Origin of the sequence: Pseudomonas sp. ADAK21, assembly GCF_012935735.1 — a bacterium.
Lineage (GTDB): Bacteria > Pseudomonadota > Gammaproteobacteria > Pseudomonadales > Pseudomonadaceae > Aquipseudomonas > Aquipseudomonas proteolytica.
Genome location: NZ_CP052857.1, coordinates 1,029,417 through 1,140,775, shown reverse-complemented (window position 1 = coordinate 1,140,775; position 111,359 = coordinate 1,029,417). Strand labels below are relative to the sequence as shown.

At 60.4% G+C, this 111,359-nt stretch carries 112 protein-coding genes, 1 tRNA gene and 4 pseudogenes (2 of these 117 cut by a window edge); 53 read left to right on the top strand and 64 right to left on the bottom strand.

Annotation, left to right across the window (positions count from 1 at the left end):
• From HKK57_RS05325 to HKK57_RS05250, 16 genes are all read right to left on the bottom strand, one after another.
• Positions 1-67, bottom strand: the 5' portion of a protein-coding gene (locus tag HKK57_RS05325; RefSeq protein ID WP_070996759.1) for a type III secretion protein. Its footprint begins 326 nt before the window's first position; only the first 67 of its 393 coding nucleotides appear in the window; its start codon is at positions 65-67; its stop codon lies beyond the left edge, outside the window.
• Position 68: 1 nt separating this feature from the next.
• Positions 69-287, bottom strand: a complete 219-nt coding sequence (locus HKK57_RS05320; RefSeq protein WP_029295703.1) for a hypothetical protein — start codon at positions 285-287, stop codon at positions 69-71.
• Positions 288-383: 96 nt separating this feature from the next.
• Positions 384-974: a type III secretion system stator protein SctL gene (gene sctL / locus HKK57_RS05315; protein WP_169389876.1), complete on the bottom strand. Its 591-nt coding sequence runs from the start codon at positions 972-974 to the stop codon at positions 384-386.
• Positions 975-979: 5 nt separating this feature from the next.
• Positions 980-1,537: a type III secretion protein gene (locus HKK57_RS05310; RefSeq protein ID WP_070996762.1), complete on the bottom strand. Its 558-nt coding sequence runs from the start codon at positions 1,535-1,537 to the stop codon at positions 980-982.
• Positions 1,530-2,321 carry a type III secretion system inner membrane ring lipoprotein SctJ gene (gene sctJ, locus HKK57_RS05305; protein WP_154907724.1) on the bottom strand — a complete coding sequence of 264 codons (792 nt, stop codon included), beginning with the start codon at positions 2,319-2,321 and terminating at the stop codon, positions 1,530-1,532. Before sctJ ends, HKK57_RS05310 begins: the two co-directional genes overlap by 8 nt.
• Positions 2,322-2,327: 6 nt before the next feature.
• Complete coding sequence (locus HKK57_RS05300; protein ID WP_224791186.1) at positions 2,328-2,531, bottom strand: type III secretion system rspB; 204 nt, start codon at positions 2,529-2,531, stop codon at positions 2,328-2,330.
• 284 nt (positions 2,532-2,815) lie between these two features.
• A complete protein-coding gene (locus HKK57_RS05295; protein ID WP_139273549.1) occupies positions 2,816-3,016 on the bottom strand; it encodes a hypothetical protein in 201 nt (66 codons plus the stop codon).
• A 191-nt stretch (positions 3,017-3,207) separates the two neighbouring features.
• Positions 3,208-4,131 carry a sigma 54-interacting transcriptional regulator gene (locus HKK57_RS05290; protein WP_169389875.1) on the bottom strand — a complete coding sequence of 308 codons (924 nt, stop codon included), beginning with the start codon at positions 4,129-4,131 and terminating at the stop codon, positions 3,208-3,210.
• A 419-nt stretch (positions 4,132-4,550) separates the two neighbouring features.
• Positions 4,551-5,651 carry a redox-regulated ATPase YchF gene (ychF, locus tag HKK57_RS05285; protein WP_029295691.1) on the bottom strand — a complete coding sequence of 367 codons (1,101 nt, stop codon included), beginning with the start codon at positions 5,649-5,651 and terminating at the stop codon, positions 4,551-4,553.
• Between the two features lie 22 nt (positions 5,652-5,673).
• On the bottom strand, positions 5,674-6,258 hold the full coding sequence (gene pth / locus HKK57_RS05280) for an aminoacyl-tRNA hydrolase (protein ID WP_003208389.1): 585 nt from the start codon (positions 6,256-6,258) through the stop codon (positions 5,674-5,676).
• 168 nt (positions 6,259-6,426) lie between these two features.
• Positions 6,427-7,032: a 50S ribosomal protein L25/general stress protein Ctc gene (locus HKK57_RS05275; RefSeq protein WP_029295688.1), complete on the bottom strand. Its 606-nt coding sequence runs from the start codon at positions 7,030-7,032 to the stop codon at positions 6,427-6,429.
• A gap of 138 nt (positions 7,033-7,170) precedes the next feature.
• Positions 7,171-8,112 carry a ribose-phosphate pyrophosphokinase gene (locus HKK57_RS05270; RefSeq protein ID WP_003171603.1) on the bottom strand — a complete coding sequence of 314 codons (942 nt, stop codon included), beginning with the start codon at positions 8,110-8,112 and terminating at the stop codon, positions 7,171-7,173.
• A 45-nt stretch (positions 8,113-8,157) separates the two neighbouring features.
• Positions 8,158-8,232, bottom strand: a tRNA-Gln gene (locus tag HKK57_RS05265).
• A 36-nt stretch (positions 8,233-8,268) separates the two neighbouring features.
• On the bottom strand, positions 8,269-9,117 hold the full coding sequence (gene ispE, locus HKK57_RS05260) for a 4-(cytidine 5'-diphospho)-2-C-methyl-D-erythritol kinase (protein ID WP_169389874.1): 849 nt from the start codon (positions 9,115-9,117) through the stop codon (positions 8,269-8,271).
• A gap of 1 nt (position 9,118) precedes the next feature.
• Entirely contained in the window at positions 9,119-9,736 is a 618-nt protein-coding gene (lolB, locus tag HKK57_RS05255) for a lipoprotein insertase outer membrane protein LolB (protein ID WP_070996768.1), read from the bottom strand.
• 4 nt (positions 9,737-9,740) lie between these two features.
• Entirely contained in the window at positions 9,741-11,465 is a 1,725-nt protein-coding gene (locus tag HKK57_RS05250; protein WP_029295662.1) for a tetratricopeptide repeat protein, read from the bottom strand.
• Between the two features lie 303 nt (positions 11,466-11,768).
• Here HKK57_RS05250 and hemA point away from each other — a divergent pair, with 303 nt between their 5' ends.
• From hemA to HKK57_RS05220, 6 genes are all read left to right on the top strand, one after another.
• Positions 11,769-13,058, top strand: coding sequence for a glutamyl-tRNA reductase (gene hemA / locus HKK57_RS05245; protein ID WP_029295660.1), 1,290 nt, complete (start codon positions 11,769-11,771; stop codon positions 13,056-13,058).
• Positions 13,055-14,137, top strand: coding sequence for a peptide chain release factor 1 (prfA, locus tag HKK57_RS05240; protein WP_029295658.1), 1,083 nt, complete (start codon positions 13,055-13,057; stop codon positions 14,135-14,137). Before hemA ends, prfA begins: the two co-directional genes overlap by 4 nt.
• Entirely contained in the window at positions 14,138-14,968 is an 831-nt protein-coding gene (prmC, locus tag HKK57_RS05235) for a peptide chain release factor N(5)-glutamine methyltransferase (RefSeq protein WP_029295656.1), read from the top strand.
• On the top strand, positions 14,962-15,717 hold the full coding sequence (locus HKK57_RS05230) for a molybdopterin-synthase adenylyltransferase MoeB (protein WP_092233535.1): 756 nt from the start codon (positions 14,962-14,964) through the stop codon (positions 15,715-15,717). Before prmC ends, HKK57_RS05230 begins: the two co-directional genes overlap by 7 nt.
• Entirely contained in the window at positions 15,710-16,504 is a 795-nt protein-coding gene (murI, locus tag HKK57_RS05225; protein ID WP_169389873.1) for a glutamate racemase, read from the top strand. The genes HKK57_RS05230 and murI overlap by 8 nt, the downstream gene beginning before the upstream one ends.
• Before the next feature lie 113 nt (positions 16,505-16,617).
• Positions 16,618-17,136, top strand: a complete 519-nt coding sequence (locus tag HKK57_RS05220) for an acyloxyacyl hydrolase (RefSeq protein WP_070996779.1) — start codon at positions 16,618-16,620, stop codon at positions 17,134-17,136.
• A gap of 168 nt (positions 17,137-17,304) precedes the next feature.
• On the opposite strand, the gene HKK57_RS05215 is transcribed toward HKK57_RS05220, so the two are convergent.
• From HKK57_RS05215 to HKK57_RS05160, 12 genes are all read right to left on the bottom strand, one after another.
• The gene (locus HKK57_RS05215; protein WP_029295648.1) at positions 17,305-17,610 is read right to left on the bottom strand and encodes a YkgJ family cysteine cluster protein; all 306 of its coding nucleotides are present in this window, start codon (positions 17,608-17,610) and stop codon (positions 17,305-17,307) included.
• A gap of 54 nt (positions 17,611-17,664) precedes the next feature.
• Entirely contained in the window at positions 17,665-18,144 is a 480-nt protein-coding gene (locus HKK57_RS05210; RefSeq protein ID WP_070996782.1) for a DUF2878 domain-containing protein, read from the bottom strand.
• Positions 18,137-19,408 carry an SAM-dependent methyltransferase gene (locus HKK57_RS05205; protein WP_029295644.1) on the bottom strand — a complete coding sequence of 424 codons (1,272 nt, stop codon included), beginning with the start codon at positions 19,406-19,408 and terminating at the stop codon, positions 18,137-18,139. Before HKK57_RS05205 ends, HKK57_RS05210 begins: the two co-directional genes overlap by 8 nt.
• Complete coding sequence (locus tag HKK57_RS05200; RefSeq protein WP_070996784.1) at positions 19,395-20,198, bottom strand: DUF1365 domain-containing protein; 804 nt, start codon at positions 20,196-20,198, stop codon at positions 19,395-19,397. The genes HKK57_RS05205 and HKK57_RS05200 overlap by 14 nt, the downstream gene beginning before the upstream one ends.
• Complete coding sequence (locus HKK57_RS05195) at positions 20,195-21,442, bottom strand: NAD(P)/FAD-dependent oxidoreductase (protein ID WP_133715576.1); 1,248 nt, start codon at positions 21,440-21,442, stop codon at positions 20,195-20,197. Before HKK57_RS05195 ends, HKK57_RS05200 begins: the two co-directional genes overlap by 4 nt.
• Positions 21,439-22,221, bottom strand: coding sequence for an SDR family NAD(P)-dependent oxidoreductase (locus HKK57_RS05190; RefSeq protein WP_029295635.1), 783 nt, complete (start codon positions 22,219-22,221; stop codon positions 21,439-21,441). Before HKK57_RS05190 ends, HKK57_RS05195 begins: the two co-directional genes overlap by 4 nt.
• Complete coding sequence (locus HKK57_RS05185) at positions 22,218-22,640, bottom strand: nuclear transport factor 2 family protein (RefSeq protein WP_169389872.1); 423 nt, start codon at positions 22,638-22,640, stop codon at positions 22,218-22,220. The genes HKK57_RS05190 and HKK57_RS05185 overlap by 4 nt, the downstream gene beginning before the upstream one ends.
• Complete coding sequence (phrB, locus tag HKK57_RS05180) at positions 22,633-24,078, bottom strand: deoxyribodipyrimidine photo-lyase (protein ID WP_169389871.1); 1,446 nt, start codon at positions 24,076-24,078, stop codon at positions 22,633-22,635. Before phrB ends, HKK57_RS05185 begins: the two co-directional genes overlap by 8 nt.
• On the bottom strand, positions 24,079-25,014 hold the full coding sequence (locus HKK57_RS05175; protein ID WP_029295628.1) for a MerR family transcriptional regulator: 936 nt from the start codon (positions 25,012-25,014) through the stop codon (positions 24,079-24,081).
• Between the two features lie 3 nt (positions 25,015-25,017).
• Positions 25,018-25,977, bottom strand: coding sequence for a YbgA family protein (locus HKK57_RS05170; protein WP_083335493.1), 960 nt, complete (start codon positions 25,975-25,977; stop codon positions 25,018-25,020).
• Positions 25,978-26,090: 113 nt separating this feature from the next.
• Positions 26,091-26,306: a TIGR02450 family Trp-rich protein gene (locus tag HKK57_RS05165; RefSeq protein WP_070996794.1), complete on the bottom strand. Its 216-nt coding sequence runs from the start codon at positions 26,304-26,306 to the stop codon at positions 26,091-26,093.
• The gene (locus HKK57_RS05160) at positions 26,303-27,289 is read right to left on the bottom strand and encodes an NAD(P)/FAD-dependent oxidoreductase (RefSeq protein ID WP_029295620.1); all 987 of its coding nucleotides are present in this window, start codon (positions 27,287-27,289) and stop codon (positions 26,303-26,305) included. The genes HKK57_RS05165 and HKK57_RS05160 overlap by 4 nt, the downstream gene beginning before the upstream one ends.
• Positions 27,290-27,485: 196 nt before the next feature.
• On the opposite strand from HKK57_RS05160, the gene HKK57_RS05155 reads away from it, so the two are divergent.
• Positions 27,486-28,385: a TIGR01777 family oxidoreductase gene (locus HKK57_RS05155; RefSeq protein ID WP_169389870.1), complete on the top strand. Its 900-nt coding sequence runs from the start codon at positions 27,486-27,488 to the stop codon at positions 28,383-28,385.
• 14 nt (positions 28,386-28,399) lie between these two features.
• Positions 28,400-29,422 carry a ferrochelatase gene (hemH, locus tag HKK57_RS05150; protein WP_154907742.1) on the top strand — a complete coding sequence of 341 codons (1,023 nt, stop codon included), beginning with the start codon at positions 28,400-28,402 and terminating at the stop codon, positions 29,420-29,422.
• A gap of 163 nt (positions 29,423-29,585) precedes the next feature.
• Here the strand turns inward: hemH and HKK57_RS05145 are convergent, their stop codons facing one another.
• The 3 genes from HKK57_RS05145 to algW form a co-directional block, all read right to left on the bottom strand.
• Positions 29,586-30,305, bottom strand: a complete 720-nt coding sequence (locus tag HKK57_RS05145; protein WP_169389869.1) for a DUF4198 domain-containing protein — start codon at positions 30,303-30,305, stop codon at positions 29,586-29,588.
• A gap of 12 nt (positions 30,306-30,317) precedes the next feature.
• Complete coding sequence (locus HKK57_RS05140) at positions 30,318-32,426, bottom strand: TonB-dependent siderophore receptor (protein WP_169389868.1); 2,109 nt, start codon at positions 32,424-32,426, stop codon at positions 30,318-30,320.
• Positions 32,427-32,500: 74 nt separating this feature from the next.
• The gene (gene algW / locus HKK57_RS05135) at positions 32,501-33,655 is read right to left on the bottom strand and encodes a Do family serine endopeptidase AlgW (protein ID WP_029295609.1); all 1,155 of its coding nucleotides are present in this window, start codon (positions 33,653-33,655) and stop codon (positions 32,501-32,503) included.
• Positions 33,656-33,757: 102 nt separating this feature from the next.
• On the opposite strand from algW, the gene HKK57_RS05130 reads away from it, so the two are divergent.
• The 3 genes from HKK57_RS05130 to cysN all read left to right on the top strand — a co-directional run bounded on the left by HKK57_RS05130 (position 33,758) and on the right by cysN (position 37,591).
• Positions 33,758-34,516 (top strand): Nif3-like dinuclear metal center hexameric protein, encoded by a 759-nt coding sequence (locus HKK57_RS05130; RefSeq protein ID WP_029295607.1) that lies wholly within the window; start codon positions 33,758-33,760, stop codon positions 34,514-34,516.
• Between the two features lie 249 nt (positions 34,517-34,765).
• Complete coding sequence (gene cysD / locus HKK57_RS05125; RefSeq protein ID WP_029295601.1) at positions 34,766-35,683, top strand: sulfate adenylyltransferase subunit CysD; 918 nt, start codon at positions 34,766-34,768, stop codon at positions 35,681-35,683.
• Between the two features lie 9 nt (positions 35,684-35,692).
• The gene (gene cysN / locus HKK57_RS05120) at positions 35,693-37,591 is read left to right on the top strand and encodes a sulfate adenylyltransferase subunit CysN (protein WP_029295599.1); all 1,899 of its coding nucleotides are present in this window, start codon (positions 35,693-35,695) and stop codon (positions 37,589-37,591) included.
• A gap of 176 nt (positions 37,592-37,767) precedes the next feature.
• On the opposite strand, the gene HKK57_RS05115 is transcribed toward cysN, so the two are convergent.
• Genes HKK57_RS05115 through HKK57_RS05105 form a run of 3 tightly spaced genes read right to left on the bottom strand, consistent with a single transcriptional unit; the run spans position 37,768 to position 41,166 of the window.
• Complete coding sequence (locus tag HKK57_RS05115; RefSeq protein ID WP_169389867.1) at positions 37,768-38,667, bottom strand: acyltransferase; 900 nt, start codon at positions 38,665-38,667, stop codon at positions 37,768-37,770.
• Positions 38,668-40,767: a phosphate acetyltransferase gene (gene pta, locus HKK57_RS05110; RefSeq protein ID WP_029295597.1), complete on the bottom strand. Its 2,100-nt coding sequence runs from the start codon at positions 40,765-40,767 to the stop codon at positions 38,668-38,670.
• Between the two features lie 60 nt (positions 40,768-40,827).
• Positions 40,828-41,166, bottom strand: coding sequence for a DUF3565 domain-containing protein (locus tag HKK57_RS05105; RefSeq protein ID WP_169389866.1), 339 nt, complete (start codon positions 41,164-41,166; stop codon positions 40,828-40,830).
• On the opposite strand from HKK57_RS05105, the gene HKK57_RS05100 reads away from it, so the two are divergent.
• From HKK57_RS05100 to HKK57_RS05090, 3 genes are all read left to right on the top strand, one after another.
• Positions 41,135-41,620: an FKBP-type peptidyl-prolyl cis-trans isomerase gene (locus HKK57_RS05100; RefSeq protein WP_029295595.1), complete on the top strand. Its 486-nt coding sequence runs from the start codon at positions 41,135-41,137 to the stop codon at positions 41,618-41,620. The two genes, HKK57_RS05105 and HKK57_RS05100, sit on opposite strands and share 32 nt — an antisense overlap.
• A gap of 136 nt (positions 41,621-41,756) precedes the next feature.
• On the top strand, positions 41,757-42,239 hold the full coding sequence (locus tag HKK57_RS05095; RefSeq protein ID WP_169389865.1) for a glutathione peroxidase: 483 nt from the start codon (positions 41,757-41,759) through the stop codon (positions 42,237-42,239).
• A gap of 150 nt (positions 42,240-42,389) precedes the next feature.
• On the top strand, positions 42,390-43,493 hold the full coding sequence (locus tag HKK57_RS05090) for an NADH:flavin oxidoreductase (protein WP_169389864.1): 1,104 nt from the start codon (positions 42,390-42,392) through the stop codon (positions 43,491-43,493).
• Between the two features lie 92 nt (positions 43,494-43,585).
• Here HKK57_RS05090 and HKK57_RS05085 read toward each other — a convergent pair whose 3' ends face one another.
• The 3 genes from HKK57_RS05085 to cysZ form a co-directional block, all read right to left on the bottom strand.
• Positions 43,586-44,764: a glycosyltransferase family 4 protein gene (locus HKK57_RS05085; protein ID WP_169852056.1), complete on the bottom strand. Its 1,179-nt coding sequence runs from the start codon at positions 44,762-44,764 to the stop codon at positions 43,586-43,588.
• Between the two features lie 78 nt (positions 44,765-44,842).
• The gene (locus HKK57_RS05080) at positions 44,843-45,835 is read right to left on the bottom strand and encodes a cytochrome-c peroxidase (protein WP_029295589.1); all 993 of its coding nucleotides are present in this window, start codon (positions 45,833-45,835) and stop codon (positions 44,843-44,845) included.
• An 83-nt stretch (positions 45,836-45,918) separates the two neighbouring features.
• On the bottom strand, positions 45,919-46,674 hold the full coding sequence (gene cysZ / locus HKK57_RS05075; protein WP_029295586.1) for a sulfate transporter CysZ: 756 nt from the start codon (positions 46,672-46,674) through the stop codon (positions 45,919-45,921).
• 292 nt (positions 46,675-46,966) lie between these two features.
• On the opposite strand from cysZ, the gene trxB reads away from it, so the two are divergent.
• Positions 46,967-47,929, top strand: a complete 963-nt coding sequence (trxB, locus tag HKK57_RS05070; protein WP_029295584.1) for a thioredoxin-disulfide reductase — start codon at positions 46,967-46,969, stop codon at positions 47,927-47,929.
• Positions 47,930-48,115: 186 nt separating this feature from the next.
• On the opposite strand, the gene HKK57_RS05065 is transcribed toward trxB, so the two are convergent.
• The 5 genes from HKK57_RS05065 to HKK57_RS05045 form a co-directional block, all read right to left on the bottom strand.
• The gene (locus HKK57_RS05065; RefSeq protein WP_169389863.1) at positions 48,116-48,454 is read right to left on the bottom strand and encodes a HopJ type III effector protein; all 339 of its coding nucleotides are present in this window, start codon (positions 48,452-48,454) and stop codon (positions 48,116-48,118) included.
• Positions 48,447-48,743 carry a DUF1244 domain-containing protein gene (locus HKK57_RS05060; protein ID WP_032857713.1) on the bottom strand — a complete coding sequence of 99 codons (297 nt, stop codon included), beginning with the start codon at positions 48,741-48,743 and terminating at the stop codon, positions 48,447-48,449. The genes HKK57_RS05065 and HKK57_RS05060 overlap by 8 nt, the downstream gene beginning before the upstream one ends.
• A 24-nt stretch (positions 48,744-48,767) precedes the next feature.
• Positions 48,768-49,139 (bottom strand): dihydroneopterin triphosphate 2'-epimerase, encoded by a 372-nt coding sequence (gene folX, locus HKK57_RS05055; protein WP_029295577.1) that lies wholly within the window; start codon positions 49,137-49,139, stop codon positions 48,768-48,770.
• 55 nt (positions 49,140-49,194) lie between these two features.
• Positions 49,195-49,905 (bottom strand): dihydromonapterin reductase, encoded by a 711-nt coding sequence (gene folM / locus HKK57_RS05050; protein ID WP_070996808.1) that lies wholly within the window; start codon positions 49,903-49,905, stop codon positions 49,195-49,197.
• Positions 49,906-49,966: 61 nt separating this feature from the next.
• A complete protein-coding gene (locus HKK57_RS05045) occupies positions 49,967-50,527 on the bottom strand; it encodes an antibiotic biosynthesis monooxygenase (RefSeq protein ID WP_029295573.1) in 561 nt (186 codons plus the stop codon).
• A gap of 214 nt (positions 50,528-50,741) precedes the next feature.
• Between HKK57_RS05045 and HKK57_RS05040 the strand changes: the two genes are divergently transcribed.
• Positions 50,742-51,701: a MerR family transcriptional regulator gene (locus tag HKK57_RS05040; protein WP_070996810.1), complete on the top strand. Its 960-nt coding sequence runs from the start codon at positions 50,742-50,744 to the stop codon at positions 51,699-51,701.
• A gap of 2 nt (positions 51,702-51,703) precedes the next feature.
• Here HKK57_RS05040 and HKK57_RS05035 read toward each other — a convergent pair whose 3' ends face one another.
• A complete protein-coding gene (locus HKK57_RS05035; protein ID WP_070996812.1) occupies positions 51,704-52,309 on the bottom strand; it encodes a hypothetical protein in 606 nt (201 codons plus the stop codon).
• A 58-nt stretch (positions 52,310-52,367) separates the two neighbouring features.
• Positions 52,368-52,835, bottom strand: coding sequence for a PAS domain S-box protein (locus HKK57_RS05030; RefSeq protein ID WP_169389862.1), 468 nt, complete (start codon positions 52,833-52,835; stop codon positions 52,368-52,370).
• Positions 52,836-52,938: 103 nt separating this feature from the next.
• Here HKK57_RS05030 and HKK57_RS05025 point away from each other — a divergent pair, with 103 nt between their 5' ends.
• Entirely contained in the window at positions 52,939-53,394 is a 456-nt protein-coding gene (locus tag HKK57_RS05025) for a flavodoxin (protein WP_104911624.1), read from the top strand.
• Here the strand turns inward: HKK57_RS05025 and HKK57_RS05020 are convergent.
• Positions 53,375-54,271 carry a LysR family transcriptional regulator gene (locus tag HKK57_RS05020; protein WP_029295563.1) on the bottom strand — a complete coding sequence of 299 codons (897 nt, stop codon included), beginning with the start codon at positions 54,269-54,271 and terminating at the stop codon, positions 53,375-53,377. The two genes, HKK57_RS05025 and HKK57_RS05020, sit on opposite strands and share 20 nt — an antisense overlap.
• Before the next feature lie 92 nt (positions 54,272-54,363).
• Between HKK57_RS05020 and HKK57_RS05015 the strand changes: the two genes are divergently transcribed.
• The 8 genes from HKK57_RS05015 to HKK57_RS04980 all read left to right on the top strand — a co-directional run bounded on the left by HKK57_RS05015 (position 54,364) and on the right by HKK57_RS04980 (position 64,897).
• On the top strand, positions 54,364-54,756 hold the full coding sequence (locus HKK57_RS05015) for a CidA/LrgA family protein (RefSeq protein WP_029295561.1): 393 nt from the start codon (positions 54,364-54,366) through the stop codon (positions 54,754-54,756).
• The gene (locus tag HKK57_RS05010) at positions 54,746-55,432 is read left to right on the top strand and encodes an LrgB family protein (protein ID WP_029295559.1); all 687 of its coding nucleotides are present in this window, start codon (positions 54,746-54,748) and stop codon (positions 55,430-55,432) included. Before HKK57_RS05015 ends, HKK57_RS05010 begins: the two co-directional genes overlap by 11 nt.
• A 151-nt stretch (positions 55,433-55,583) precedes the next feature.
• Positions 55,584-56,366, top strand: coding sequence for a class II aldolase/adducin family protein (locus HKK57_RS05005; RefSeq protein ID WP_070996818.1), 783 nt, complete (start codon positions 55,584-55,586; stop codon positions 56,364-56,366).
• Positions 56,366-57,310 carry an alpha/beta fold hydrolase gene (locus tag HKK57_RS05000; protein WP_050492893.1) on the top strand — a complete coding sequence of 315 codons (945 nt, stop codon included), beginning with the start codon at positions 56,366-56,368 and terminating at the stop codon, positions 57,308-57,310. The genes HKK57_RS05005 and HKK57_RS05000 overlap by 1 nt, the downstream gene beginning before the upstream one ends.
• Positions 57,311-57,491: 181 nt before the next feature.
• Positions 57,492-58,403 carry an SDR family oxidoreductase gene (locus tag HKK57_RS04995; RefSeq protein ID WP_029295554.1) on the top strand — a complete coding sequence of 304 codons (912 nt, stop codon included), beginning with the start codon at positions 57,492-57,494 and terminating at the stop codon, positions 58,401-58,403.
• Positions 58,404-58,988: 585 nt separating this feature from the next.
• A complete protein-coding gene (locus HKK57_RS04990) occupies positions 58,989-60,779 on the top strand; it encodes a DUF1302 domain-containing protein (RefSeq protein ID WP_029295552.1) in 1,791 nt (596 codons plus the stop codon).
• Between the two features lie 30 nt (positions 60,780-60,809).
• Positions 60,810-62,177, top strand: coding sequence for a DUF1329 domain-containing protein (locus HKK57_RS04985; protein WP_169389861.1), 1,368 nt, complete (start codon positions 60,810-60,812; stop codon positions 62,175-62,177).
• Positions 62,178-62,356: 179 nt separating this feature from the next.
• Positions 62,357-64,897 (top strand): LuxR C-terminal-related transcriptional regulator, encoded by a 2,541-nt coding sequence (locus HKK57_RS04980; protein WP_169389860.1) that lies wholly within the window; start codon positions 62,357-62,359, stop codon positions 64,895-64,897.
• A 323-nt stretch (positions 64,898-65,220) separates the two neighbouring features.
• Here HKK57_RS04980 and HKK57_RS04975 read toward each other — a convergent pair whose 3' ends face one another.
• Positions 65,221-66,009 (bottom strand): IclR family transcriptional regulator, encoded by a 789-nt coding sequence (locus tag HKK57_RS04975; RefSeq protein ID WP_070996823.1) that lies wholly within the window; start codon positions 66,007-66,009, stop codon positions 65,221-65,223.
• A 119-nt stretch (positions 66,010-66,128) separates the two neighbouring features.
• Here HKK57_RS04975 and hmgA point away from each other — a divergent pair, with 119 nt between their 5' ends.
• From hmgA to HKK57_RS04955, 4 genes are all read left to right on the top strand, one after another.
• Positions 66,129-67,412: a homogentisate 1,2-dioxygenase gene (gene hmgA / locus HKK57_RS04970; protein ID WP_169389859.1), complete on the top strand. Its 1,284-nt coding sequence runs from the start codon at positions 66,129-66,131 to the stop codon at positions 67,410-67,412.
• A 3-nt stretch (positions 67,413-67,415) separates the two neighbouring features.
• On the top strand, positions 67,416-68,714 hold the full coding sequence (fahA, locus tag HKK57_RS04965; protein ID WP_154907766.1) for a fumarylacetoacetase: 1,299 nt from the start codon (positions 67,416-67,418) through the stop codon (positions 68,712-68,714).
• 12 nt (positions 68,715-68,726) lie between these two features.
• On the top strand, positions 68,727-69,362 hold the full coding sequence (gene maiA / locus HKK57_RS04960; RefSeq protein ID WP_070996829.1) for a maleylacetoacetate isomerase: 636 nt from the start codon (positions 68,727-68,729) through the stop codon (positions 69,360-69,362).
• 113 nt (positions 69,363-69,475) lie between these two features.
• Entirely contained in the window at positions 69,476-70,834 is a 1,359-nt protein-coding gene (locus HKK57_RS04955; protein WP_169389858.1) for an MFS transporter, read from the top strand.
• A gap of 81 nt (positions 70,835-70,915) precedes the next feature.
• On the opposite strand, the gene HKK57_RS04950 is transcribed toward HKK57_RS04955, so the two are convergent.
• Positions 70,916-71,719, bottom strand: coding sequence for a SirB1 family protein (locus HKK57_RS04950; RefSeq protein ID WP_029295542.1), 804 nt, complete (start codon positions 71,717-71,719; stop codon positions 70,916-70,918).
• 185 nt (positions 71,720-71,904) lie between these two features.
• On the opposite strand from HKK57_RS04950, the gene HKK57_RS04945 reads away from it, so the two are divergent.
• A complete protein-coding gene (locus HKK57_RS04945) occupies positions 71,905-72,924 on the top strand; it encodes a Leu/Phe/Val dehydrogenase (protein ID WP_029295541.1) in 1,020 nt (339 codons plus the stop codon).
• A 53-nt stretch (positions 72,925-72,977) separates the two neighbouring features.
• Here HKK57_RS04945 and HKK57_RS04940 read toward each other — a convergent pair whose 3' ends face one another.
• Positions 72,978-73,238 (bottom strand): YebG family protein, encoded by a 261-nt coding sequence (locus HKK57_RS04940; RefSeq protein WP_003188807.1) that lies wholly within the window; start codon positions 73,236-73,238, stop codon positions 72,978-72,980.
• 484 nt (positions 73,239-73,722) lie between these two features.
• On the opposite strand from HKK57_RS04940, the gene relB reads away from it, so the two are divergent.
• From relB to HKK57_RS04920, 4 genes and pseudogenes are all read left to right on the top strand, one after another.
• Complete coding sequence (gene relB, locus HKK57_RS04935) at positions 73,723-73,911, top strand: type II toxin-antitoxin system RelB family antitoxin (RefSeq protein ID WP_169389857.1); 189 nt, start codon at positions 73,723-73,725, stop codon at positions 73,909-73,911.
• Positions 73,912-73,918: 7 nt separating this feature from the next.
• Positions 73,919-74,170 (top strand): annotated as a pseudogene (locus HKK57_RS04930) (type II toxin-antitoxin system RelE/ParE family toxin); the annotation flags it as partial.
• A gap of 214 nt (positions 74,171-74,384) precedes the next feature.
• Positions 74,385-74,621, top strand: a pseudogene (locus HKK57_RS04925) (phosphate-starvation-inducible protein PsiE); the annotation flags it as partial.
• Between the two features lie 147 nt (positions 74,622-74,768).
• A complete protein-coding gene (locus HKK57_RS04920) occupies positions 74,769-75,218 on the top strand; it encodes a phosphate-starvation-inducible protein PsiE (protein WP_122456862.1) in 450 nt (149 codons plus the stop codon).
• Positions 75,219-75,459: 241 nt separating this feature from the next.
• On the opposite strand, the gene HKK57_RS04915 is transcribed toward HKK57_RS04920, so the two are convergent.
• A complete protein-coding gene (locus HKK57_RS04915) occupies positions 75,460-77,064 on the bottom strand; it encodes an AAA family ATPase (RefSeq protein WP_169391176.1) in 1,605 nt (534 codons plus the stop codon).
• Positions 77,065-77,194: 130 nt separating this feature from the next.
• Between HKK57_RS04915 and HKK57_RS04910 the strand changes: the two are divergent.
• Positions 77,195-77,404, top strand: a pseudogene (locus HKK57_RS04910) (phosphate-starvation-inducible PsiE family protein); the annotation flags it as partial.
• 1 nt (position 77,405) lies between these two features.
• On the opposite strand, the gene HKK57_RS04905 reads toward HKK57_RS04910, so the two are convergent.
• The 3 genes from HKK57_RS04905 to HKK57_RS04895 all read right to left on the bottom strand — a co-directional run bounded on the left by HKK57_RS04905 (position 77,406) and on the right by HKK57_RS04895 (position 80,707).
• On the bottom strand, positions 77,406-77,723 hold the full coding sequence (locus HKK57_RS04905; RefSeq protein WP_070996837.1) for a DUF3509 domain-containing protein: 318 nt from the start codon (positions 77,721-77,723) through the stop codon (positions 77,406-77,408).
• Positions 77,724-77,980: 257 nt separating this feature from the next.
• Positions 77,981-79,270: a serine/threonine transporter gene (locus tag HKK57_RS04900; RefSeq protein ID WP_029295537.1), complete on the bottom strand. Its 1,290-nt coding sequence runs from the start codon at positions 79,268-79,270 to the stop codon at positions 77,981-77,983.
• Between the two features lie 60 nt (positions 79,271-79,330).
• On the bottom strand, positions 79,331-80,707 hold the full coding sequence (locus HKK57_RS04895) for an L-serine ammonia-lyase (RefSeq protein WP_104911631.1): 1,377 nt from the start codon (positions 80,705-80,707) through the stop codon (positions 79,331-79,333).
• Positions 80,708-80,845: 138 nt separating this feature from the next.
• Between HKK57_RS04895 and HKK57_RS04890 the strand changes: the two genes are divergently transcribed.
• Both HKK57_RS04890 and HKK57_RS04885 read left to right on the top strand, forming a co-directional pair.
• Positions 80,846-81,793, top strand: a complete 948-nt coding sequence (locus tag HKK57_RS04890) for a LysR substrate-binding domain-containing protein (protein ID WP_029295534.1) — start codon at positions 80,846-80,848, stop codon at positions 81,791-81,793.
• A 212-nt stretch (positions 81,794-82,005) separates the two neighbouring features.
• The gene (locus tag HKK57_RS04885) at positions 82,006-82,413 is read left to right on the top strand and encodes an HPF/RaiA family ribosome-associated protein (RefSeq protein WP_029295532.1); all 408 of its coding nucleotides are present in this window, start codon (positions 82,006-82,008) and stop codon (positions 82,411-82,413) included.
• A 106-nt stretch (positions 82,414-82,519) separates the two neighbouring features.
• On the opposite strand, the gene fecA is transcribed toward HKK57_RS04885, so the two are convergent.
• From fecA to HKK57_RS04870, 3 genes are all read right to left on the bottom strand, one after another.
• Positions 82,520-84,865 carry a TonB-dependent Fe(3+) dicitrate receptor FecA gene (gene fecA, locus HKK57_RS04880; protein WP_029295529.1) on the bottom strand — a complete coding sequence of 782 codons (2,346 nt, stop codon included), beginning with the start codon at positions 84,863-84,865 and terminating at the stop codon, positions 82,520-82,522.
• Between the two features lie 90 nt (positions 84,866-84,955).
• Positions 84,956-85,900, bottom strand: coding sequence for a FecR domain-containing protein (locus HKK57_RS04875; protein ID WP_029295527.1), 945 nt, complete (start codon positions 85,898-85,900; stop codon positions 84,956-84,958).
• Positions 85,897-86,385 (bottom strand): sigma-70 family RNA polymerase sigma factor, encoded by a 489-nt coding sequence (locus tag HKK57_RS04870; RefSeq protein ID WP_070996845.1) that lies wholly within the window; start codon positions 86,383-86,385, stop codon positions 85,897-85,899. The genes HKK57_RS04875 and HKK57_RS04870 overlap by 4 nt, the downstream gene beginning before the upstream one ends.
• A 415-nt stretch (positions 86,386-86,800) precedes the next feature.
• On the opposite strand from HKK57_RS04870, the gene HKK57_RS04865 reads away from it, so the two are divergent.
• The 8 genes from HKK57_RS04865 (at position 86,801) to dacB (ending at position 94,970) form a co-directional block, all read left to right on the top strand.
• Positions 86,801-87,103, top strand: coding sequence for a DUF3649 domain-containing protein (locus HKK57_RS04865; RefSeq protein WP_169389855.1), 303 nt, complete (start codon positions 86,801-86,803; stop codon positions 87,101-87,103).
• Positions 87,100-88,674 (top strand): PepSY-associated TM helix domain-containing protein, encoded by a 1,575-nt coding sequence (locus HKK57_RS04860; protein WP_169389854.1) that lies wholly within the window; start codon positions 87,100-87,102, stop codon positions 88,672-88,674. The genes HKK57_RS04865 and HKK57_RS04860 overlap by 4 nt, the downstream gene beginning before the upstream one ends.
• On the top strand, positions 88,674-89,000 hold the full coding sequence (locus tag HKK57_RS04855) for a DUF3325 domain-containing protein (protein ID WP_169389853.1): 327 nt from the start codon (positions 88,674-88,676) through the stop codon (positions 88,998-89,000). Before HKK57_RS04860 ends, HKK57_RS04855 begins: the two co-directional genes overlap by 1 nt.
• Positions 89,001-89,009: 9 nt before the next feature.
• The gene (locus HKK57_RS04850) at positions 89,010-89,585 is read left to right on the top strand and encodes an RNA polymerase sigma factor (RefSeq protein ID WP_029295516.1); all 576 of its coding nucleotides are present in this window, start codon (positions 89,010-89,012) and stop codon (positions 89,583-89,585) included.
• Positions 89,582-90,559, top strand: a complete 978-nt coding sequence (locus HKK57_RS04845) for a FecR family protein (protein ID WP_169389852.1) — start codon at positions 89,582-89,584, stop codon at positions 90,557-90,559. Before HKK57_RS04850 ends, HKK57_RS04845 begins: the two co-directional genes overlap by 4 nt.
• A gap of 182 nt (positions 90,560-90,741) precedes the next feature.
• A complete protein-coding gene (gene ykgO, locus HKK57_RS04840) occupies positions 90,742-90,891 on the top strand; it encodes a type B 50S ribosomal protein L36 (protein WP_020297337.1) in 150 nt (49 codons plus the stop codon).
• 110 nt (positions 90,892-91,001) lie between these two features.
• Entirely contained in the window at positions 91,002-93,431 is a 2,430-nt protein-coding gene (locus tag HKK57_RS04835) for a TonB-dependent siderophore receptor (RefSeq protein ID WP_029295507.1), read from the top strand.
• A 69-nt stretch (positions 93,432-93,500) separates the two neighbouring features.
• Positions 93,501-94,970 (top strand): D-alanyl-D-alanine carboxypeptidase/D-alanyl-D-alanine endopeptidase, encoded by a 1,470-nt coding sequence (dacB, locus tag HKK57_RS04830; protein WP_169389851.1) that lies wholly within the window; start codon positions 93,501-93,503, stop codon positions 94,968-94,970.
• 62 nt (positions 94,971-95,032) lie between these two features.
• Here the strand turns inward: dacB and HKK57_RS04825 are convergent, their stop codons facing one another.
• Complete coding sequence (locus HKK57_RS04825; protein ID WP_169389850.1) at positions 95,033-95,917, bottom strand: helix-turn-helix domain-containing protein; 885 nt, start codon at positions 95,915-95,917, stop codon at positions 95,033-95,035.
• Positions 95,918-96,053: 136 nt separating this feature from the next.
• Between HKK57_RS04825 and HKK57_RS04820 the strand changes: the two genes are divergently transcribed.
• Positions 96,054-96,965, top strand: a complete 912-nt coding sequence (locus HKK57_RS04820; RefSeq protein ID WP_169389849.1) for a DMT family transporter — start codon at positions 96,054-96,056, stop codon at positions 96,963-96,965.
• Between the two features lie 40 nt (positions 96,966-97,005).
• Here the strand turns inward: HKK57_RS04820 and norR are convergent, their stop codons facing one another.
• A complete protein-coding gene (norR, locus tag HKK57_RS04815; RefSeq protein WP_169389848.1) occupies positions 97,006-98,547 on the bottom strand; it encodes a nitric oxide reductase transcriptional regulator NorR in 1,542 nt (513 codons plus the stop codon).
• Positions 98,548-98,702: 155 nt separating this feature from the next.
• Here norR and hmpA point away from each other — a divergent pair, with 155 nt between their 5' ends.
• Positions 98,703-99,884 carry an NO-inducible flavohemoprotein gene (hmpA, locus tag HKK57_RS04810; protein ID WP_029300203.1) on the top strand — a complete coding sequence of 394 codons (1,182 nt, stop codon included), beginning with the start codon at positions 98,703-98,705 and terminating at the stop codon, positions 99,882-99,884.
• Positions 99,885-100,123: 239 nt separating this feature from the next.
• Entirely contained in the window at positions 100,124-100,630 is a 507-nt protein-coding gene (locus HKK57_RS04805; protein ID WP_029300206.1) for a disulfide bond formation protein B, read from the top strand.
• 167 nt (positions 100,631-100,797) lie between these two features.
• Here the strand turns inward: HKK57_RS04805 and HKK57_RS04800 are convergent, their stop codons facing one another.
• Together HKK57_RS04800 and HKK57_RS27200 are read right to left on the bottom strand one after the other, a co-directional pair.
• On the bottom strand, positions 100,798-101,085 hold the full coding sequence (locus HKK57_RS04800; RefSeq protein WP_169389847.1) for a hypothetical protein: 288 nt from the start codon (positions 101,083-101,085) through the stop codon (positions 100,798-100,800).
• 98 nt (positions 101,086-101,183) lie between these two features.
• Positions 101,184-101,398, bottom strand: a pseudogene (locus HKK57_RS27200) (hypothetical protein).
• A gap of 27 nt (positions 101,399-101,425) precedes the next feature.
• On the opposite strand from HKK57_RS27200, the gene cyoA reads away from it, so the two are divergent.
• The 5 genes from cyoA to cyoE are packed head-to-tail and all read left to right on the top strand — an operon-like array spanning position 101,426 to position 106,247.
• Positions 101,426-102,364 (top strand): ubiquinol oxidase subunit II, encoded by a 939-nt coding sequence (cyoA, locus tag HKK57_RS04795; RefSeq protein WP_029300208.1) that lies wholly within the window; start codon positions 101,426-101,428, stop codon positions 102,362-102,364.
• Positions 102,365-102,367: 3 nt separating this feature from the next.
• Complete coding sequence (gene cyoB / locus HKK57_RS04790; protein ID WP_029300211.1) at positions 102,368-104,386, top strand: cytochrome o ubiquinol oxidase subunit I; 2,019 nt, start codon at positions 102,368-102,370, stop codon at positions 104,384-104,386.
• Between the two features lie 3 nt (positions 104,387-104,389).
• Entirely contained in the window at positions 104,390-105,013 is a 624-nt protein-coding gene (gene cyoC / locus HKK57_RS04785; protein ID WP_029300213.1) for a cytochrome o ubiquinol oxidase subunit III, read from the top strand.
• Positions 105,013-105,348 carry a cytochrome o ubiquinol oxidase subunit IV gene (cyoD, locus tag HKK57_RS04780; RefSeq protein WP_029300215.1) on the top strand — a complete coding sequence of 112 codons (336 nt, stop codon included), beginning with the start codon at positions 105,013-105,015 and terminating at the stop codon, positions 105,346-105,348. The genes cyoC and cyoD overlap by 1 nt, the downstream gene beginning before the upstream one ends.
• Before the next feature lie 11 nt (positions 105,349-105,359).
• Positions 105,360-106,247 (top strand): heme o synthase, encoded by an 888-nt coding sequence (gene cyoE / locus HKK57_RS04775; RefSeq protein WP_029300217.1) that lies wholly within the window; start codon positions 105,360-105,362, stop codon positions 106,245-106,247.
• A 201-nt stretch (positions 106,248-106,448) separates the two neighbouring features.
• On the opposite strand, the gene HKK57_RS04770 is transcribed toward cyoE, so the two are convergent.
• From HKK57_RS04770 to HKK57_RS04750, 5 genes are all read right to left on the bottom strand, one after another.
• The gene (locus tag HKK57_RS04770) at positions 106,449-107,153 is read right to left on the bottom strand and encodes a hypothetical protein (RefSeq protein ID WP_070996862.1); all 705 of its coding nucleotides are present in this window, start codon (positions 107,151-107,153) and stop codon (positions 106,449-106,451) included.
• 107 nt (positions 107,154-107,260) lie between these two features.
• Positions 107,261-108,178 carry a CobW family GTP-binding protein gene (locus HKK57_RS04765; protein WP_169389846.1) on the bottom strand — a complete coding sequence of 306 codons (918 nt, stop codon included), beginning with the start codon at positions 108,176-108,178 and terminating at the stop codon, positions 107,261-107,263.
• Positions 108,175-109,911: an amidohydrolase gene (locus tag HKK57_RS04760; RefSeq protein ID WP_092233723.1), complete on the bottom strand. Its 1,737-nt coding sequence runs from the start codon at positions 109,909-109,911 to the stop codon at positions 108,175-108,177. Before HKK57_RS04760 ends, HKK57_RS04765 begins: the two co-directional genes overlap by 4 nt.
• 87 nt (positions 109,912-109,998) lie before the next feature.
• Positions 109,999-111,180 carry a pyridoxal phosphate-dependent aminotransferase gene (locus HKK57_RS04755; protein WP_169389845.1) on the bottom strand — a complete coding sequence of 394 codons (1,182 nt, stop codon included), beginning with the start codon at positions 111,178-111,180 and terminating at the stop codon, positions 109,999-110,001.
• Between the two features lie 21 nt (positions 111,181-111,201).
• Positions 111,202-111,359, bottom strand: the end of a protein-coding gene (locus HKK57_RS04750; RefSeq protein WP_029300227.1) for an ABC transporter permease. The gene runs 532 nt beyond the window's last position; only the last 158 of its 690 coding nucleotides appear in the window; its start codon lies off the right edge, out of view — the gene reads right to left on this strand; its stop codon occupies positions 111,202-111,204.

Sequence of the window (111,359 nt, the reverse complement as noted above, 5' to 3'; positions counted from 1 at the left end):
CATGGTCTTCGATCAGCCTTAATTCTTCGGCGCGGCTGTTCAACCAATTGGTAATGAGCGCCTTCACGTTATTGTCCGCTGTCCAGGCCGGACTTCAGTAGCATATGCCTGGCCCTGATATGTTCAGTGAAGGCGTATTCGGATTTACGGTTGGTCATCACCAGTTCATAGAACAAGTCCATGTCCGCCTCGGATCCAGAGTTCTGCTCCATCAAGTCGCTGACATCGTTTCTGCTGCGCTTCGCATCGCTAAGAAGTTGCTCTCTGTAACCCGAGTAGTAGTTCATGGATTTGCTCCTTTTTTGTGTTTCCTCTCAGTGGTTTTGTATGTCGAATTGGTTCCATGTGTAGCTGTTTATTTGGCGCGTGTGCGTGGTGGAAAATCAGGCATCCAACCGCTTGCTGCCTGGCTCTAGAAAGGTGTCGCGCATGGCGGCCCAATCAATGCAAAAGTCGCCCTCTTCGGTTTGTAACAGCAACGTCTGGGGTTTGACGGTATCGTCGGCGCGTAGCGCCCAGAGCGTGGTGTTGTGGTCGGCGAGAGCCTGGCGTGCGGCCTCCAGCTCCTGGGGATGGCACAGCAATGCCGCCTTGACCATCGGCATCTGGCTGACCATCAATTGTCTGACCAACGCGGCCATGCGTTGTGGCAGGGGCGTATCCTCCAGCAGCAGACGAATCGCCTGGTTGGCGATTGAAGAGGCATATCGTTCAAGGTTGTCGTACATCGCCTGGCGTTCGCCTTCCCAGCGTTTGAACTGCGCGTCGGCACGCCGCCAGATTTCGAGGCCGGCCTGCTCCAGCAGCTTTTCCCGCTGCTTTTCTGCCCGCTTCAGCAATTGCCTGGCCTGGGCCTTGGCATGCTCCAGTGTGTTGTGGGCATGGGCGTAATTGGCCAGGGTTTCCCGGGGGATCAGGGTTTCGGCAAAGGCGGTGGAGCCTTTGGGCAAGTCGATTTTATGTCGGCAAAACATCGTGTTCAGTCTCCATGGTCCTTGGCGCCAGGTGCTTGAGCGTCGCTGTGGATTGTCGCAATACGCCAGACCACGGCGTGCCAAAGGGTATCGAGGCGGCTGTAGGAGTCCCCAAGCGAAAGGGCTTTTTTTTCCAGTTCCAGAACGCGCTGGCGAGGGAATCTCAACCTGATGCGTTGCCAGGTGGCGGGGCTGACCCAGGTGCGTAGCAGCTGCAAGGGGTCCTCATCGGGCTGCAGCATATCTGGGGGCAATGCCTTGGACAGTCTGTTGCACCACTGGTGGAGGTTTTCATTCAACGCGCTTGCGTAGGCCGGGCGACACGCGCTGTCAATCAACGCCAGCACCAGGTCCAGTTGCTCCGGCGAGGCGAGCGCCAGTTGCAGCAATGTGGGCTGAGGCGTGGGCGGCAGGCAGGGCGTGATCCCATAGAGTCTGGCTACCCACAGGTGTCGACTGTGAACAAGCGCAGTCAGTGCTGCGTGCTCATCAACCGTTCTCCAGCCTTCGCGTGAATGCAGCCAGGGGGTTGCCCACCACTGGACCCATGCCAGGTTACTCATCGTGCGAGGATGGGCCGGCCGTTTGGGCATGCGGCAGCGCTCGCTGGCCCCTGATCCGCCAGAATGTCACGGCGATAATGAGCACCACTAAAACGATCATGGTGAAGGTGACGCTGGCCCGCCAAAAGCCAATGTCATCGCCTGGCACCAGGAACGGACCGAAATAGGCCAGGCGTTGCTGCTCCAGATAGGCCGTTGCGGGAACGAATACCACCGTCAGTTTTTGCGGATTTTCGACGGCGTTGGTCATGCCAGGAATACTGCTGGAGACCATCCGGCGCACACGGGCCTGGATGTTGTCGGGGTCAAGCCTGGGATCGTGCTTGATGAACACGGACGCGGAGGCCGGTTGTACCGGTTCGCCCGGTGCAACACGCTCGGGCAACACTACGTGTACGCGGGCGACAATCACGCCGTCGATGTTCGATAACGTGGTTTCCAGTTCCTGGGACAAGGCATAGATATAGCGCGCGCGCTCCTCGAGCGGAGTTGAGATAACCCCTTCCTTGCGAAAGGTGTCGCCCAGGGTGGCGCGGGCGGTCTTGGGCAATCCAACAGCTTCCAGCGTGCGTACGGCCCGCCCGATATCGGAGGCGTTGACCACGACGACCACGCCGTCTTTGGCGGGGACTTTGGTGGCGCGTATATGCTTGTCTGCCAACTCCGCGATGACTTCATTGGCTTCCTGCTCGGAGAGTTGGCGGTGAAGTTCGACGCGGTCACTGCAGCCATTGAGCATGAATGACAACACTAGCGTTAACGTAATAAACCGTAGGCGAGTCATTTTTATCTACTGAAGGTTGCAGATTTTATCGATGCCTTGTGCGGTTTTACCGACACTTTTTACGAGCATTTGCGTCAGCAATAACGTATCGGACAGTTGCTCAGGATACTTTCGCGCTTCATCAAACTTATTCTCGCTGCTCAAGGCTCGCAGACTTTTGGTCATGCGCTGGGTGACAGAAGTCAGCCGCTCGGATGCTTCGGACAGCATGCTCTGTGGCGTCGTGTAATGGGTCCCTGGGCTGGGCTGGGCTGACGAGTCCATGATTGAGGCGAAATAATTGACATCGGTGTGGGAGATCGAGGACTCCTGTGCGCTGGAGGACCCATTGAGATCCTCATGTTCAGCAGAGCGTACTCTTCCTATAAACATATGGCGCCTATTACGTAAGTATCGCGGGGAGGGTTTGTTATTGATGAGGCCATTCGTTGTTAGATTGGCGAAGTGACCTTCCCGCCACCCAGTGGCAGGAAGGTCAGAGAGGGCCAGGCTGATTACAAACGGAGTGCGTCAGACGCGGTTTTGATGCCTGCGGTATTTTGGTTTACCGCAGTTTTCCATGCGTTTTTCACACCGTCAGCCCTCTTTTTCGCTTCTGCGGCTTCAAGGCCTGCGTCTGCCTGCTCTGCACTCATACCACCAGCGCTGCTACCATAAGGGTTGGAGCCGGAAGAGCCAACTGAACCAATACTCATATTGTTTACTCCGTATTTAACGTTGATTTCACTGGACGCTAGCGATGCTGAGAGAAGCATTTATCACATGCAGTTTCGCCGTTCCATCATTTATGTGGCGCAGGAAATGTATGCGTTCCAATTGTGTCTGCAGGGTATGTTTCAAAAAATGTAATTTTTCAGTTTGTTGCCAGATCTTTATAGTGCGCAAGTTATGTCAGTGATATTTCCAGTTGCTTCATTCGGTAATAGAGGGTGCGCTTGGGCACGCCTAACTCGATGGCGACGCCATCAACATTATGGGCATGTCGGTTCAGCGACTCTTCAATCAGAACTTTCTCGATTTGCTGTAAACGTTCCTTGAGCGGCATCTCCCAGTCCTGGCGTTCTTTTACCGCAGCACAGAGGGGAGGGAGCCCCAGGACGAAACGCTTGGCTGTCGAGCGCAGTTCGCGCACATTCCCTGACCAGGGATGGCAAAGCAATTGTGAAAGCAGAGCGTTGGGAGGCGAGGGTGCCGGGCACTTGAAGTACTCAGCCTCCTGCCGGATCATTTTCACGAACAGCGGGATGATGCGCTCTGGTTGCTGCCTGAGTGGCGCCAGGTTGATGTTGACCACATTCAGACGAAAGTACAGGTCGCGCCTGAAGGACCCTTGAGCGACCATCTCATGCAAGGACTGCTGGGCAGAGGCAATGACGCGCATGTCTACGGGGATAAACCGGGTCGAGCCCAAGCGTTCGACGCCACGGGACTCCAATACCCGCAGCAACTTGGCTTGCAGGGGAAGCGGCATGCTGTCTATTTCGTCAAGGTACAACGTGCCCAGGTGCGCGGCTTCGACAGAACCTGCACGCGATTGCATGGCCCCGGTATAGGCGCCTCTGTTGACTCCAAAGAGCTGGCTTTCGGCAAGGCTCTCCGGTATGGCCGCACAGTTGACCGCGACGAAGTTCCCCCGTCGTCCTGACAGGCAATGAATACGTTGCGCTAAAGTGTCCTTGCCGGTGCCTGTTTCCCCAAGCAGCAGAATGTCGATGTTGAGCGCGGCAGTGTTATTGATGGTTGTTTCTATGTCTGGGCAATCATTGAACGGGGTGTCTGTTTCAACTTCACTTTGATAGGAGGCCGACATGTTGCTATTGCTCCAATTCCATTAGAGTTGTCGCGTCACTATTGTTTGATTTTTCTAGTGATAGGGATCAGTAGACCGGAAAATGCCCATGATGTCATTGCGAAAGGATGTTGGGATTGCTCACTGTTTTGCCAGTGTTGTTAAAGAACTTGAATTGGAAAAATATTCAAGTTTTTGTAGGAGTGGTATTTGCTGTGGCGCGTAGGAGCAATCCTAAATATTTTATGATTATTATTTAATTGGCGGGCTGTGCGCTTGAAGTGTCAGTTTTCTGCTCTGCCTGTTCATGTTATTAAAATACATAACAGTGTCTTAATATTTCCCCCGCTGGAAAGTCCCTGTTGTAAATGAAGCGCCCACAAAAAAACCGATGCAGGGCATCGGCTTTTTTGTGGGCGGCAGGTGCCGCAGGTCAAGCGTTACACGTTGAAGCGGAAGTGCATTACATCGCCATCTTTGACGATGTATTCCTTGCCTTCCAGGCGCCATTTACCGGCTTCCTTGGCACCGGCTTCACCCTTGAACTGGATGAAGTCGTTGTAGGCGATCACTTCGGCGCGGATAAAGCCTTTTTCGAAGTCGGTGTGGATCACGCCGGCAGCCTGTGGCGCGGTGGCGCCGACCTTGACGGTCCAGGCGCGGACTTCTTCGACACCAGCGGTGAAGTAGGTCTGCAGGTGCAGCATTTCGTAGCCTGCACGGATCACACGGTTCAGGCCGGGCTCTTCCAGGCCCAGGGCCTCGAGGAACATGTCTTTTTCTTCGCCGTCTTCCAGTTCGGCGATTTCCGCTTCGATCTTGTTGCACACCGGAACAACCATTGCGCCTTCTTCTTCGGCAATGGCCAGGACCACGTCGAGCAGCGGGTTGTTCTCGAAGCCGTCTTCAGCCACGTTGGCGATGTACATCACAGGCTTGGTGGTCAGCAGGTGGAAGCCCTTGATCACGGCCTTTTCGTCGACGCTCATGTTCTTCATCAGGCTGCGTGCAGGCTTGCCCAGGGTGAAGTGAGCAATCAGTTGCTCGAGCAGGGCCTTCTGCACCACGGCGTCCTTGTCACCGCCTTTGGCATTGCGCGTAACCTTTTGCAGTTGCTTCTCGCAGCTGTCGAGGTCGGCGAAGATCAGTTCCAGGTCGATGATCTCGATGTCGCGTTTCGGGTCGACGCTGTTGGAGACGTGAATCACGTTCTCGTCTTCAAAGCAGCGGACCACGTGAGCGATGGCATCGGTCTCACGGATGTTGGCCAGGAACTTGTTGCCCAGGCCTTCACCTTTCGACGCACCGGCTACCAGGCCTGCGATGTCGACGAACTCCATGGTGGTCGGCAGGATGCGCTTGGGATTGACGATGGCGGCCAGGGCCTCCAGGCGCGGATCGGGCATCGGCACGATACCGGTGTTGGGTTCGATGGTGCAGAAGGGGAAGTTCTCCGCCGCAATACCGGACTTGGTCAGGGCGTTGAACAGGGTGGACTTGCCGACGTTAGGTAGGCCGACGATGCCGCAATTGAATCCCATGGTGTTTCCCCTCGGAAAAAAGTCAGGCCTTCTGGCTGTGCAGGTTTTTCATCGCACGGTTCCATTCACCGGCGAAGATATCCGGCAGCACGCCGAGGGCAAAATCGATGCTGGCATCGAGTTTTTCCTGTTCGGCGCGTGGCGCACGACCCAGGACGAAATTTGAAACCATACTGGCAACGCCTGGGTGGCCAATGCCGAGCCGCAGACGGTAAAAGGTATTCTGATTGCCCAACTGCGCAATGATGTCGCGCAGGCCATTATGACCGCCATGGCCGCCGCCTTGCTTGAGCTTGGCAACGCCGGGTGGCAGGTCCAGTTCGTCATGGGCCACCAGGATTTCTTCGGGTTTGATCCGGAAGAACCCCGCAAGCGCCGCGACAGCCTGGCCGCTGCGGTTCATGTAGGTGGTGGGAATCAGCAGACGAACATCCTGACCCTGATGCGAGAAGCGTCCGGTCAGGCCAAAATATTTGCGATCGGCCACAAGATTGACGCCTTGGGCGTGGGCGATGCGCTCAACAAAAAGGGCCCCCGCGTTATGCCGGGTCTGTTCGTATTCGGCGCCTGGATTTCCCAGGCCAACGATCAGTTTGATGGCAGTCACGACAGGGGCCCTTCCTTTGGAGTTGTGGATAACATCGCCGCAACCTCGTTGCGGCGAAAGTGGACGACAGGAGCTCACTTATCCAGAGATAAACTTCGCGTTATCGCCCGCTTTCTCGCTACGTTTCGGTCCGCGATGTTTCCTCAAGCTCCGACGCTGCAGAGAGTATTACTCGGCAGCGGTTTCGCCAGCTTCATCTTCTGCTACAACACGTGGCGCGTGGACGTTGGCAACAGCCTTGTCGTCGTTGTGAGCCAGTGCAACGAACTCAACGCCTTTAGGGGCTTTGAGGTCGGACAGGTGAATGATGGTGCCGATTTCAGCAGCCGACAGGTCGACTTCGATGAACTCAGGCAGATCTTTCGGCAGGCAGCTTACTTCCAGCTCGGTAGTGGTGTGGGAAACAACGCCACCTTTCTTGACCGGAGCTTCTTCACCAACAAAGTGCACAGGCACGATAGCGGTCAGTTTCTGACCAGCAACAACGCGTACGAAGTCAGCGTGCAGTACGTGACCTTTGGCCGGGTGGCGTTGCAGAGCCTTGATGATAACGTTCTGCTTTTTGCCGCCAACGTTCAGTTCGATAACGTGGCTGTAGGCAGCATCGTTTTCGAGCAGTTTGGCAACTTCTTTAGCCAGCATGCTGATGGATTCAGGGGCTTTTTCGCCACCGTAAACTACAGCTGGAACCAGGCTTGCGAGACGACGCAGGCGGCGGCTCGCACCTTTCCCCAGGTCGGAACGCAGTTCAGCATTCAAAGTAAAATCGTTCATGTTGTATCTCCAAAATAACCACATTCGCCCCAGCGTTTGCGACCAGCGCTAAAGGCGATATGGGCAAAAAAGCCCCGCCCCAGCATGGTGCTGGGGCGGGGCGCTTTTCGTCAGGTTGATGCCACCAAGGTTTGACCCTTAGCGGAACATCGCACTGATCGATTCTTCATTGCTGATGCGGCGAACCGCCTCAGCAACAACCGGTGCGATATCCAGTTGACGGATACGCGCACAGGCTTGAGCAGCGGCGGACAACGGGATGGTGTTGGTCACCACCAGTTCGTCCAGCACGGAATTCTCGATGTTCTCGATCGCTCGGCCCGACAGCACAGGATGTGTGCAGTAGGCGAAGACTTTAGCCGCACCGTGCTCTTTCAAGGCTTTAGCCGCGTGGCACAGGGTGCCGGCGGTATCGACCATGTCATCGACCAGAATACAGGTACGCCCTTCGACATCACCGATGATATGCATCACTTCAGAGTGATTGGCTTTCTCACGGCGTTTGTCGATGATCCCGAGGTCCACGCCCAGGGATTTGGCAACAGCCCGTGCACGCACGACGCCACCAATGTCCGGGGACACGATCATCAGGTTTTCAAAGCGCTGGTCTTCGATGTCATCCACCAGAACGGGGGAGCCGTAGATGTTATCTACCGGAATATCGAAGAACCCCTGGATTTGGTCAGCGTGCAGGTCAACCGTGAGAACACGATCGATACCTACCACGGTCAGCATGTCAGCGACGACTTTCGCGCTGATAGCCACACGTGCGGAACGCGGACGGCGATCCTGACGGGCATAACCAAAGTAAGGGATTACAGCTGTGATTCGAGTCGCTGAGGAGCGGCGGAAGGCATCAGCCATCACGACGAGTTCCATCAGGTTATCGTTGGTCGGAGCGCAAGTCGGCTGAATAATGAAAACATCTTTACCGCGGACATTTTCATTGATCTCGGCTGTAATCTCGCCGTCGGAAAATTTACCGACTGAGATGTCACCGAGAGGGATATGCAGCTGACGTACAACACGCCGAGCCAGATCGGGGTTAGCATTCCCCGTAAAGACCATCATCTTGGACACGCGCAGTACCTAGAGGCTGAGGGTAACCTGGATGAGTATAGAAAATGGCAGGGGCGGCTGGATTCGAACCAACGCATGGCAGGATCAAAACCTGCTGCCTTACCGCTTGGCGACGCCCCTGTATCTGTTGCAACGAGTACCCAGTACTCGGTTCCTTTAGAGCAGACTTTGCAGCTTGCGATGCAACATCGAAACGTTGCTCCCCTTTGCTACAAACCCTGTAAGGGTCTCTGTAAGAAGGGCCGAGACTTTATCAGCTTCAGCTTTGTTTGGGAAGCCCCCAAACACACAACTTCCAGTTCCGGTGAGTTTTGCTTCGGTAAATTTACCTAACAAATTCAATGCGTTACGTACATCTGGATAACGCATTGCTACCACCGGTAAGCAGTCATTTCGACTGTTTCCCTTGGGAACGGGGCGCACTTTAATGGGAGAAGAGTTACGTGTCAACAACGGATCTGAAAAAATTTCTGCTGTACTTACAGATACTTGCGGAACAAGCACGACATACCACGGCTCTTCGGGGTCTACGGGGGTGAGTTTTTCCCCGACACCCTCAGCAAATGCGGCGTGCCCACGCACAAAAACCGGGACGTCGGCGCCCAGTGTCAGGCCCAGCGCGGCCAGGCGATCTTCATCCCAGCCCAGTTGCCACAAGTGATTAAGACCGAGCAGGGTGGTTGCGGCATTCGAGCTGCCACCGCCGATGCCGCCGCCCATTGGCAGGATTTTATCGATCCAGATATCAATACCCAGCGAACAGCCGGATTGTTCCTGGAGCTTTTTTGCCGCCTTCACGATCAGATTGCTGTCATGGGGCACATCGGCAAATTCGGTGTGCAGTTGAATCACCCCATCGTCGCGTACGGCGAAGGTCATCTCATCGCCGTAGTCGAGAAATTGAAACAGCGTCTGCAACTCGTGATAGCCGTCTTCACGACGACCGAGGATGTGCAGCATCAAATTGAGCTTGGCCGGGGAGGGCAGGGTCAGGCGTTCGGTCATGTCACTGCCCCAGCTTGCGCGGTTGCCAGTCCTTGATCACCAGCGTGACGTCAAGGTTGCTGCCGTGCAGCTTGATGCGCTCGGGCAGCCAATAGCCGCTTTGCTCCACATAACTGAGGTACTCAACCTGCCAGCCATCCTGTTCCAGGGTGGCCAGGCGGCTATCGCCATTGAGGCTCAAGCGGCTCTTGCTGTCAGGCGCGGGCAGGCCGCGAACCCACCAGACCAGGTGCGAGACCGGCAGCTTCCAGCCGACCTGCTCTTCAAGCAATGCCTCCGGTGATGGCGCTTCATAGCGGCCCTGGTTGGCCACTTCGAGGCTCACTTGCCCCGGTCGCCCGGTCAGGCGTGCAGCGCCACGGCCCAGGGGGCCAGAAAGGCGGATATCGTAATAATCCTGGCGTTGCAGCCAGAACAAGGTGCCGCTGCCCGAATCCTTCGGTGCACGCACGCCGATCTTGCCTTCGATCTGCCAGCCATCAATGCTGCTGAGCTGATCCTTGTGCTGGCGCCACTGCGCCGGGTTGCCCTGGCCTTCGACGGATTCACGGGCACCGAAGCCCGCACAACCGGCGAGCAGGGCGATAAAACTGAAAACGATGGCGTGGCGCAAAAACATAGAATTAAAGAGTCTCGGATCCGGTCAGGCGCTTGATGGTGCTGCGCAGGATAGGGCTGTCGGGTTGTTCCTTGAGGAACTTGGCCCAGATTTGTCGGGCTTCGCGTTGGTTGCCCTTGGCCCAGAGCACTTCGCCCAGGTGTGCGGCCACTTCCTGGTCGGGGAACCGCTCCAGGGCTTGGCGCAACAGGCGTTCGGCTTCGTCGAGGTTGCCCAGGCGGTAATTCACCCAGCCCAGGCTGTCCAGCACTGCCGGGTCTTCCGGGTTGAGCTGGTGCGCCTGTTCGATCAGGACCTTGGCCTCGGCATAGCGCGTTGTACGGTCTGACAAGGTGTAGCCCAGGGCGTTCAGTGCCATGGCATTGTCCGGGTCGCGCTTGATGATCAAGCGCAGGTCCTTTTCCATCTGCGCCAGGTCATTGCGTTTCTCGGCCTGCATGGCGCGGGTGTACAGCAAGTTCAGGTCGTCGGGGTATTGCAGCAGGGCCTGGGCGAGGATTTTCCAGGCGCGCTCCCCCTGATTGTTGGCCGACAAGGTCTCGGCCTGGATCAGATACAGCTGGATGGCATAGTCCGGCTCGGCATCGCGGGCCGCGGCCAGGCGTTTTTCGGCTTCGTCAGTGCGGCCGTTGTTCATCAGGATATCGGCCTGGCGCAGTTGCGCCGGCAGGTAGTCGTTGCCGGGGCCGACCTGGGCGTACTCGATCAGCGCGCCTTGCGGGTCATCCCGTTCCTCGGCGATGCGCCCCAGGTTCAGGTGGGCCGAGTCGACGTGGCTTTCCCGGGCGATCAGTTCTTCCAGGTAACCCTTGGCCTCTTCCCAGGCCTTGGCTTCCAGGCAGACCAGCGCCAGGGAGTAACGTAGTTCGTCATCATCCGGGTATTGCTGGACCAGGCTGGCGAACTCCACCTTGGCGTCTTCCATGCGGTCCTGTTCCACCAACATGCGCGCGTAAGTCAGGCGCAGGCGCTTGTCGTCCGGATACTTCTTGATGCTCTTTTGCAGTAGCGGCAAGGCTTCCTTGCCCCGGTTGAGGCTTTGCAGCAGGCGTGCGCGCAACAGCAGCGGGGCTATTTCACCTTCTTCCGGCGGGTTTTGCTCCAGCAGCTTGAGGGCGGCTTGCGGTTCGTCATCCTGTTGCAACAACAGCGCCTTGCCAAATACCAACTGGCCGTTGCTCGGGTGCTTTTGCAGCAGGCGGTCGAAACTCTTCATCAGGCCATCGCGGGTGTCCTGGTCGGTATCGGCCGCGGAGAGGGCGAGGAAGTCAAAGTGGGTATCGCCCTTGCCCTGCAAGACTTTCTCCATGTAGACCATGGAGTCGTCGTAGCGCCCGGCCCGCGCCAGCTGGATCGCCGCGGCGCGCTGGGCCTCCAGGTCGTCCGGGGCGTTTTTCGCCCAGATCAACGCGGTATCCAGGGCTGCCTGGTCGGCGCCCAGGTATTCGGCGATGCGAAACGCTCGCTCGGAGATCCCCGGGTCCTGGGTGTTGACGGCCTGGGTCACGTAGTTATCCAGAGCAATGTCGAAACGATTGCGCTGGCCGGCGAGCTCCGCGCTCAGCAGGCTGAACACCGTTTCTTCGCTGAACGAGGAATAAACCTTGGGCTTTTCAGGGGCGGGGGTGCTGTCTTCCACCGGCGCAGGACTCTGCGACGATACGGGGGCCATGGACTGGCAGCCCCCGAGGAAGGCAAGGGCAAGGAGCAACGCGGAAGATCTATTCATATAGGAAGAGGACGACTAACCTGCGGTCGGATCATCATGACACAAGCCCTCGGCCAAACATAACCGGGGCACTCGTATTGCCTTAAATGCCTTCTATGTAGCAGCGAGCTTGCTCGCGAAAAACGCCAAGACGCCGCGTTTACCCAAGGTGCCAGCGTTTTCGTTGACGATTTTTGCGAGCAAGCTCGCTCCTGCAAAGGGTCTTTATAGACACAAGGCATTAGGACAATAGACGACGGTGGTTGTTCTGGATGAGTCGAAGTAGGACAATTGTCGGCTTCTCGACATCATCAGCGATATTGAATGGCCTTCCTTGCTCTGGGTATCAACCACAAGACTGCTTCTGTAGACGTCCGCGAGCGCGTGGCGTTTACCCCGGAGCAATTGGTTGAGGCTTTGCAGCAGCTGTGCCGGCTCACCGACAGCCGCGAAGCTGCGATCCTTTCCACCTGCAATCGCAGCGAGCTCTATATAGAGCAGGAACATCTTTCGGCGGATGTCGTGCTGCGCTGGCTGGCTGATTACCATCATTTGAGCCTGGATGACCTGCGCGCCAGTGCTTATGTGCATGAAGATGATGCGGCAGTTCGTCACATGATGCGTGTTGCATCCGGGCTTGATTCGCTGGTGCTGGGCGAACCGCAAATCCTCGGCCAGATGAAGTCGGCCTACGCCGTGGCCCGCGAAGCCGGGACCGTGGGGCCGTTGCTGGGGCGTTTGTTCCAGGCCACCTTCAATTCGGCCAAGCAGGTGCGCACCGATACGGCGATCGGTGAAAACCCGGTCTCCGTGGCTTTTGCTGCCGTCAGCCTGGCCAAGCAGATCTTCAGCGACCTGCAGCGCAGCCAGGCCCTGCTGATCGGCGCGGGCGAGACCATCACCCTGGTCGCCCGGCACCTGCATGACCTGGGCGTCAAGCGTATCGTGGTAGCCAACCGAACCCTGGAGCGCGCCAGCATCCTGGCCGAAGAGTTCGGTGCCCACGCGGTATTGCTGGCTGACATCCCGGCCGAGCTGGTGCGCAGCGATATCGTGATCAGCTCCACCGCCAGCCAGCTGCCGATCCTGGGCAAGGGGGCGGTGGAAAGCGCGTTGAAGCTGCGCAAGCACAAGCCGATTTTCATGGTGGATATCGCCGTTCCCCGTGATATCGAGCCAGAAGTCGGCGAGTTGGACGACGTTTACCTCTATAGCGTCGACGACCTGCATGAAGTGGTCGCCGAAAACCTCAAGAGCCGCCAGGGTGCTGCCCAGGCTGCCGAGGAAATGGTCGCGATCGGCGCCGATGACTTTATGGTGCGTCTGCGCGAGCTGGCTGCCGTGGATGTGCTCAAGGCCTATCGCCAACAGGGCGAGCGCTTGCGTGACGAGGAATTGCTCAAGGCCCAGCGTCTGCTGGCCAATGGCGGTAACGCTGAAGATATTTTGATGCAATTGGCCCGTGGCCTCACCAACAAGCTGTTGCATGCTCCCAGCGTACAGCTTAAAAAACTGACAGCCGAAGGCCGCCTCGATGCGCTGGCCATGGCCCAGGAACTCTTTGCCCTCGGTGAGGGCGCGTCAGACAGCTCTTCGGATAAAAAACTGCAATGAAAGCGTCACTGCTCAATAAACTGGACGTGCTCCAGGACCGTTTCGAAGAACTGACCGCCTTGCTTGGCGATGGCGAGGTTATTTCCGATCAAACCAAGTTCCGCGCCTATTCCAAGGAATACGCCGAAGTTGAGCCGATCGTGACCACCTACTCGCAACTGCTCAAAGTGCAGGCCGACCTCGAAGGCGCCCAGGCGCTGCTCAAGGACAGCGACCCGGACATGCGTGAAATGGCCGTGGAAGAAGTCCGCGAAGCCAAGGAAAAGCTCGTTGAGCTGGAAGGCGATCTGCAACGCATGCTGCTGCCCAAGGATCCTAACGATGGGCGCAACGTCTTCCTGGAAATCCGCGCCGGTACCGGCGGCGACGAGGCGGCGATCTTCTCCGGCGACCTGTTCCGCATGTATTCGCGCTATGCCGAGCGTCGCGGCTGGCGTGTCGAAATCCTCTCCGAGAACGAAGGGGAGCACGGCGGCTACAAGGAAATCATCGCCCGGGTCGAAGGCGAGAACGTCTACGGCAAGCTGAAGTTCGAATCCGGCGCCCACCGCGTACAGCGCGTTCCAGCCACCGAGTCCCAAGGCCGCATCCACACCTCGGCCTGCACCGTGGCGGTATTGCCCGAGCCGGACGAGCAGGAAACCATCGAAATCAATCCGGCAGATTTGCGTGTCGACACCTATCGTTCGTCCGGCGCCGGTGGTCAGCACGTCAACAAGACCGACTCGGCAATCCGCATCACTCACCTGCCGTCCGGCATTGTGGTGGAGTGCCAGGAAGAGCGGTCCCAGCACAAGAACCGTGCGCGGGCCATGTCCTGGCTGTCGGCCAAGCTCAACGACCAGCAGACCAGCGCCGCCGCCAACGCGATTGCCAGCGAGCGCAAGTTGCTGGTGGGCTCGGGTGACCGGTCCGAGCGCATTCGCACCTATAACTACGCCCAGGGCCGGGTCACCGACCATCGGGTCAACCTGACCCTGTATTCCCTGGACGAAATCCTTGCCGGTGGCGTGGACGCAGTGATCGAGCCGTTGCTTGCCGAATACCAGGCCGACCAACTGGCCGCGATAGGTGAATAAATGACCATTATTGCCAGCTTGTTGCGCGCCGCCGAGCTGCCCGACTCGCCGACTGCCCGTCTGGATGCGGAGTTGCTGCTGGCGGCTGCCCTGGGCAAGTCCCGCAGCTACCTGCACACCTGGCCAGAAAAAATCGTCAGCAGCGAAGACGCGCTACGTTTTGCCGGCTACCTGCAACGTCGTCGCAGCGGTGAGCCGGTGGCCTACATCCTCGGCCAGCAGGGCTTCTGGAAGCTCGACCTGGAAGTCGCGCCGCACACGTTGATCCCGCGCCCCGACACCGAGCTGCTGGTGGAAGCGGCCCTGGAATTATTGCCCGCCAGCCCGGCCAACGTCCTCGACCTGGGCACCGGCAGCGGCGCCATCGCCCTGGCCCTGGCCAGCGAGCGCCCGGCCTGGCGCGTGACGGCGGTAGATCGCGTATTTGAGGCCGTGGCCCTGGCCGAGCGCAATCGCCAGCGCCTGCACCTGGATAACGTCACGGTGCTCAACAGCCACTGGTTCAGCGCCCTGAAAGATCACACCTATCACCTGATCATCAGCAACCCCCCCTATATTGCCGACAACGATCCGCACCTGGTGGCGGGCGATGTGCGCTTCGAACCCGCCAGCGCATTGGTCGCAGGTCACGATGGCCTGGACGACCTGCGGCTGATCATCGCCCAGGCGCCGCTGCACCTGGAGGCCGGTGGCTGGTTGCTGCTGGAGCATGGTTACGACCAGGCGCCGGCCGTGCGTGACCTGTTGCTGGCGCAAGGTTTTGCCGAGGTCCACAGCCGTATCGACCTCGGCGGCCATGAGCGCATCAGCCTGGGACGCCGGCCGTGCTGACTGATCAGGAGCTGTTGCGCTATAGCCGACAGATTCTGTTGCAACAGGTCGACATCGAAGGCCAGTTGCGCCTGAAAAACAGCCGTGTATTGATCGTCGGCCTGGGTGGCCTCGGTGCTCCGGTGGCCCTGTACCTGGCAGCCGCCGGTGTGGGTGAGCTGCATCTGGCGGACTTTGACACGGTCGACCTGACCAACCTGCAACGCCAGATCATCCACGACACCGACAGCGTCGGCCTGAGCAAGGTCGATTCGGCTATCCGCCGCCTGAGTGCGATCAACCCCGAGATCCGGCTGGTTGCCCACCGCGCTGCGCTGGACGTTGATTCGTTGGCCGCTGCCGTAGCCGGCGTGGACCTGGTGCTCGATTGCTGCGACAACTTCGCGACCCGCGAAGCGGTGAACGCGGCGTGCGTCGAAGCTGGCAAGCCTTTGGTCAGCGGTGCGGCGATTCGCCTGGAAGGCCAACTCTCGGTGTTCGATCCGCGACGCCCGGAAAGCCCGTGCTACCACTGTTTATATGGGCACGGCAGCGACACCGAACTGACCTGTAGCGAAGCCGGCGTCGCCGGTCCTCTGGTAGGCCTGGTCGGCAGCCTGCAAGCCTTGGAAGCCCTGAAACTGCTGGCCGGTTTTGGCGAACCCCTGGTCGGCCGCCTGCTGCTGATCGACGCCCTGGGCACACGTTTTCGCGAGCTGCGGGTCAAGCGTGATCCCGCTTGCAGCGTCTGCGGTCGCCAGCATGGTTAAGGATGCACCGATTGGTGTATTCGACTCCGGGGTCGGCGGCCTGTCGGTGCTCGACGAAATTCATCGTTTGTTGCCCCATGAGTCGCTGCTGTACGTGGCGGATTGCGGGCATATCCCCTACGGCGAGAAAACCCCGGCATTCATTCGCGAACGTTCGCGGGTGGTTGCAGAGTTTTTCCGCGGGCAGGGCGCCAAGGCCTTTGTGATTGCCTGCAACACGGCAACTGTGGCGGCGGTCGCGGATTTGCGCAGTGATTATCCGGATTGGCCGCTGGTGGGCATGGAGCCGGCGGTCAAACCTGCGGCTGCCGCGACGCGCAGTGGTGTGGTCGGGGTACTTGCCACCACGGGCACCTTGCAAAGCGCCAAGTTCGCCGCGCTGCTGGATCGCTTCGCCACCGATGTGCGGGTGGTGACGCAACCTTGCCCGGGGGTGGTAGAGCTGATCGAAGCCGGCGACCTCAACAGCCCGGCGCTGCGCCAGATGCTGCAAGGGTATGTCGCGCCGCTGATCGAGGCCGGGTGCGACACCATTATTCTGGGCTGCACTCACTATCCTTTCCTCAAGCCCTTGCTGGCGACGCTGCTGCCACCGTCAATCATCCTGATCGACACCGGCGCGGCAGTGGCGCGTCAGTTGCAGCGCCTGCTGGGCGAACGCCAACTGCTGGCCGAGGGCAATCCTCGGGCGGCGCAATTCTGGACCAGCGGTGATCCGCAACATCTCAGAAATATCCTACCCACACTATGGAAATTCAGCGGCGTTGTGCGAAGCTTCGCCCTGTGAAAAATTCGTGAAATAGCGGGTTTTTCAGCTGAACTTCTGCGTTGTCCGTGATTTCTATAGCTCTTGATGAGCAATACAAAACCATACAACTTCGTTTGGAAAGGATGTTTCTTATGAAGCGCTTGTTCTGTTTGGCCGCGATTGCGGCCGTTTTGGTAGGGCACTCTGTTTCTTCCCAGGCTGCCGGCCTGGAATTTGGGGTGGGGCATACAAGCGATTCGACCATGACCTATCGCCTGGGCCTGCAATCGGACTGGGACAAGAGCTGGTTGCAGAGCGATGTCGGGCGCCTGACCGGCTACTGGAGCGGCGCCTATACCTTCTGGGATGGTGACGAACGCGCCAGTGTCAGCAGCTTGTCGTTTTCCCCGGTGTTTGTGTATGAGTTCGCCGGTGAGTCGGTGAAACCCTATATCGAAGCGGGGATCGGCGTGGCGTTGTTCTCACGCAGCAAGGTGGAAGACAACAACATCGGCGGGGCTTTCCAGTTCGAAGATCGCCTGGGCTTTGGCTTGCGCTTCGCCGGCGGGCACCAGGTGGGGATCCGTGCCACGCACTATTCCAACGCGGGCATCAGCAGCCACAACGATGGTATCGAGAGCTATTCGTTGAACTACACCATGCCGCTCTGATACTCCCCAAGCACAGCCCGACCCATGTAGGAGCGGGCTTGTGTGGGAGCCGGGCTTGCCCGCGATGCAGACGACTCGGTGCTTCAGGCAAACCGCAGTGATGCTATCGCAGGCAAGCCAGCTCCCACACAAGCCAGCTCCCACATGTGACCACCACCGTTTTCAGAATCAGCGGTAGACCGTTGCAATCCCCTGGCGCTCTTCAAGGCACTCCGGCGCGCCCATCTCGAATTCCCGGCAAATCAGCGGTCGTTTTTCATAGATCGTGCACATCATCGTGTCGCGATCCAGCGCGGCGCACCAGCCGTCGTCCAGGCGCAGCATGACTTCGCCGCCCCAATCGTCCGTGTCGATATAGCGATCAGGCACGCCGGTGTCGGTGATCAGCATGACTTCCAATTGACAGCAGCAGGCTGCGCACGTGGAACAGGTGACGGCGGGTTCGGTGATTTGGGTGTGGGGGATGTTGGTCATAGACGCGCAGTGTAAGGCAAGCCGGTCGAATGCGTGTGAAAGCTCTGACGGACGTCAGCGCGCGAGCCGGTGCAGGCCGGGAAATACCACGGCCCAAAGCAGCGCGATTGCCACCAGGGTCGGGGCTGTGGCAAATCCGAAGCTCACGCCTGCCAACTGGCTGCCGGCGTAGTACGACAGCGGCCCGCCCACGGCCCCTAGCAGGCTTGCGCGCCACCAGGGCCGCGCGCTCCAGGCCAGGCAATGGCGCAAGGTGGTCGCCAGCAACGCCCACAGCAAGATCAACCACCCAGGAATCAACGGGCCGGGTTCACTGAACTCGAACACGCCTAACGTGCGCAATAGCGTGTCGAGCAGGGTACCGAGCACGGTCACGCTCAAGATCAACCGCCCCTCAGCGGCCCATGAAGTTATCCACAGCAGGTGAATTGCCAGGACGACCAGCCCGAGCAATAACCACAGGCTGTCGCCCCCCATCACACAGGCAAACCAGCCGCACTGGAACAGCGCGGCATTGGCCAGGTTTTTAAGCATTGAAACGCCCGAGCAGCGGTTGTGTCACCGCGCTGGGCTTGGCCAGCAGCAATTGCGCAGTGCCGATGGTGCGCTCCATAAAGCCGCCTTCGCAGTAGCACAGGTAGAACTCCCACAACCGCAGGAAGTATTCGTCGTAGCCCAACTCCGTGAGCCGGCCATGGGCGCGGCGAAAGTTCTCGTGCCACAAGCGCAGGGTTCGCGCGTAATGCAGGCCGAAGTCTTCCATGTGCAGCAGGTTCATATCGGTGTCGCGGCTGACGATCTGCAACATTTTCTGCACACAGGGCAGGGCGCCGCCGGGGAAGATGTAGCGCTGGATAAAGTCGACGCTGCTTTTGGCCTGCTCGTAGCGTTGTTCGCGAATGGTGATGGCCTGCAGCAACATCAGCCCGTCGCTCTTGAGCAAGTGTGCGCATTGCTTGAAGTAGGTGGGCAAGAAACGATGGCCAACCGCTTCGATCATTTCAATGGACACCAGCTTGTCGTACTGCCCGCTCAGGTCGCGGTAGTCCTGCAGCAGCAGCGTCACCTGATTCTGCAAACCCAAGGCCTGGATGCGCTGTTCGGTGTAGGCAAATTGCTCTTTGGACAAGGTAGTCGTGGTAACCCGGCAGCCGTATTGCTGGGCTGCGTAGAGGGCCATGCTGCCCCAGCCAGTACCGATTTCCAGCAAGTGGTCCGAGGGCTTGAGTGCCAGTTTCTGGCAGATGCGCTCCAGCTTGTTGAGCTGTGCCTGCTCCAGCGTATCGTCGGGGGTAAGGAACTGCGCCGCCGAATACATCATGGTCGGGTCGAGAAACTCCTGGAACAGGTCGTTACCCAGGTCATAGTGGGCGGCGATGTTTTTTTGCGAGCCCTTGCGGGTATTGCGGTTGAGCCAGTGCAAGCCTTGGGTGAAGGGGCGGGCCAGCTTGGCCAGGCCACCCTCGAGGGCGTCCAGTACATCAAGGTTGCTGACCATCACGCGTACCACGGCAGTCAGGTCCGGGCTGCTCCAGAAACCATGAATGAACGCCTCGCCCGCGCCGATGGAACCGTTGGCAGCCACCAGGCCCCACACGGCCGGGTCGAGGATCTGGATCTCACCCAGCAAATGCGCTTCCCGTGCCCCGAACACCTGGCGTTCACCGTCCTCGATCACCACCAGTTGGCCATGGCGCAGCTTGCCGAGTTGGCGTAGCACGGCTTTGCGCAACAGCGCGCCGGTCAGGCCGTTGATGTTCAGGCGCTGGGATTTGATCGATAAGCTAGGGGATTTCATGGTGGCGATCCTTGGGATACCCAATTGCACAGGCGTCATCGGCCGCCTGATGGGGGAAAATCGGTGTGCGTTTAAGGAGCAGGCGCAGGGCTTGCCAGTAGATAGCCAGGCAGGTCTTGGCGGTCATCCACGGAAAGCGCCGCAAGTAGCGATGCAGGCTGGCGCGGTCGAGGGCTTCGCGTTGCAGGCTCAAGGTGGCGTCGAACACCTTGCTCTCGCCTTGCCAGTCGGCCATATGCACCCCCAGGCGTTGGCCGGGCGGGCTGAAGCTCATGCGGTATTGCAGATCCCGGGGCAGGAAGGGCGATACATGAAATGCCTTGGCCACCGCGAAATGCTGATGCTCGCCGCCCGCCAGGGCCCGGGCGGGCAGCACATAGTGGTAGCGCTCGCGCCACGGGGTGTTGGTCACTTCACAGACAATCGCCGCCAGTTGCCCGTCGCCCTCGAAGCAGTAGAAGAAACTCACCGGGTTAAATGCCAGGCCCCAACTGCGGGCCTGGGTCAGCAGGCAGATATTGCCTTGGGGTGTATGCCCAAGGGTCGTGCCGACCAGTTGGCGCACGGCGTCGCTCAAGCAGGTGCCATCGCGGGTCAACTCACGCAGGTAATCCTGCTGGCGAAACGCAAAGGGCGCGAAGCGGCCACTGCCGGCCAACGGTGACAGCCCCAGCACCTGCTCCTGTTCGCTGAGGTCCAGGTACAGCAGGCCGATGCGATAGCGAAAGGCATGCCCCTTGGGGGTAAATCGCCGATGGGCAATCCAGCCGCTGTAGAGGGCGCTGTTCACAGGGTTTCCCCAAACGCCTGGGCCACGCGCAGGGCGCTGACCACGCCGTCTTCATGAAAGCCGCTGGCCCAGTAGGCCCCGCAATAATAGGTGTGCTGGGCGCCATGCAATTCTTCCCAGCGTGCCTGTGCCGCCACCGCCGCCAGGCTGTATTGCGGATGGGCATAGGTGTAGCGGGCAAGGATTTTCAGCGGGTTGATAATCGCTGTCTGGTTGAGGCTCACACAAAAGGTGGTGTCGCTGTCGATCCCTTGCAGGATGTTCATGGCGTAGGTGACGGCTGCCGGCTTGTGCGTGCTGGCGTCCAGCCGATAGTTCCAACTGGCCCAGGCCAGGCGGCGGTCGGGCAGCAAGCGCGTATCGGTGTGCAGGACCACGTCATTGTCGGCGTAGGTTATCGCCCCCAGGATCTGCTGTTCGGCCAGGCTGGGATCGTCCAGCAAAGCCAAGGCCTGGTCGCTGTGGCAGGCGAAGATCACTTTGTCGAAGATTTCGCGGCCGTCGGCACTGTAGATCACTGCGCCTTCTGGCGTGCGCTCGACTTTCTGTACCGGGCAGTTGAGGCGGATGTGTTGGCGAAACGAGTGGGTCAGTGGCTCGATATAGCGGCTGGACCCGCCTTCGATCACGCACCATTGCGGCCGATTATTCACCGACAGCAAGCCGTGGTTTTTGAAGAACCGCACGAAGAACTGCAGCGGGAAGGCCAGCATGTCCGCCAGGGACATCGACCAGATCGCCGCGCCCATGGGCACGATGTAGTGGCGGATAAACCGCGGGCCATAATTGCCCGCCTGCAAGTATTCACCCAGGGTCATCTGCGCGCTGATGCGTTGTTCCTGCAAATCCAGGGGCGCCTGGCGATTGAAACGCAGAATGTCGCGCAACATGCCCCAGAAACCCGGAGACAGGATATTGCTGCGCTGGGCGAACAGGCTGTTGAGGTTATTGCCGTTGTACTCGACGTTTTCCTCCGGGGCGCAGACCGAGAAGCTCATTTGGGTCGGCTTGAACTGCACGCCAATTTGCTGCAGCAGGCGGATGAAGTTGGGGTAGGTCCAGTCGTTGAACACGATAAAGCCGGTGTCCAGCGCGTACTGTGCGCCGTCGACGGTCACGTCTACCGTGTGGGTATGGCCGCCAATTCGGTCAGCGGCTTCGAACAGCGTGATGTCATGGCGGCGGCTGAGCAGATAGGCGCTGGTCAGCCCGGAAATACCGCTGCCGATAATCGCGACTTTCACAGGTTGTCCTTGTGCGGCGGCGGGCTGCGCAGCATGCGTTTGCCGATAATCAGTTGCGCGCGGTTCGGCAGTTTCGACAGCGGCCACAGGGTGGCGATGAACAGGGCCGGGAAGGCGATCTCCAGTGGGCGTTTTTCAAGTTTGCCGAAGATATGCCGTGCGGCTTTGTCCGCCGGCCAGCTCAGAGGCATAGGGAAATCGTTGCGTTCGGTCAGTGGGGTGTCGACGAAACCGGGGCTCACTACCGTGACGTCGATGCCTTCGGGCGACAGGTCGATGCGCAGGGATTCGAACAAGTAGCGCAGGCCGGCCTTGGACGCGCCATAGGCTTCTGCGCGGGGCATCGGCAGGTAGGTGACGGCACTGGCGACCCCCACCAAATGCGGGGTTTGCCCGGCACGCAGCAGCGGCAGCGCGGCTTCGATGCAGTAACTGCTGGCCAGCAGGTTGGTGCGCACCACGTGTTCGATAATCGAGGCATCGAACTGCTTGGCATCCACATATTCGCAGGTGCCGGCATTGAGGATCACGGTGTCCAGGGCGCCCCAGGTTTGCGCGATCTGTTCGCCGATTTCCCGTACCACCTGGCTGTTGGTCAAGTCGCCGGCGACCACCAGCACTTGCCCGGGGTAGCGTTGGGCCAGTTGTTCCAGTGGCGCCTTGGAGCGCGCACTCAGCGCCACCTGCGCACCACTGCCGAGCAGTTCTTCGGCCAATGCGGCACCGATGCCACTGCTTGCCCCTGTCAGCCAATAACGTCGTGGCGATTTCAGGCTCATGCCATTCTCCCTTTCAACCAACGGACCAGCCGGCCAAGGACCGGTAGGTGTTCGTAAAGCAGCGCGCTAGCATCAAAGTAATCGCGGTGCCGGTAAACCTTGTCGTGCCATAGCAGATGGGAGCAGCCCTCGACCTGAATCTGTCGGCCACCCGCCAGGCGTGGGTGGCAGAAACTCATGGTCCAGCGCAGATAACCCTCGCCATCGGCCACGTGGTCGAAGGCGTGGAAGTCAAAACGCAGTTGCTCGACGTTGCTATAAAGCTGGGCGAAGTACGCTTGCAGCGCGCTGATACCGTGGACCTGATGCAGTGGGTCGGTAAACGATATGTCCTGGCTGTACAGGCTGTCGAGCAGGTGCAGGTTGTGCTTGTCCAGGCGGGCGAAGGACTGGGCGAACTGGCGCAGGAAGTCACTCATACACGCCTCCCACCGCCTGGCGTGAGGGCAGGGCACGAAAGGCCGCCAACGCGCGCTCACGGGAATGCTTGAGGTCGACGATGGGGCGCGGGTAGTCGGCCACGCCAAACAGGCCGCCGGCGGCGTCGGGGTTGTGCACTTCCTTCTTGTTCAAGCCCGCCAGTTGCGGCAGCCACTGCTTGATAAAGCGCCCTTCGCCGTCGAATTTCTCGGACTGGCTCAGCGGGCTGAAAATGCGGAAGTACGGCGCCGAGTCAGTGCCGGTGGACGAACTCCACTGCCAGCCGCCGTTGTTGGCCGCCAGATCGCCGTCGATCAAGTGCCGCATAAAAAAGCGCTCGCCTTCGCGCCAGTCGATCAGCAGGTTCTTGGTCAGGAACATCGCCACCACCATGCGCAGGCGGTTATGCATCCAGCCGGTTTCCAGCAGTTGGCGCATCGCGGCGTCGATGATCGGCAGGCCGGTGCGCGCCTCTTGCCAGGCTGCAAGGTCAGCGGGGGCATGGCGCCAGGCCACGGCTTCGGTTTCCGGGCGAAACGCACGGTGGCGCGACACCCGTGGGTAGCCCACCAGGATATGTTTATAGAACTCGCGCCACAGCAACTCGTTGATCCAGGTGATGACGCCGATATCGCCGCTTTCGAATTCACCCTGGTTGCTTTGCAGCGCCGCATGCAGGCACTGGCGCGGCGAAACCACGCCGGCTGCGAGGTATGCCGACAGTTGGCTGGTGCCGGGCTTGGCCGGGTAGTCGCGCTCGTCCTTGTAGTAGCTGATCTGAGCGTCGGCAAACTGCTCAAGGCGCCGCTGTGCCTCGTCTTCACCGGCCGGCCAAAGTGCGCGCAGGGTGTCGCTGGGCGGGGCAAACCCTGGGACTTGCTCGGGAACCGCATCACTGGCCAATGGCAGCGCGGCCTGGGCCTTGGGGGTTGGCACTCGACGTGGCAGGGCGCTGTGCAGGCGGTTGTAGCAGACCTTGCGAAACTGGCTGAACACTTGGAAGTAGGTGCCCGTCTTGGTCAGCACGCTGCCGGGCTGGAACAGCAATTGGTCCAGATAGCGGTAAAAACCCAGGCCTTGGGCTTCCAGGGCCTGGGCCACGGCAGCGTCACGCCGGCTCTCGTGGATCCCGTACTCTTCGTTGATGTGCACGGTCTGGACCGACAACTCCTGGCACAACTGCAGCAATACCTGTGGGGCTTGGTCCCACGTGTCCGCGTGGCGGATCAGCAATGGGATGTTCAGCTCACCCAGTGCCTGGCCCAGACACTTGAGGTTGCGCAGCCAGAAGTCGACTTTGCACGGTGCGTCGTCATGGGCCAGCCATTGCCCAGGAGTGATCAAGTACACCGCCGCCGTCGGGCCACGCTGGCAGGCGGCCGCGAGGGCGGTGTTGTCATGCAGGCGCAGGTCGCTGCGCAGCCAGATCAGGTGCATTTAAAGAAGCCCACGCTGGATCAGGAGTTGATGAGCCGACAACGGGTCTTCGGCCAGCAACAACTGAGGAATGTCTTGGGTTAATACCGCCAACTCGGCCTGGTGGATGCACACCGTTGGTCCGGCGATAAGGGTCGGGCAGTTGGTGCCGCTCAAGAGTTTCGGCAGGGCCGCCAGATGGATGGCCTTGCTTGAGTACAGCAGCACGGCGCGCGGTTGCAAATGCTCAACGGCCAAGGCCAGTTCGCCGTTGGGCAACGGCCAGTCGAAGACCTCCACCGGGCAATCGGCACTGCTGGCCAGCCAGGCGCTCAGCCACAGGTGTGGCTCCAGCGGCAGGTCGGAATGATTGATCAACAGCAGCGGCGGGCCATTGAGCTGGCGATTGTTGTGATACATCCGCGCGCCAAATTTGCTGCGCAGCCAGGAGTGGAAAAACACCCGCTCCATTTGTGCGCCGAACTGGCCCTGCCAGCGCTGTTCCAGTTCCTTGAGCAGCGGCAACAACAGCTGCTCGCACAGAGTGCGCGGTGGGTAGAGGGCCATGGCCTGGTTGAACACATCGTCCACCCGGCGTTCGGCCAGTTGAGCGATGGCCTGCACCAGCGTCTGGCGCAGGCTCTGCCATTCGTTTTCGATGCTGTCGTCCACCGGCTGGGCGTTGTCGATCAACTGCTTGACCTGGCTGACCGGCACGCCACGGTTGAGCCAGGTCAGGATGGTCTGGATGCGCTGCACATGTTCGGCGTTGAACAGCCGGTGGCCCTTGGGGGTGCGCTGGGGCACGATCAAGCCATAGCGCCGCTCCCACGCGCGCAAAGTCACCGCGTTGACCCCGGTTTGGCGCGCCACTTCGCGAATCGGCAGCCAGCCTTGTTCCAGGGCCTGGGCCACGTCTTCGACGGGGGGGGTTGGGTGTTGCAGGGAAACATTCATGGGTTAGATCGCATTACGCAGGCTGAGATTTTCCGGATGGGGCTGCAGGTACGCCTGTTGCGCGATGTAGCGGTCCGGGTGTTGGCGAAAGTGATGTTTGAGCAGGGTCAGCGGCACCACCAGCGGCACGATGCCGTGACGGTATTGGCCGATCAGGGTCTGCATTTCTTGTTTGTCGTCGGCGCTGAGGGCTTGCTTGAGGTAGCCGCTGATGTGTTGCAGCACGTTGGAATGGGTGCCACGGGTCGCGCACTTCTTCAGTGCGCTCATCAGCTCAGTGAAATAGTCGCTGGCCAGGGCTTGCAGGTCGCAGCCCTTGCCCATGCTGCCCAGCAGATGACCCAGGCTCTTGTAGTGGGCCGGGCTGTGGGCCATCAGCAGGTATTTGTATCGCGAGTGGAAGGCCAGCAGGCGATGACGGGTCAAGCCCTCTGCCAGCAGTTGCTGCCAGGTGGCATACACGAACACCCGCGTCAGGAAATTTTCGCGCAGCACCGGGTCGTGCAGGCGACCGTCTTCTTCCACCGGCAGGTTGGGGTGGCGGGCACAGAAGGCCTGGGCATAGATGCCGCGCCCGCCGCCATCCACCGGGGTGCCGTTGTCGCGGTAGACCTTGACCCGTTCCAGGCCACAGGACGGCGACTTCTGCATGAAGATGTAGCCGCACAGGTCGGTATGCTCGGCGGCCATTTGTTGACCATAGGCGTCCAGGGGCGCGGTTACATTCAATTCACGGTGCACGGTGCCCACGGCCTGCGGTTGCTGCGGATCGCCCACCAGGCGAATCGGCTCGCGGGGGATGCCCAGGCCAATGGCGACTTCGGGGCACAACGGCACGAAGTCAAAGTATTCACCGAGTGTCTGGCTGCACAGGGGGGATTGCTTGTGCCCGCCGTTGAAGCGCACGTTTTCGCCAAGCAGGCAGGCGCTGATGGCGATCTTGGGTTTGCCGGTGGCGGACACAGGGGTGGACATGGCAAAACCTCTACAAGATTCCTGTACAGAATTTAATTTCTGTACAACTTAATCTCATCATAGGTCTGAGGCTGTACAAGTCAAATTATTTGTACAGGTTTTTACGTCCAGCCGATTTTCCAGCGCTCGGCATCTTGCAGGCTTTGCCAGGCCAGGCGCTCTGAACGGCGGGTGAGGACGGCTTGCAGTTCAATCTCCAGCACGCTGCCTTCGTCATCGCGAAACAATTCGGTGACCAGGAAATGTTTTTCCTTGTGCCGAGGTTGCGTGGCCGTCCATTTCGAGAGCAGCAATTTCGCCGGGTTGATGCGGTTCATTGCAGGTGTTCGAGCAGGCGCCGCGCCGCTTCCTGGCCGCTGAGCCACGCGCCTTCGACCCTGCCGGACAGGCACCAGTCGCCACACACGTACAACCCCAGGTCGGCGTCCGCCAGTACGCCCCATTCATGGCTGCCCGCCGGGCGGGCGTATAGCCAGCGGTGGGCGAGGCTGAAGGAGGGCGCCGGCATGCTGCAGTGCAGCAATTCGGCAAAGGCGCCGTGCAGCAATTCGATAATGGCTTCCTTGGGCAGGTCCAGGTGCTTTTTACTCCAGGCACTGCTGGCATGCAGGATCCAGGTGTCGGGCGTGGCATCGCGCCCGGGTTTGCTGCGGTTGCGGGCCAGCCAATCCAGGGGGCTGTCCTGTACAAAGCAGCCTTCCATGGGGGTATCCAGCGGCGTGTCGAAGGCCAGGGCGATGGCCCAGGTCGGGTCCATTTTCACCCCGGCGGCAGTGCTCGCCAGTTTCGGCGCTGCCGCCAGCAGGGCAGTGGCCTGGTGCGCCGGGGTGGCGATGATCACGTGGCTGAAGGGGCCGTGGTTGCCGCCATCGGCGTCCAGCAGGTTCCAGTGTTGCTGGCCCTGGAACACTTCGGTGATACGGCAGCCAAACTCCACCGGCAGGTCATCGAGCAGGGCGCGGGTGATGGCGCTCATGCGCGGGGTGCCGACCCAGCGGGTCTGTTCGTCCGGGGAGGGGCTCAGTTGGCCGGATTGGCAATTGTAGAGTTGCGGCTCCCACTCGGCAGCCCAGCCATTGGCTTGCCAACGTTGGACTTCATTGACGAAACGTCGGTCGCGCGCGGTGAAATACTGCGCGCCCAGGTCCAGTGCACCGGCCTCGCTGCGCTTGCTGGACATGCGCCCGCCACTGCCGCGGCTTTTATCGAAGAGTTGTACAACGTGCCCGGCATCTTTTAGCGCTCGGGCGGCCGAAAGTCCGGCGATGCCGGTACCGATGATCGCGATAGGAACAGTCATGGGAGGCCTCGTTTTACCGTTGGGTACAGACTACGCCGACACCAATAGCTGTACAATATTGTTTTTTGGTATAAGTTTCGGCATGCCTGAATGTGTCGCGTGACCTATGGTTAAACCTAGGTTGCGCCGATTAAAAAGATCCCTGCTTATAAAATAGACCAGCGACGCTCGGCCAACGTTACAGGAGGAAGATCTCATGCACATTTTGCTGACCGGCGGTACGGGTCTGATCGGCCGCCAGCTCTGCCAACACTGGAGCGCCCAGGGGCATCGGTTGACGGTCTGGAGCCGCAACCCCACGCAAGTCGCCACGCTGTGCGGTGCGCAAGTGCAGGGCGTCGCCCGTTTGCAGGATGTAACGCAGCCGGTGGATGCGGTGATCAACCTGGCCGGCGCGCCGATTGCCGACCGCCTCTGGACCCACAAACGCAAGGCGTTGCTGTGGAGCAGCCGGATCAGCCTGACGGAAACCCTGCTGGCCTGGCTCGAGGGCCTGGCAGTCAAACCTGCGGTATTGATCAGCGGCTCGGCGGTGGGCTGGTACGGCGATGGTGGTGAGCGTGAGCTGACCGAAGCCAGCGGCCCGGTGCAGGACGATTTCCCCAGCCAGTTATGCATCGCCTGGGAAGAAACCGCCCAGCGTGCCGAAGCTTTTGGCTTGCGGGTGGTGCTGGTGCGTACTGGCTTGGTGCTAGCGCCTGAGGGCGGCTTTTTGTCGCGGCTGTTGCTGCCCTTCAAGCTGGCGCTGGGCGGGCCTATCGGCAATGGTCGGCAGTGGATGCCGTGGGTGCATATCAAGGATCAAATCGCCCTGATTGATTTTCTTCTGCATAAACCTGACGCCAGCGGTCCTTATAATGCCTGCGCACCACAGCCGGTGCGTAACCGCGAGTTCGCCAAGACCCTGGGCCAGGTCCTGCACCGCCCGGCGTTCATGCCCATGCCGGCGTTTGCCCTGCGGCTGGGGCTGGGCGAGTTGTCCGGGTTATTGCTGGGGGGGCAGAGGGCAGTACCCGAGCGGCTGTTGGCTGCCGGTTTCATTTTTCAGTTCACTGATTTGCACGCGGCCCTGGACGACTTGTCCAGCCGCCTCTAGAGATAGGATGTTGCATGACGGATCACGCGTTGTTACTGGTCAACCTGGGTTCACCGGCGTCCACTTCGGTGGCCGATGTGCGCAGCTACCTCAATCAGTTTTTGATGGACCCCTATGTGATTGACCTGCCGTGGCCGGTCCGGCGCTTGCTGGTGTCGCTGATCCTGATCAAGCGTCCCGCGCAGTCGGCCCATGCCTACGCCTCGATCTGGTGGGAAGAAGGCTCGCCGCTGGTAGTCCTCAGTCGCCGCCTGCAGCAGCAGATGACCGCCCAGTGGACGCAGGGTCCGGTGGAGCTGGCGATGCGCTATGGCGAACCCTCGATCGAAAGTGTACTCACCCGCCTGGCCGGGCAGGGCATCAGCAAGGTCACGCTGGCGCCGCTGTATCCGCAATTTGCCGACAGCACCGTGACCACGGTGATTGAAGAAGCGCGACGGGTGGTGCGGGATAAGCAACTCGACCTGCAGTTCTCGATCCTGCAACCGTTCTACGACCAGCCGGAATACCTCGACGCCCTGGTGGCCAGTGCCAGGCCGCACTTGCAGCAGGATTACGATCACCTGCTGTTCAGCTTCCATGGCCTGCCGGAACGGCACCTGAACAAACTCAACCCTGGGCATTCGCTTGAAGGCAGTGGTGACTGCTGCGCCAATGCCTCGCCCGAGGTGCGCACGACGTGTTATCGCGGGCAGTGCTTCAGCGTCGCCCGTGACTTTGCTGCGCGCATGGGCCTGCCGGACGATAAATGGTCGGTGGCGTTCCAGTCGCGCCTGGGCCGGGCGAAGTGGATCGAACCCTACACCGAGGCACGCCTGGAGGCATTGGCCCAGCAAGGGGTGAAGAAGTTGTTGGTGATGTGCCCGGCGTTTGTCGCCGATTGCATCGAGACCCTGGAAGAGATCGGTGATCGCGGGCTGGAGCAGTTCCGCGAAGCCGGGGGCGAGGAGTTGGTGTTGGTGCCGTGCCTCAATGATGATCCGCAATGGGCGGTGGCGCTCAACACCTTGTGCGAAAGAGCGCCTGTCAGCCTTTAGCGTGGCAGCGGGCTGGTGTGGGAGCTGATGTGGAAGCTGGCTTGCCTGCGATGCGGGCACCTCGGTGTGTCTATCCGACCTCGGTGATGCTATCGCAGGCAAGCCAGCTCCCACACAAGCCAGCCCCTGCACAAGCCAGCTCCCAGATGGGTTCACTGGGGGTTTATTCGTGGTGCGGTTGGCCGAGGAAGGTCAGTGAGCTGAACAGCGCACGGGTCTGGATCTCGCTATCACCTTGGACCGGTACTTCCACCTGCGCCGCAATCACATTCAACGCCTCGTTGCGCACCATTACCTGGGCCCGGCCATCCTTGTCGGTTTCGGTGCTCAAGGTGTTCGGCGCGCTGCGGTAGTCGCCAATCAACTTGATCCCCGCAGCAGGCTTGCCATCGATTAACACCCGCACCGGCAGGGATTTGCCAGGGCCAACGGTGAGCGGATCGACCTCGGGCACGATCACCATCCTCAATTGATCCAGCTTGGGCAACTTGGCCCCGGCCTGATAGATCGCCAGGCTGTACTTCAGCGCCTGGGTGGTTTCGAGGGCGCCGGGTACTTGGCTGCGGCCCTTGTTCACCCACTTCTTGTCCGGGGTTTGCGACCACAAGCCATTATCAAACGCCACCGCCAGCACCGCAGGCGGCTTGAGCGGGTGCAGGCGCGCCTGGTCGTCCAGGCGTTGCACCGTCACCGGGATCATCCGGCCACTGGGGTCATAGGCCCAGGCACCGCTGACCTTCTTCGCCTTGAAGGCTTCGTCTTCGGCACCGTGGCCATAGACCACCTCGATATGGCCCCGGCGTTGCTCGGTCCACAGGCCATGGGCCGAGACCTGGGTGGCGAACAGCAGACCGAGCACGGCCAATGATTTGAGCGCTTGCATGGGGACGTCCTTTTACAGGTTGAGGGTCAGGCTGACGGTGAAGTTGCGCGGCTCTCCGGGGTTGACCCAGTAGTTGCTGTAGGAGCGCTCGTAGTACTTTTCGTCGAACAGGTTGTTGAGATTCAGGCCCACGGTGACGTTATCGCTGGCTTTGTAATGGGCCAGCAGGTCGACGGTGTGGTAGGCCGGCAACTCGAAGCTTTTGCCCGCCTCGCCCGAACGGTCGCCGACATAAGTAAACGCCGCGCCCACGTCAGAGCCGCGCAGGGCGCCATCCTGGAACTCATACACGCCCAACAGGCTGCCACTGCGCTTGGCCACGCCGAGAATGCGGCTGCCGGTGGGCACGTCTTGGTCGCCCTTGGTCACTTCTGCGTCGATGTAGGCAAAGGCGCCAATCACCCGCACGGCGTCAGTCAGTTGCCCGGTCAATTGCAGGTCGAAACCCTGGCTGCGGGCCTTGCCGATGGCGCGCTTGGTGTCGGTGGCCGGGTCCGTGGCCAGGGTGTTTTCCTTCTCGATATGGAAGGCGGCGAGGGTGGTGCTCAGGCGGTCGTCGAACAGCTCGCTCTTGATGCCCACTTCATAACCGACACCTTCCTCGGGCTTGAGGAAATTGCCGGCGGCATCCAGCTCACTTTGTGGTTTGAACGAGGTGGAGGCGTTGGCAAACAGGCCCACTTGTGGGGTCAGTTGATACAGCAGGCCGGCCCGCTGCGTCATGACGTCGTGGGTTTTCTGGGTCTTGACCCCGTTACGGGTGAAGTCCTCTGAACGTTGCTCGACGTGCTCCAGGCGCATGCCAACCACACCGCGCAGGCGCTCGGTAAAGATGATCTGGTCTTGCAGGTTCAGCGCCTGGCTTTTCACCTGGGTGAAAAAATCACTGCCCGAGCGCTGGCCATTGGGCTTGGGCTGGCCATAGACCGGCCGGTAGATATCAATCGGGTAGCTGCCGGCGATGGCAGTTACCCGTTCTTTCTTGCGGTAGTCCTCGTACTCGGTGCCGATCAGCAGTTCATGCTGCCAACTGCCCACCTCAAACAGGCCGCGCAGTTCCAGTTGGGTGATGCTGTCATGCCACCCCATCGAGCGCTGGCGGTAGCGCCGGTTGATGGTATGACCGTCGGCATTCAGCGCACGGCTCTCCGAGGCTTCGCCCCACAGGCTGCCCTGTTTGTAATGGCTGGCCAGGCGCAGCTTCCAGGCATCGTTCAAGTGATGCTCGAGGGTGGCTTGCAGACGGTTGTTGTGGTTGTCGATATCGCCGTCGTTGGGCTCGCCGAGGAAGGTCGAGCGCGACATGCCGCTCCAACGGTTGTTGGGGGCCACGATGCCCCGGTCGAAGGTCGAGCTGTGGCGCACGAACTCACTCTCCACCAGCAGGCTGGTGTCCGGGTCCAGTTGCCAACTGAAGGAGGGCGCAACAAACACCCGCTTGCTCTGCACGTGATCGCGGAAGCTGTGGTTGTCTTCCACCGCCAGGTTGACCCGCGATAACACCTGGCCTTCGCTGTCCAGCGGGGTGTTGATATCGACGGCGGTGCGGTAGCGATCCCAACTGCCGGCGCTGGTCTGTACGGTGGTGAAGGCGTCGGCTTGGGGCTTCTTGGTGACGATGTTTACGGTACCGCCGGGATCGCCACGGCCATACAGGCTGGCGGCGGGGCCCTTGAGCACTTCGATGCGTTCGATATTGGCCGTGTCCGGCGTACTGGGGTAGCCGCGGTTGGCGCTGAAACCGTCCTGGTAGAACTGTGAGGTGGTGAAGCCGCGAATGCTGTACTCGTAAAGGGTCAGGCCGCCGAAGTTGTTCTGCTTGGACACGCCGCCGGCAAACTCCAGGGCGCGCTCGACGTTGTTGCTGCCCAGGTCCTTGAGCACTGTGGCGGGAATCACACTGATCGATTGTGGGATATCGCGCAGGGCCGTGTCGGTCTTGGTCGCGCTGGCCGAGCGGGTCGCGCGGTAGCCCTGGACCGGGCCGGTGGCGGATTCATACGCCTCGCCGGTGATGCTGGTGGTGCCCAACTCTAGGGTGTTGGTGTCTTCTGCAAACACCGGGTCCACCAGCAATCCCAAGGCGAGACCGGCCAGAGGCGCAAACTTTCGAGACGTCATGGTCTAACATTCCAATATCAATATTGAAATAATATAACATGACTGTTGAGAGTGTATCTCTTTAAGAACGCCCTTTATTCTTGCTCTTTAACCGGTGCTGGCGGCGGCCGCAGCCCCACTTCGGCCAGGAGTTTGATCTCTTTGCCGTTGCGCATGACCTGGATCGCGACCTTTTCCGTTGGCTTGATCCGCGCTACCTGGTTCATCGAACGACGGCCATCGCCCGCCGGTTCGCCGTCGATGCTGAGGATCACATCGCCCACCTGCATCCCGGCTTTTTCCGCTGGTCCGCCGCGCAGGATGCCGGCAATGACAATGCCTGGGCGCCCGGTCAGGCCAAAGGACTCCGACAGCTCCTTGGTCAGCGGCTGCACTTCAATCCCCAGCCAGCCACGGATCACCTGGCCGTGCTCGATGATCGACTTCATCACTTCCATCGCCAGCTTTACCGGGATCGCGAAACCAATGCCTTGGGAGCCACCGGACTTGGAGAAAATCGCGGTGTTGATGCCCGTCAGGTTGCCGCTGGCATCCACCAGCGCGCCGCCGGAGTTGCCTGGGTTGATTGCTGCGTCGGTCTGGATAAAGTCTTCGTAGCTGTTGAGGCCCAACTGATTACGCCCGGTGGCGCTGATGATGCCCATGGTCACGGTCTGGCCGACGCCGAACGGGTTGCCGATGGCCAGCGCCACATCGCCGACGCGCAGGCCTTCGGAGCGGCCGATGGTAATGGAGGGCAGGTTCTTCAGGTCGATTTTCAGCACCGCAAGGTCGGTTTCCGGGTCGCTGCCCACCACCCGCGCCAGGGTTTCGCGGCCATCGCGAAGGGCCACCACAATCTGGTCGGCGCCGGTGCTCACATGGTTGTTGGTCAGGATGTAGCCTTCCGGGCTCATGATCACCCCGGAGCCGAGGCTCGATTCCATGCGGCGCTGCTTGGGCGAGTTGTCACCGAAAAAGCGCCGGAACTGTGGGTCTTCAAACAGCGGATGCGCCGGTTTATTGATGACTTTGGTGGTGTACAGGTTGACCACCGCAGGCGCCGCGACCACCACCGCATCGGCGTAGGTCACCGGGCCCTGTTGCACCGCGCTGGTTTGCGGCGCCTGTTGCAGGTTGACGTCCAGGCTTGGCAGGCCGACCCATTGCGGATAACGCTGAATAATCAGCATCGCGATCAGCACGCCGGCCAACAATGGCCATCCAAAAAAACGCAGCGCCTTGAGCATCAAGTAAGTCCTGACAGGTTGCAGGGGGCGCGGGAGCGCCCATAATGTCGCGCATTATACGAGGCCGCGAGCGCCTCTGAACGGGATATTTAGGAGTCTTTTATGGCCGTCGCCCTGAGCACCCTGGTTGAAGAAGCAGATCGCTACTTGAACAGCGCAAAAATTGCCGATTACTGCCCCAATGGCCTGCAGGTCGAAGGGCGGCCGCAGGTGTTGCGTATTGTCAGTGGCGTGACTGCCAGCCAGGCGCTGCTCGATGCAGCCGTCGAGGCCAAGGCCGACCTGGTGCTGGTGCATCACGGCTATTTCTGGAAAGGCGAAAGCCCGTGCATCACCGGCATGAAGCAGCGCCGCCTCAAGACCCTGCTCAAGCACGACATCAGCCTGCTGGCCTACCACCTGCCGCTGGACCTGCACCCGGAAGTGGGCAACAACGTGCAATTGGCCCGTCAGTTGGACATCACCGTCGAAGGCCCGCTGGACCCGGACAACCTCAAGGTTGTGGGCCTCGTGGGCTCCCTGGCCGAGCCGCTGTCGGCGCGCGATTTCGCCCGTCGTGTGCAGGAAGCCATGGGCCGCGAGCCGCTGCTGATCGAAGGCAGCGCGATGATCCGCCGCGTGGGCTGGTGCACCGGCGGCGGTCAGGGCTACATCGACCAGGCCGTGGCGGCCGGAGTCGACTTGTACCTGAGCGGCGAAGCTTCAGAGCAGACGTTCCACAGCGCCCGTGAAAACGACATCAGCTTCATCGCCGCCGGCCATCACGCCACCGAGCGTTACGGCGTGCAGGCCCTGGGCGACTACCTGGCCCGGCGCTTTGCCCTGGAACACCTGTTCATCGACTGCCCCAACCCGATCTAAGCCTCCATTGCGTCCACTGTAGGAGCCGGCTTGCCGGCGATGAGGCCCTTGAGTCATGCATTGATTTCAAGGACGCCATCGCCGGCAAGGCGGCTCCTACGGGGCGATGTACGGCCAAACGAGGCGGTATATCCATATACCGTTTCGATCTAGCTGGCTCCCTGAATAGAAGAAGGTGCTGTGCTAGCATGCCCCGCTCGAACACGGCCCGCAGGCCGTCCAAAAAGAATCGTTTTTCCGTGAGTAGCCATGGTCGACAAACTGACGCATCTGAAACAGCTGGAGGCGGAGAGCATCCACATCATCCGTGAGGTTGCCGCCGAGTTCGACAACCCGGTAATGCTCTACTCCATCGGCAAAGACTCCGCCGTGATGCTGCATCTGGCGCGCAAGGCATTCTTCCCGGGCAAGCTGCCGTTTCCGGTGATGCATGTGGACACCCAGTGGAAATTCCAGGAAATGTACAAATTCCGCGACCGCATGGTCGAGGAACTGGGCCTGGAACTGATCACCCACGTCAACCCGGATGGCGTCGCGCAGGGCATCAACCCGTTCACCCACGGCAGCGCCAAGCACACCGACATCATGAAGACCGAAGGCCTCAAGCAGGCCTTGGACAAGTATGGTTTCGACGCAGCATTCGGCGGCGCCCGTCGCGATGAAGAGAAATCCCGTGCCAAAGAGCGCGTGTACTCGTTCCGCGACAGCAAGCACCGCTGGGATCCGAAAAACCAGCGCCCGGAGCTGTGGAACGTCTACAACGGCAACGTCAACAAGGGCGAGTCGATCCGTGTGTTCCCGCTGTCCAACTGGACCGAACTGGATATCTGGCAGTACATCTACCTCGAAGGCATCCCCATCGTGCCGCTGTACTTCGCCGCCGAACGGGAAGTGATCGAGAAGAACGGTACGCTGATCATGATCGACGACGAGCGCATCCTCGAGCACCTGTCCGACGAAGACAAAGCCCGTATCGTCAAAAAGAAAGTACGTTTCCGTACCCTTGGCTGCTACCCGTTGACGGGCGCGGTGGAGTCCGAAGCCGAGACGCTGACGGACATCATCCAGGAAATGCTCCTGACGCGAACTTCCGAGCGCCAGGGCCGTGTCATCGACCACGATGGCGCCGGCTCCATGGAAGACAAAAAACGTCAGGGTTATTTCTAAGGGGTTGTCATGTCGCACGTATCTGATTTGATCAGCGAGGACATCCTCGCTTACCTGGGCCAGCACGAACGCAAGGAAATGCTGCGCTTTCTGACCTGTGGCAACGTCGATGACGGCAAGAGCACCCTGATCGGGCGCCTGCTGCACGACTCGAAGATGATCTACGAAGATCATCTGGAAGCCATCACCCGCGATTCGAAGAAAGTCGGCACCACCGGTGACGACATCGACCTGGCATTGCTGGTCGACGGCCTGCAGGCCGAGCGTGAGCAGGGCATCACCATCGATGTGGCCTACCGCTATTTCTCCACCGCCAAGCGCAAGTTCATCATCGCCGACACCCCTGGCCATGAGCAGTACACCCGCAACATGGCCACCGGTGCTTCCACCTGTGACCTGGCGATCATCCTGGTGGATGCGCGCTACGGCGTGCAGACCCAGACCCGTCGCCACAGCTTTATTGCTTCGCTGTTGGGCATCAAGCACATCGTCATCGCGATCAACAAGATGGACCTCAACGGTTTCGACGAGAGCATTTTCGAATCGATCAAGGCCGACTACCTGAAGTTTGCCGATGGCATCGCGTTCAAGCCGAGCACCATGGCCTTTGTGCCGATGTCGGCGCTCAAGGGCGACAACGTGGTGAACAAGAGCGAGCGTTCGCCCTGGTACACCGGCCAGTCGCTGATGGAGATCCTCGAAACCGTCGAGATTGCCAACGACCGCAACTACACCGACCTGCGGTTCCCGGTGCAGTACGTCAACCGTCCGAACCTGAACTTCCGTGGTTTCGCCGGCACCCTGGCCAGCGGCATCGTGCACAAGGGCGACGAAGTCGTGGTGCTGCCGTCGGGCAAGAGCAGCCGCGTCAAATCCATCGTCACCTTCGAAGGTGAACTGGAACACGCAGGCCCAGGCCAGGCCGTGACCCTGACCATGGAAGACGAGATCGACATCTCCCGTGGCGACCTGCTGGTGCATGCCGACAACGTGCCGCAAGTCACCGACGCCTTCGACGCCATGCTGGTGTGGATGGCCGAGGAGCCGATGCTGCCGGGCAAGAAATACGACATCAAGCGCGCCACCAGCTACGTGCCGGGTTCCATCACTAGCATCGTGCACCGTGTGGATGTGAACACGCTCGAAGAAGGCCCGGCCAGTGCCTTGCAGTTGAACGAGATCGGCCGGGTCAAGGTCAGCCTCGATGCGGCCATCGCCCTGGACGGTTACGCCAGCAACCGCACCACCGGCGCCTTCATTGTGATTGACCGGTTGACTAACGGCACCGTGGCAGCGGGCATGATTATCGCGCCGCCGGTCAGCCATGGCAGCGCAGCGCAGCACGGCAAGTTGGCCCACGTGGCCACCGAAGAACGCGCCCAGCGTTTCGGCCAGCAGCCAGCCACCGTGTTGTTCAGTGGCCTGTCGGGTGCTGGCAAGAGCACCCTGGCCTATGCGGTCGAGCGCAAGTTGTTCGATATGGGGCGTGCGGTGTTTGTGCTCGATGGGCAGAACCTGCGCCATGACCTCAATAAAGGTCTGCCGCAGGATCGTGCCGGGCGTACTGAGAACTGGCGTCGTGCTGCCCACGTGGCGCGTCAGTTCAACGAAGCCGGCTTGCTGACCCTGGCGGCCTTTGTGGCGCCGGATGCCGAAGGCCGTGAACAGGCCAAGGCGTTGATCGGCAGTGATCGTTTGCTCACCGTATACGTGCAGGCATCGCCGCTGGTATGTGCCGAGCGTGACCCGCAAGGCCTGTACGCCGCCGGTGGGGATAACATCCCTGGCGAGTCGTTCCCCTACGACGTGCCGTTGAATGCCGACCTGGTGATCGACACCCAGGCCCTGTCGTTGGAAGACAGCGTCAAGCAAGTGCTGGAACTGTTGCGTCAGCGCGGCGCGATCTAAACCTCGCCTCCATAAAAAGCCCGCCACCGATCACTCGGTGGCGGGCTTTTTATGGGCTCTTGCAAACAACTCGGCCAAATGTGGGAGCGGGCTTGCTCGCGAAAGCGGTGTATCAATCAACAAATAAGGTGACTGACGCTCCGCATTCGCGAGCAAGCCCGCTCCCACATTTTTGCTCAGCGACGGGCAGGGTAATCCGTGTGAAGCTGGTCTAAAAGGGCGTCCTTTTCAGTCCACAGGTTATTGATCCAGCCCTGGAACACCAGCCGATACTCCCCATCCTGCTCATAATTCTTGCCAATGAACTCGGCCGGGATCTGCACCTCTTCAAACTGCACAACCACGTCTTTGACATTGCCGCACAGCAAGTCCCAGTACCCCGGGCGCCCGCCAGGGTAGTGGATAGTCACGTTCACCAATGACTTCAACTGCTCGCCCATGGCATCCAGCACAAACGCAATGCCACCGGCCTTGGGCTTGAGCAGGTAACGAAACGGCGACTGCTGCTGCGCATGTTTGCCTGGGGTAAAGCGTGTGCCTTCGGCAAAGTTGAAAATGCCCACCGGGTTGTCACGGAACTTTGCACAGGTCTTGCGGGTGGTTGCCAGGTCCTTGCCTTTCTTCTCCGGGTGTTTTTCCAGGTAAGCCTTGGTGTAGCGCTTCATGAAGGGGAAGCCCAGCGCCCACCACGCCAGGCCAATCACCGGCACCCAGATCAGTTCCTGTTTGAGGAAAAACTTCAGCGGGCGGATCCGCCGGTTGAGCACGTACTGCAACACCATGATATCGACCCAGCTCTGGTGGTTGCTGGTCACCAGGTACGAGTGCTGGTAGTCCAGGCCTTCCAGGCCCTTGATGTGCCAGCGTGTGCGGCGCACCAGGTTCATCCAGGTGTTGTTATTGCTGATCCAGGCCTCGTGGGTCTGGTTCATCAGCCATTCGCTGAAGCGCTTGGCGAACGGCAGCGCCTTGAACAACGCGACGATAAACAGGAATGAACACAACAGGATGGTGTTCAACGCCAACAGCAGCGAGGCGATCACCCCGCGCAGGGGGGCAGGCAGAAAGTCCAGCATTTAGGCATCCATAGGTCGGTTGGCGGCTTGAATCGCGGTCAGGGCGATGGTGTAGACGATGTCATCTACCTGGGCCCCACGGGGCAGGTCGTTCACGGGTTTGCGCAGGCCTTGCAGCATCGGGCCGAGGCTGACGCAATCGGCACTGCGCTGCACCGCCTTGTGGGTGGTGTTGCCGGTATTGAGGTCGGGGAACACAAAGACCGTGGCCTTGCCCGCCACCAGGCTGTTGGGCGCCAGTTGCCGGGCGACGTTTTCGTTGGCCGCAGCGTCGTACTGCAACGGGCCGTCGATCAGCAGCGAGCTTTGCTGTTCGTGGGCCAACAAGGTGGCCTCGCGGACTTTTTCCACTTCCTCGCCACTGGCCGAGTCACCGCTGGAATAGCTGATCATCGCCACGCGCGGGGTAATGCCGAAGGCAGCGGCCGAGTCGGCGCTTTGCAGGGCGATTTCCGCCAGCTCCGCGGCGCTGGGGTGCGGGTTCATCACGCAGTCGCCGTAGACCAGCACCTGCTCGGGAAACAGCATGAAAAACACCGACGACACCAGGGTGCAACCCGGCGCCGTTTTAATCAGTTGCAATGCAGGGCGGATGGTATTGGCGGTGGAGTGGATCACCCCGGACACCAGCCCATCCACCTCATCCAGCGCCAGCATCATGGTAGCGATCACCACGGTGTCTTCCAGTTGCTGCTCGGCCATCGGCGCGTTGAGGCTTTTGCTCTTGCGCAGCGCCACCATCGGCTCGACGTAGCGCTGGCGGATCAGGTCCGGGTCGAGAATTTCCAGGCCTTCGGGCAGTTCGATGCCATGGGCGCGGGCCACGGCCTCGACGTCGGCCGGCTTGGCCAGCAGCACGCAACGGGCAATGCCGCGGGCCTGGCAGATGGCGGCGGCTTGCACGGTCAACGGCTCGCTGCCTTCGGGCAGCACGATGCGCTTGTTGGCGGCCTGGGCGCGCTGGATCAACTGGTAGCGGAACACCGCCGGCGACAGGCGCATCTCCCGTGGTGTACCGCAACGCTGGTGCAGCCAGCGCGCATCCAGGTGACTGGCGACGAAATCGGTGATGATCTCTGCGCGTTCGCGGTCATCAATCGGGATTTCCTTGTTCAGGCTGTTGAGCTGGTTGGCGGTGTCATAGGACCCGGTGCTCACCGACAGCACCGGCAACCCGGCCTGGAATGCACCACGGCACAGGTCCATGATCCGTGGGTCAGGCAGGGTGTCGCTGGTCAGCAGCAGGCCGGCCAAAGGTACGCCGTTGATCGCGGCCAGGCTGACGGCGAGGATGATGTCGTCGCGATCCCCCGGTGTCACCACCAGCACGCCGGGCTTGAGCAGCTCCACGGTGTTGCGCATGGTGCGCGCGCAGATGATGATTTTGCTCATGCGCCGGGTTTCATAGTCGCCTGCGTTGAGCACTTGCGCGCCCATCAGGTCGGCCACGTCACGGGTGCGCGGGGCGTTGAGCTCGGGCTGGAACGGAATGCAGCCGAGCAGGCGGAAATCGCCACTGCGCAGCAGCGGCGAATGCTCCTTGAGACGGGCGGCGAAGGCCTCCATGCTCTCGTCGGTCTGCACCTTGTTGAGAATCACGCCGAGCACTTTCGGGTCTTTCGGGCCACCGAACAGTTGTGCCTGCAATTCCACACGCCCGGACAGTTCGGTCAGCACTTCGTTTTCCGGGGCCGAGACCAGGATGACTTCGGCATCCAGGCTTTTTGCCAGGTGCAGGTTGACCCGTGCCGCATAGCTGGCGCTGCGGGTCGGCACCATGCCCTCGACAATCAGCACGTCCTTGCCCACGGCGGCCTGTTGGTAAAGGGTGATGATCTCTTCGAGCAACTCATCCAGCTGGCCATCGCCGAGCATCCGCTCGACATGGGCCAGGCCCAGTGGCTGCGGTGGTTTCAGGCCATGGGTACGGGCCACCAGCTCGGTGGAACGCTCAGGCCCCGTGTCGCCGGGATGGGGCTGGGCAATGGGCTTGAAAAACCCGACTTTCAGCCCGGCCCGTTCAAGGGTACGCACCAGCCCAAGGCTGATGGAGGTCAGACCCACACCAAAGTCGGTGGGCGCGATAAAAAAAGTCTGCATGCGAATTCTCTGAAGGTGCATGGCTTCGGTGGTGCGCTATGGCTGCGCGCCGACCGGGAATCAGCTGCCAAGGGTATCGTTATCCGGGCGCTGCGCACACCAGCCACAGGCAAAGGGCTGGCCTATTTTTGCCAGGCGTTGCGCCGCATCCATCACCCAGCCCCGGGATTGCCAGGGTGGTTGGTGCCGTAGGTGCTGCGTATGGCCGCAGGACAGCGTGGCGACCCAGTGGCCGTCCGCGTCCTGATGAAATCCGACGACCGTCGAGTCACTGGATCGACTCCGTCTGTCCGGGTTGTGTTCGCTTTCGGGCAAATCCTTGTTTAGACTTGTCCGTTCTTCATTCTTATGCAAAAGGTCTCGCCCCATGCCGATCGCCGCCAACAAGGCTGTCTCCATTGACTATACCCTGACCAACGACGCTGGTGAGGTCATCGACAGCTCCGCCGGCGGCGCGCCGCTGGTCTACCTGCAAGGCGCAGGTAACATCATCCCAGGCCTGGAAAAGGCCCTGGAAGGCAAAGAGGTTGGTGATGAGCTGACCGTTGCCATCGAACCTGAAGATGCCTATGGCGAGTACTCGGCCGAACTGGTCAGCACCCTGAACCGCAGCATGTTCGAAGGCGTCGACGAACTGGAAGTGGGCATGCAGTTCCACGCCTCCGCGCCGGACGGCCAGATGCAGATCGTGACCATCCGCGACCTGGATGGCGACGACGTCACCGTCGACGGCAACCACCCGCTGGCCGGCCAGCGCCTGAACTTCCAGGTCAAGATCGTTGCCATCCGCGACGCATCCCAGGAAGAAGTGGCTCACGGCCACGTGCACGGCGAAGGTGGTCACCACCATTGATTGACGGGCTACGGCCGGTCAGTTGAAAAGAAAGGCGCCTTCGGGCGCCTTTTTTGATTGGCGGCTATTCTTGCCGACTTGGCGGCTGTAATCTCGAAATGCCGTTAACCAGAATATGGGAAACCTGGAGTGTGTCATGAGTGCTTTCCACGACCTTAAACTCAAAGCCCTGGATGGTCAGGAGCTGCCTCTGGCGCCCTATAAAGGGCAAGTCGTGCTGGTGGTCAATGTCGCCTCCAAATGTGGGCTGACCCCGCAATATGCGGCGCTGGAAAACCTCTACCAGCTATACAAGGATCAGGGGTTTACCGTGCTGGGCCTGCCGTGCAATCAGTTTGCAGGCCAGGAGCCGGGTACGGAGGAAGAAATCCGCGAATTTTGCAGCCTCAACTACGGGGTGACCTTTCCATTGGGCAGCAAGCTGGATGTGAACGGCCCCGAGCGCCATCAGTTGTATCGCTTGCTCGCGGGCGAGGGGGCCGAGTTTCCTGGGGATATCACCTGGAATTTCGAGAAGTTCCTGTTGGGCAAGGATGGGCGGGTTTTGGCGCGATTCTCCCCGCGCACTGCGCCGGAAGACTCTGCGATCGTCCAAGCCATCGAAAAAGCCCTGGCCTGATCCATGTAGGAGCCGGCTTGCCGGGTCCTGCAATGTGTTGTGTAGCTCCCGGCTTTTGCATGTTAATCACTGAAATCAATAGTGCTACCCAGCACCGCCCGCACTCCATATTATCCGCATCATAAAATCCCTCTCGTGCGGAGTGCTCCCATGCCTGTCCAAGCCTTGTTCAAACCTTTCCAGCTCGGTGCCCTGCAACTGCCGTCCCGTGTGGTCATGGCGCCGATGACCCGCTCGTTTTCCCCGGGTGGCGTACCCAATTCCAAAGTGATCGAGTACTACCGTCGCCGCGCCGGGGCCGGCGTAGGCCTGATCATCACCGAAGGCACGGTAGTGGGCCATCAGGCTTCCAACGGTTACCCGAATGTCCCGCATTTCTACGGTGCAGCGGCATTGGCTGGCTGGAAGAAAGTGGTCGATGCGGTGCATGCCGAAGGCGGCAAGATCGTCCCGCAGTTGTGGCACGTCGGCAGCGTACGGCGTATCGGCACCGAGCCGGACGCCAGCGTGCCGGCCTACGGCCCGATGGAAAAACTCAAGGATGGCACCGTGCTGGTCCACGGCATGACGGTCCAGGATATCCAGGAGGTGGTCGCTGCCTTCGCCCAGGCGGCCAAGGATGCCCAGGATATTGGCATGGACGGTGTGGAAATCCACGGCGCCCACGGTTACCTGGTCGACCAGTTCTTTTGGGAAGGCAGCAACCAGCGTACGGACGAATACGGCGGCAGCCTGGCCAACCGTTCGCGGTTTGCCATTGAATTGATCCAGGCCGTGCGGGCCGCCACAGGCCCCGAGTTTCCGATTATTTTCCGTTTCTCCCAGTGGAAGCAGCAGGATTACACCGCGCGTCTGGTGCAAACCCCCGAGGCCCTGGGGGAGTTCCTCAAGCCGTTGGCCGACGCCGGTGTGGATATTTTTCACTGCTCCACCCGTCGGTTCTGGGAGCCGGAGTTCGAGGGCTCCGAGCTGAACCTGGCCGGTTGGACCCGTAAGCTCACCGGCAAGCCGACCATCACCGTGGGCAGTGTGGGCCTGGATGGTGAGTTCCTGCAGTTCATGGTCAATACCGACAAAATCGCTCAGCCAGCGAGCCTGGAAAAACTGCTGGAGCGCTTGAACAACGATGAGTTCGATCTGGTGGCCGTGGGCCGTGCGCTGCTGGTCGACCCGGACTGGGCGGTGAAGGTGCGTGAAGGCCGTGAGGGGGATATCTTGCCCTTCAGTCGCGAGGCGCTGACCACTCTGGTTTAGGGGGGAATTGACGGGCGCCATCGCGGGCAAGCCCGCTCCCACAGGTTGATTGCATTCCAATGTGGGAGCGGGCTTGCCCGCGATAGGGCTCGTCAGGTCAGCTTCGAACCGCCCGTCTCCATCACATCCTCACCACACGCCCCGCGCAATTGCTGTTCAAACCGCTCGATAATCGCCGGCCAGCCCTGGCGACTGGCGTGCTGGCGCGCGTTCAGGCGCACCCGACGCAAGCTCTCGGGCTCTTCCAGCAACCAACAGGCGGCATCGCAAAACGCATCCTCATCCCCCGGCATCGCCACGGCACCGCTGTAGCCATGGCGGATGTGCTGGGTGGCGGCCGCCTGGTCGTAGGCCACCACGCCCAATCCCGATGCCATCGCTTCGAGCACCACATTGCCAAAGGTCTCGGTGAGGCTGGGGAACAGAAACAGGTCCCCCGACGCATAGTGGCGCGCCAGTTCCTCACCGCGTTGTGTGCCGCAGAAAATTGCGCCGGGGAGGGCCTTGGCCAGTGCCTCGCGTTGCGGCCCATCGCCGACGACGATCAGCGTCAATCGGCGCTGTGGATAAGTCGCCTGCAAGGCCTCGAGGCAGCGTTTGAGCACACCGAGGTTTTTCTCCGGTGCCAGGCGGCCTACATGCATGACGGCAATGTCCTCAGTGCCCAGCCCCCACTGTTCACGTAGGACGTTGTCACGTCTGGCTGGGTGGAACAGCTGGCTGTCGACACCGCGCGATAACAGGTCCAGGCGTTCGAAGTGGCGGCGTTCCAGTTCCAGGCGCTGGCTGACGCTGGGCACCAGGGTCAGGCTGGAGCGGTTATGGAACCAGCGCAGGTAGTGGGTCAGGATGCGGCTGAGCATGCCCAGGCCGTATTGGCTGGAATACTGCTGGAAGTTGGTGTGGAAACCGCTGACCACGCTGATCCCCAGGCGCCGTGCCGCCCGCAAAGCCGACAAGCCCAGCGGGCCTTCGGTGGCGATGTACAGCACGTCTGGACGCTGGCGTTTCCAGCGCCGCAGCAGTTTGTGCATCGAGGACTGGCCCCATTGCAGGCCGGGATAACCCGGTAGAGGCCAGCCGCGACACAGCAGCAGGCCGTCGTCGCTCTGGCGACTCAAGTCGCCAGTCTGGCGCGGGCGCACCAGTTCCACCTGATGTCCACGTGCGCGCAGGCCGTCACACAGGCGGCCAAGGGTGTTGGCCACGCCGTTGATTTCCGGTGGGAAGGTTTCGGTAATCAGGGTGATATTCAGGAAAGCTGTCGTCATGCAGCCAGTGTCGGCGCGGGCCATGTCGCCATTGTGTCGTCGCAATGACGGATTTATGACGACCGGCCCGCTACCGGCTTAGTTGAACGGCGCAGGACGCGGGGTCTTGGCCGAGGACGGCGGGAGGATCGGCAGCTTGAAGTCCGGCTGGTCGCCGGTCAGGGTGTCGAGGAACGCGACAATCTGGCTGACCTCATCGGTGCTCAACTTGCGCCCCAATTGCAGGCGGGCCATGACGTCTACCGCTTCGCTCAGGTTCCAGTAGGCACCGTCGTGGAAGTAGGGGTAGGTCAGGGCGACGTTGCGCAAGGTCGGCACCTTGAACATCATCCGGTCCTGATCCTTGCCGGTCAGGCCTGCCACGCCTTGGGCCGGGTTCTTGGTGGCATAGGGTTCGACCATGCCCATTTTCTGGAAGGTGCTGCCACCGACCGCTTCGCCGTTATGGCAGGCCACGCAGCCGATGCTCTTGAACAACTGGTAGCCCTGCGCTGCCGTGGCGCTGATGGCTTTTTTATCGCCCAGCAGCCAGCGGTCGAACGGGGCGTTGGGGGTGACCAGGGTTTCTTCGAAGGCCGCGATGGCGTTGGTCACATCGTCGAACTTGATGCCGTCATCGCCATACACTTTCTTGAACGAGGCCTGGTACTGCGGGATCGAGCGCAGCACGTCCACGGCCAGATCATGGGTGAAGCCCATTTCGCCCGGGTTGGAGATCGGACCACCGGCCTGCTCTTGCAGGGTCGCCGCGCGTCCATCCCAGAACTGCGCAACGCTCATGCTGGAGTTGAGCACCGTCGGTGAGTTGATCGGCCCCTGGTGCCAGTTATGGCCGATGGAGGTGGGCAGATTGTCGCTGCCGCCCATGCTCAGGTTGTGGCACGAGTTGCAGGAAATGAAGCCGGACTTGGACAGGCGCGGGTCGAAGAACAATTGCTTGCCCAACTCGACCTTGGCGGCGTCCGTGATTTTCGCCGGCTGCACCGGTAAGATCGGCTCGTTGGCGGCAGCGGCCCCCCAGGCCTCGCCGCCCAACATCAACCCAAACATCAGCATCAACGGTCTGTACATGGCTTGCTCCCCACAGGCTTATAGTTTTAATAACCATGTGCTTTATGTGGGCAAAACGTCATGATCCAGGTCAATCGAACAGATTAGGGCTTTTGCGCCAGCATGGTTTCGGCGCCGCGCTCACGCACCCAGAACAACGTCGCCCCGGCCACCGCCGCGGGCATCATCAGCAGGTTGACCACCGGCACCAGCAACACCAGGTAAACAATCCCACCGAAGCTCATGCTCTGCCAGCGCTTCTGCCGCAGCCAGGCGAGCATTTCGTTCCAGCCCAGCTTGTGGTTATCGGCTGGGTAGTCGATGTACTGGATCGCCATCATCCATACCCCGAACAGCAGCCACAGGGGGGCGGCGATCAGGTTGACCACGGGAATGAACGACAGGATAAACAGGCCGATGGCGCGTGGCAGGAAGTAGCCGAGCTTGCGCATTTCCCGCGCCAGTGTGCGCGGGACCATGGCGAACAGTTCGGCCCAACTGAAGGCCGGGAAGTCATCGGTACCGCGCACCACCACTTCGACCTTCTCGGCGAGAAAACCATTGAACGGCGCAGCGATGATATTGGCGAGCATGGTGAAGCTGAAAAACACCATAAAAGCCACCAGCAGCACGAACAGCGGCCACAGGATGTAGCTGAGGAAACTCAGCCAACTGGGCAGCGTTGGCATCAAGGTGTCGACCCACAGGCTGAACTGATGGCCAGCAAAATAGATCAATCCGACGAACAGTATCAGGTTGATCGCCAGGGGCAGCAGGACGAACAGGCGCAGGCCTGGGCTCAAGACCAGTTTCAGGCCTTCGCGCAGGTATTGTGGGCCTGACAGAACGGGGGCGGGCATGGGTAACTCCGGGTAAAAGGGCAAACGCGCCGACCTTACCGGCTTTGCGAAAGCGGTGAAAGCACGGTCAGCGAGTCGACATTAACGGTAACAAACATGTCGATTAATAGGGGGCACAGGATAGAGACCACCTATGAGCTGGATTGTTATTCCGTATTTCCTTAATCTTGCCCCCCTCTATACGCTGCACCCATTATTTTCAGGGCCTGCGAGTTCAAGCCTTCCCCAAGTGCTTCGCGGTCCTTTTTTATTCCAGCCGCTCTGTAGTCCGGGCGGTCGATAGGAGTGAGTCATGTCTGATACCCGTCATTCGCGAGTGATTATTCTCGGTTCCGGCCCTGCCGGTTACAGCGCTGCGGTCTACGCGGCCCGGGCCAACCTCAAGCCGTTGCTGATCACCGGCATGCAGGCGGGTGGTCAGCTGACCACCACCACTGAAGTCGACAACTGGCCGGGCGACGTCCATGGCCTGACCGGCCCGGTGCTGATGGAACGCATGAAAGAACACGCCGAGCGCTTCGAGACCGAAATCGTCTTCGACCACATCAATGCCGTGGATTTCTCGAAAAAGCCCTACAGCCTGACTGGCGACAGCGGCGTCTACACCTGTGACGCGCTGATCATCGCCACGGGCGCCAGCGCCCGTTACCTGGGCCTGCCATCGGAAGAGGCCTTTATGGGCAAGGGCGTTTCCGCCTGCGCGACCTGCGATGGTTTCTTCTACCGCAACAAGCCGGTGGCGGTGGTCGGTGGTGGTAACACCGCCGTGGAAGAAGCACTGTACCTGGCCAATATCGCCAGCACCGTGACCCTGGTTCACCGTCGCGAAACCTTCCGCGCCGAGAAGATCCTGATCGACAAGCTGCACGCGCGGGTTGCCGAAGGCAAGATTATCCTCAAGCTCAACGCCAACCTGGACGAAGTCCTGGGCGACAACATGGGCGTGACCGGTGCGCGTTTGAAGAACAACGATGGCAGCTTCGACGAGCTGAAAGTCGACGGCGTATTCATTGCTATCGGCCACACCCCGAACACATCGTTGTTCGAAGGCAAGCTGACCGCCAAAGACGGTTACCTGGTGGTGCAGGGCGGTCGTGAAGGCAATGCCACCGCGACCAACATCGAAGGCATCTTTGCCGCTGGCGACGTGGCCGACCACGTCTACCGCCAGGCCATCACCTCGGCCGGCGCCGGTTGCATGGCGGCCCTGGATGCCGAGCGTTACCTCGATGGTTTGAAAGACGCTTCTTTCTAAACCGTTGCAATAAAAAAACCGGCCGCGCGGCCGGTTTTTTTATGTGCTTGATTTGACGAACACCGCAATCTCAATCTGGCAATCCAATCAATGTGGGAGCTGGCTTGCCTGCGATGGCGGTGTGACAGCCACCACCGCCATCGCGGGCAAGCCCGGCTCCCACATTGACCGGGTTTGCAAGCGGGATCAGCGGCGGGTCAAAGGCGGCTGGACAAACTTCACTCCCGCCAACCCATGCTCGATCAACGCGCGGATGTTGCTGTGATCTGTGCCCTCAGGCGTCGCCAGCACCGAACGGTAATGCTCGCCGAACGCCAGCAAAGCCTGCTGGTCTCTCAAGCCTTCAAGCAGCGCCAGGCCCAGGGTCTTGCACGAGCCTTCGTTCTGCCCAGCGGCGTTTTCTACGCTGCCATTGGTAAAGGCCTGTGGCTGGTAGTCGTAGCCAGCGGCGATGAAGGCCAGGGTATCGGCAAACTGGTGTTCGCCGCTGTCGAGGCTGGTGTGCAGGGTGTTCAGGTCAGTCATGGGTTTTTCCTTTGGCAAACGCCGCTTGTTGTTCGGCGCTGGCTTCTTGCTGGTACTGGGCTTTCCACTCGGCGTACGGCATGCCGTACACCACTTCGCGGGCGTCATCGAGGCTGACTTCGATCTGGCGTTCGTCGGCTTCGGCCTTGTACCACTTGGACAGGCAGTTGCGGCAGAACCCGGCAAGGTTCATCAGGTCGATGTTCTGCACATCCTTGCGGCTGTCCAGGTGCGCAACCAGGCGGCGGAAGGCAGCAGCTTCGAGTTCCAGGCGTTGTTGATCGGTCATAGGGTTCACGCAGATTCAGGGGGGTTAACGGCTGGCGGCGAGCGTAATCGATACCGATTCGGCAAAGCGCAGCGCATGGGGCTTGTCGACTTCGACTTCGGCATACAGCACCGACTCATTGCTCATCACCAGGTCCAGCACTTCCTGGGTCAGGCGTTCGAGCAGGGCAAAGCGGTTGCTTTCGACGTGGGCGATGATGGCCTTGGTGATGGTGCGGTAGTTCAAGGCGTGGTCGATATCGTTGTCGCGCACGGCGTCTTGTGCGGCATACAGGATGGTCAGGTTGATCAACACATCCTGCTTGTTGAGGATTTCATCCTCGTTGATGCCAATAAAGGTACGCAGACACAGGTCCTTGACCCGGATGCGCGCCATACCTGGTTGAAGTTGTGGCATTGCTACTTGCTCCGTCCAATCAGTTGCAGGAACCCCAGGCGGCTGGTGTTCGGGTTTACTTGACATGGCGCCCGCCATTGACGGTCAGGGTGGTGCCGGTCACATAAGGGTTGTCCAGCAGGTAACGCACGCTCTGGTAAATCACCTCAGGCCCGGGTTCGATACCCAGTGCCGACTTGGCCAGGACCTTGGCGCGATAAGCCGCGTCGTCGCCTTCGTTGAACATCACCATGGCTGGCGCGATGCCATTGACCTTGATCCGAGGCGCGTATTGGGCGGCGAAGGACAGGGTCAGGCTGTCGAGCCCGGCCTTGGTGGCGCAGTAGGCGATATGCTGGCGGCTGCCCTTGCGGGTGACGTCGTCGCTGATATGCACAATGTCGGCCGGCGTCGAGCCTCTGAGCAAGTCAGCACAATGCAGGTTGATCAGGTACGGCGCAAGCATGTGCACGCTGAACATATCGATAAAGGCGCTGGCCTCGTCACCAGGTGTCTCTGCGGCCCAGGTCGAGGCGTTGTGGATGATTGCCCGCAGGCTGTCGGTATGGGTCTTGAGTTCACTGATGAACGCCAGGATACCGGCCTCGGACGAGAAATCGGCAAATACGCCCACCGCGCCACGCTCGCGCAAGGCCTGCACACCGGGACGTTCACTGCGATAGCTGAAGATCACCGGTTGCTGTTCATCCAGCAGGCGCTGGGCGCAGTGCAGGCCGACACGTTGGCCGGCGCCGGTGATGAGGATCGGGGCGGGGGTGCAGGTCATGGGAAGCTCGGGTCGCGGGCAAGCTAAAACTATACCAGCGACCGGCCTGTAGTGGATCGGCTCAAACGGTTGCTTCGCCAGGTTTTACCCGGCGCGGGGCAGGATTGAGCCAGCCCGCCAGCAAATGGGTCGACAGGGGAATAAACAGATAGACCATCAAGGGCGTCAGGGCCAGGGTGCTGACCAGCACGCGGCTGAACAAGCCCAACTCGGCCAACAACGGTTCCAGGCCGACGTTGAACAGCAGTGACACCGGGAAAAATGCCAGCCAGATCGCCACGGCCTGTTTCCAGCGCGGTGGGCGCTGGCCCGCCGCGCCAAACCAGCCCTCCATGCCGCTGACACGATGCTCCATGGGGTCGGCGAACAATTCGCTGCCGCGCCCCAGCCAGGCGCTGCGCGAGGCGGAGAACTCCCAGGCGTGCAGGGTCTGCTCGTCGGCGAAGCGGAAGATGATTTGGAATTCGCCACCGTCGGCAGGCGGTGCAAGCACGCCTGAACCCAGGTAGCCGGGGAAGTCAGTGGCCAATTGCTCGCCTTCGCGCAGCCAGCTCATCATGTCTTGATAACGACCTTGGGCGGCACGGCGCGCAACCATCAAGGTGACGGGTAGGGTAGACATTGTGTATCTCCGAATGCATGGGAGCGCAGCACCGGGTAGGTGGCGTCCCTGGCGAAACCGCAGGGTAGGGCGGCGACGCAGGAAAACAGGCAAGGATTATTCCTGATTTGACGAAATACGCCAGCGGCATTGGACGGCTGGGCAGGCCCCTTGAAAAAGACAGGTATACAAGCGTTAAATGGGATCCAACTTCGTATAAGTTTCTGGTCATTTTATGCCTGTAATCACAGCCCCTTCCCCCGGTCTTGAGCATGACGGCCTGTCCGCTGCGGATGAGTTGTTCCCGATTCGCGAAGTCGCAAGATTGACAGGTATCAACCCGATTACCCTGCGTGCGTGGGAGCGCCGTTATGGTTTGATCCAGCCGGTGCGCACCGAAAGTGGGCATCGCCTGTACACGCAGAAGGACATCGAGACCGTTCATCGCATTCTGGATTGGATCGAGCGGGGCGTGGCAGTCAGCAAAGTCGGCAAGATTCTCGCCCGGGATGATGCGCAACTGTCTTCACTGCAACACCCACAAGAAGGCAGCGGTGAGCTTGAGTGGGCGCAGTGGCAGCAGCAGTTGCAACTGGCCATCGGTGCGTTTGATGAGCTGCAACTGGAGCGCCTGTACGGGCAGGTCTTTGCGGCCTACCCCGCTTCAGTGGCGTTTCAGGACATCCTGATGCCCCTCTGGCGCCAATTGCTGCGGCATCAGGGCCGTTTTGGCCAGGCCAGCGAATGGCTGTTTTTCGACAGCTTCTTGCGCGCGCGAATTTCCCAGCGCCTGCAACTGGCCCGCGCCGGCCGTACGCCGCAGGTACTGTTGGCAGCCATTGCCGGTGAATGCCGAGAACTGGAATTGCTGGTGGCGGGGCTCATGCTCAATGGTGATGAACTGGCCGTGCATGTGCTGAACGTGGGCCAGCCCCTGGATGAGTTGACACTGATCTGCGAGAAGACCCGCCCGCAGGCGCTGGTGCTCTTCTCCAACCGTTCACCCACCCATGAGTTGCCCAAGCGGTTGGCCCGACTGGCCCTGACCCTGGAGTGCCCGCTACTGCTGGCCGGTGATGCCTCGGACATGGCCGAGCAGCTACTGGCCGGTACTGCCATTGGCTGCCTGGGCAATGAGGGAAGGCTGATGCAGCGGCGCTTGCAGCAGTTTTTAAGGGGAACCCTGGATACCTGAGATCAGGCATGCACCTCAGGGTGGGCCAGGCGGTGCTGTTGCAGGATGAACTGGCGCAGGCGCTCGGTTTCATCCACATCACCCTGGCTCAAGCGGTAGGCAAACAGCCCGCGAGCGGTCTCGCGCTCCAGCGTGCCACGCACCGCAATCCTCTCGTAGCCGGACGGGCTGAACCACATCGAGAAAGTCCTGGGTGGTTTGCTACGGCCACGGGACTGCACCAGCAAGCCCTTGAACGATACTTCATGTACCCATAGCGCCCCGGGCTGGCCCTTGACGTTTTCCAGGGCGACCGGCTCTTCGAGGACCAGGCGCCAAGGCCGGATCATTGGCCCGTCCTCGAAAATGCTCGGTACTCCCAGGCGCAGGTGCAGGGCATGAAACTCGTCCTCCACCAATTGCAGGGGGAAGGTCATCTGCTGGTTATCGAACTGCGCCTGGATCGTCACCTGTTCATGGGCCGCAAGGCGCGTGAGCAAATCGCGGATCTGCGCGCCGCCATTGACCGTCAGGCTCGACGACACATCCCGCACATTCAGTTGCGGGTTGTGGTGCATGTTCTGGATGAAGTCCAGTTCGTCCTGGGTCAAGAGCGTGTCGCGTTGCATTGATGTGGCTCAAGGAAAGGCGTGATTAAACTGATTATCACCCTAAAGACCGTGTTTTCTAAAGTTTGTTAGATCCGCTCGTCGCCCGGAGTGCTGCCAGCTCGGCTGTAAGCTGCGCCACCTGGGCTTCAAGCTGGGCTACACGCTGCTGGGCCTTGACCTGAACCGTTACATCTTTTTGCACGCCAACGAAGTACGTCTGCTGATCGGCCTGGTTGTAAACCGTCGATAATGACAGCTCATTCCAGAAGTGCGTGCCGTCCTTGCGGAAGTTGCGCAGGATTTCCCGGCACGCGCCGCCAGTGTCCAGGGCTTCGCGGATGGCCATCAGGGCCGGCTGGTCACGGTCACCCGATTGCAGGAAGCGGCAATCCTGGTAAAGGATGTCGTCCAGGCTGTAGCCGGTCATGCGTTCGAAGGCCGGGTTCACGTAAATCAGGGGCTTGTCCTTGCCCTCCCTCTCAGCCACGGTGATCCCGTCGTTAGAGGCATTGATCACCATCTGCATCAGCTTGGCGTTGATCATTGAGCGATCCATAGCGTGTTTGTGGATTTCGTAGTGTAAGGCAACTCACGCGGCTGCCAACTGCTAATATCCCAGGTTTTCACTCAACTACAGGATCAGATTGATGAAAGTCGCCATCCTTTCCGGCTCGGTCTATGGCACGGCCGAAGAAGTTGCCCGCCACGCCATGGGTCTCCTCAACGCAGCCGGGTTCGAGGCCTGGCATAACCCGCGGGCGACCCTGGCCGATGTGCAGGCCTTCGCCCCGGACGCCTTTCTGGCCGTAACCTCCACCACCGGCATGGGCGAATTGCCAGACAACCTGATGCCGCTGTATTCGACAATCCGCGATCAACTGCCCGCCGCCTGGCGCGGTTTGCCAGGTGCGGTGATCGGCCTGGGTGATGCCAGCTATGGCGACACATTTTGTGGCGGCGGCGAGCAGATGCGCGAGCTGTTCGGCGAGTTGGGCGTACGCGAAGTGCTGCCGATGCTGCGCCTGGATGCCAGCGAAAGCGTCACCCCGGAAGCCGATGCCGAGCCATGGCTGGCAGAGCTGGTCACGGCACTGCGCGGCTGATCGGGTACTCGCGTAGTAACGCCAGCCAGGCCAGGGCGGCTTTCGACAGATAGGCGCCCTGGCGCCAGATAAAAGCGATGTCCCAGCGTAGGAATTCGGGCGCCCTGAGTGTCAGGCGCACCACGCCAGGGCGCTCCAGGCCGCGCGCGACCACACTGGGCAGCAGCACCACGCCCTGGCCGGCAGCCACCAGTGCCACGAGAAAATCCGCCTGGCCGCTGCGCCCGCTTTCCCGGGGTGTGAAGCCCACTTGCTGGCAAGCCTGGAGCAGCCGGTCATTGAGCACAAAGCTGCGCTGATACATCAAAAACGGCGTGTCGGCCAATTCCTCCAAGCCAATCTGCCCACGCTGCGCCAGCGGGTGGTCCACGGGCAGCAGCGCATCCAGTGGTTCATCACAGAAGGCTTGCCAGGCAAACGCCGGATCGGTGGGCAACAAGCTGCCGCCTACGTCCAGTTCCCCGGCGAGGATCGCCTGCTCGATATTGCGACTGCCGCCCTCAAGCAATTGGATGCTGACATTGGGATAGCGTCGCCGATATTCGGCAAACAACTCGGCAAACAGTGTGTCGCCCCCCAGTTGCGGCAGGCCCATGCGCAACTCGCCACGGGTCAACTGGTTCAAGTCGTCCAACTCGCTCAACAATTCGGTTTGCAGGCGCAGCATCGCCTCGGCCCGTTGCAGCACCACGTGCCCGGCGGCGGTCAGGCGCACCTGCGAGCCAATGCGGTCGAGCAGCGGCGTACCCAGGCTTTGCTCCAGTTGCGCCACTTGCTTGCTCACCGCGGACTGGCTGATATGCAGGGTTCTCCCGGCCTGGGTAAAGCCGCCACGGTGAACCACTTCGATAAAACTGCGCAGCTGTTTGAATTCCATTACGGTAATTCCAGATTGGAATGGCTTGCAGTCTAACAATTCGCTTTGGGGATGCCAGGGGGCTCTTTAACATGGGGGCCTGCGAGGAACCCATGTCTACTAAACGTTTCACCTTCAAATATGTGTGCCGGTTGCTGGTTGAGTTGCTGGTATTGCTGGCGATTTACCTGCTGGGATGCCAAGTGGCTTTGTGGCTGGCCTGGCCGATTCCAGGCGGGGTCATCGGCCTGGGCCTGCTGTTGCTGGTGTTCGCCAGTGGCCTGATCAAGCCCGCAGCCCTGCAATTGGGCGCTGGCATGTTGATGGCGGAAATGCTGCTGTTCTTTATCCCGGCATTGATGAGCCTGCTCGATTACGGTGGGCTGATGCGCCATGACGGTTGGCGCATCATGTTGGTGATCGCTCTTAGCACCCTGATGGTGATGTTGGTCACGGCATTTACCGTTGAACTCGTCTGCCGCTGGAAGCTGCGCCATGAAGCTTGAACTGATGCCATTGTTCTGGCTGGCCCTGACCCTTGTGGCCTACGGTTTCAGCCGCTGGATCTACCGGCGCACCGGGCGTTACCTGCTATCGCCGCTGATCCTGGTGCCCGCGCTGCTGTTGGCGGTGGCCGTGCCGCTGAACACCGCCTATGCCGAGTACGCCACCGACACCCATTGGCTGATGCTGGTGCTGGGACCGGTGACGGTGGCGTTCGCCATCCCGATCTGGCAGCAGCGCCAGTTATTGATGCGCCACTGGTCGGCATTGCTGCTGGGCATGCTGGCGGGTAGCGCGGCGTCCATCGGGACTTCTTTCGGCTTGGCCAAGGCGTTGGCCTTGGACAGTTCGGTCACCCTGTCATTGGTGCCGCGCTCGATCACCACGCCCTTTGCCATGCCCCTGGCCCACGACCTGGGCGGCGTGCCGGAACTCACGGCGGTATTCGTGATGTTCACCGGCGTGTTCGGCGCCCTGCTTGGCGGGGTGCTGCTCAAGTGGCTGCCGCTGCGCAGTGCCCTGGCGCGGGGCGCGTTGTTTGGCGTGGGCGCCCACGGTGCTGGCGTCAGTCGTGCCCATGAAGTAGGCGGCGAAGAGGGCTCGGTGGCGGGCTTGGTGATGGTGCTTACGGGCTTGCTCAACCTGTTCGCCGCACCTTTATTGGCGTCGCTTCTCTGACACCACGTTGTACGAATCCGAACTATCCTCACGGTTGACTCGCTCGGTCATCAAGCTGGCTGCCAACGCAACTACGGCGTGCCCGAGGTCTGACTAGACTGGCCCTTCAGTCTAAAAATAATAAAAACACCACAGCGTCGAGGTCATTGCCGTGAGCCTAGCCCCCGTTCAATCGACACAGAGTGTTAAAGACCAGGTCAGCGCTGCCGAATGGCAGGCCCGCATAGACTTGGCCGCGTGCTATCGCCTGGTGGCCATGCATGGTTGGGATGATCTGATTTTCACCCACATCTCGGCCAAGGTTCCGGGCACTGAAGACTTCCTGATCAACCCCTTCGGGCTGATGTTCCACGAGATCACCGCCTCCAGTCTGGTCAAGGTCGACCAGGCCGGTAACAAACTGATGGACAGCCCCTACGAGATCAACCCGGCGGGCTACACCATTCACAGCGCGGTACACGAAGTACGTCACGACGTGGTCTGCGTGCTGCACACCCATACCGCAGCCGGCGTGGCGGTGTCGGCGCAGAAGCAGGGCGTGTTGCCCATCAGCCAGCAGTCGCTGTTCGTGCTGTCGAGCCTGGCCTATCACGCCTACGAAGGCGTCGCGCTGAACCACGAGGAAAAGGCCCGCCTGCAAGCCGACCTGGGGCCGAACAATTTTCTGATGCTGCACAACCATGGCCTGCTGACCTGCGGGGCGACCATCGCCGATACCTTCCTGATGATGTTCACCTTCCAGCGCGCCTGCGATATCCAGGTACTGGCGCAAAACGGCGGGGCCGAATTGATCGCCATCGAGCCGCAGATTCTGGCGGGGGCCAAGGCGATGATCGCTGGCGTAACCAAAAGCGCCCAAGGCATGGGTGGTGCATTGGCCTGGCCGGCGCTGTTGCGCAAACTCGATAAACAAGACCCTGGATACCGACTCTAATGCCACTGGCCGAGATTCCGCTGCGTGCCTGGCGCAAACGCGGGCAGAGTTTTGTTTTTCGCGGGCAGACCATCCGTTACTGGGTGGCCGGCCAGGGCGAGCCATTGTTGCTGATCCACGGTTTCCCCAGCGCCAGTTGGGACTGGCATTACCTCTGGCAGCCCCTGGCCCAGCGCAACCTGGTGATTGCCTGCGACATGCTCGGGTTTGGCGACTCGGCCAAGCCCCTGGACCACACCTATTGCCTGCTGGAGCAGGCTGATCTGCAACAGGCCCTGCTGGCCCATCTGCGCGTGCAGCAGCCGGTGCATATCATGGCCCATGACTACGGCGACAGCGTGGCCCAGGAACTGCTCGCCCGGCACTACGAGGGCAGCTTCCAGCTGGCCAGTTGTGTCTTTCTCAATGGCGGGCTCTTCCCCGAGACCCACCGCGCGGCGCTGGTGCAAAAACTATTGCTCAGCCCCTTGGGTTGGATGATCGGCCGTGCATTCGGGCGCAACGCCCTGGCTGACAGTTTCAAGCAGATCTTCGGCCCCGGCACCCGCCCCAGCGAAAGCGCGCTGGATGACTTCTGGAGCCTGATCGAAAACAACGACGGCCCACGGATCCTGCACAAACTCATCGCCTACATCCCCCAGCGCCGTCAACAACGCGAGCGCTGGGTGGCGGCCATGCAACGCGGCGAAGTACCGTTGCGGGTGATCGATGGCGAGGTAGACCCGATTTCCGGCGGGCATATGGTCGCGCGCTACCGCGAGCTGATAGCGGATGCCGACACGGTATTGCTGGCCAATATCGGCCACTACCCGCAGGTGGAGGCGCCGGTCCAGGTGCTCAAGCATTACCTGGCGTTTCGCGAGGGCATTGAAAGCAACCAGGATCGCCTATGGGAACTGGCTTATGCAGGAGCGGGCTTGCCTGCGATGCGGGTACCTCGGTAAGTCAGTTGCACCGAGGTGATGCAATCGCAGGCAAGCCCGCTCCCACACAAGCCAGCTTCTACACGAGCCGATCATCCCCGTACCTTATTGCGCACCATTCACCCCCGCCCGTATTTATTGTGACCACAAGCTCCGTGCCTGACACTCAACCCATCGTCCACTGTCTTCGCTGGAGTTCCCTATGAGTGAGTCTGTGCAGTTCCAAGATAAAGTCGTGATCGTTACCGGGGCCGGTGGTGGCTTGGGTCGTGCCCATGCGCTGCTGTTCGCCAGGCACGGGGCCAAGGTACTGGTCAACGACCTTGGCGGCTCGACTCAGGGCGAAGGCGCCAACGCCTCGGCCGCCGACCGCGTAGTGGCCGAGATCCGCGAGGCCGGTGGCATTGCCGAGGCCAACCATGATTCGGTGACCGACGGCGAAAAGATCGTGCAACACGCCCTCGATGTATTTGGCCGCATCGACGTGGTGGTGAACAACGCCGGGATCCTGCGCGACAAGACCTTTCATAAAATGGAGGACGGCGACTGGGACCTGGTTTACCGCGTGCACGTCGAAGGTGCCTACAAAGTCACCCGCGCTGCTTGGCCGCATATGCGCGAGCAGGGTTATGGCCGGGTGATTTTCACCGCGTCGACGTCGGGCATCTACGGCAACTTCGGCCAGTCCAACTACGGCATGGCCAAGCTCGGCCTGTATGGCCTGACCCGCACCCTGGCGTTGGAAGGGCGCAAGAACAACATCCTGGTCAATGCCATCGCGCCCACGGGCGGTACGCGCATGACCGAAGGCCTGATCCCGCCACAGGTGTTCGAGCGCCTCAAGCCCGAGCTGGTCAGCCCGCTGGTGGTGTACCTGGGCAGTGAGGCGTGCCAGGAAACTTCCGGGCTGTTCGAAGTGGGGGGCGGCTGGATTGGCAAGACCCGTTGGGAGCGCAGCCTGGGCGTGGGCTTTGATCCCGAGGCCGGCTTCTCGCCAGAGGATGTGGCGGCGCACTGGCAGCAGATCTGCGACTTTGAAGGGGCGGCCCATCCCAAGGACAACATCGAAGCCCTGAAAGAGATGATGGACAACCTGCAGAAATACAGCCTCTGATCGTTACCTGAAAAACATTCAATCCTGCGGGGCGCTGATGGCGCCCCGCTTTGTTTCAGGCATAAAAAAGGCCGCTGCATACGCAGCGGCCGAAGTAAGACGTTGGATCAAGGAGCTACAAATCAACGTCAGTGAACACGGGTAACAGACTGAAAATTCGCTTCAATCTGTTGAAGACTGGCTTTCAAGAAACGGATGGTTTGTTCTGAAAGCCCGGTAAGAATAGTCCCTTGTAGCGGAATGAAAAATACTGATTCAGGACAAGGACTATTACCAAAACAACAACAGTGACTACCCCCTGTAGGAGCGAGCTTGCTCGCGAAAAACGTGAACGATGACGCGTTTTGTCTGGTTTAACGCGGTGTACTCACGTTCTTCGCGAGCAAGCTCGCTCCTACAGGGGGCGTGGGGTTATCCATTCTCTTGATAACCCTTCATCCACTACGTCGATAGCCCCGCCAAGACCCGCGCTAGAGCCTGCGCTAATCCTTTCGAGCGACAAAACGAATACCTCCTTGGTGCGCTTATCGCTCCTGATGGCGGGCAGTAGGGTGGGGCCTTCTGTCACACCACCGGGGAAGACGCATGACAAAAACAACAATGCGCGCCATCTTCAGGCCACAGGCGCTGGCCGCTGCGGTTGCTTTGGGTTGCTGCGTTCAGGCGCAGGCTGTTTCATTCAACATCGGCGAGATCGAGGGGCAATTCGATTCGTCGCTGTCGGTAGGTGCCAGCTGGGGCATGCGCGATGCCGACCGCAAGCTGGTGGGCACGGTCAATGGCGGCAGTGGCCAGGCCTCCACTGGGGATGACGGGCGCTTGAACTTCAAGAAAGGCGAGACCTTCTCGAAAATCTTCAAGGGCCTGCACGACCTGGAGCTCAAGTACGGCGATACCGGTGTGTTTGTGCGGGGCAAATACTGGTACGACTTCGAACTCAAGGACGAAGACCGCGAGTTCAAGCCCATCAGCGACCACAACCGCAAGGAAGGCTCCAAATCCAGCGGGGCGCAGATCCTCGATGCCTTCGTCTATCACAACTACTCCCTGTGGGATTTGCCGGGCACCGTGCGCGCCGGTAAACAGGTGGTCAGCTGGGGCGAAAGTACCTTCATCGGCAACTCCATCAACAGCATCAACCCTATCGACGTCTCGGCCTTCCGCCGGCCCGGCGCCGAGATCAAGGAAGGCCTGATTCCGGTGAACATGCTGTTCGCCTCCCAGGGCCTGACCAACCAACTGACCGTGGAAGGCTTCTACCAACTGGAATGGGACCAGACGGTGCTGGATAACTGCGGCACCTTCTTTGGTGGCGACGTGGCGGCCGATGGCTGCACCGACAACTACACCGTCGGCAGCCCGGCGATCCGCCCGCTGCAACCGGTGGCCGCCGCGTTTGGCCAGGGGTTTGGCGTGACCGATGAAGGGGTGATCGTGCGCCGCGCCGCCGACCGTGATGCACGGGATTCCGGGCAGTTCGGCATGGCGTTGCGTTGGCTCGGCGATGACACCGAGTACGGCCTGTACTTCATGAATTATCACAGCCGCACGCCGACCGTGGGCACGCTCACGGCCAACACTAACCTTGCGACCATCGGCAATATCATCAATACCGCCAACGGCATTGCCCCCGGCAGTGGCGCCGGCCTGGCGCAGAGCGTGATGCTCGGACGCGGCCAGTACTACCTGGATTACCCGGAAGACATCCGCCTGTACGGCGCCAGCTTTTCCACCACCTTGCCCACCGGCACGGCCTGGACCGGGGAAATCAGCTACCGCCCCAACGCGCCAGTGCAACTCAACACCACAGACCTGACCCTGGCCCTGGTCAACCCGATTGCCGGTAACACCGTGTCACCCATTCGCAGCTCATTCGGTGCCGACAACACCGGCTACCGGCGCAAGGAAATCACCCAGTTCCAAACCACCATGACCCAGTTCTTCGACCAGGTGCTGGGCGCCGAACGCCTGACTGTAGTGGGCGAGGCGGCCATCGTGCGGGTGGGCGGGCTGGAGAACAAAACCAAGCTGCGCTACGGCCGCGATTCGGTCTACGGCCAGTACGGCTTTGGTGGTGATACCGACGGCTTCGTCACGGCGACGTCCTGGGGTTATCGCGCCAGGGCCATTCTTGATTACAACAACGTGATCGCCGGGATCAACCTCAAGCCCAACCTGTCCTGGTCCCATGACGTCAAGGGCTATGGCCCCAACGGCCTGTTCAACGAGGGGGCCAAGGCGCTCAGCGTCGGGGTCGATGCGGACTATCGCAACACCTACACCGCGAGCTTGAGCTACACCGACTTTTTTGGCGGTGACTACAACACCCTGACCGACCGTGACTTCCTCGCCCTCAGCTTTGGCGTGAACTTCTGATTCGGCTAAAAAAGAACAAGGACAATAACCATGCGTAAGATGATTTTGCAGTGCGGCGTACTGGCCCTCAGCCTGTTGGCCGCCAACGTGATGGCTGCCGTGTCAGCGGAAGAAGCCGCCAAGCTTGGGACCACCTTGACTCCGGTCGGCGCGCAAATGGCCGGTAATGCCGATGGCTCGATCCCGGCCTGGACCGGTGGCATCCCGAAAAACGCCGGTGCAGTCGACAGCAAGGGCTTTTTGGCCGACCCGTTCGCCAATGAAAAACCGCTGTTTGTGATCACCGCCGCCACGGTCGACAAGTACAAGGACAAGCTGTCGGATGGCCAGGTGGCGATGTTCAAACGTTACCCCGAGACTTACAAAATCCCGGTCTACACCACCCACCGCACGGTCAACCTGCCCGACGATATCTACGAGTCGATCAAGCGCAGCGCACTCAACGTCAAGTCGATCAACGACGGCAACGGCCTGGAGAACTTCACCGGCAACCGTTACTACGCCTTCCCGATCCCGAAGACTGGCGTCGAGGTGTTGTGGAACCACATCACCCGTTACCACGGCGGCAACCTGCGGCGCATCATCACCCAGGCCACACCGCAGACCAACGGCAGCTACACGCCGATCCGCTTTGAAGAAGAAGTGGCGGTGCCGCAACTGATCCCCGACATGGACCCGGCCAAGGGCGCCAACGTGCTGACGTTCTTCAAACAGTCGGTCACCGCCCCCGCGCGCCTGGCGGGCAACGTGCTGCTGGTACACGAAACCCTCGACCAGGTGAAGGAACCGCGCCTGGCGTGGATCTACAACGCCGGCCAACGCCGCGTACGCCGCGCACCGCAAGTGGCCTACGACGGGCCGGGCACCGCGTCCGACGGCCTGCGTACCTCGGATAACTTCGACATGTTCTCCGGTGCGCCAGATCGCTACGACTGGAAGCTGGTGGGCAAGAAGGAAATGTACATTCCCTACAACGCCTACAAGCTCGACTCGCCTACGCTCAAGTACGACGACATCATCAAGGCCGGGCATATCAACCAGGACCTGACCCGCTACGAACTGCACCGGGTCTGGGAGGTGGTCGGCACCGTCAAGCCGAGCGAGCGGCACATCTACGCCAAGCGCCATATGTACATCGATGAAGACAGCTGGCAGGTGGCGCTGGTGGATCACTACGACGGTCGTGGCCAACTGTGGCGCGTTGCCGAAGGTCACGCGCAGTTCTACTACAACCACCAGACCCCGGCCTACACCGTTGAGACCCTGTACGACATCATCGCCGGGCGCTACATCGCCCTGGGCATGAAGAACGAGGAGAAGAGCAGTTTTGTGTTCGGCTTCAATGCCAAGGCGGCGGACTACACCCCCTCGGCCCTGCGCGCCTCGGGCGTCCGCTGATCCAAGGTTGTAGACCCAATCATTGTGGGAGCTGGCTTACCTTTGATCGTGCCGGGCTTGTTTTGAAGCCCGGCTTTTTTATGCCCGGCAATCAGCCCGCTGAATACTTCTTCAACAACGCCCATCGAGGGGACTACGGTAGGCCGCACGCCGCATAAAAATAAAAAAGGGACGCTGTAATGACCGCCATGACCCGTCGCCTGGATCGTCCTGGATTCATGCCACGTTTGTCTTCCCACCATTTGCTGCGCCCCCGCCTGGCCGACCCGTTGCTAGGGACGCAGGCGCGGGTAAGGTTGCTGTGCGCGCCGGCCGGCAGCGGCAAGAGCGCCTTGCTGGCTGAATGCGCCCAGCAGGCACCGGCGAGCTGCCAGGTGTATTGGTTGGCGCTCAACGGTACGGCATTGGACCCTCATGCTCTGTGCCAGCGCCTGGCACAAAGCCTGGGCCTGGCGTTTGTCGATGAAGCCAGCTTGTTGCTGGACCTGAGCCGCTGGCAAACGCCAGCCTGGCTGTTTCTCGATGACTATTGCCGGGTGGCGGCGCCCGCATTGGATGCTTTGCTCGATCGGCTGCTGGCCTCGAGTAGCCCGGCCTTGACCTGGTGGCTGGGCGCGCGACGTCGGCCGGCGTGCAATTGGCCGCGGCTGCTGCTCGATGATGAGCTGTGGGAATGGGGCGGCACCGAGTTGGCGTTCGATCAGCGCGAGGTCCAGCAACTGCTCGATCACCACGCCGCTGCTGGGCAGTCTGCCGACAAAGTCCTGCAATTTTCTGCGGGCTGGTGCGCAGGCGTGCGTATCGCCCTGCTCGAAGGCGACAACCATCCCGACAGCGGCGCCTGGCATGGGCGTTCGCAAACCTTGCTCGATTACCTGCAGCACGAGTTGTTCAGCACGTTGCCCGAAGAACTGGAGGAAGCCTGGCGCGTCCTGGCACATCTGCCGCGTTTCAACCCGGGACTGTGCGAGCACTTGTTCGGGTTTGGCGATGGCGCCGACTACCTGCGCGACCTTCAGGCCCTGGGTGCGTTCATCGAGCCCTGGGACGACTCGCCAGACTGGCTGCAGGTCTTCCCGCCCCTGGCCCAGTTGCTGCGCGACGAACCGTGGCCGGCCCGGCGCTCCTGGCATCGGCGCGCCTGCCAATGGTTCACCGCGGCCCAGGACTGGCAGGCGGCGTTTGAGCAGGCGCTGTTGGCTGAAGAATACGAAGTGGCGGTCAGCCTGTTGGAGCACTTCAGCTTTGAAGACTTGTTCCGCCAGCAAAACGCCGTGCTGTTGTTGCGCCTGCATGAGCAACATGGCGACGAGTTGATGCTCGGCTCGGCGCAACTGGTGGGGCTGGTCACCGCCGCCTTGCTGTTTGCCGGGCGTTTCGACCAGGCCGCGCAATGTATCGACCAACTGGCGCGCTTCACCCCGCAACCTACGGCCGCCCTGCAACGGCATCTGCTGGCGCGCTGGCAGGCGCAGTGGGGGTGGTTGTTGCATCTTGGGGGCGACGCGGTACCTGCGCGCGGGCATTTTCTGGAGGCGTTGAATGACTTGCCGGACAGCGCCTGGACATCGCGGTTAATGTGCTTGTCGGGCCTGACCCAGCAAGCGTTGCTGCGCGGCGAACTGGACGTGGCCCAGGCCCTCAACCGTGAGGCGTTGTGCCTGGCGCGGGCCAACGGTTCGTTGCTGTTGGAGGCGGTGCTGGAACTTGACCATGCGCAGCTGCTGGAACAGCGAGGCGCACCGTACCGGGCCCAGAGCCTGTTGGAAGGTGTGCAGGCGATGCTGGTGCAGCAGCGCCTCAAGGCCGGGCCATTGATGGGCCGGATAGCCTTGCGCCGTGGCCACCTGGCCTTGCGCCAGGGGCATGATGCGTTGGCCACCGAGTGCCTCGAAGCCGGCCTGGGCATGTGCTTGCACAGCCAGGACAAGCGTGTGCTCTATGGTTTCCTTGGGATGGCGATGCTGGCGGCCAATCGTGGTGATTACGCCCAGGCGTTTATCCAGCTACGTGACGCCGAACGCCTGATGCAACGCCGGCACGTGCCCGACACGGTGTACCGGGCGGTGTTGCTCTTGCTCAGCGGGCATTTCTGGTTACAGCAGGGGCGGGCCGAGCTGACCCAGGAAGCGGTCAGCCGGGTGCTGCGCCACTATCACGGCCCCCAGGCCAAACAGGCACCGCCGGCGACCCTGGAACTGATCCCCCGGCTGGAATACCTGTTGGTGCTGGCCCAAGTCAAACTGCGCCAGGCCGAGCAGCCCATCCAGCGGCTCACAGCCTTGCTCGACACTGCCCGCGAGCGCGGCATGCAATGCCTGGAGGTGGAACTGCACTTGGTGTTGGGCGAGGTGGCCTGGCAACTGGGCGAGCGAGCGAACGCGGTGCGCTCGCTGCAAACCGGGCTGGCCCTGGCGGCGCGCTGCCAGGTGCAGCAGGCGGTGCGTGAACTGCGCCTGCGCCAGCCGGGGTTGCTCTGTGAGTTGGGGCTTGAACCTCAAGAGGCGGTGGCGGCACCTGGAGAAAACCCCCTGAGCCAGCGGGAATTGGAGGTGCTGCAACTGATTGCGCTGGGCAACTCCAACCTGGAAATTGCCGATCTGTTGTTTATCTCGCTGCACACCGTAAAGACCCATGCCCGGCGGATCCACAGCAAGCTGGGGGTGGAGCGCCGCACCCAGGCGGTGGCCAAGGCCAAGACCCTGGGCCTGATGGCCTGATTTTCAAGCAACGCAGCTCAGCATGCAGGAGCAGGCAAGCCAGCTCTTATCAAACATAAAATAAATTGTTGATTTTAAAGGATTAAATTTTTTACTTAAGTGACTGTTTTTTGTGGCGAGCGGGCTTGCCCCGCGCTGGGCGCGTAGCGCCCCTAATAAAGGACGAATGCGGTGTACCAGATACTGCGCAGAGATTGGTTTTGGGGCTGCTGCGCAGCCCAGCGCGGGGCAAGCCCGCTCGCCACAGGGAATCCAGTTTGATGCGCGACAGCGCTAAGTCGAAGAGGTAGTGGGGTCTCCCACATTTACCCGCGTGCGTGCGGTCAGGGCTGATACCCCATCCGCCAACTCACCGCCTGGCTCGCCGCAAGCAATTGCCTGGCCGCCGGCCCATCTTCATCGGCATGGAACAACGAGGTTGGCCCCACCACGGTCATCACCGCCACCACCTGCCCCATCGCGTTGAACACCGGCGCCGACAGCGCATCGACCCCCGGCATCAGCAAGCCATGCACAAAGTGCAGGCCACGCTGGCGAATCTGCTCACAGGCCTGCCTATACGCCTGGTCGTCCGCCAGCGCATGGGCGGTGCCGGCCTCGATCTCCTGCGCGCGCAGGTCTACGGTTTCGCGCTCTGGCAAGAAGGCGCTGAACACCAGCCCGGTTGAGGAGCTGAGCAGCGGCAGCACCGACCCCAGTTGCGTCACCACCGTGACCGCGCGTACGGCCGGTTCGATATGCACCACGGTCGCGCCGTGGTTGCCCCACACCGCGAGAAAGCAGGTTTCATTCAACTCATCGCGCAACTGCGCCAGGGGCAGGGTGGCGACTTTCAGTACATCCATGCTACCCAGCGCCGCCAGCCCCACGCGCAGGGCCTCGCGACCCAGGCCGTAATGGTTGGTGGCGGTGTTCTGCTCGGCAAAGCCCGAGGCAATCAGGGCCTGCAAGTAGCGGTGGACCTTGCTGGCGGGCATCTGCACATGTTCGGCCAGGCGCGACAGGGAGGTGGCCGGCGACAGTTCGGCCAGAGCCTTGAGGATGTCGGTGCCGACTTCGGCCGAGCGGACTTTCTGTTTACCGGTGTCGCGGGGGGCGGGCGGCTTTTCCATGGAGAACGTGTGTCCCAAAGACGAATGGCGGTCTTTATAGCTTGACGGTCGATACGGAGCAAATTACGTTATGCGTAACTGGATTACGATAAAAACAACTTCCTTACTGAGGACGATCCATGACCCTCGATTATCAATCGGGCTTTGGCAATGAATTCGCCAGCGAAGCCTTGCCAGGTGCACTGCCGGTCGGCCAGAACTCCCCGCAAAAAGCGCCCTACGGGCTGTACACCGAGCTGTTCTCCGGCACCGCCTTCACTATGGTGCGCAGCGAAGCCCGGCGCACCTGGATGTATCGCATCCAGCCGTCGGCCAATCACCCGGCATTCGTCAAACTGGAACGGCAACTGGCCGGTGGCCCGCTGGGTGAGGTCACGCCTAACCGCCTGCGTTGGAACCCGTTGGATGTTCCCGTAGAACCCACCGACTTTATCGATGGGCTGGTGGCCATGGTGGCCAACTCCGGCGCCGAAAAGCCCTCAGGCATCAGCATCTATCATTACCGCGCCAACCGCTCCATGGAGCGCGTGTTCTTTAACGCCGATGGCGAACTGTTGATCGTTCCCGAGCAAGGCCGCCTGCGCATCGCCACCGAGTTGGGCGTGTTGGAGGTCGAGCCGCTGGAAATCGTCGTGCTGCCTCGGGGCCTGAAATTTCGCGTCGAACTGCTGGATGCCCAGGCGCACGGCTACGTTGCCGAAAACCACGGCGCACCGCTGCGCCTGCCGGACCTGGGGCCGATCGGCAGCAATGGCCTGGCCAACCCGCGGGACTTCCTGACCCCGGTCGCCCACTACGAAGAGCTGTCCCAACCCACGCCCCTGGTGCAGAAGTTCCTCGGCGAGCTGTGGGGCTGCACCCTGGACCACTCACCGCTGAACGTGGTGGCCTGGCATGGCAACAACGTGCCGTACAAATACGACCTGCGCCGCTTCAACACCATCGGTACGGTGAGTTTCGATCACCCGGACCCGTCGATCTTCACCGTGTTGACCTCGCCCACCAGCGTCCATGGCCTGGCCAACCTCGACTTCGTGATCTTCCCGCCGCGCTGGATGGTGGCCGAGAACACCTTCCGGCCACCGTGGTTCCACCGCAACCTGATGAACGAATACATGGGCCTGATCCAGGGCGCCTACGATGCCAAGGCCGAAGGCTTCCTGCCGGGCGGCGCGTCGCTGCACAGCTGCATGAGCGCCCACGGCCCGGATGGTGAGACCTGCACCAAGGCCATCGCCGTGGACCTGGCGCCGCACAAGATCGATAACACCATGGCCTTCATGTTCGAGACCAGCCAGGTGCTGCGCCCGACCCGGTTCGCCCTGGACTGCCCGCAACTGCAAAACACTTACGACGCTTGCTGGGCCACGTTGCCGGCAACCTTCAACCCGAATCGGAGATAAACCATGACTCAGTCCACTCTCACCCGTAGTTGGGTGGCCTCGGCCAACGGTCACACGGATTTCCCCCTGCAGAACCTGCCCCTGGGCATCTTCAGCCTCAACGGTTCGGCGCCGCGCAGTGGCGTGGCGATTGGCGAGCATATTTTTGATCTGCAGGCCGCCCGTGAGCTGTTTGACGGTGAAGCGCGCCGCGCCATCGACGCCATGGCAGGCGGCCAATTGAACGCCTTCTTCGAACTGGGCCGCGGCCCGCGGGTTGCCCTGCGCGAGCGCCTGCTGGAATTGCTGGCCGAGGGCAGCGCCCAGCAGGCCAAGTTGCAAGCCCTGGGCGCCCAGGTGTTGCCCCTGGCCAGCGATTGCCAGATGCACCTGCCGGCGAAAATCAACGACTACACCGACTTCTACGTCGGCATCGAGCACGCGCAGAACGTCGGCAAACTGTTTCGCCCCGACAACCCCTTGCTGCCCAACTACAAGTACGTGCCGATCGGTTATCACGGTCGTGCGTCAACCATCCGCACCTCCGGCACCGAGGTGCGTCGGCCCAAGGGCCAGACCCTGCCAGCCGGCCACAGCGAACCGACCTTCGGCCCGTGCGCACGCCTGGACTATGAATTGGAACTGGGCATCTGGATCGGCCAGGGCAATGCCATGGGCGACTCGATTGCCATTGGCGACGCCGCCGAGCATATCGCCGGTTTCTGCCTGCTCAACGACTGGTCGGCGCGGGATATCCAGGCCTGGGAATACCAGCCGCTGGGGCCGTTCCTGTCCAAAAGCTTTATCACCAGCATCTCGCCGTGGGTGGTCACGGCCGAAGCCCTGGAACCGTTCCGCAAGGCCCAGCCCGCGCGGCCGGCCGGTGATCCACAACCGCTGCCGTACCTGCTGGACAGCCGCGACCAGGCCGCTGGTGGCTTTGATATCGAACTGGAAGTACTGCTCACCACCGCCGCGATGCGCGAGCAGAACCTGCCGGCCCATCGCCTGACCCTGAGTAACACCCAGCACATGTACTGGACCGTGGCGCAAATGGTTGCGCACCACAGTGTCAACGGCTGCCAATTGCAGGCGGGCGACCTGTTTGGTTCGGGCACTTTGTCGGGCCCGGCGGCCGGCCAGTTCGGCAGCTTGCTGGAAATCACCGAAGGCGGGAAAAAGCCGATTGAACTGGCCTCGGGCGAGGTGCGCAAGTTCCTTGAAGACGGCGACGAAATCATCCTGCGTGCCCGCTGCCAGCGTGATGGATTTGCCTCCATCGGCTTTGGCGAATGCCGTGGCACCGTAGTCGCGGCGCGCTAAGAGGGCAGGGGCATGGAACTCTATACCTACTACCGTTCCACGGCGTCCTATCGGGTGCGCATTGCCCTGGCCCTCAAGGGCCTGGCGTTCACCGCGCTGCCAGTCAACCTGCTGGTACCCAAGGGCGGCGCCAATCGCCAGCCCGAATACCTGGCGATCAACCCGCAGGGCCGTGTCCCGGCCTTGCGCACCGATGAAGGCGAGTTGCTGATCCAGTCGCCGGCGATCATCGAGTACCTGGATGAACGTTATCCACAGCCCGCGCTACTGGCCGAGGACCTGGCGACCCGCGCCCATGAGCGCGCGGTGGCCGCGATCATCGGCTGTGACATTCACCCGCTGCACAACTCCAGCACCCAGAACCTCCTGCGCCAGTGGGGGCATGACGAAGCGCAGTTGCTGGCATGGATCGGGCACTGGATCAGCCAGGGCCTGGGCGCCGTCGAGCAATTGATCGGCGACCAGGGTTACTGCTTTGGCGAGCAGCCTGGCTTGGCGGATACCTTTCTGATCCCTCAGTTGTACGCGGCGGAGCGCTTCAAAGTGGCGCTGGACAGCTATCCACGGATCCTGCGCGTCGCAGCCTTGGCTGCCAAACATCCTGCATTTATCCAGGCCCATCCCTCCAACCAACCTGACACCCCCTAGATCAATGTAGGAGCTGGCTTGCCTGCGATGACGGTGTTGACTGACACACCGCCATCGCAGGCAAGCCAGCTCCCACAAGTGATACCCCATAAAAATAAAACAGGTACCTTGCGATGCACAATCAGATTGCCAGCTTTCGCGCGGCACTCGACGCCCGTCCGGTGTCGCGCTATCAGTGGTTGATTCTTCTGTTGTTGGCGTTGTTGCTGGTGACCGATGGCTACGATGCCCAGGTGCTGGGTTACGTGGTCCCGGCCCTGGCCCAGGACTGGGGCCTGGAAAAAGCCGCCTTCGGCCCTGTGTTCAGTGCCAACCTGCTGGGGCTGACCCTCGGCTCGCTGGCCGTGACGCCCTTGGCTGATCGCTTCGGCGTGCGCCGTATTTTGCTCGCTTGCGTACTGATCTACGCCAGTCTCACGGTGTTGATGGTGTTCGCCAATTCCCTCGAAACGCTGATGGTCGCGCGTTTTATCTGCGGCATTGGCATGGGCGGCGCGATGCCCAGCGCCATGGCGTTGATGTCGGAATATTCGCCACCACGCATGCGCACCTTGATGGTGACGTTGGCGGCCTGTGGCTTCTCGTTCGGCGGGGCGGCGGGTGGTTTTGTTGCGGCGGGCTTTATCGACAGCTTCGGCTGGCAGGCGGTGTTCCTCGCCGGTGGCGTGACGCCATTGCTGTTGTTCCCGTTTCTGGCATGGCTGCTGCCTGAGTCCTTACCGCGTTTGTTGCGCGATGCGCCGCCCTATGCGCGCCTGCAGAAAGTCACGGCGCGCATGCTGCCCGGCTGGCAGGCACCGGCGGCCAGCGAACAACAGAATCGCCAGGAACAGGGCAGCAAACTGACGGTGGTGGAGTTGTTCCGCAATGGTTATGCACGGCCAACGTTGCTGATCTGGTCGACCTTTTTCGTCAGCCTGATCCTGCTGTATTTCATGATCAGCTGGTTGCCGTCACTGTTGCTGGAAAGTGGCATGGCCTTGAATAAAGCCAACCTGGTGACCTCGATGTTCCTGTTCGCCGGCACCTTGGGCGCGATTGGCATGGCCTGGTTTGCCGACCGCCTGAAAAGCAAAGTGCGCTTGCTCTCGGGTGTGCTGGCGGCAGCGGCGCTGTGCACGGTTCTGCTGGGGCTCAATCACGACAACCCGCGTTACCTGGTGGCATTTGTGTTTGCGGCGGGCTTTTGCATCATTGGCGGCCAGTTGACCCTCAATGCGTTTGCCAGCAACTTCTACCCGGCCCACGTGCGTGCCACGGGCACGGGATGGGCGTTGGGTGTCGGGCGCTTTGGTTCGATCCTGGGGCCACTGTTTGGCAGCATGCTGCTGGCGATGCATGTACCGGTGCAGCAGATTTTCTTCTTCTGTGCGATTCCGGCGGTGATTGCCGCGTTACTGATCATTCAGGTGCGTTCGCCTGAGGCCAAGGCGCCAAACGATTCACTGCGTGGCGATATCCTCAAAACCTGAAGAACACCATGCTTACCTGTGGGAACTGTCGAGCCCGGCGCGGCTGCGATGGGGGCGACGCGGTCTAACGGTCGCCCCCCTTCAATGCACCACCGCACCAGGTGGCAGGTGGCCTAGGCGTTCAGTCAGTCTGAGTCGCTGCACCGGATCCTCGCTGAGCAACAGGGCATGCTCAAGGTCGAAGCGCTCGGCATTCGGGCAATCCAGATGCTTGTACAGGCTGGCCCGTGCCAGATAGTCGGCGGCATTGGCGTCGCCCAGTTCCAGCACCCGTTCGGCATCGATCAGCGCCGCAAGGTGATTGTCATTGGCCACGTACAGTTGCCGCAGGTTGCGCGACAGCCGTTGCAGGATCAGCCGCGGTTCGGCGCTGCGCAAGTGTTCGGCTTGCAGCTTGAGATTGGGGCCGTACTGGCGTTGCAGCAATTCGCGGCAGTCGTTGGGGTACAGCCGTCGCCCGCCACAGGGATCGAGCAAATGATCGGCACCGCTCACCCGTAGCAGGAAGTGCCCTGGAAAGTTGACCCCGGCCATGGGAATCCCCAGGCGCCGCGCCAACTCCAGGGCAATCAGACCCAGGGCCAGGGGTTGCCCGCGTCGGCGCTGCAACACCTTGTCCAACAGCGCGGCGGCGGGGCGCAAGGGGGTGAAGTCGTCCTGGGCGAACCCCAGGTCATTCATTATCCGCAGCAACGGCTGGCCCAGTTCATCGGCCGGCAGCAGCGGCATGCCCAGGCTGACCTGCTGGTGCAGCACAGTGAAGTCAGCCAGGATCGCCCGTGGCTCTACGGTAGGGTCGTGCTCGGCAGCGATCCATAAGGCGGCTTCAAACAGCGCCGGAGGCGAGCGGTGCAGGCAGTCGAAAAAGGCTTGGCGGGGATTCATTGCATTCTCCGTCGGATGTCCCGTTTTAGCCTTGCCGAGAACTTTCGTCCAGTCCCTTAGGACCTGGCCTACCTGGTTATGTCGCAAAGCCTGTAATTACGGGCTGCTTATTCCTGCGCGCTCCTGCAACCTTTTCCCGGCGGCCTATACTTGGCGACTACAAGCAGTCATTCGGGAGCTCGACGATGTTTGCTCTCATGCACAGCACCCGCGTTGAATCCCTGCACCTGAGCGTTGACCCGGTGACCGGGTTGAAGGCGGTCATTGCCATTCACAGCAGTCGCCTGGGGCCGGCCCTGGGTGGCTGTCGCTACCTGGCTTACCCCGACGACGAAAGCGCCGTGGCCGACGCCGCACGCCTGGCCCAGGGCATGAGCTACAAAGCCGCGCTGGCCGGTTTGCCGGTAGGCGGCGGCAACGCGGTGATCATCCGTCCCGCCCATGTCGAAAGCCGCGCCGCGTTGTTCGAAGCCTTCGGCCGGTGTATCGAGCAGCTCGATGGCCGCTACATCACTGCCATCGACAGCGGCACTTCCGTGGCCGACATGGATTGCATCGCCCAGCACACACGTTTTGTCACCAGCACCACCGCCGCCGGCGACCCGTCACCCCATGCGGCCATGGGCGTATTCGCCGGCATCCGCACCGCCGCCATGGCCCGCCTGGGCAGCGACAACCTGGAAGGCTTGCGAGTGGCAATCCAGGGCCTGGGCAACGTCGGCTACGCCCTGGCCGAACAACTGCACGCCGCCGGCGCCGAATTGCTGGTGAGTGATATCGACCCTGGCAAAGTGCAACTGGCCATGGAGCAACTGGGCGCCCACCCAATTGCCAACGATGCGTTGCTCAGCACCCCGTGCGACATCCTCGCGCCCTGCGGCCTGGGCGCCGTGCTCAATCGCCAGAGCGTCGCCCAACTGCGCTGCGCCGCCGTGGCCGGCTCGGCCAGCGCGCAACTGACCCACCTGCAAGTGGCCGACCAGTTGGAGGCACGTGGCATACTCTACGCACCGGATTACGTGATCAACTCCGGCGGCCTGATCTACGTCGCCCTCAAGCACGGTGGCGCGGACCTGGCGACTATCACCGCACACCTGTCCAACATCGGTACACGCCTGACCGAAATCTTCGCGCACGCCCAAGCCGAAAAACGCTCACCCGCGCGGGTCGCCGATGAACTGGCCGAGCGCCTGCTGTACGCCTAGCACTTATTAAAAAGGCCCTGAATCATCGATTCAGGGCCTGTTCAATTCGGGCTTTATTCCGCCGCGGGGTTCAGCAACTCGGACAGCGCGTCCGGTTGGCTCTTGAACGCCTTGGCAAACACATCGCGATTCTTCGCCATGTAGATCCCGGCTTCCTCCACCTGCTGCTCACTCAGGGACGGCACGGCTTTTTGCAACACTTCTGCGAGCAACTCAGCGAGTTCAAGCATCTTGTCATGACGGTCAGCTTCGGCTTTATCCATGAACAAACGCTCCAGATCTCGGCTGCTGCGGTATACCACTTCGACGGCCATTCACCACCTCACATGCCTTCACGATAGTTGTCTATTGCGACTACTGTATTTATATACAGCTAAAAGGATAAGCCAATCCAAGGGGTTTGGGTAGCAGCTTTTTAATGTAGTCGGGAAATGGGGCTTTGCTACAAAGGAAAATTTCTGACAACTTGCCGGGGTTGCGCTGGATTTGTCCGGTGGCTTACCTTCCTCGGGCGCTGCGTATGCAGCGATTGGGCTTGTCGGCCCGGTAGAAGATAGCGCAACAACCCCCAACAAGAACGCTGGTGTTTTTACGCCTGCTTTCCTGTGTAGAGGCGGGGTGCTGGGTTTCTTCTTACCGGTCCGTCACCCAATCTGCTTGGCGGCAGACGGTGCTGGATATCCATTCGATCTAGAAGAGATACGCCATGCCCAACCCCCAGACTCACTTCATCGCTTTGAGCACGTCAGTCAAAACAGCAACGACTAGACTCCTTCTTCATCAACAATGGAGGCTTTTATGGACACTTCCTTTTCTTCTGCTACCCCCGCAGAGACTGAAGAGCAGGCCGACAGCTATGACCGGTGGTTTCGCGCCAAGGTGCAAGCCGCTCTTGATGACCCAAGGCCAGGTATTCCTCATGATCAGGTGATGGCTGAGATGCGCGCCCTGATCGCATCCAAACGCAACAAAGGCGATGCTGATTGAGTAGGCGCCCGCAGCGCGGGAGCAACTCCAGCAAATTATTAGTTACATCAGCGACCGCAATTTAGTCGCAGCGCTTGAGCTAAACCAGGCAATAGAAGCCTCTGTACTGGCTCTGTCCCGTAGGCCCCATCTTTACCGACCCGGACGTGTTATCGGCACGCGGGAGATGGTGGTTCATCCAAATTATCTGGTTGTTTATCAAGTGACGGACTACATCCGGGTACTCTCGGTCTTGCATGCGCGCCAACGGTATCCCTGATAAACCGGCCTCTCGGAGGCTCAGAGTTAATGTGTTTTTCTGTATGCGTGTCTCCTGTCATTCCACCATCATCTCATTCTGCAATCTCTGGCCTTCTTTCTGCATGCAGAGAAATCGTCATGCCAAACGGGCATTATCCCCGGGCCAAAGCATGGCTTAGGCAATGGCAAACAGTTGGCTATTTTTTAAACAGTGGTGGTGAGTAATGACAGAAATGAAGTGGGCCGACAAAGTGCGCAAAAGCTTGCACGCAAACGCAGATTCCCTGGGTAATCTGGCGGTGGAGGCGTTTCACTACCTAGCGCTGTTTGGCATCGGTGCAATCACCGCCTATGCGGCTGTGCTGACCTTTATCGACATGTTGCAAAAAGGTGGCATCAGCGTTGATGACATCCTGTTGCTGTTTATCTACCTGGAGCTGGGCGCCATGGTGGGGATCTATTTCAAGACGAAGGTCTACGTTACTAACATTCTTCGTAGTGGATACCAGATGCTTAAAAGGCCTGGCAACGCTGGGACATGGTGGTGTGCATGACCTGCTCCTGAAGCACCGTGCGGTTGGTTTGATTCGCTCAATTTCTGAACAGTGGTGGTTACGATGACGCAAGAAGTGAGATGGGCAGAAAGTCTGCGTAAAAAGCTGCATGGTGGTGCTGATTCGATTGGCAATTTATTTGTAGAAACGTTTCATTACCTTGCTCTCTTCGCAATTGGATTAATCACCGTTTGGGCTGGAGTGTCTACATTTATAGGTATGCTTCAACAGCCGAAAATATCGGTTGATGATATTTTGCTGCTCTTTATCTATCTAGAGTTGTTAGCCATGGCGGGCATTTATTTTAAAACTAATCACATGCCCTTGAGGTTTTTATTGTATATCGGCGTAACCGCATTGATTCGATTGTTGATAAGTGATGTTTCTCATCATAATGCGCCGGATACCGGAATTCTTTACGTTTGTGGTGGTGTGTTGCTGCTGGCAATTTCGATTTTGGTGGTTAGGTATTCATCTTCAAAATACCCATCAGTCAAAGAAAAAACTGATTGATATAATCCTTGTTGGAAAAGGATGTTAATGGTGTTCTTTTTTGTCGATAAGCTGTCTTAATGATTGTTCTTTGGGGATGCAGTTGAGTGAGGTTGATAAGAGAAGGTTTGTGAGGGAAATATTTATTAAATGCATAGGGGGGTAAAGTTTGCCATTTGTAGTTGCGATTAATTAAGGGCGTCAGGTGGCTTGCAGGGATGCACGGCTTATGTAAGCAAGCCGTGCTAGTTCTAAATATTCGCTACTTCTCAAGAAATATAGAGGCTTCCAGTTCCCTGTATGTGTCGGAATCCTTCGGTAGATGCTCCGCGATATTTAATTTGAATTTTTCAGGGTTTATGTTTGTCTTGATATTGCAGAAGTTTCGAATGTGATTTACTAGTTCTTTTACGCTTTGATCGTTGATGTTGTGTACGGTTGTGTTATACGCCAGTTCGTCGAAATAAAGATCATTGTGCGCGCAATAGCTCATTAATGCATCTTTGCTGAAGAGATAGTTTTCAATCTCCCAACGATTGAGCATGCGATGGTGCCCGAGGTTGTTGTCAAGGTATTGCTGTCTTTCTTGAAGAGATACGCATCTTCCAGAGCCGGAGTCTCGGTCCTTCAAGACCAATATTTCCAAGCCAGGCAACGCTTTAGATAGTATTGCTATCGCGATATCACTTCGTTGGTCTAATTCAGTATTACCTCCACTAGAAATAAACAAGGTGTCTGGGTATGTTTCATTAAATATAGTGTTGTAGGCTTGGGCATCCATTCCACGTTCTCGACCTCCCGCCCCAGGACTATCGCGTCCCTCGCAATACACAATCCGCTTTGGGCTTAAAAGATGTGTTAGATCGTCTAGCGCCACTCCAAATATTTTTCGCCACATTGATGAGTTTTTTGGGGCTGGAGTCAAAACTTTAACTTCTGATGCAAGATTGTAACTGTCTTCAAAGTATATTATTTGGCATTCGTCTTTAAGTTCGTCCTGTAATGCCCGCATAAACCCAATGCTGTGGGTTGTTAGCCATATTTGACAGTCTGCCCCTATCAGCCTATTTATTTCTTTGATAAGGTTTTTCTGAATGGATGTGTTTATATGTAGTTCGGGCTCATCTAAAAGAAATATAGTATTGTTATATTCATCTTGTCTTAAGTATAGGTCTAATAGGATGTCGACTACTTCTTTTTCACCTGAGGAAAGAACGTTGAATGAAAAAACTTTCGGGTGGTCGCTTTTTTTGAAAAACAATGTTCCTTGGTTGCTTTCAATATTTCCAATATTGTCTATTTCTAAATTTAAGCAGTTTTTAATTGAGCTGTTCAAGTCTCCGATTATTTTTGCTTTTGCTTCGCTTGGTTTGCAGTCAGTCTCATTCATGAAGTTGGAGAATTTTATATTTAGTCTGCGGTAGTTTTCTTCCATTTTGTCGTCAAGGTCGGACGCTGCACTGGCACCATAGGCATTTAGATATATTTCTGAAACTGCCATACTTTGAGTGACGTTTAGATGTGCGTTGTATCTGTAAGGGCTCCGAAAGGAGAATAATGTATTCTCTTTGCCCTTTCGGCTTTCTCTAGCAGCGTAATAACTACCTGTGGTGAACTCAAATGAAACGCTTTGATAGTTGAACCCTGGGTCATTGTTCATTGAGTGATAAGTGTGGTCCTTGTTACCTTTATTTCCTAGCGCGCCGTAAGCATGATGATGATAAAGTATTCCATCTAAAACGCTGCTTTTTCCGCTCCCGTTGGGTCCAACCAAAGCAATGATTCTCGCGGGAGTTTCACCCAAGTCAATAGTAAGGTCGTGGAAGCGCTTATATCCGTTAAATAATCGTAATTTCTTTATACGCATTTCTAATGAATCCATTCTAGGGTTAGTTATAAAGAAATTATCATAGGTTGTGTAGTGGCAAAAGGCCCCCGCTCTCGAAGAGATAAGATTTTCTTTTCGAAAGCGCGGGAAATAGGCGATTCGTATCGTCAAGACCAACCACATGCCCATCCGCTTCCTGCTCTACGTGGCAATCACCGCATTGACCCGCCTGCTGATCGGCGACGTGTCCCACCACAATGCCCCGGACCTGGGCATCATTTACCTGTGCGGTGGGATTCTGCTGTTGGCGTTTGCCATCCTGGTGGTGCGCTTTGCTTCGTCGCGTTACCCATCGGTCAAGGAAAAGTCCGAGTCCTGAGTCAGAGCCCGGCCGTGATCGGCGGCCGGTTGCTCGGCGGGCGCTGCAGCAGTTTGTGACTGTCGCCGTCGGTCATCACCGCCAGGATCTCCATGGCGCTGTGCCCCTGTTCAATGGCAATGCCGAATTGCACGCTTTGCACCAGGCGTTTGAGGCGTTGTGGGTCGTTGCGCTGTTCGGCGCTGATCATGCGTTTGGCAACCACGCCGCTGTCGTCGGAGAGGGTTAGCATGATGCTGCCATCCAGGCGCTGGATGCTCAGGTTGACCCGGTACTTTGGGGAGAAAGTGTCGGTGATCAGCTGAAAAGGATTGTCCATGGTGCGTTACCGCCTGATAAGAACATGCACTGATTGACGACCGGTATCGGGATTGGTTCGTGTTGCCTGACCACCGGTCACAAGCTCCGTTTTCCTTCAGTGGGTGTACAGCAAGGGGCGTGCCGTACAGGCATCTTTCTGACGACGAGCTGCCCCTGTGGGAGCGGGCTTGCCCGCGATTGCGGTGGATCAGCCAACCATTTGGTGACTGACATACCGCCATCGCGGGCAAACCTGCTCCTACAGGGTGATCTGTTTCAGGGCACCAGCGAGAAAATGACCGCAGACAGCGCAATCAACCCCAGCAGCACCACAAATACATTCGATACCTGACCCGAATACTGGCGCAGCGATGGCACGCGGCGGATGGCGTACATCGGCATCAGGAACAGCAAGCATGCGATGATCGGCCCGCCCATGGTTTCGATCATGCCCAGGATGCTTGGGTTGAAGGTGGCGACGGCCCAGCAACTGAGGATCATGAACACGGCGGTGCAACGTTCCAGCCAGCGCGCCGACAGGGTGCGGTTGCGCCCGCGCAGGGATTTGACGATCAGGCCCTGGAAGCCTTCGCTGGCGCCGATGTAGTGGCCGAGGAAGGATTTGGTGATGGCCACCAGCGCGATCAAAGGCGCAGCGTAGGCGATCACCGGGGTCTGGAAGTGGTTGGCCAGGTAGGACAGGATCGAGATGTTCTGTGCCTTGGCGGCCGCGAGGTCGGCGGGTGACAGTGCCAGTACGCAACTGAAGCAGAAGAACATCACGGTGAGCACCATCATGCCGTGGGCCATGGCCAGGATGCCGCTGCTCTTGCGTTCGGCTTGGGCGCCGTACACGCGTTTCTGGTCCACCGCGAAGGCCGAGATGATCGGCGAATGGTTAAACGAAAACACCATCACCGGAATCGCCAGCCACAGGGTCTTGAAGAATGCCGGCAGGGGCATGCCCTCGCTGGCCGAAGCGAAGAACGCACCGTTCCAGTTGGGGATCAGGCTCAGCGCCAGCAACAGCAGGGCGGCGACAAACGGGTAGACCAGCACGCTCATGGCCTTGACGATCACGCCCTGGCCGCAACGCACAATGGCCATCAGGCCGAGGATCAGTACCAGGGACAGGATCGCCCGTGGGGGTGGGGTCATGTGCAGTTGGTGTTCCATGAAGCTGCCGAGGGTGTTGGTCAGCGCGACGCTGTACACCAGCAGGATCGGGAAGATGGCGAAAAAGTACAGCAGGGTGATCAGCTTGCCGGCGCCAACGCCGAAATGTTCTTCCACGACGTCCGTAATGTCGCCGGATTTGCCCGACAGCACAAAGCGTGTCAGCCCACGGTGGGCGAAGAAGGTCATGGGGAAGGCCAGCAGCGCCAGGATGATCAATGGCCAGAAGCCACCGACCCCGGCGTTGATCGGCAGGAATAGGGTGCCGGCACCGATGGCGGTGCCGTAGAGGCCGAGCATCCAGGTGGTGTCGTGCTTGCTCCAGCCGGTGGTTACGGTTTGCGTGACAGAAGCGGGATTTTCGGCAGCAGGTGTACGTACATCGGTCATCGTTATTGCCTCGTTATTATTTTTGCGCGGGCTCACGTATGGGGCGGGTAGTCGTGCTCCTCAGCACTCCACCCAGCTGACAGCCAGGCCGCCCCGTGAAGTTTCTTTGTATTTGTCATGCATGTCGGCGCCGGTATCGCGCATGGTGCGGATCACCCGGTCGAGGGAGATAAAGTGCTTGCCGTCGCCGCGCAGGGCCATTTGCGTGGCGTTGATGGCTTTGACGGCGGCGATGGCATTGCGCTCGATACAGGGCACCTGGACCAGGCCACCGACTGGATCGCAGGTCAGGCCGAGGTTGTGCTCCAGGCCGATTTCGGCGGCGTTTTCCAGTTGCTCGGGGGTGGCGCCGAGAATGTCCGCCAGACCTGCGGCGGCCATGGCGCAGGCCGAGCCGACTTCGCCCTGGCAGCCGACTTCGGCGCCGGAGATCGAGGCGTTTTTCTTGCACAGGATGCCGACGGCGGCGGCAGCCAGGAAGAAATTGACCACATCATCATCAGACGCGTCGGCGTTGAATTTCATGTAGTAGTGCAGCACTGCCGGAATGATCCCGGCCGCGCCATTGGTCGGCGCGGTGACCATGCGCCCACCGGCGGCGTTTTCTTCGTTGACGGCGAGGGCGAACAGGTTGACCCATTCCATGGCCGACAACGTTGAAGTGATCACATTCGGTTTGCCTATTTCCAGCAGGCTACGGTGCAGCTTGGCGGCGCGGCGCGGTACATCCAGGCCGCCGGGCAAGATGCCCTCATCGCGCAGGCCCTGCTCGACGCACTCGCGCATCACCGACCAGATATGCAGCAGGCCGCTACGGATGTCTTCGTCACTGCGCCAGGCGCGCTCGTTGGCCATCATCAATTCGGAAACCCGCAGGCCGTGCTTGTTGCACAGGGCCAGCAGTTCGACGGCGCTGGAAAAGTCGTAGGGCAGTTCTACATCGCTGGTGGGAGCAATACCCGACTCGGCTTCCGCGGCCTCGATGATGAAACCACCGCCCACCGAGTAGTAGGTCTGTTCGCTCAACAGGCCGTCTGTCCCGTAGGCATGCAGGGACATGGCGTTGGGGTGGTAGGGCAGGCTTTCCTCCAGCAGCAGGAGGTCGTGCTGCCAGTTGAAGGAGATTTCTTGGGTACCGGCAAGCAACAATCGGCCTGATTCGCGCAACTGCTGGATACGCGGCCCGATCGAGGTAGGGTCAACCCGATCCGGCCATTCGCCCATCAGCCCCATCACGCAGGCGCGGTCGGTGGCATGGCCCACGCCGGTGGCGGACAGAGAACCGTACAGGCGCACTTCCACGCGCTGGGTTTGCTCCAGCACTTGTTGGTCTGCGAGGGATTGGGCGAAGGTGGCCGCCGCCCGCATGGGGCCAACGGTATGGGAGCTGGACGGGCCGATGCCCACCTTGAATAGATCAAAAACGCTGATAGCCATGCTAAAGCCTTACAAGCTATGGAGTAGGAAATCGCTGCCATTGTTTGTAGGACAAGCGGAAGTGGCGCGATACTGCCCCTCTAGATCGGCACTGACCAACGAATTATCCTAAGACACCCTTTAGCAGGACTAAACTCTATGGCCCGCCCCCTGCATGCCCAGACGTATGTCTGGTTGCACGTATTTGCCTGTGCCGCACGGCATCTGTCCTTTACCCGTTGCGCCGAAGAACTGCACATAACACCCGGTGCAGTCAGCCAGCAGATTCGCCAATTGGAAGAGCGCCTGGGCTTTCGCCTGTTTCATCGCCGGGCGCGCGGCGTGGAGTTGAGTGCCGAAGGGCAGCGGCTGGCGATCACGGTGAGCGAGGCCTACGGCAGTATCGATGCCGAGTTGCAGCGCCTGGATGCGGGGATGATCAGCGGCACCTTGCGCCTGCGCTCCATTCCGTCATTCCTCGGCAAGTGGTTGACGCCGCGCCTGCCGCGTTTGCAGCAGCGTTTTCCGGATATCCAGCTGCGACTGGTGGCCGAAGACAGCAGCATCGCCTTGCACGAAGGCGACTTCGATCTGGCCATCGACCTTAACGACGGCAGTTATCCGGGTTTGTTATCCACAGCCTTGCTGGATGAGCAGATATTCCCGGTGTGCGCGCCGAGCCTGCTGCGCGGTCGGCCACCGCTGCACGGCCCGGCCGACCTGGCCCATTTCCCGTTACTGCACGACATCACCGCCTGGCGTGGGAGTTATGAGTATGCGGAGTGGGAGTTTTACCTGAATGCTATCGGCTATCACGACGCGGACGTGCGGCGCGGCCACACCTTCAACCGTAACCACCTGACCATCGAGGCCGCCATTGCCGGCATGGGTGTGGCGATTGCCCGGCGCACCCTGCTCAATGATGAATTGGAGCGTGGCACCCTGATCGTGCCGTTCGGGCTCGCGGTTGCGAATCACAAACGCTACGTGCTGCTGTATGCGCCAGGCGCGCTGAACCATCCCGGCGTACGTGCGGTGCATGACTGGCTGGTGGAGGAGGCGGAGATTTTTCGCGGATTGCACCCCTTGGGAGAGGGTCAATTGTGAGGATTTACGCAGGTGAGCAGGTGTACCCAACTCCCGACCATAACAGCGCTTTGGGCGGTTGTCAGACTTAATTTGTAATGTAGGATTTATCTTTGCGTAGGGGTTGAATTGTTCTCTCAGGTGCTCAATTGTGTAATCAAGAGGTCATGGTTTCACCGCATCGGTGTTGCAGTTGTGATCTCTGGCGAGCTAGCTGAAATAAGGGAAACACTATGCAAATCCTAGTCAACAGCGATAACCATATTGAAAGCAGCATCCGACTGGAGGAGTGGGTACGTACTACGATTGAGAGCACGCTCGAACGTTATGAAGAAGACTTGACCCGCATCGAAGTCTTTTTGAAGGATGAGAACGGCGACAAGCCGGGCCCCCACGATTTAAGTTGCCGCCTGGAAGCGCGGCCAAAGGGTCATCAACCGATTTCGGTTATCCATAAAGCCGACACCCTGGAACAAGCGATCGACGGGGCGGCCACCAAACTGGATAACGCGCTGGAACATCTGTTCGGCAGGCTGCAAGGCAAGCCGCGTGCAGAGAAAAGCACGCCAAACAACCAAGTCGATGAAGCCGGGCTTGAAGAGGAATTCCTGGAAAACGAACAGGCTGCGCTTAACAGCTGATTGCTGAGTGTTTTTCAACCCCATACAAAACGGGCCTGCAGATGCAGGCCCGTTTTTTTGTGTCTGATGAACGCTTCACTGTGGGAGCGAGCCGGTAGTCCGGCCGTCAGAATGCGACCGACGTCTGTACGTACACCGTGCGCGGTTCGCCCACGTATTTGCCCTTGTTGTTGTCGTCAAACGAGCGGGTGTAGTACTGGGTGTTGAAGATGTTCTTCACCCCCACCGCCACATTCAAGTCCGACAATTGCGGGCCGAAGTCATAGGCCGCGCGGCTGCTGAACAGCATGTAGCCAGGAATGCGCCCGGTGCTGCCGTCCACGCTTTCAGCCCGGGTGTTGGCGTTGTCGGCGAATTGGCTGCTCTGGTAGGTGCTGTCCAGGTTCAACTTCCATGCACCTTCGGTGTAGCCCACGCCCAGGGTGCCTTTGTGCTTGGACGAAAACGGCACGCGGTTGCCTTTGTTCGGGCCGTCTTCACGGATGGTTGCATCGACGTAGGCGTAGCTGGCGTACACATCAAAACCGGCCAGCGCCGGGCTCAAGCCATCGAGAGCATAATTGAGGCTGGACTCGATGCCCTGGTGCCGGGTTTCGCCCCGGGCGATCACCGAGTCGTTGGTCTGGTTGCTTTCATACTGGTTGTCGAAGTTGATCAGGAACGCACCGATTTCCGCGCGCAGCGCGCCGTTGTCGTAGCGGGTGCCGACTTCCCAGGTGCGGGCCTTTTCCGGCTTGACCGCGCCGCTGCTCACACGGTTGGGCATCTGGCTGTACTGCACGCTGCCGAAGGAGCCTTCGGTGTTGGCGTACAGGTTCCAGTCGTCGGTCAGGTGATAGAGCACGTTCAACGCCGGCAAGGCGGTGTTGTAGTCGCCCTTGTATTTGACGTTGGTCAGGTTGTTGGTCTGTTGCGACTTGATCATCTCGTAGCGGATGCCAGGGGTTATGGTCCACTTGCCGATATCGATCCGGTCGTCGATAAAGAATGCATTGGCTTCGGTGCCACCCCGGGTGTCACGGTCGTTGCGGCTGTCGGTGTTGGGCAGTTGCTGGTTGGCCGCAATCGGCGTGCGGTAGCGCAATTCATGCCCGGCTTCGTTGATGTAGCGGTAGCCCACACCGACTTCGTGGCTGGTCGGGCCGAGGTCGAAGCCTTGGGCCAGGCGCGTTTCCAGGCCGCGTACCCAATACTCGCGCGGTGACAGCGAAAGGAAGCTGCCCTGGTCCAGATAACCGCTGCGCAAGGTCTTGGTAAAGAAGCTGTTGACGGTGAATTCCCGGCGATCTTCCTGGTAGCGGTAGCCGACGTTAAACATCGTACGGCGGCCCCAGAATTTGTCGTAGGGGCGGGTGGACTGATACGGGTCGGCCTTGTAGGCCGCAGTGCTCAAGCCACCGGGCATATCGGCCTGACCTTCGTAGTACTGGGCCATGGCATTGAAGCTGTTGGCTTCGTCCAGTTGGTAGTTGCCCTTGAGGATCAGGTCGTCGATTTGTGTGTCGCTGTGTTCGCGCCAGTCACCGCCGCGGGTGCCGGAATACAGGATCGCGCCGCCCAGGCCGTTGTCGGCAGTGCCGCCCGCCAGCAGATTGCCGGTGGTCTTGAAGCCATCATGGCTGGAGGATGGGCTGGTCTCGGTCTGCAGGCCACCCTTGACCGTCGGTGCATCCGGAATCGCCCGGGTCACGAAGTTGACTACGCCGCCGACGTTTTGCGGCCCGTAACGCACGGCGCCACCGCCGCGCACCACGTCTACTGCATCCATGTTGCCCATGCTGACCGGCGCGAACGACAGTTGCGGTTGGCCATACGGGGCGAAGGGCACCGGAATCCCGTCCATCAATACCGTCGAGCGTGACGCCAGGCGCGGATTGAGCCCGCGAATACCGAAGTTCAGCGCCATGTCGTGGCTGCCGGTGCCGTTGTTTTCTGGAGCGTTGACCCCGGGAATGCGGTTGAGCACGTCCCTGGCCTGGGTTGCGCCCTGGCGCTCGAACTCTTCGCGACGGATCACATCACGGGCGCCGGGGTGTTCGAAGACGTTGGTTTGCGCGGCATCGCCCAGCCAGTCGCCCACGACATTGGACGTGCCCAGCTCCAGGGTGGCCGGTGCGTTCAGCGGTTGCAGGCTGTAGGCGTTGTTACCCTCGGCGCGGGCTTGCAGGCCGGTGCCCTTGAGCAATGCGTTCAAACCTTGCTCGGTGGTGTAGTTGCCTGTCAGGCCCTGGCTTTGTACGCCGGCGGTCACTTCCGAGCCAAAGGAAATCAGCACGCCGGCTTCACGGCCAAACTGATTCAGCGCGGCCTCCAGGGACGTCGGGGCGATCTGATAAGGCTTGGCCTCGGCCGCCATGGCGTAGGGCAGGGCGCTGAAACTGAGGCTCGCGCCCAGCAGCAAGTGGCGCAGCGTGCGGGTAAGTGGCGTCAGGCGAGTCGGTTGCTGGGGCATGAAGAACGTTCCTCAGAGGTGGGAAACTGGGTGGCTTTCCCTCTCTGTCACGCGAGGTACGGAAAACGGCTCACGGTTGCCGAAAATAATTTAAACGCGGGCTTCGACGCTGACCCAGTAACGGGTAAAACGTCGCACTTTGACCGGCAGGCTGATTTGCAGCAGGTCGAGGATGCGTTCGCTGTCGTCCAACGGGTAGCTGCCGGAGATCAGCAAGTTCGCCACCTGTGGATCACACTGCAATTGGCCGCGGCGATATCGGCTCAGTTCCTCGAGGAAATCTGCCAGGCGCATGTGCGACGCCACCAGCATGCCGTCGGCCCATGCACCCGTGTTGGCATCGGTGGGGCGCGGCATATCCCAGCCTTTGCGGGTGAGGTTGGCCAGGTGGGATTTTTCCAGGGTCAGGGGCAGGCCGCTGTAGGACTTGGGTGACATTTGCACCTGGCCGTCCAGCACCGCGACCTGGGTGTGATCGTTGAACTGGCGCACATTCACCTGCGCCGCCTGGGTGGTGACGATGCCCTGGCTAGTGATGATCTGCAGTGGGGTGTTGGCGCGCAGCAATATCTCGCCTTCGAGCAGGCGGATCAGCCGTTGTGGGCCATCGAATTGCACATCCACCGCACTCGCGGTATTGAGTTGCAGTTGGCTGCCATCGGCCAGCTGTACCTTGCGCCGCTGGCCGAGGGGGCTGCGGTAGTCGGCGGTCAATGGCGGGATCAAGTGCTGCTGGCGCAAGCCCCAGGTCGCTGCCGAACCGGCGCCCAGAATCAACAACAGCTTCAGGGCCTGGCGCCGGCTACTCGATTGCGGTGCGTTCAACGCCGCATGGGCCAGGGGCGAGGGCATCCCGCGCAAGCGCTGGTTGACCCGCTGTATATGCTCCCACGCCCGTTGATGTTCGCTGTGGGCATCCAGCCAATGCTGCCAGTTTGCCTGTTGGCGCGGGTTGAGCGGGCCTTGCTGCATTTGCATCAGCCACTGCACCGCCTGCTCGGCGACTTGGGTCGAGAAGTTCGCGGTGGGGTTCATAGGGCGAAATAGCAGCGCATGGCGGCTTTATTCAGATGACGTTTGACGGTGGCGATGGAGATCCCCAGTTCGGCAGCGATTTGCCCGTAGGTCAGGCCATCGAGTTGGGCCAGCAGGAAAGCGCGCTTGACCAGCACTGGCAAACCGTCGAGCAACTGGTCCAGCTCCATCAGGGTTTGCAGGATGATCGCCCGCTCTTCTTCCGACGGCGCAACGAACTCGGGCATTTGCGCCAGGGCATCGAGGTAGGCGCGTTCCAGGTCCTGGCGGCGGTAGTGGTTGAACAGCACGCGCTTGGCGATGGTGGTGAGGAAGGCGCGGGGCTCGATCAGCGTCGGTGTCTCGCGGGCGGTCAACACCCGGATAAACGTATCCTGGGCCAGGTCTGCGGCACTTTGCGGGCAGCCGAGCTTGCGTCGCAACCAGCCGGTCAGCCAGTGGTGATGGTCGTGATACAGGACTTCGACGGTATTGGACGGCCGCAACGCGAACACTCCGGCAGCATCTGCATGCTTTAGGTAACGAGAATTGTTCGCATTGTAGGCGGCGAGATGGCATTCAGCAATCGGCAGAAGACCGATAGCCGCTTTTATAGCCGCCAGTCACCTGTGGGAGCTGGCTTGCCTGCGATAGCGCTGTGTCAGTCACCTATGCGTTAACTGACCCACCGCCATCGCAGGCAAGCCAGCTCCCACATTTGTCTTGTGGCGTGTCCAATACTCCCTGCCTCGCCGAGATCCCCTGTGTGGGCTTGCCCGCGAAGGCGGTGGTTCAGCCACCTGTATATCCACTGACCCACCGCCATCGCAGCCAAAGTACATTTGATGTTCGTCGTTCTCTTTTGCTTATGAGAATATTTATCATTAAACTCCCGCCCCTGATAAACCAGGCGCCACAGGCATGAAAAGCAAAGCCTCACTTCCTCTTTCCTATCGCCTCGGTGTGACGTCGCGCCTGCTGGCGGCTGTCGTCGGCGGCTATGTGTTGGCATCCCTGGCCAGCGTGTGCCTGAGCTTCTGGCTGCCACTCTCGCGCGCCGATGCGGTGGTCAGTGGCATGCTCAGTTCCTTTGTGTTCTACCTGCTGGCGGTGATCTGGTGCTTTGCCTGCCGCAGTGCGGCCCGTGCGTGGTTTGGCGTGCTGGTGCCGTGCGCGATATTCGCCACCCTGGCTGGCCTGGCCTATTGGATGGGGCGCCCATGAAAGAGGGTTTCCGTCAGGCAATGGCCTGGTTGCACACCTGGGTCGGGTTGATTTTCGGCTGGTTGCTGTTCGCGATTTTCCTCACCGGCACCCTGTCTTACTTCAAGGGCGAAATCACCCATTGGATGCAGCCGGAAGTACCCGCCCATGCCGTGGACGATGCGCGCAGCGTGGCCGTGGCGCAGCGCTACCTGGAACAGCACGCACCCACGGCGGCCCGTTGGTTTATCGGCTTGCCCGATAGCCGCGACCCCGGTTTATCGGTGATGTGGCAAGACAAGATCGACCCTGGCCGGCGCGGCAATTTCATCGAGAAAATGCTCGACCCGGTCTCCGGCGAACAGCTCCAGGCCCGGGAAACCATGGGTGGCGAGTTCTTCTACCGGTTCCACTTCCAGTTGCAGATGCCCCATCCGTGGGGTCGCTGGTTGTCGACTATCGCCGCGATGGTGATGTTTGTGGCGCTGATCACCGGGATCATCACCCACAAGAAAATCTTCAAGGACTTCTTCACCTTCCGTCCGCGCAAGGGCCAGCGCTCCTGGCTCGATGGGCACAATGCGGTCGGCGTGCTGGTGTTGCCGTTCCACCTGATGATCACCTACAGCAGCCTGGTGATTTTCATGACCATGGTCATGCCCGCCAGCATCATCGCGTCCTATGACGGCGACACCCGCGCCTTCTTCAATGAATTGTTCCCCGCCACCGACAACGCGCCGGCCCTCGGCCAGCCGGGCAAACTGCTGCCGTTGGCGCCGCTGGTGGAACAGGCGCGGGCGCAGTGGGACGGTGGTCATGTGGGGCGGCTGGCGGTGAACAACCCTGGCGATGTGAATGCCTCGGTCAATGTCTCCCGCGCCGGCTCTGACCGGGTGGTGCATGATTTCGGCAGTACCGTGTCGTTTAATGGCAACACTGGCCAGCTGCTACGGGTCAGTGCCGAGCAGTCGCTGCCGATGGCGATTGGGGGCAGCTTCTATGGCCTGCACATGGGGCATTTCGCCGGCCCGGTGCTGCGGTGGCTGTACTTTATCTGCGGCCTGGCGGGCACGGCGATGATTGGCACCGGCCTGGTGATCTGGCTGGGCAAGCGGCAGCTCAAGCACGCAAAAACCGGGGTGATGCCGTTTGAATTGCGCCTGGTTGAAGTGCTGAACCTGGCCAGTATGTCCGGGCTGCTCATCGCCATTGCTGTGTTTTTCTGGGCCAATCGCCTGCTGCCTGCGACCTTCGCCGAGCGTTCGGACTGGGAAGTGCAGAGCTTCTTTATCGCCTGGGGCCTGACCTTGCTCCATGCCATGCTGCGCCGTGGCCGCCGCGCCTGGATCGAGCAACTGGGCCTGGGCGCCGTGCTGTTCATGGCCGTGCCGCTGCTCAATGCGCTGACCACTTCCGAGCACCTGGGCGTGTCGCTGGCCAAGGGTGATTGGGCCATGGCCGGCTTTGACCTGACGTGCCTGGGCAGCGGCCTGTTCCTGGCCTGGGCTGCCTGGAAAATGCAGCACCGCAGCGCCGAGCAGCCCCGGGCCGAGCGTGCCCGCCCACTGACCCTCAAAGGCGAGGTGCACTGATGTTGCTGGCCTTGTTGCTGTGCTACGCAGGCTTTGTTGCGCTGTGCCTGTCCCTGGATCGTCACCACGGCGAGTTGCTGCACAGCAAACCTTCGCCACGGCGGCGCCTGGGGTTGCGTGCGGGCGGATGGCTGCTGTTGGCGCTGTCGATCTGGCCGGCGGTGCACATGGCCGGCTGGAGTCGGGGCCTGGTGGACTGGTGCGCGGTGCTGATGCTCAGCGGGCTGTTGCTGGTGTTGCTGTTGCCGTATCGGCCAAGGCTGGCCTTGATCCTCGCGGGCGTCGGCCTGCTGGCCAGCCCCGTTGCGGCATTCGCGACCCTCTGAGCCCTGTCGATGATCAGCACACCGCCCGAACCCCAGGATCACCCCCACGCAGAATCGTCGGGCGGGCGTGCACATTTCCTGCAGGTATTTTTGTCTCAGCGCTCACAGATGGAGGCGTTGGTCAGCCGCCGCGTAGGCTGCCGGGCGACGGCCGCGGACCTGGTGCAGGACTTGTTCCTGCGCTTCTGGCGCCGGCCCCTGGTGCAGGTCGAAGAACTCAGCACCTACCTGCTGCGCTGCGCCGGCAATATCGCCATCGACCACTTGCGCAGCGAAGGCGCGCGGGTGCGCGGCAATGAAGGCTGGTTGCCGGAACATCAGGATCATCACGGCTCCGAGCCCCAGGCCGCGCTGGAAGCGGGCAACGATCTGCGCCATGTGGAAGCGGCGCTGCGCAGTTTGCCGGAGCGTACGCGGCAGATCTTTTTGCTCAACCGCATCCACGGGCGCAAATACGCAGAAATCGCCAAGGCCATGGGCCTGTCCCAAAGTGCCGTGGAAAAACATATGATGCGCGCCCTCGAAGCCTGCAAAGCCAGCCTTCGTGAACCCCCACCACCACGCTCGCCAGGGAAAGCACCGTGAACGTCACCCCGACGCCCGCCCAGGAACAGGCCGCCCTGGCCTGGCTCAGCCTGCTGCACGATGCGCCGAGCAGTGGCGACCAGGCCACGTTCAGCCGCTGGCTGCGCGCCGACCCGGCCCATGTCGAGGCGTATGCCCAGGCCCAGGTGTTGTGGGAGTTGAGCGAAGTGCCGGCGAGCACCCTGGCCGACGAAGATGCCTTGGCTTTGCAGCGTTACCTTAAGGCGATGGATGGCGCGAAACCCGCCCGTGTGCGCCGCTGGTCTGCGGCACTGGCGATGGCGGCTTGCCTGGTGTTGATGGTGTCGATGGGCGCCGGTTGGCAGCCGCAGCGCTGGGCCGACGACCTGGGCGCCGATTACGTCAGCGCGCCGGGTGAAGTCAAAACCGTGACCCTGGCCGATCACAGCCAAATCACCCTGGATGCCGACAGCGCGATTGCCGTGGATTTCAGCCAGGGCGAGCGGCATATCCAACTGCGTCGTGGCGCCGGTTTTTTCAATGTCGCCCACACAGGGCAAGCCTTTGTGGTGCACGCCGACAGCGGCGAAGTGCGGGTGCTGGGCACGCAGTTTGAAGTGCGCCTGCAACCGGCGGGCGCCCAGGTAACGGTGTTGTCGGGGCGGGTAGGGGTGACGCCGTCTGCCCAGGGTACTCAGCAGATTCTGACGGCCGGCCAGCAAGTGACCTACGTCGAGGGTGTGGCTGATGAGCGGCATGCCGTGGACAGTGAATCACGCCTGGGGTGGCGCGACGGCTGGCTCAACTACTACAAGGCCCCATTGGCCGATGTGGTCAAGGACCTTGGCCGTTACTACCCCGGCCGCATCCTGCTGCTCAATGAAGAACTCGGCGCCCGCCGGGTCAGCGGCAGCTTCCCGAGCAAGGACCCCGAGGCGGTGCTCAAGGCATTGCAAGCAGTGCTGGGTTTTGAGCAGCACAATGTGCTGGGCCGGCTGATCGTCGTTCGCTAAAAACTATCCACACCCCTGTAGGAGCCGGCCGGCGATGGCGTCGTCAAGAGCAGCGTAGGTCTTGGGGGCCTCATCGCTGGCAAGCCAGTTCCTACAGAGAATGGGTGGGTGAGAGAGAGTTGATAACTGTTCTTATTTGTATTTATGATATGTTATTACATTAAAGCGAAGGAGCCTCCCCCATGAAAGTCCTGTCCTCACTCAAAGAAGCCAAAAACCGTCACCGCGACTGCCAGATCGTCAAGCGCCGTGGGCGGATCTATGTGATCTGCAAATCCAACCCACGCTTCAAGGCCCGCCAGGGTGGGGCAAAAAACAAGAATAAAGGCTGAGGGTGAAATTATTTTCAATTTCACCTGAGGTAAAACCCCACGCCATCCGTGTAGTGCTTGAAACTGCGATCAATTCGCATTAACGGCGTTTTCTACACGGGTTCTCAAGCATGAAGTCCAGGGCAAAGTCGGCGGCAGGCGGTTCGGTTAAACAGTGGCTGGGAGCCTCCCTTCTGGCCGCTTCAGGTCTGGCGGTATTGCCGCTGAGCCTGGCGCAGGCGGCGGATGCGCAACAGCAAAGCACGGTCTTCAACTTTGCACTCCAGGCCAAACCGTTGCCCCAGGCACTGAGCGATTTCAGTCGCGTGACCGGCATCAGCGTGGTCTACACCGACGAAGCGCCCTACACCCTCAATGCCCCGGCTGTCACTGGGCAGATGAGTGCGGCCCAGGCCCTGCAGCGCCTGCTGGGCAGTTCCGGCTTGACCTTCCGCCAGATCGACGCGCGCACCCTGGCCCTGGAGCCGCTGCCTACCGAAGGCGCGGTCAACCTCGGCGCCACGACCATCAGCGGCGTGAACCCGCAGCAAGCCACCAGCTACCAGCCACCGCCCACCAGTTCGGTGATGCGCTCCCAGGGCTTGCTGCTGGAAACCCCGCAAACCGTGAACATCGTGCCGGCCCAGGTGATGCGCGACCAGGTGCCGCGCAACCTCGACGATGCATTGACCAACATCAGCGGCGTCACCCAAGCCAACACCTTGGGCAGCACCCAGGATGCGGTGATGCTGCGTGGCTTTGGTGATAACCGCAATGGCTCGGTCATGCGCGACGGCATGCCGGTGGTGCAGGGGCGGGCGTTGAACGAAACCGCCGAGCGCGTCGAAGTGCTCAAGGGCCCGGCGTCGTTGCTGTATGGCATCCAGGACCCGGGCGGTGTGATCAATATCGTCAGCAAGAAACCCGAGCTGACCCAATCCACCGCTCTTACTGTGCGCGGCTCGAGCTATGGCAGCGGCAAGAACGGCAGCGGCGGCAACCTCGATACCACCGGCCCCATCGGCGACAGCGGCCTGGCTTACCGCTTGATCGTCGATCATCAGGATGAAGACTACTGGCGCAACTTTGGCACCTACCGCGAAAGCCTGATCGCACCGTCCCTGGCCTGGTACGGCGACAACACCAAAGTGTTGCTGGCCTACGAGCACCGCGAATTCCTCTCGCCGTTCGACCGTGGCACAGCCATCGACCCGAATACCAACCACCCACTGAACATCCCCGCCACGCGCCGCCTGGACGAGTCGTTCAACAATATGGAAGGCCGCTCCGACCTGTATCGCTTCGAGGTTGACCACGACCTGAATGACGACTGGAAGGCCCATTTCGGCTACAGCTGGAACCGCGAAACCTACGACGCCAGCCAAGTGCGCGTGACCAAGGTCAACCCCAATGGCACCCTGAACCGCAATATGGACGGCACCCAGGGCGCGCTGACCACCGACCGCTTCACCACCGTCAGCCTCGAAGGCAAAGTGGATGTGGCCGGCATGCGCCATGACCTGGTGTTCGGCCTGGATGACGAGTACCGCAAAATCTACCGCGCCGACCTGATCCGCCAGGCCAGCCGCAGTGTGTTCAATTACAACGACCCGGTGTATGGCCGCGAAGTGGCGGGCACCACGGTCAGCGCGCCGGACAGTAACCAGACCGATCTGCTGCGCAGCGACTCGGTGTTTTTCCAGGATGCCATCCACCTCACCGACCAGTGGATCCTGGTCGGTGGCGCCCGCTTCCAGGAGTACGACCAGTACGCCGGCAAAGGCCGGCCGTTCACCGCCAACACCGACAGCAACGGCCAGAAGTGGGTGCCCCGCGCCGGTCTGGTGTACCGCTATACCGATGCGCTGTCGTTCTACGGCAGCTACACCGAATCGTTCAAACCCAACTCCACCATCGCGCCGTTGGACAACAAGATGGTGATCGACGGCAGCATCGCCCCGGAAGAATCCAAGTCGTGGGAACTGGGGGCCAAGCTCGATATGCCGGGGCGTATTACCGCCAACGTGGCGTTGTTTGATATCCACAAGCGCAACGTGCTGGTGTCGATCACCGAGGGCGCGACCTCGATCTACAGCGTCGCCGGCAAGGTACGTTCCCGTGGTCTGGAAATGGACCTGAGCGGGCAATTGACCGAGCAGTGGAGCCTGATCGGCAGCTACGCCTACACCGATGCCGAAGTCACCGAAGACCCGACCTACAAAGGCAAGGGCCTGCAAAACGTGGCGAAGAATTCCGGCTCTGTTTCAGCCGTGTACGACTTCGGCACTATCGTCGGCGGCGATCAACTGCGCGTCGGTGCCGGTGCGCGTTATGTCGGTGAGCGTGCCGGCGATGCCCTCAACAGCTTCGACCTGCCGGGCTACACCGTGGCGGATGCGTTTGCCACCTATGACACCAAGGTCGACGGGCAGAAGGTCAAGTTCCAGCTCAACGTAAAGAACCTGTTTGACCGTACTTACTACACCTCGGCCGTCAGCCGTCTGTTTGTGTCCATGGGCGATGCGCGCCAGGTGACGTTGTCCAGCACCCTGGAGTTCTGATCATTGGCGATGACGCTGGCGGCGTGAGCTGCTAGCGTTGCGCTCTTTGATGATTGCCGGGACGGTTTGATGCAGTTGGGACGATGGATACACGCCAGTGCCATGCTGGTGGGCTTGAGCCTGTTGTTGGGTGGCTGTGCCACGTCTTCGAAAACCAGCGAGCAGGCACTGGACCAATTGCTGACCGATCCGGCCCTGGCCGGTGCCAGCGTTTCCTTGATGGTGCGCGATGCCCGCAGCGGCAACACGCTGTACCAGCACAACCCACGCACGCGGCTGGTGCCGGCGTCCAGCATGAAGCTGCTGACCACGGCGGCGGCCATGGATGTGCTGGGCCCGCAGTATCGGTTTTCTACGCAGTTGCTGAGTAATGGCAGCCAACAAGGCACACGCCTGATGGGCAATCTGTACCTGCGCGGCCTGGGTGACCCGACGATCCAGTGGGCCGATTACCAGGCGCTGGCGGCGAGCCTGGCCGGGCAGGGCATCCAGCAGATCCAGGGCGATTTGGTGTTCGATGACACTTGGTTCGACGCCGAGCGCCTGGGCGTGGATTGGGCCCATGACGACGAAGACAAGTATTACGGCGCGCAGATTTCCGCGCTGACGGTGTCACCCAATGCCGATTTTGATGCGGGCACCTTGATCGTCACGGCCAAGGCGCCTATGGCGGTCGGCCAACCGCTGAGCGTCACCCTCAGCCCACCTACCGATTATGTGCAACTGAGCAATCTGGCCGTCAGTGGCCCAGGCAACAGCTATGGGCTCAATCGCCAGCATGGCAGCAACCTGCTGCGCCTCAGTGGCACCCTCAAGCCGGGAACGCAGAGCCGCCAGTGGGTCAGCGTGTGGGAGCCGACGCAACTGGTGGCCAATCTGTTTTCCCAGGCCCTGGTGGAGCAGGGGATCAGCGTGCAGGGCCGGCGGGTGATCGGGGGTGTGAGCCCGGCGAACGCCACTGTGCTGGCGACACACCAGTCGGCGCCGTTGCAGGAACTGATCAGGCCGCTGCTCAAGCTGTCCAACAACAGCATGGCCGAAGCACTGCTCAAGGCCATGGGGCGACAACAGGCGAATGCCGGGACAGCGGCGGCGGGTGTGGCAGCGGTTGCGGATTTTCTGCGCCGCCAAGGCCTGGACCCGGCAGCGCTGAACCAAGTGGATGGCTCCGGTTTGTCGCGACGTAACCTGGTGTCGGCACAGAACTTCACCGACCTGCTGCTGGCCATGGGTAAGCAGCCGTGGTTCAACGCCTGGTACGACGCGCTGCCGATCGCCGGCAACCCGGATCGCCTGAGCGGCGGCAGCCTGCGTTACCGCCTGCGCGGGACCGCGGCACAAGGCAACCTGCAGGCCAAGACGGGTTCGATGGGTGGGGTGTCTTCGTTGACGGGCTACATCACCGATGCGAGTGGGCGGCGGTTGGTGTTTTCGATGCTGACCAATAACTACGTGGTGGAGGGTAGCCGGATCAAGGCTGTGGAAGACCGTGTGGCGACAGTCCTTTGTAGGAGCGAGCTTGCTCGCGAAGGTCGTTAACGCTAACGCGGGGCACCTGACTGCCCGCATCGCCCTCAGGTTTTTCGCGAGCAAGCTCGCTCCTACAGGGGGCGGGGTTGGAACGCCTGCCGGTATTCACCTGGTGTCGCGCCCATCGCCTGGCGAAACCGGTTGGTAAAGTGGCTGGCACTGGAAAACCCGCACGCCAGGGCAATCTCCCCCAATGGCAGTGATCCGCCGCGCAACATGGCCTGGGCCCGCACCAGGCGGCGGGCCAGCACATATTGGTGAGGCGGCAGGCCGAAACTGCTGCGAAACATCCGCGCAAAGTGGTACTCCGACAACGCACACAACCCCGCCAATTGCCCCAGGCTGAGCGGCTCGGCCAGTTGCTGTTCGATGTATTCCACCAACTGCCGGCGTTGGTGCGCGGCCAATCCACCCTTGAGCCGCAAACCTTCGCGCAGGCCGACCTGGCTGAGCAGGGTGTGGCTGAGCATTTCATGGGCCAGGCTGCTGGTCAGCAGGCGTTCGGCGGGCTCCTGCCAGTTCAGGCCGATCAACCGGTGAAAACGCCCGGCCTGCTGCGGGTCTTCCAGGAACGTGCTTTCGCGCAGTTGCAGCGCCCGGGGTTCGCGGTCCAGCAGGGTGACGCAACCCAGGGCAAATTGCTCCGGGCTGAAATACACATGGGCCAGGCGGATTTCGCCGTTGATCACCCAGGCCGACTGATGCTCGGCGGGCAAGATGCACAATTTGTCGGGGCCGCCCTTGGTGCCGGGCTGGCCACGGCGAAATGTCTCAGTGCCACCGCCCACGTAGCAGGACAGGGTGTGATGGCTGGGGGCCTCGTAGTCCTGGGCGTCGTGGTGGTTGCTCCACAAAGCCGCAGACAAGCCGTCACCCAGCTCGGCACTCAGCTCAAGACGAGCGTTGGGCGAGCTGTTCAGGGCTTTGAAGACTTGTAGGTTTTCCAGTGCAGACATGGGGTTCTCTCCGACGCCTTGCATCCTACTCCCGGCGGCTGGCGCTGTGATCCCTCGGCCCGACAAAAGCGCAAGAATCTGCAAGTGCCTGGCAGCCAGTCGGGGTGAAACTGTGGCTCAACCACCGGAGTGCGCCATGAACCTATCCCTGTACTTACTGACCGTGCTGATCTGGGGCACCACCTGGATCGCCCTCAAATGGCAACTGGGTGTGGTGGAGATTGCGGCATCCATCGTCTATCGCTTCGGCCTGGCGGCACTGGTGCTGTTTGTGTTGCTGCTGCTCAGTCACAAATTGCAGGTGATGAACCGGCGTGGGCACCTGATCTGCCTGGCCCAGGGCTTGTGCCTGTTTTGCGTGAACTTCATGTGCTTCCTTACCGCCAGCCAATGGATCCCCAGTGGCCTGGTGGCCGTGGTGTTCTCCACCGCGACGCTATGGAATGCGTTGAATGCCCGAGTGTTCTTCGGCCAGAAAGTCGCACGTAACGTGTTGCTGGGCGGCGGCCTCGGGTTGCTCGGCCTGGGGTTGTTGTTCTGGCCGGAACTGGTCGGGCATACCGCCAGCCCCGAGACGCTGCTGGGCTTGGGCCTGGCGTTGCTGGGGACGATGTGTTTCTCGGCGGGCAACATCCTGTCGAGCCTGCAACAGAAAGCCGGGCTCAAGCCGTTGACCACCAACGCCTGGGGCATGGCTTACGGCGCATCGATGCTGGCGTTGTACTGCGTGATCCAGGGCATTCCTTTTGAAATGGAATGGAACACTCGCTACATCGGCTCGTTGCTGTACCTGGTGATCCCCGGCTCGGTGATCGGCTTTACCGCCTACCTGACCCTGGTCGGCCGCATGGGCCCGGAGCGTGCGGCCTATTGCACGGTGTTGTTCCCGGTGGTGGCGCTGAACGTCTCGGCGCTGCTCGAAGGCTACCAGTGGACCGCCCCGGCGCTGGGCGGGCTGGTGCTGGTGATGCTGGGGAATGTGTTGGTGTTTCGTAAGCCCCGAGCGATTACGCCTGTGAGTCCGCTTTGGGAATCGAAGCAAATCTGATGTGGGAGCAGGCAAGCCAGCTCCCACAGTTTGATCGGGGTTACTTGAGGCCCAGGCGTTTGGCCATGCGCCCCAGGTTGGCGCGGTCCAGCCCCAGTTCGCGGGCGGCGCTGGCCCAGTTGTGCTGATGGCGTTCCAGGCAGGCGCTGATGACTTGCCTTTGGTAGTGCTCGGTGGCCTGGCGCAAGTCACCGGTCATCACGGCTAGCTCGGCCTGTTCCTCAATCAGCGGCGCCGCTTCACTCGGCAAGTCCAGGTCCTTGGCGCTGAGGCTGAGGATCTTCGGCCGCTCCCGGTGGTTACCCAAGGCTTTCAGCGCGCTGCGGCCAATCAAGTGTTCCAGCTCTCGCACATTCCCGGGCCAGCCATAAGCCAGCAACGCCGCCTGGGCATCGCTGGTCAGGCGCAGGCTGCCCAGGCCCATGCGCGAGCGGTTCTGTTCCAGGAAGAAACCGGCCAGCAGCAACACGTCACGCCCGCGTTCACGCAAGGCCGGAACTTGCAGCGGGTACACGCTCAAGCGGTGATAGAAGTCGGCGCGGTAACGGCCGTTGCGCACTTCTTCGGCCAAGTCACGGTTGGTGGCGGCGATCAGGCGCACGTCCACTTGATGCTCCTTATCCGAACCCAGTCGCTGCAACTGCCCGCTTTGCAACACCCGCAACAGCTTGGCCTGGACCGTCAGCGACAACTCACCCACTTCATCAAGGAACAAGGTGCCGCCATTGGCCAGCTCGAACTTGCCCCGCCGTTCGTTCAGCGCCCCGGTGAACGCGCCGCGAACGTGGCCAAACAGCTCACTTTCCACCAGGGTCTCTGGCAGCGCTGCGCAATTGAGGCTGATCAGCGGTTTCTCTGAACGGGGCGAGGCTGCGTGAATGGCCTGGGCCACCAGCTCCTTGCCGACCCCGGTCTCGCCGGTGATCAACACGGTCAAATCACTGCCGCCCACCAGCTTGATTTCTTCCACCAGGCGTTTGTGGGTCTTGCTCTGGCCGATCATTTCCTTGTGCTGCTGGCCGCTGGCCTGGCGATAGATTTCTGCACGCTGGTGTTCGTCCTCGGCGCGCAAGGCCAGGTGTTCCATGCGTTCGGCGACATTGACCGTGGCGGCGGCGAGGCTGGCAAACGCCTGCAAGGCGTCCAGTTCCACACGTTCGAAGCGTTCGGTGTCGAGGGCATCCAGGGTCAGCAGGCCCCAGGGATGGTCGTCGACAAACAGCGGGCAGCCCATGCAGTCGTGGACTTCCAGGTGCCCGTGCAGGCCATCGACCAGGCCGTCGTAGGGGTCGGGCAATTCGCTGTCGCTATCAAAGCGGGTTGGGCCGGGGCTGCTCAGCAGCACGGCAAAGCGCGGATGTTCGCTGATCTTGAAGCGTCGCCCCAGGGTGTCAGGGCTCAAGCCGTCCACCGCCAGGGGCTCCAGCCATTCGCCGTCCAGGCGCAGCAGTGCGGCGGCATCGCAGGGCAGCAGGGTGCGCATGGCTTGCAGCAGGCGTCGGTAGCGCTCGCCTTCCGGCAGTTCGCGGGAAAGGTCGGCAACCAGTGGCAGCAGGGTGGTGAGCAGGGAGTGTGCAGTCATAATGACTCCTTGTAGTCCTAATGACTATAAGTTGTGGGAAGTCATATTGACTACTTTTAATTTAAACTGTTGATAATTAACGGATTATTTGTTGGCACGAATACTGAGTATCCCAAGGTAATCATTCAGAAGCCCAAAGGCTCAGGAGTCTCCCCATGCTTAGCGTTCAAGACCGTGCCATCGTCAAATCTACTGTGCCGCTGCTCGAAAGCGGTGGTGAAGCCCTGATCACCCACTTCTACCGCATGATGTTGTCCGAGTACCCCGAAGTGCGCCCGCTGTTCAACCAGGCCCACCAGGCCAGCGGCGACCAGCCTCGCGCCTTGGCCAACGGTGTGCTGATGTACGCCCGGCACATCGACCAGTTGGATCAGTTGGGCGACCTCGTGGCCAAGATCATCAACAAGCACGTGGCCCTGCAAATCCTGCCGGAGCATTACCCGATTGTCGGCAACTGCCTGCTGCGGGCGATTTCCGAGGTGCTGGGTGATGAAATCGCCACCCCTGAAGTGATGAGTGCATGGGGCGCAGCCTACGGGCAACTGGCCGATATCCTGATCGGCGCAGAGAGTGCCATCTACGACGAAAAAGCCCAGGCCGTTGGCGGCTGGCGCGGGGCGCGCCCGTTTTTGCTGGTCAAGCGCGTGGAGGAGAGCAGTGAAATCATCTCCTTGTACTTTGCCCCGGTGGACAACGGCCCGATCCTCGCCGCCGAGCCCGGCCAGTACATCGGCCTGAAGCTGATCCTCGACGGCGAAGAAGTGCGCCGCAACTATTCATTGTCGGCGCGTACCGACGCGGGCCTATACCGCATCAGCGTCAAGCGCGAAGCGGGCGGGCGCGTGTCCAATTACCTGCATGACCAGATGCACGTGGGGGCGAGCATCGACCTGTTCCCGCCGTCGGGGGAGTTCACGCTGGTGGACAGCGACAAACCCCTGGTGCTGATCAGCGGCGGTGTGGGCATCACGCCAACCCTGCCGATGCTGGAAGCGGCGTTGGCGACCGAGCGCCCGGTGCACTTCATCCACTGCGCGCGCAATGGTGGCGTGCATGCGTTTCGCGACTGGGTCGATGCCCTGGCCGCGCGTCACCCGCAACTGCAGCGTTTCTACTGCTACGCCGAAGACGACGGCATCAGCCCGGCGGCGGACAAGCTGGGGATGTTGACCCAGGAGCAACTGGCGGCGTGGTTGCCTGAGGAGCGTGATGTGGATGCCTACTTCCTTGGGCCCAAAGGGTTTATGAGTGCGATCAAGCGTCACCTCAAGGCTTTGGGTGTGCCTGAAAAGCAGAGTCGGTATGAGTTCTTCGGGCCGGCGGCGGCGCTGGAATAAGCGGCCGCTCTTTAAACCGCGTTGGCTTCATCGCAGGCAAGCCAGCTCCCACATTTGAATGTATTCACAGATCAAATTGTGGAAGCTGGCTTGCCTGCGATGGCGTCCGAAAGCCCCCACATTAATGTGTCGTTAACCCGCCTGCGCCTAAGATGCCGACGCCTACTGCTAAATTTTCACTTCCTGTGTGTAAACTTGCGGCCATTGGCACACCCATCATTAGGCAAAGGGAAACGGGGATGATTGACGAAATGCGGTTGGGGCGTGAGCGGCGCTTTTTGGTGTTGCTGGGGATCATCTGCCTGGCGCTGATCGGTGGCGCGCTTTATATGCAGATAGTGCTGGGTGAAGCGCCATGCCCACTGTGCATCCTGCAGCGCTATGCCTTGCTGCTGATTGCGCTCTTTTCCTTTATTGGCGCGGCAATGCGTACCCAGCGCAGTGTCACGATCTTTGAAGTACTGGTGGTACTCAGCGCCCTGGGCGGTGTCGCTGCCGCCGGGCACCATGTGTATACCCAGTTCTATCCGGCCATCAGTTGCGGTGTCGATGTACTGCAGCCGATTGTCGATGACCTGCCCCTGGCGAAGATCTTCCCCCTGGGCTTCCAGGTCGATGGTTTCTGCAGCACGCCGTATCCGCCGGTACTGGGCTTGTCCCTGGCCCAGTGGGCGCTGGTGGCGTTCGTGTTGACGGTGATCCTGGTGCCGCTGGGCATTTACCGCAATCGCAAGCACAGCGCTTAAATCGTCCTACAAAACGCCCCGGTCCTGCTGATGCAGGCCGGGGCGTTTTTGTGTGTGGGCATTTTGTGAACGGACCGTGACGCTGGACAAGATTGGCGGTGCGCGAAGTGCGACACGTTGTCACAGTGAAGGTGCCGCAGGAGGTTTCCTACCCCTGGGTTTGCCGGTTAATCCAGCCTCGGGCAGTTGCTTTTACCTGTCACTTTCTGCTTGGAGCCGAGCCGCGAACGGCGTGCGTTGCAGAACTTGCGGTGATCTACGAATGCCTTGTTTTTAGAGGGCTTGCCTGGGGTTTGGCGACCCGGGAAGGACCCCTTGGGTGCGACACAATGGGCAATAACACGGCATTTTTTGTGGTTTTTGTTGAGAATCAAACGCGATACGATCCCGAACCTTTGCAACAATGGCGCAGGATTATTGCTGGAATCGATAAAAATTATTTCTTTATAAGTCATGGTTTATACATCGCTAGCTAACTACAATCGCCCGCACTGAGTGTCCGGTGCTGCTCAACCCTGAGCAAATAGGGCGGTCGAGAGGCGAAAACATTGCTTCATGCGACCCCAGGTGCCGGCAGCCTTTCAACTATCCGCACCAAATGGAATTGGTCTGTAACAAGGCCTTTGACCAACGAAATCGAATAAGAATTCACCGCCAGACCTGGACGTGTCGATCACCGCATGAAGCGCCGGGCAGGCCCTTATTCAATCGAAGAGAAATGCCAACCCTTGGCAGGGTGAAGTGTTGGCGATCAAAACCCAACTGCATTGCGCAAGCTGCTTTAGAGGTCGTGAGATGAGTAAAAACAGGTACACCCGATTACTAGGCATAGTGCCGCTTTTCGGCATGTTATTGCTGGGAGGCTGCAACTGGACGCTGCTCGACCCTGTGGGTCAGGTCGGCGTGGAGCAACGTAACCTGATCATCACCGCTACGCTGCTGATGTTGTTGGTCGTGGTGCCGGTGATCGTGATGACCTTCGCGTTCGCCTGGAAATACCGCGCGTCCAACACCAAGGCCACCTACGCGCCGAAGTGGTCGCACTCCACCAAGATCGAGATCGCGGTGTGGCTGGTACCTGTACTCATCATCATCGCCCTGGGTTACATCACCTATAAGTCGACCCACGAGCTGGACCCTTACCGTCCGCTGGAATCCGACGTGCCGCCAATCACTATCGAAGTGGTCGCGCTGGACTGGAAGTGGCTGTTCATCTATCCCGAGCAAGGGATCGCCACCGTCAACAAGATCGTGTTCCCGGCCAACACCCCGATCAACTTCAAAGTGACCTCGGATGCGGTGATGAACTCGTTCTTCATCCCGGGCCTGGGTGGCCAGATCTACGCGATGGCGGGCATGCAGACCAAGCTGCACCTGATTGCCAACCAGAACGCCGAGCTCGACGGTATCTCCGCCAACTACAGTGGCGCGGGCTTTACCGGCATGAAATTCAAAGCAATCGCCACCACTCAGGAAGACTTCAACGCCTGGGTACAAGAAGCCAAGAGCTCACCAAAACAGCTTGAAAAAGCTGAATACGAAGCCCTTGCCAAGCCAAGCCAGAACAACCCTGTAGAGCTGTACTCCTCGTACACGCCGGACCTGTTTCAGAAAATCATCGATAAGTATGAAGGGATGAAGCCAGGCAAGCCGGTCAAGCACGAGAAGAAAGAAGTGGCTGCTGTGGAAGGGACGGACGCAAATTCGCATTCAGCTGCCGGGGCAGAGGAGTAAACGATGTTTGGTAAATTAAGTTGGGAAGCGGTCCCATTCCACGAGCCGATCGTGATGGTGACCATCGCCATGATCGCGCTGGGTGGTCTGGCGCTGTTTGCGGCAATCACCTACTTCAAGAAGTGGACCTACCTGTGGACCGAGTGGCTGACGTCGGTCGACCACAAGAAAATCGGCGTGATGTACATCATCGTCGCCATGGTCATGCTGCTGCGCGGTTTTGCCGACGCCATCATGATGCGGACCCAGTTGGCCATGGCCACCGAAGGTTCGCCTGGCTACCTGCCGCCTGAACACTATGACCAGATCTTCACCGCCCACGGTGTGATCATGATCATCTTCATGGCGATGCCTTTCTTCACCGGTCTGATGAACCTGGCAGTGCCGCTGCAGATCGGTGCGCGTGACGTTGCGTTCCCGTTCCTCAACTCCCTGAGCTTCTGGCTGCTGGTTTCCGGCGTCGTGCTGATCAACCTGTCCCTGGGCGTCGGCGAATTCGCCAAGACCGGTTGGGTTGCCTATCCGCCGTTGTCGGGGCTGCAATACAGTCCGGGCGTGGGGATGGATTACTACATCTGGGCGCTACAGTTATCCGGGTTGGGTACGACGCTAACGGGGGTCAACTTCCTGGCCACCGTGCTGAAAATGCGTACCCCAGGCATGAAACTGATGGACATGCCGATCTTCACCTGGACCTGCACCTGGGCCAACGTCCTGATCGTGGCTTCGTTCCCGATCCTGACCGCTACCCTGGCACTGCTGACGCTTGACCGTTACATGGATTTCCACATTTTCACCAATGAACTTGGTGGCAATCCAATGATGTACGTGAACCTGTTCTGGGCATGGGGTCACCCTGAGGTGTACATCCTGATCCTGCCAGCGTTCGGTATCTTCTCCGAAGTGATCTCGACCTTTACCGGCAAGCGCCTGTTCGGTCACCACTCGATGGTCTACGCCTCCGGCGCGATCTCGGTGCTGGGCTTCATGGTTTGGCTGCACCACTTCTTCACCATGGGTTCGGGGGCCAGCGTCAACGCCTTCTTCGGCCTGGCGACGATGCTGATTTCGATCCCGACGGGGGTGAAGCTATTCAACTGGCTGTTCACCATCTACCACGGCCGCCTGCGCTTCACCAGCCAGGTTCTGTGGACCCTGGGCTTCATGGTGACCTTCGCCATCGGCGGCATGACTGGCGTACTGCTGGCCATCCCGGGTGCTGACTTCGTACTGCACAACAGCCTGTTCGTGATCGCTCACTTCCACAACGTGATCATCGGCGGCGCGGTATTCGGCTACATCGCTGGTTTCAGCTTCTACTTCCCGAAAGCGTTCGGCTTCAAGCTGCACGAAGGCTGGGGCAAGGCTGCATTCTGGTTCTGGATCACCGGCTTCTTCGTCGCGTTCATGCCGCTCTATGCACTGGGCTTCATGGGCATGACCCGTCGTCTGAACGCCACTACCAACCCTGAGTGGGTGCCGTACCTGTACGTCGCCATGTTCGGTGCGGTGATGATCGCTGTCGGTATCGCCTGCCAGTTGATCCAGCTGTACGTGAGTATCCGTGACCGCAAGCAAAACGCCTGCGACTCCGGCGATCCATGGAATGCACACACCCTGGAATGGTCGACCTCGTCGCCACCACCGTTCTACAACTTCGCCGTGCTGCCTAAGGCCGAGACCATCGACCCGTTCACCGAAGCCAAGGAAAACGGTACGGCGTACCAGCGTCCTGTGCGCTACTCGCCGATCCACATGCCGAACAACACCGCCACTGGCGTGGTGATGGGCGCGCTGTTGACGGTCTTCGGTTTCGCGATGATCTGGCACATCTGGTGGCTGGCTATCGCAAGCCTGGCTGGCACCGTGATCTATTTCGTGATCCACGCGGCTCGTGATGATCAAGGCTACATGGTGCCGGTCGACGTGATCGAGCGCATCGAAGCCGAGCAGCACGCTCGCCTGGTAGCCGAGAAGAAGATTCCGGCCAACCGTGTTGAAACCTCGTTGGAACAGGCTTAAACCATGTCGAACTTAGTGACCAATGCTGGACACGCCCATGTCGATGACCATGGGCACGATGACCACCACGACGCGGGCGAGATGACCGTATACGGTTTCTGGCTCTACCTGATGACCGACTGCATCCTGTTTGCATCGATCTTCGCGGTATACGCGGTACTGGTAAACAACGTAGCGGGTGGCCCGTCGGGCCACGACATCTTCGAACTGAACTACGTACTGGGCGAAACCGCCTTGCTGCTGTTCAGTTCGATCACCTACGGCTTCGCCATGTTGGCGTTCTTCCGTGGCAACAAGGCAGGCGTGCTCAAGTGGCTGGGCCTGACCTTCCTGCTCGGCCTTGGCTTTATCGCCATGGAGATCAACGAGTTCCACCTGCTGATCTCCGAAGGCTACGGCCCTAGCCGTTCCGGCTTCCTGTCGGCGTTCTTCACCCTGGTCGGTACCCACGGTCTGCACGTAACCGCTGGTCTGATCTGGATGGCGATCATGATGTACCAGGTCAACAAGCATGGCCTGACGTCGACCAACAAGACGCGCCTGAGCTGCCTGAGCCTGTTCTGGCACTTCCTGGACGTGGTCTGGATCTGCGTCTTCACCGTTGTCTACTTGATGGGGACTCTGTAATGGCTAATGCACACTCCCATGACAGCCATGATGCGAGCCACGGCAGCGTAAAGTCTTACGCTATCGGCTTCATCCTGTCGGTGATCCTGACGATCATCCCGTTCGGCCTGGTGATGTACCCGACCCTGCCGAAGGCCACCACATTGGCTATCGTGCTGTTGTTCGCGGTGATCCAGGTGGTTGTCCACCTGTATTACTTCCTGCACCTGGATCGCTCCCAGGCCCAGCGCAATAACGTGATTGCGTTTGTGTTCACGGCCATTGTGATCCTGCTGCTGGTTGGCCTGTCGTTGTGGATCATGTTCAGCATCCACACCTACATGATGGCGAAGTGAGGTAAGACCCGATGTCGCTTAAGCACTTTATCCAAATCACCAAACCGGGGATCATTTTCGGTAACGTGCTTTCTGTGGCAGGCGGTTTCTTCCTGGCCTCCAAGGGGCATGTCGATCTGGCCATCTTCCTGGCGGCAATGATCGGCACTTCCCTTGTTGTGGCCTCCGGTTGCGTGTTCAACAACTGCATCGACCGTGACATCGATATCAAGATGGAGCGCACCAAGAATCGCGTGCTGGTCCAGGGCCTTATCTCCCTGAAACTGGCACTGATCTTTGCGACCGTCCTCGGTGTTGCCGGCGTGGCATTGCTGTACACGGTGGCCAATCCGCTGGCGGCGTTGTTTGCCGTGATCGGTTTTGTCATCTACGTCGGCCTCTACAGCCTGTACCTCAAGCGCAAGTCGGTTCACGGCACGCTGGTGGGCAGTCTGTCGGGGGCGATGCCGCCGGTGATTGGTTACGTGGCTGTGACCAATAGCTTCGACATGGCCGCGCTGGTGCTACTGGTGATGTTCAGCCTGTGGCAGATGCCGCACTCCTACGCCATTGCGATCTTCCGTTTCAACGACTACCTGGCGGCTTCGATTCCGGTATTGCCGGTCAAGCGCGGCATCCAGGTGGCGAAGAAACACATCCTGCTCTACATCCTGGCCTTCCTCGTGGCGACCTTGATGTTGACCTTCAGTGGCTATGCCGGCATGAGCTACCTCGCCGTCGCCGCGGCCATGGGCATGTACTGGTTGTACATGGCCTGGACCGGCTACAAGGCGGTGGATGACACCGTCTGGGCGCGCAAGTTGTTCGTCTTCTCGATCTTCACCATCACCGCCTTGAGCGTGATGATGTCCCTGGATTTCCAGGTGCCGAAAGAGTTGCTGCTGACTTACGCCCACTGAGTTGGGATGCAATGAAAAGCCCCGCCTTCGAGAGAAGAGCGGGGCTTTTTATTGAGCTCTGAAAATACCGCAGAACCCTGTGGGAGCGGCGGTGCGACGATTCGACTTGCCCGCGATAGCAATGAATCAGTCGATACATGTGTTGGCTGACCCAACGCTATCGCGGGCAAGCCCGCTCCCACCTTTTTTGGGGGGTAGGGCTTATTGCTGGGCGATGCTGTAACCGTCAAACGCCGTCTGCTGCTGCAGCGCGGTGACGATGCTCTTGCGCGTCAAAGGCTGCTCGGCACCGGAGTTATCCACAAAGGTCTCGCTCTCAAGCTCGGCCTCGTCGCCTTCACCCACAAAGCTGAAACCGAGGAATTCCAGCGCCTCGCGGTCGACATTGAGTTTGGAGCGCGGTGTGCGCAATGGCAGGGTGACGCTGATGCCATCCTTGCTGATCACAAACACTTCCACTTCCTTTTTCACCCGTGCGGCCTTGCCTTTGCCGGCGCTTGGGTTGCTGATGGCCTGGTGGGTCTGGTTCAGCACCTTCAGCGCCAGGCCGTAGACCAGTTCCTGGAACTCGGGGTCGTCCTTGAAGCTGGAAAGGATGCGGCTGATCGAGAACTTGCTGCTCAGGTCTTCAAGGGCGGCGTTGTCGGCGGCTTCGGCGTCCTTGAGCTGCTTGAGCTGGCCCATCAGGTCGTAGGCCTTGTCATCGTCAAAGGCGTCGTGGGCCTGGCGGATGGCCACGCGCAACTCGCGGATCTGGTCGCTTTCCTTGGAGGTATGGAACGCGTCCAGCACCATTTCACTGATGTTCTTGGCCGCTGGCACATGCTGTGAAAGATTGATGGCGTTTTCGTATTCAGCTTTGGATTGCAAGGTGACTACGGATTCTTCGGTACGGGAATCAGACATTGAAATTTCACTACTTCTGTAAGCGGGGAGACGAAAAAGCGTCGGGCATTTTCAAGGGCCAGGGTAGCAAGGTCAAGGCGGCACTCTGCCTTCATCGTCATCCGCGTCTACAGGCCCTGCATCTCCTGCAATTGCGCCTCCAACCGCTCCCGCAGGTCACTGCCGCGCCGCGCGATAAACACCAGTTGTGCCGAACTTTGCGCATGCTCGCCGCTGGCCAGGGTGAACTGGCTGCGGTTGCCCACATGTTGCAGCCAGAAGGGCTGGTCGTTGCCCTGCAAATGCACCAGGCCTTTAAGGCGGAACACGTCCTTGGGCAGTTGCCCCAGCCAGTCGCGCAGGGCCTTGGCCGGCAGGGCCTGGGTGCCTTGCCAGGTCCAGCTTTCAAACAGTTCATGGTGCGGCGCCGGCACGGGAGTAAAGCCGTTGCGCGGGCTGCGTTCGCCCAGCAGCAGGGCGTCGGGGATCTGCGCCTGCACGGTGCTGATCACCCGTGTGCGCGCACCGATAGTTGCGCGCAGGCTTTGCAGTTCGGCGGCGCTGACCAGATCGGCCTTGTTCAGCAGCACCAGGTCGGCACAGGCCACCTGAGCGCGGGACAAACGGGCGAACTCACCTTCCAGGGCGGCATAACCGCTGGCATCCACCAGGGTGATCACCGTATCCAGATGCAAGTGCGCCTTGAGCTGTGGATAACCCAGGGTCTGAACAATGCGCTGCGGGTCGGACACGCCACTGCACTCGATCACGATGCGATCCAGGCGCGGGCGCAGTTGGCTCAGGCTCACCAGTTGCGCCAGCAGGTCCTCTTGCACGGTGCAGCAGATGCAGCCGTTCTGCAGGCTGAACACCGCATCGGTGACTTCGGCGATGATCGCCGCATCGATATTCAGCTCGCCAAAGTCATTCACGATCACCGCCATCCGCCCATGTTGCGGCTGCTGTGCGATGCGGTTGAGCAGGGTGGTCTTGCCGGCGCCGAGAAAGCCCGAGACCACCGTGACGGCAATGCTGTCGTTATTCATTCGATCACCGGCGGCAGGCCCTGCCACACAGCTTGCAAGGCTGTGCCTTCAAACGCGTTGAGACGGTCGTAGACCGGACGGCCATCGACAAAGGTCAGCAGCACCTGGGTCTGGTGTATGTAGTTGCGCGCCGGCTGGGCGAACAGGTCGCGGTCGATCACGATCAGGTCGGCGCACTTGCCCACTTCCAGGCTGCCGGTGGAATGCTCCAGGCCCATGGCGTGGGCGCCGTTGAGGGTCGCCACTTGCAGCGCCTGTTCCAGGGTGATCGGCTCGCCGAAGCAGTCCGGTTCCTGGTTCCACGGGTTCTGCCGCGTGACCATGGTTTCCAGGGCCAGCCACGGGTCAATCGAGGCCACCGGCCAGTCAGTACCCATCACCGCCAGGCCACCTTCGGCCAGCACACCTTTGAAGTCGTAGATGCGCTTGAGGCGTTCGGCGCCATAACCGGAGCGGGCGCCACTGGCAAACGGCGTCGGGTACCAGGCCGCCGGGGAGAACTCGGCGATCACGTTCAGCGCCTTGAAGCGCTTGAGGTTGCCCGGATGCAGCAGGGTGCTGTGGGCGCACTGGTGCCGGATGCCGCTGTCGCCATTGACCCGCCGCGCCTCGGCCACCGCATCGAGGAATACATCGGAGGCGCCGTCGCCGGTGCAGTGGGCGATCACCCGCAGGCCGCGACGGTCCATGTCCACCACCATGTCGGTGATGTGTTCCGGGGTCAGGTTGAGCTTGCCGCGCCAGGTGGAGTCGGCGGCCCAGGGTGTCATCAGGTACGAAGACTTGGGCTCCACGGTGCCGTCGAAGTGGAACTTCACCGCGTTGGCATTGAGCCGCGCGCTGCGGTAGTAGTGACGCTCGCCACCGAGCAGTTCCCAGCGCCGGCGCACCGGGAAAATATCGTCCTGCCAACTGATCGCCGCTTCCACGCGCACGCTCAATTCGCCGGCGTCGTCCAGTTCCTTGAGGGCGTCCAGGCGCCGCTCGCAGACGTGCACGTACTTGGTCGCGGTAACGCCGCGTGAGCTCTGGAAGTGCACGCCGTCGCGGTAGGCCCGGCGCAGCACCGCCACCGGTGTGGGCGGCATGGCCGCGTGGATCAGCGCGTAGGCACCGTCGATCATCAGGCCATTGGGCTCGCCGCTGAGTTCGTCGCGCTCCATATAGCCGTTGCGCGGGTCGGCGGTGTGGCGGTCGATGCCGGCCAGTTTCAAGGCGCAGGAGTTGACCATCATGGTGCCCCACATGCGGTCCAGCAGCGCCACCGGGCGGTCCGGCATGATGCTGTCGAGCCATTCGCGACCAGGGGTCAGCCCGGCTTCGCGGAAGGTGTAGCGCACCCAGTATTGGCCGTAGATCCAGCCATCACCGGGGTGGGCGTCGGCATAGGCGTGGATCGCCGCCGCCAGTTGTTCGGGGGTGGGGTCTTCGATGCCCACGTCCAGGTCATCGCTGTAGCGCGGGGCCAGGGCGAGGTCGGGGTGAGTGTGCATGTCGTGCAGACCGGGCATGCAGAATGCGCCCAGCAGATCGTGCTGGCGGGTCTGCGGGCCGATCAGGTGTTGCAGGTCGGCGAGCGTGCCCACCGCGATAAAACGTCCCCCGCGAATCGCCACCGCGTCGGCCCACGGCTGGCTCGGGTCGAGGGTGTAGAAACGGCCATGGTGCAGCACCAGGTCAGCGTGCTCGCCGACAACGGAGTGGGTGGAAGTGAATTGGTCGGAAGCGGTCACGGGGGAAACCTCAATATTCAAGACGAGCAAAGATCAAATGTGGGAACAGGCAAGCCAGCTCCCACATCAATCCCAGTGTTCACATAATCAGCGGTTGGCTCTCAGGCCCTCGACGAACCCGGCAATGCGCTGGCAGGCGTCCTTGAGGGTGTCGTCGGCGACGGTAAAGGAGATGCGCACAAAGCCCTCGGCACTGGCGCCAAACGCCTGGGCATCGAGCACCGAAACGCCGGTGGCGCGGAACAGCTGCCAGGCAAAGTCCATGCTCGACAGCCCCGTGCGGCGCACGTCCACCAGCATGAACATCCCGGCCTGGGGCACGCGGCAATCGAGGTCGGCAATGCCGCCGAGGCCCGCTACCACCAGGTCACGCCGGCGGCGATACACCGTGCGCGCATCGCTGACCACTTCGTCATCCAGTTCCAGGGCCTTGATCGCCGCTTCCTGGATAAACCCCGGCAAGCCATAGAGCATGCACAGCAGCAGGTTATCCAGGTGGCCCACCAACGCAGTCGGCGCTACCACCCAACCCACGCGCCAGCCGGTCATGGCGTGGGTTTTCGACAGGCTGTTGAGCACCACGGTGCGCTCAGCCATGCCCGGCAGCGAGGCGATGCTCAGGTGCGGCTGGTCGTAAATGATCTGGCCGTAGACTTCATCGGAAATCACCCACAGGTCATGCTCACGGGCTACTTCGGCCACCAGTTCCAGCTCTTCCCGGCTGTAGACGTTGCCGGTGGGGTTGCAGGGCGTGGCCAGGGCAATGCCCCGGGTCTTGGCGCTAATGGCTTTTTCCAGGGCGGCGCGGGTCAGGCGGAAACCGTTGGCCGCCGGTTGTTCGATGGTTGCGATGCGCGCACCGGAAGCATGGATGCACGCTTCATAAGTCAGGTACATCGGTTCTGGCACCAGCACTTCATCGCCCTGGCTGAACAGGCACAGCGAGGTGGCGAACAGGCCGTTTTGCGCACCGGCCACCAGGGCCACGTTATCAGCGTGTACGGCAATCCCTTGCAGGCGGCTTTGCTTGGCGGCAATCGCCTCGCGCAGGGCCGGCCGGCCGAGGACGTGGGTGTAGTGAGTGTCGCCGGCGCGCAGGGCATCGACGGCGGTTTCGCAAATGGCGCTGGCGGTGGCGAAGTCCGGGTCGCCCACGCTCAACACAATCACATCTTCGCCACGGCCACGGGCTTCGACGGCCGCGTAGTGAATATCCCAGGCGCTGACGGACTCGCCACTAATGCGCTCGACAAACGGTGAATAACGCATCCTTGTTCTCCTAAAGTTGATTCAAGCCTGGCGCTGCGGGACTTTGCCCCAGCGCGAGAAGACGTGTTCGATCACGAACGCCAGGACAATGTAGATCACCGCCACGGCCAGCAGGGGTTCGTACACCCGCAGCGTCTGCGCACGCACCAGGTTGGCGGCGCCGAGCAAGTCGGTGACGG

What these genes read in the sequence shown, in the direction of transcription:
- HKK57_RS05320 (WP_029295703.1), bottom strand. Translation starts at nt 287, where the DNA reads ATGAACTACTACTCGGGTTACAGAGAGCAACTTCTTAGCGATGCGAAG.
- sctL (WP_169389876.1), bottom strand. Translation starts at nt 974, where the DNA reads ATGTTTTGCCGACATAAAATCGACTTGCCCAAAGGCTCCACCGCCTTT.
- HKK57_RS05310 (WP_070996762.1), bottom strand. Translation starts at nt 1,537, where the DNA reads ATGAGTAACCTGGCATGGGTCCAGTGGTGGGCAACCCCCTGGCTGCAT.
- sctJ (WP_154907724.1), bottom strand. Translation starts at nt 2,321, where the DNA reads ATGACTCGCCTACGGTTTATTACGTTAACGCTAGTGTTGTCATTCATG.
- HKK57_RS05300 (WP_224791186.1), bottom strand. Translation starts at nt 2,531, where the DNA reads ATGCTGTCCGAAGCATCCGAGCGGCTGACTTCTGTCACCCAGCGCATG.
- HKK57_RS05295 (WP_139273549.1), bottom strand. Translation starts at nt 3,016, where the DNA reads ATGAGTATTGGTTCAGTTGGCTCTTCCGGCTCCAACCCTTATGGTAGC.
- HKK57_RS05290 (WP_169389875.1), bottom strand. Translation starts at nt 4,131, where the DNA reads ATGTCGGCCTCCTATCAAAGTGAAGTTGAAACAGACACCCCGTTCAAT.
- ychF (WP_029295691.1), bottom strand. Translation starts at nt 5,651, where the DNA reads ATGGGATTCAATTGCGGCATCGTCGGCCTACCTAACGTCGGCAAGTCC.
- HKK57_RS05275 (WP_029295688.1), bottom strand. Translation starts at nt 7,032, where the DNA reads ATGAACGATTTTACTTTGAATGCTGAACTGCGTTCCGACCTGGGGAAA.
- ispE (WP_169389874.1), bottom strand. Translation starts at nt 9,117, where the DNA reads ATGACCGAACGCCTGACCCTGCCCTCCCCGGCCAAGCTCAATTTGATG.
- lolB (WP_070996768.1), bottom strand. Translation starts at nt 9,736, where the DNA reads ATGTTTTTGCGCCACGCCATCGTTTTCAGTTTTATCGCCCTGCTCGCC.
- HKK57_RS05250 (WP_029295662.1), bottom strand. Translation starts at nt 11,465, where the DNA reads ATGAATAGATCTTCCGCGTTGCTCCTTGCCCTTGCCTTCCTCGGGGGC.
- hemA (WP_029295660.1), top strand. Translation starts at nt 11,769, where the DNA reads ATGGCCTTCCTTGCTCTGGGTATCAACCACAAGACTGCTTCTGTAGAC.
- prfA (WP_029295658.1), top strand. Translation starts at nt 13,055, where the DNA reads ATGAAAGCGTCACTGCTCAATAAACTGGACGTGCTCCAGGACCGTTTC.
- prmC (WP_029295656.1), top strand. Translation starts at nt 14,138, where the DNA reads ATGACCATTATTGCCAGCTTGTTGCGCGCCGCCGAGCTGCCCGACTCG.
- murI (WP_169389873.1), top strand. Translation starts at nt 15,710, where the DNA reads ATGGTTAAGGATGCACCGATTGGTGTATTCGACTCCGGGGTCGGCGGC.
- HKK57_RS05220 (WP_070996779.1), top strand. Translation starts at nt 16,618, where the DNA reads ATGAAGCGCTTGTTCTGTTTGGCCGCGATTGCGGCCGTTTTGGTAGGG.
- HKK57_RS05215 (WP_029295648.1), bottom strand. Translation starts at nt 17,610, where the DNA reads ATGACCAACATCCCCCACACCCAAATCACCGAACCCGCCGTCACCTGT.
- HKK57_RS05210 (WP_070996782.1), bottom strand. Translation starts at nt 18,144, where the DNA reads ATGCTTAAAAACCTGGCCAATGCCGCGCTGTTCCAGTGCGGCTGGTTT.
- HKK57_RS05205 (WP_029295644.1), bottom strand. Translation starts at nt 19,408, where the DNA reads ATGAAATCCCCTAGCTTATCGATCAAATCCCAGCGCCTGAACATCAAC.
- HKK57_RS05190 (WP_029295635.1), bottom strand. Translation starts at nt 22,221, where the DNA reads ATGAGCCTGAAATCGCCACGACGTTATTGGCTGACAGGGGCAAGCAGT.
- HKK57_RS05185 (WP_169389872.1), bottom strand. Translation starts at nt 22,640, where the DNA reads ATGAGTGACTTCCTGCGCCAGTTCGCCCAGTCCTTCGCCCGCCTGGAC.
- phrB (WP_169389871.1), bottom strand. Translation starts at nt 24,078, where the DNA reads ATGCACCTGATCTGGCTGCGCAGCGACCTGCGCCTGCATGACAACACC.
- HKK57_RS05175 (WP_029295628.1), bottom strand. Translation starts at nt 25,014, where the DNA reads ATGAATGTTTCCCTGCAACACCCAACCCCCCCCGTCGAAGACGTGGCC.
- HKK57_RS05165 (WP_070996794.1), bottom strand. Translation starts at nt 26,306, where the DNA reads ATGAACCGCATCAACCCGGCGAAATTGCTGCTCTCGAAATGGACGGCC.
- HKK57_RS05160 (WP_029295620.1), bottom strand. Translation starts at nt 27,289, where the DNA reads ATGACTGTTCCTATCGCGATCATCGGTACCGGCATCGCCGGACTTTCG.
- HKK57_RS05155 (WP_169389870.1), top strand. Translation starts at nt 27,486, where the DNA reads ATGCACATTTTGCTGACCGGCGGTACGGGTCTGATCGGCCGCCAGCTC.
- hemH (WP_154907742.1), top strand. Translation starts at nt 28,400, where the DNA reads ATGACGGATCACGCGTTGTTACTGGTCAACCTGGGTTCACCGGCGTCC.
- HKK57_RS05145 (WP_169389869.1), bottom strand. Translation starts at nt 30,305, where the DNA reads ATGCAAGCGCTCAAATCATTGGCCGTGCTCGGTCTGCTGTTCGCCACC.
- HKK57_RS05140 (WP_169389868.1), bottom strand. Translation starts at nt 32,426, where the DNA reads ATGACGTCTCGAAAGTTTGCGCCTCTGGCCGGTCTCGCCTTGGGATTG.
- algW (WP_029295609.1), bottom strand. Translation starts at nt 33,655, where the DNA reads ATGCTCAAGGCGCTGCGTTTTTTTGGATGGCCATTGTTGGCCGGCGTG.
- HKK57_RS05130 (WP_029295607.1), top strand. Translation starts at nt 33,758, where the DNA reads ATGGCCGTCGCCCTGAGCACCCTGGTTGAAGAAGCAGATCGCTACTTG.
- cysD (WP_029295601.1), top strand. Translation starts at nt 34,766, where the DNA reads ATGGTCGACAAACTGACGCATCTGAAACAGCTGGAGGCGGAGAGCATC.
- cysN (WP_029295599.1), top strand. Translation starts at nt 35,693, where the DNA reads ATGTCGCACGTATCTGATTTGATCAGCGAGGACATCCTCGCTTACCTG.
- HKK57_RS05115 (WP_169389867.1), bottom strand. Translation starts at nt 38,667, where the DNA reads ATGCTGGACTTTCTGCCTGCCCCCCTGCGCGGGGTGATCGCCTCGCTG.
- pta (WP_029295597.1), bottom strand. Translation starts at nt 40,767, where the DNA reads ATGCAGACTTTTTTTATCGCGCCCACCGACTTTGGTGTGGGTCTGACC.
- HKK57_RS05100 (WP_029295595.1), top strand. Translation starts at nt 41,135, where the DNA reads ATGCCGATCGCCGCCAACAAGGCTGTCTCCATTGACTATACCCTGACC.
- HKK57_RS05105 (WP_169389866.1), bottom strand. Translation starts at nt 41,166, where the DNA reads ATGGAGACAGCCTTGTTGGCGGCGATCGGCATGGGGCGAGACCTTTTG.
- HKK57_RS05095 (WP_169389865.1), top strand. Translation starts at nt 41,757, where the DNA reads ATGAGTGCTTTCCACGACCTTAAACTCAAAGCCCTGGATGGTCAGGAG.
- HKK57_RS05090 (WP_169389864.1), top strand. Translation starts at nt 42,390, where the DNA reads ATGCCTGTCCAAGCCTTGTTCAAACCTTTCCAGCTCGGTGCCCTGCAA.
- HKK57_RS05085 (WP_169852056.1), bottom strand. Translation starts at nt 44,764, where the DNA reads ATGACGACAGCTTTCCTGAATATCACCCTGATTACCGAAACCTTCCCA.
- HKK57_RS05080 (WP_029295589.1), bottom strand. Translation starts at nt 45,835, where the DNA reads ATGTACAGACCGTTGATGCTGATGTTTGGGTTGATGTTGGGCGGCGAG.
- cysZ (WP_029295586.1), bottom strand. Translation starts at nt 46,674, where the DNA reads ATGCCCGCCCCCGTTCTGTCAGGCCCACAATACCTGCGCGAAGGCCTG.
- trxB (WP_029295584.1), top strand. Translation starts at nt 46,967, where the DNA reads ATGTCTGATACCCGTCATTCGCGAGTGATTATTCTCGGTTCCGGCCCT.
- HKK57_RS05065 (WP_169389863.1), bottom strand. Translation starts at nt 48,454, where the DNA reads ATGACTGACCTGAACACCCTGCACACCAGCCTCGACAGCGGCGAACAC.
- HKK57_RS05060 (WP_032857713.1), bottom strand. Translation starts at nt 48,743, where the DNA reads ATGACCGATCAACAACGCCTGGAACTCGAAGCTGCTGCCTTCCGCCGC.
- folX (WP_029295577.1), bottom strand. Translation starts at nt 49,139, where the DNA reads ATGCCACAACTTCAACCAGGTATGGCGCGCATCCGGGTCAAGGACCTG.
- folM (WP_070996808.1), bottom strand. Translation starts at nt 49,905, where the DNA reads ATGACCTGCACCCCCGCCCCGATCCTCATCACCGGCGCCGGCCAACGT.
- HKK57_RS05045 (WP_029295573.1), bottom strand. Translation starts at nt 50,527, where the DNA reads ATGTCTACCCTACCCGTCACCTTGATGGTTGCGCGCCGTGCCGCCCAA.
- HKK57_RS05040 (WP_070996810.1), top strand. Translation starts at nt 50,742, where the DNA reads ATGCCTGTAATCACAGCCCCTTCCCCCGGTCTTGAGCATGACGGCCTG.
- HKK57_RS05035 (WP_070996812.1), bottom strand. Translation starts at nt 52,309, where the DNA reads ATGCAACGCGACACGCTCTTGACCCAGGACGAACTGGACTTCATCCAG.
- HKK57_RS05030 (WP_169389862.1), bottom strand. Translation starts at nt 52,835, where the DNA reads ATGATCAACGCCAAGCTGATGCAGATGGTGATCAATGCCTCTAACGAC.
- HKK57_RS05025 (WP_104911624.1), top strand. Translation starts at nt 52,939, where the DNA reads ATGAAAGTCGCCATCCTTTCCGGCTCGGTCTATGGCACGGCCGAAGAA.
- HKK57_RS05020 (WP_029295563.1), bottom strand. Translation starts at nt 54,271, where the DNA reads ATGGAATTCAAACAGCTGCGCAGTTTTATCGAAGTGGTTCACCGTGGC.
- HKK57_RS05015 (WP_029295561.1), top strand. Translation starts at nt 54,364, where the DNA reads ATGTCTACTAAACGTTTCACCTTCAAATATGTGTGCCGGTTGCTGGTT.
- HKK57_RS05010 (WP_029295559.1), top strand. Translation starts at nt 54,746, where the DNA reads ATGAAGCTTGAACTGATGCCATTGTTCTGGCTGGCCCTGACCCTTGTG.
- HKK57_RS05000 (WP_050492893.1), top strand. Translation starts at nt 56,366, where the DNA reads ATGCCACTGGCCGAGATTCCGCTGCGTGCCTGGCGCAAACGCGGGCAG.
- HKK57_RS04995 (WP_029295554.1), top strand. Translation starts at nt 57,492, where the DNA reads ATGAGTGAGTCTGTGCAGTTCCAAGATAAAGTCGTGATCGTTACCGGG.
- HKK57_RS04990 (WP_029295552.1), top strand. Translation starts at nt 58,989, where the DNA reads ATGACAAAAACAACAATGCGCGCCATCTTCAGGCCACAGGCGCTGGCC.
- HKK57_RS04985 (WP_169389861.1), top strand. Translation starts at nt 60,810, where the DNA reads ATGCGTAAGATGATTTTGCAGTGCGGCGTACTGGCCCTCAGCCTGTTG.
- HKK57_RS04980 (WP_169389860.1), top strand. Translation starts at nt 62,357, where the DNA reads ATGACCGCCATGACCCGTCGCCTGGATCGTCCTGGATTCATGCCACGT.
- HKK57_RS04975 (WP_070996823.1), bottom strand. Translation starts at nt 66,009, where the DNA reads ATGGAAAAGCCGCCCGCCCCCCGCGACACCGGTAAACAGAAAGTCCGC.
- hmgA (WP_169389859.1), top strand. Translation starts at nt 66,129, where the DNA reads ATGACCCTCGATTATCAATCGGGCTTTGGCAATGAATTCGCCAGCGAA.
- fahA (WP_154907766.1), top strand. Translation starts at nt 67,416, where the DNA reads ATGACTCAGTCCACTCTCACCCGTAGTTGGGTGGCCTCGGCCAACGGT.
- maiA (WP_070996829.1), top strand. Translation starts at nt 68,727, where the DNA reads ATGGAACTCTATACCTACTACCGTTCCACGGCGTCCTATCGGGTGCGC.
- HKK57_RS04955 (WP_169389858.1), top strand. Translation starts at nt 69,476, where the DNA reads ATGCACAATCAGATTGCCAGCTTTCGCGCGGCACTCGACGCCCGTCCG.
- HKK57_RS04950 (WP_029295542.1), bottom strand. Translation starts at nt 71,719, where the DNA reads ATGAATCCCCGCCAAGCCTTTTTCGACTGCCTGCACCGCTCGCCTCCG.
- HKK57_RS04945 (WP_029295541.1), top strand. Translation starts at nt 71,905, where the DNA reads ATGTTTGCTCTCATGCACAGCACCCGCGTTGAATCCCTGCACCTGAGC.
- HKK57_RS04940 (WP_003188807.1), bottom strand. Translation starts at nt 73,238, where the DNA reads ATGGCCGTCGAAGTGGTATACCGCAGCAGCCGAGATCTGGAGCGTTTG.
- relB (WP_169389857.1), top strand. Translation starts at nt 73,723, where the DNA reads ATGGACACTTCCTTTTCTTCTGCTACCCCCGCAGAGACTGAAGAGCAG.
- HKK57_RS04920 (WP_122456862.1), top strand. Translation starts at nt 74,769, where the DNA reads ATGACGCAAGAAGTGAGATGGGCAGAAAGTCTGCGTAAAAAGCTGCAT.
- HKK57_RS04915 (WP_169391176.1), bottom strand. Translation starts at nt 77,064, where the DNA reads ATGCGTATAAAGAAATTACGATTATTTAACGGATATAAGCGCTTCCAC.
- HKK57_RS04905 (WP_070996837.1), bottom strand. Translation starts at nt 77,723, where the DNA reads ATGGACAATCCTTTTCAGCTGATCACCGACACTTTCTCCCCAAAGTAC.
- HKK57_RS04900 (WP_029295537.1), bottom strand. Translation starts at nt 79,270, where the DNA reads ATGACCGATGTACGTACACCTGCTGCCGAAAATCCCGCTTCTGTCACG.
- HKK57_RS04895 (WP_104911631.1), bottom strand. Translation starts at nt 80,707, where the DNA reads ATGGCTATCAGCGTTTTTGATCTATTCAAGGTGGGCATCGGCCCGTCC.
- HKK57_RS04890 (WP_029295534.1), top strand. Translation starts at nt 80,846, where the DNA reads ATGGCCCGCCCCCTGCATGCCCAGACGTATGTCTGGTTGCACGTATTT.
- HKK57_RS04885 (WP_029295532.1), top strand. Translation starts at nt 82,006, where the DNA reads ATGCAAATCCTAGTCAACAGCGATAACCATATTGAAAGCAGCATCCGA.
- fecA (WP_029295529.1), bottom strand. Translation starts at nt 84,865, where the DNA reads ATGCCCCAGCAACCGACTCGCCTGACGCCACTTACCCGCACGCTGCGC.
- HKK57_RS04875 (WP_029295527.1), bottom strand. Translation starts at nt 85,900, where the DNA reads ATGAACCCCACCGCGAACTTCTCGACCCAAGTCGCCGAGCAGGCGGTG.
- HKK57_RS04865 (WP_169389855.1), top strand. Translation starts at nt 86,801, where the DNA reads ATGAAAAGCAAAGCCTCACTTCCTCTTTCCTATCGCCTCGGTGTGACG.
- HKK57_RS04860 (WP_169389854.1), top strand. Translation starts at nt 87,100, where the DNA reads ATGAAAGAGGGTTTCCGTCAGGCAATGGCCTGGTTGCACACCTGGGTC.
- HKK57_RS04855 (WP_169389853.1), top strand. Translation starts at nt 88,674, where the DNA reads ATGTTGCTGGCCTTGTTGCTGTGCTACGCAGGCTTTGTTGCGCTGTGC.
- HKK57_RS04850 (WP_029295516.1), top strand. Translation starts at nt 89,010, where the DNA reads ATGATCAGCACACCGCCCGAACCCCAGGATCACCCCCACGCAGAATCG.
- ykgO (WP_020297337.1), top strand. Translation starts at nt 90,742, where the DNA reads ATGAAAGTCCTGTCCTCACTCAAAGAAGCCAAAAACCGTCACCGCGAC.
- HKK57_RS04835 (WP_029295507.1), top strand. Translation starts at nt 91,002, where the DNA reads ATGAAGTCCAGGGCAAAGTCGGCGGCAGGCGGTTCGGTTAAACAGTGG.
- dacB (WP_169389851.1), top strand. Translation starts at nt 93,501, where the DNA reads ATGCAGTTGGGACGATGGATACACGCCAGTGCCATGCTGGTGGGCTTG.
- HKK57_RS04825 (WP_169389850.1), bottom strand. Translation starts at nt 95,917, where the DNA reads ATGTCTGCACTGGAAAACCTACAAGTCTTCAAAGCCCTGAACAGCTCG.
- HKK57_RS04820 (WP_169389849.1), top strand. Translation starts at nt 96,054, where the DNA reads ATGAACCTATCCCTGTACTTACTGACCGTGCTGATCTGGGGCACCACC.
- norR (WP_169389848.1), bottom strand. Translation starts at nt 98,547, where the DNA reads ATGACTGCACACTCCCTGCTCACCACCCTGCTGCCACTGGTTGCCGAC.
- hmpA (WP_029300203.1), top strand. Translation starts at nt 98,703, where the DNA reads ATGCTTAGCGTTCAAGACCGTGCCATCGTCAAATCTACTGTGCCGCTG.
- HKK57_RS04805 (WP_029300206.1), top strand. Translation starts at nt 100,124, where the DNA reads ATGATTGACGAAATGCGGTTGGGGCGTGAGCGGCGCTTTTTGGTGTTG.
- HKK57_RS04800 (WP_169389847.1), bottom strand. Translation starts at nt 101,085, where the DNA reads ATGACTTATAAAGAAATAATTTTTATCGATTCCAGCAATAATCCTGCG.
- cyoA (WP_029300208.1), top strand. Translation starts at nt 101,426, where the DNA reads ATGAGTAAAAACAGGTACACCCGATTACTAGGCATAGTGCCGCTTTTC.
- cyoB (WP_029300211.1), top strand. Translation starts at nt 102,368, where the DNA reads ATGTTTGGTAAATTAAGTTGGGAAGCGGTCCCATTCCACGAGCCGATC.
- cyoC (WP_029300213.1), top strand. Translation starts at nt 104,390, where the DNA reads ATGTCGAACTTAGTGACCAATGCTGGACACGCCCATGTCGATGACCAT.
- cyoD (WP_029300215.1), top strand. Translation starts at nt 105,013, where the DNA reads ATGGCTAATGCACACTCCCATGACAGCCATGATGCGAGCCACGGCAGC.
- cyoE (WP_029300217.1), top strand. Translation starts at nt 105,360, where the DNA reads ATGTCGCTTAAGCACTTTATCCAAATCACCAAACCGGGGATCATTTTC.
- HKK57_RS04770 (WP_070996862.1), bottom strand. Translation starts at nt 107,153, where the DNA reads ATGTCTGATTCCCGTACCGAAGAATCCGTAGTCACCTTGCAATCCAAA.
- HKK57_RS04765 (WP_169389846.1), bottom strand. Translation starts at nt 108,178, where the DNA reads ATGAATAACGACAGCATTGCCGTCACGGTGGTCTCGGGCTTTCTCGGC.
- HKK57_RS04755 (WP_169389845.1), bottom strand. Translation starts at nt 111,180, where the DNA reads ATGCGTTATTCACCGTTTGTCGAGCGCATTAGTGGCGAGTCCGTCAGC.